Annotated in this window: 109 protein-coding genes and 2 pseudogenes (1 of these 111 cut by a window edge); 31 read left to right on the top strand and 80 right to left on the bottom strand. The window is 35.9% G+C overall.

Annotated features, from left to right (window positions below):
- From H0173_RS06480 to pdxS, 5 genes are all read right to left on the bottom strand, one after another.
- Positions 1 to 117, bottom strand: partial view of a hypothetical protein gene (locus H0173_RS06480; RefSeq protein WP_221845528.1) — the 5' end (the start) only. 150 nt of this gene lie to the left of the window's left edge; only the first 117 of its 267 coding nucleotides appear in the window; it begins with the start codon at positions 115 to 117; its stop codon lies beyond the left edge, outside the window.
- Between the two features lie 216 nt (positions 118 to 333).
- On the bottom strand, positions 334 to 504 hold the full coding sequence (locus tag H0173_RS22675; RefSeq protein ID WP_396021191.1) for a VOC family protein: 171 nt from the start codon (positions 502 to 504) through the stop codon (positions 334 to 336).
- A 196-nt stretch (positions 505 to 700) separates the two neighbouring features.
- A complete protein-coding gene (locus H0173_RS06475; protein ID WP_221845527.1) occupies positions 701 to 2074 on the bottom strand; it encodes a S41 family peptidase in 1374 nt (457 codons plus the stop codon).
- Positions 2075 to 2325: 251 nt separating this feature from the next.
- Complete coding sequence (gene pdxT / locus H0173_RS06470; protein ID WP_221845526.1) at positions 2326 to 2916, bottom strand: pyridoxal 5'-phosphate synthase glutaminase subunit PdxT; 591 nt, start codon at positions 2914 to 2916, stop codon at positions 2326 to 2328.
- Position 2917: 1 nt separating this feature from the next.
- Entirely contained in the window at positions 2918 to 3802 is an 885-nt protein-coding gene (gene pdxS, locus H0173_RS06465; RefSeq protein ID WP_221845525.1) for a pyridoxal 5'-phosphate synthase lyase subunit PdxS, read from the bottom strand.
- Between the two features lie 105 nt (positions 3803 to 3907).
- Here pdxS and pdxR (H0173_RS06460) point away from each other — a divergent pair, with 105 nt between their 5' ends.
- The gene (gene pdxR, locus H0173_RS06460) at positions 3908 to 5338 is read left to right on the top strand and encodes a MocR-like pyridoxine biosynthesis transcription factor PdxR (RefSeq protein ID WP_221845524.1); all 1431 of its coding nucleotides are present in this window, start codon (positions 3908 to 3910) and stop codon (positions 5336 to 5338) included.
- 62 nt (positions 5339 to 5400) lie between these two features.
- Here the strand turns inward: pdxR (H0173_RS06460) and H0173_RS06455 are convergent, their stop codons facing one another.
- The 3 genes from H0173_RS06455 to H0173_RS06445 all read right to left on the bottom strand — a co-directional run bounded on the left by H0173_RS06455 (position 5401) and on the right by H0173_RS06445 (position 7939).
- On the bottom strand, positions 5401 to 5766 hold the full coding sequence (locus tag H0173_RS06455) for a DUF4181 domain-containing protein (protein WP_221845523.1): 366 nt from the start codon (positions 5764 to 5766) through the stop codon (positions 5401 to 5403).
- A 180-nt stretch (positions 5767 to 5946) separates the two neighbouring features.
- Positions 5947 to 6786, bottom strand: coding sequence for a hypothetical protein (locus tag H0173_RS06450; protein WP_221845522.1), 840 nt, complete (start codon positions 6784 to 6786; stop codon positions 5947 to 5949).
- An 826-nt stretch (positions 6787 to 7612) separates the two neighbouring features.
- Positions 7613 to 7939: a stage II sporulation protein P gene (locus tag H0173_RS06445; RefSeq protein ID WP_221845521.1), complete on the bottom strand. Its 327-nt coding sequence runs from the start codon at positions 7937 to 7939 to the stop codon at positions 7613 to 7615.
- Between the two features lie 529 nt (positions 7940 to 8468).
- Here H0173_RS06445 and H0173_RS06440 point away from each other — a divergent pair.
- From H0173_RS06440 to H0173_RS06415, 6 genes and pseudogenes are all read left to right on the top strand, one after another.
- Positions 8469 to 8543: pseudogene (locus H0173_RS06440) on the top strand (YjcZ family sporulation protein); the annotation flags it as partial.
- Positions 8544 to 9055: 512 nt separating this feature from the next.
- Positions 9056 to 9961 carry a phosphoenolpyruvate mutase gene (gene aepX, locus H0173_RS06435; RefSeq protein ID WP_221845520.1) on the top strand — a complete coding sequence of 302 codons (906 nt, stop codon included), beginning with the start codon at positions 9056 to 9058 and terminating at the stop codon, positions 9959 to 9961.
- Positions 9962 to 9965: 4 nt separating this feature from the next.
- Entirely contained in the window at positions 9966 to 11102 is a 1137-nt protein-coding gene (gene aepY, locus H0173_RS06430) for a phosphonopyruvate decarboxylase (protein WP_221845519.1), read from the top strand.
- A gap of 5 nt (positions 11103 to 11107) precedes the next feature.
- Positions 11108 to 12277, top strand: a complete 1170-nt coding sequence (locus tag H0173_RS06425; RefSeq protein WP_221845518.1) for a 2-aminoethylphosphonate aminotransferase — start codon at positions 11108 to 11110, stop codon at positions 12275 to 12277.
- A 45-nt stretch (positions 12278 to 12322) separates the two neighbouring features.
- Positions 12323 to 13099 (top strand): YheC/YheD family protein, encoded by a 777-nt coding sequence (locus tag H0173_RS06420; protein WP_221845517.1) that lies wholly within the window; start codon positions 12323 to 12325, stop codon positions 13097 to 13099.
- A 204-nt stretch (positions 13100 to 13303) separates the two neighbouring features.
- Complete coding sequence (locus H0173_RS06415; RefSeq protein WP_221845516.1) at positions 13304 to 14701, top strand: UDP-N-acetylmuramoyl-tripeptide--D-alanyl-D-alanine ligase; 1398 nt, start codon at positions 13304 to 13306, stop codon at positions 14699 to 14701.
- Between the two features lie 170 nt (positions 14702 to 14871).
- Here the strand turns inward: H0173_RS06415 and H0173_RS06410 are convergent, their stop codons facing one another.
- The 6 genes from H0173_RS06410 to H0173_RS06385 form a co-directional block, all read right to left on the bottom strand.
- Entirely contained in the window at positions 14872 to 15267 is a 396-nt protein-coding gene (locus H0173_RS06410; protein ID WP_221845515.1) for a VOC family protein, read from the bottom strand.
- Between the two features lie 94 nt (positions 15268 to 15361).
- A complete protein-coding gene (locus H0173_RS06405; RefSeq protein WP_221845514.1) occupies positions 15362 to 16036 on the bottom strand; it encodes a Type 1 glutamine amidotransferase-like domain-containing protein in 675 nt (224 codons plus the stop codon).
- A 120-nt stretch (positions 16037 to 16156) separates the two neighbouring features.
- Positions 16157 to 16609 (bottom strand): MarR family winged helix-turn-helix transcriptional regulator, encoded by a 453-nt coding sequence (locus H0173_RS06400; protein WP_221845513.1) that lies wholly within the window; start codon positions 16607 to 16609, stop codon positions 16157 to 16159.
- Between the two features lie 163 nt (positions 16610 to 16772).
- Positions 16773 to 18038: an MFS transporter gene (locus H0173_RS06395; RefSeq protein WP_221845512.1), complete on the bottom strand. Its 1266-nt coding sequence runs from the start codon at positions 18036 to 18038 to the stop codon at positions 16773 to 16775.
- Positions 18039 to 18157: 119 nt separating this feature from the next.
- The gene (locus H0173_RS06390) at positions 18158 to 18964 is read right to left on the bottom strand and encodes an SDR family NAD(P)-dependent oxidoreductase (RefSeq protein WP_221845511.1); all 807 of its coding nucleotides are present in this window, start codon (positions 18962 to 18964) and stop codon (positions 18158 to 18160) included.
- 72 nt (positions 18965 to 19036) lie between these two features.
- The gene (locus H0173_RS06385) at positions 19037 to 19792 is read right to left on the bottom strand and encodes an SDR family NAD(P)-dependent oxidoreductase (RefSeq protein ID WP_221845510.1); all 756 of its coding nucleotides are present in this window, start codon (positions 19790 to 19792) and stop codon (positions 19037 to 19039) included.
- A 427-nt stretch (positions 19793 to 20219) separates the two neighbouring features.
- On the opposite strand from H0173_RS06385, the gene H0173_RS06380 reads away from it, so the two are divergent.
- Positions 20220 to 20813 (top strand): TetR/AcrR family transcriptional regulator, encoded by a 594-nt coding sequence (locus tag H0173_RS06380; protein WP_221845509.1) that lies wholly within the window; start codon positions 20220 to 20222, stop codon positions 20811 to 20813.
- Positions 20814 to 21110: 297 nt separating this feature from the next.
- On the opposite strand, the gene H0173_RS06375 is transcribed toward H0173_RS06380, so the two are convergent.
- Genes H0173_RS06375 through H0173_RS06360 form a run of 4 tightly spaced genes read right to left on the bottom strand, consistent with a single transcriptional unit; the run spans position 21111 to position 24117 of the window.
- The gene (locus H0173_RS06375; protein WP_221845508.1) at positions 21111 to 21710 is read right to left on the bottom strand and encodes an NADPH-dependent FMN reductase; all 600 of its coding nucleotides are present in this window, start codon (positions 21708 to 21710) and stop codon (positions 21111 to 21113) included.
- Between the two features lie 22 nt (positions 21711 to 21732).
- Positions 21733 to 22806 (bottom strand): LLM class flavin-dependent oxidoreductase, encoded by a 1074-nt coding sequence (locus tag H0173_RS06370; RefSeq protein WP_221845507.1) that lies wholly within the window; start codon positions 22804 to 22806, stop codon positions 21733 to 21735.
- A 37-nt stretch (positions 22807 to 22843) separates the two neighbouring features.
- On the bottom strand, positions 22844 to 23692 hold the full coding sequence (locus tag H0173_RS06365; RefSeq protein ID WP_221845506.1) for a VOC family protein: 849 nt from the start codon (positions 23690 to 23692) through the stop codon (positions 22844 to 22846).
- Positions 23693 to 23709: 17 nt separating this feature from the next.
- Positions 23710 to 24117, bottom strand: coding sequence for a DoxX family protein (locus tag H0173_RS06360; RefSeq protein ID WP_221845505.1), 408 nt, complete (start codon positions 24115 to 24117; stop codon positions 23710 to 23712).
- A 190-nt stretch (positions 24118 to 24307) separates the two neighbouring features.
- Here H0173_RS06360 and H0173_RS06355 point away from each other — a divergent pair, with 190 nt between their 5' ends.
- Positions 24308 to 24616 carry a winged helix-turn-helix transcriptional regulator gene (locus H0173_RS06355; RefSeq protein WP_221845504.1) on the top strand — a complete coding sequence of 103 codons (309 nt, stop codon included), beginning with the start codon at positions 24308 to 24310 and terminating at the stop codon, positions 24614 to 24616.
- Positions 24617 to 24891: 275 nt separating this feature from the next.
- Here the strand turns inward: H0173_RS06355 and H0173_RS06350 are convergent, their stop codons facing one another.
- Entirely contained in the window at positions 24892 to 26538 is a 1647-nt protein-coding gene (locus H0173_RS06350) for a copper amine oxidase (protein ID WP_221845503.1), read from the bottom strand.
- Positions 26539 to 26943: 405 nt separating this feature from the next.
- On the opposite strand from H0173_RS06350, the gene H0173_RS06345 reads away from it, so the two are divergent.
- A complete protein-coding gene (locus H0173_RS06345) occupies positions 26944 to 28374 on the top strand; it encodes a PQQ-dependent sugar dehydrogenase (RefSeq protein WP_221845686.1) in 1431 nt (476 codons plus the stop codon).
- Between the two features lie 79 nt (positions 28375 to 28453).
- Here the strand turns inward: H0173_RS06345 and H0173_RS06340 are convergent, their stop codons facing one another.
- On the bottom strand, positions 28454 to 28843 hold the full coding sequence (locus H0173_RS06340; protein ID WP_221845502.1) for a cupredoxin domain-containing protein: 390 nt from the start codon (positions 28841 to 28843) through the stop codon (positions 28454 to 28456).
- Positions 28844 to 29127: 284 nt separating this feature from the next.
- Here H0173_RS06340 and H0173_RS06335 point away from each other — a divergent pair, with 284 nt between their 5' ends.
- Together H0173_RS06335 and H0173_RS06330 are read left to right on the top strand one after the other, a co-directional pair.
- Positions 29128 to 29661 (top strand): ECF transporter S component, encoded by a 534-nt coding sequence (locus H0173_RS06335; protein WP_221845501.1) that lies wholly within the window; start codon positions 29128 to 29130, stop codon positions 29659 to 29661.
- Between the two features lie 175 nt (positions 29662 to 29836).
- Positions 29837 to 31198: an MATE family efflux transporter gene (locus H0173_RS06330; RefSeq protein ID WP_221845500.1), complete on the top strand. Its 1362-nt coding sequence runs from the start codon at positions 29837 to 29839 to the stop codon at positions 31196 to 31198.
- A 53-nt stretch (positions 31199 to 31251) separates the two neighbouring features.
- Here the strand turns inward: H0173_RS06330 and H0173_RS06325 are convergent, their stop codons facing one another.
- Positions 31252 to 31440 (bottom strand): DUF4017 family protein, encoded by a 189-nt coding sequence (locus tag H0173_RS06325; protein WP_221845499.1) that lies wholly within the window; start codon positions 31438 to 31440, stop codon positions 31252 to 31254.
- A 38-nt stretch (positions 31441 to 31478) separates the two neighbouring features.
- Positions 31479 to 32678 carry an MFS transporter gene (locus H0173_RS06320; protein ID WP_221845498.1) on the bottom strand — a complete coding sequence of 400 codons (1200 nt, stop codon included), beginning with the start codon at positions 32676 to 32678 and terminating at the stop codon, positions 31479 to 31481.
- A 114-nt stretch (positions 32679 to 32792) separates the two neighbouring features.
- Here H0173_RS06320 and H0173_RS06315 point away from each other — a divergent pair, with 114 nt between their 5' ends.
- The gene (locus H0173_RS06315; RefSeq protein ID WP_221845497.1) at positions 32793 to 33362 is read left to right on the top strand and encodes a DUF6434 domain-containing protein; all 570 of its coding nucleotides are present in this window, start codon (positions 32793 to 32795) and stop codon (positions 33360 to 33362) included.
- 160 nt (positions 33363 to 33522) lie between these two features.
- Here H0173_RS06315 and H0173_RS06310 read toward each other — a convergent pair whose 3' ends face one another.
- Positions 33523 to 34713 (bottom strand): macrolide family glycosyltransferase, encoded by a 1191-nt coding sequence (locus tag H0173_RS06310; protein ID WP_221845496.1) that lies wholly within the window; start codon positions 34711 to 34713, stop codon positions 33523 to 33525.
- 392 nt (positions 34714 to 35105) lie between these two features.
- Between H0173_RS06310 and H0173_RS06305 the strand changes: the two genes are divergently transcribed.
- Positions 35106 to 35456: a DUF4181 domain-containing protein gene (locus H0173_RS06305; protein WP_221845495.1), complete on the top strand. Its 351-nt coding sequence runs from the start codon at positions 35106 to 35108 to the stop codon at positions 35454 to 35456.
- A gap of 254 nt (positions 35457 to 35710) precedes the next feature.
- Here H0173_RS06305 and H0173_RS06300 read toward each other — a convergent pair whose 3' ends face one another.
- From H0173_RS06300 to H0173_RS06240, 14 genes are all read right to left on the bottom strand, one after another.
- Entirely contained in the window at positions 35711 to 36151 is a 441-nt protein-coding gene (locus tag H0173_RS06300) for a hypothetical protein (RefSeq protein ID WP_221845494.1), read from the bottom strand.
- A 222-nt stretch (positions 36152 to 36373) separates the two neighbouring features.
- The gene (locus H0173_RS22175) at positions 36374 to 36505 is read right to left on the bottom strand and encodes a hypothetical protein (RefSeq protein ID WP_260631053.1); all 132 of its coding nucleotides are present in this window, start codon (positions 36503 to 36505) and stop codon (positions 36374 to 36376) included.
- Positions 36506 to 36958: 453 nt separating this feature from the next.
- On the bottom strand, positions 36959 to 37438 hold the full coding sequence (locus H0173_RS06295; protein WP_221845493.1) for a methylated-DNA--[protein]-cysteine S-methyltransferase: 480 nt from the start codon (positions 37436 to 37438) through the stop codon (positions 36959 to 36961).
- Positions 37422 to 38339, bottom strand: coding sequence for a DNA-3-methyladenine glycosylase family protein (locus tag H0173_RS06290; protein ID WP_221845492.1), 918 nt, complete (start codon positions 38337 to 38339; stop codon positions 37422 to 37424). The genes H0173_RS06295 and H0173_RS06290 overlap by 17 nt, the downstream gene beginning before the upstream one ends.
- Positions 38326 to 38898 (bottom strand): bifunctional transcriptional activator/DNA repair enzyme AdaA, encoded by a 573-nt coding sequence (locus H0173_RS06285; RefSeq protein WP_221845491.1) that lies wholly within the window; start codon positions 38896 to 38898, stop codon positions 38326 to 38328. The genes H0173_RS06290 and H0173_RS06285 overlap by 14 nt, the downstream gene beginning before the upstream one ends.
- Before the next feature lie 406 nt (positions 38899 to 39304).
- Positions 39305 to 39559, bottom strand: a complete 255-nt coding sequence (locus H0173_RS06280) for a zinc ribbon domain-containing protein (RefSeq protein ID WP_221845490.1) — start codon at positions 39557 to 39559, stop codon at positions 39305 to 39307.
- Positions 39560 to 39853: 294 nt separating this feature from the next.
- On the bottom strand, positions 39854 to 40351 hold the full coding sequence (locus H0173_RS06275; protein WP_221845489.1) for an LURP-one-related/scramblase family protein: 498 nt from the start codon (positions 40349 to 40351) through the stop codon (positions 39854 to 39856).
- Between the two features lie 215 nt (positions 40352 to 40566).
- On the bottom strand, positions 40567 to 40821 hold the full coding sequence (locus tag H0173_RS06270) for a DUF1292 domain-containing protein (RefSeq protein ID WP_221845488.1): 255 nt from the start codon (positions 40819 to 40821) through the stop codon (positions 40567 to 40569).
- Between the two features lie 43 nt (positions 40822 to 40864).
- A complete protein-coding gene (locus H0173_RS06265) occupies positions 40865 to 41182 on the bottom strand; it encodes a hypothetical protein (protein ID WP_221845487.1) in 318 nt (105 codons plus the stop codon).
- Positions 41183 to 41363: 181 nt separating this feature from the next.
- Positions 41364 to 41573: a hypothetical protein gene (locus H0173_RS06260; protein ID WP_221845486.1), complete on the bottom strand. Its 210-nt coding sequence runs from the start codon at positions 41571 to 41573 to the stop codon at positions 41364 to 41366.
- A gap of 341 nt (positions 41574 to 41914) precedes the next feature.
- Positions 41915 to 42799: an alpha/beta fold hydrolase gene (locus H0173_RS06255; RefSeq protein ID WP_221845685.1), complete on the bottom strand. Its 885-nt coding sequence runs from the start codon at positions 42797 to 42799 to the stop codon at positions 41915 to 41917.
- Positions 42800 to 43066: 267 nt separating this feature from the next.
- A complete protein-coding gene (locus H0173_RS06250; RefSeq protein WP_221845485.1) occupies positions 43067 to 43507 on the bottom strand; it encodes a cell wall hydrolase in 441 nt (146 codons plus the stop codon).
- Between the two features lie 523 nt (positions 43508 to 44030).
- The gene (locus H0173_RS06245) at positions 44031 to 44426 is read right to left on the bottom strand and encodes a hypothetical protein (RefSeq protein ID WP_221845484.1); all 396 of its coding nucleotides are present in this window, start codon (positions 44424 to 44426) and stop codon (positions 44031 to 44033) included.
- 223 nt (positions 44427 to 44649) lie between these two features.
- Positions 44650 to 45207, bottom strand: a complete 558-nt coding sequence (locus H0173_RS06240) for a helix-turn-helix domain-containing protein (protein WP_221845483.1) — start codon at positions 45205 to 45207, stop codon at positions 44650 to 44652.
- Positions 45208 to 45350: 143 nt separating this feature from the next.
- On the opposite strand from H0173_RS06240, the gene H0173_RS06235 reads away from it, so the two are divergent.
- Complete coding sequence (locus H0173_RS06235) at positions 45351 to 46568, top strand: MFS transporter (RefSeq protein ID WP_221845482.1); 1218 nt, start codon at positions 45351 to 45353, stop codon at positions 46566 to 46568.
- A gap of 121 nt (positions 46569 to 46689) precedes the next feature.
- On the opposite strand, the gene H0173_RS06230 is transcribed toward H0173_RS06235, so the two are convergent.
- Complete coding sequence (locus H0173_RS06230; protein WP_221845481.1) at positions 46690 to 47469, bottom strand: CPBP family glutamic-type intramembrane protease; 780 nt, start codon at positions 47467 to 47469, stop codon at positions 46690 to 46692.
- 45 nt (positions 47470 to 47514) lie between these two features.
- Positions 47515 to 48411 (bottom strand): carbohydrate kinase family protein, encoded by an 897-nt coding sequence (locus H0173_RS06225; RefSeq protein ID WP_221845480.1) that lies wholly within the window; start codon positions 48409 to 48411, stop codon positions 47515 to 47517.
- 236 nt (positions 48412 to 48647) lie between these two features.
- Between H0173_RS06225 and H0173_RS06220 the strand changes: the two genes are divergently transcribed.
- Complete coding sequence (locus H0173_RS06220; RefSeq protein WP_221845479.1) at positions 48648 to 49559, top strand: hypothetical protein; 912 nt, start codon at positions 48648 to 48650, stop codon at positions 49557 to 49559.
- Positions 49560 to 49600: 41 nt separating this feature from the next.
- On the opposite strand, the gene H0173_RS06215 is transcribed toward H0173_RS06220, so the two are convergent.
- The 6 genes from H0173_RS06215 to H0173_RS06190 form a co-directional block, all read right to left on the bottom strand.
- Entirely contained in the window at positions 49601 to 49741 is a 141-nt protein-coding gene (locus tag H0173_RS06215) for a hypothetical protein (RefSeq protein WP_221845478.1), read from the bottom strand.
- Between the two features lie 80 nt (positions 49742 to 49821).
- A complete protein-coding gene (locus tag H0173_RS06210; protein ID WP_221845477.1) occupies positions 49822 to 51294 on the bottom strand; it encodes a protein adenylyltransferase SelO in 1473 nt (490 codons plus the stop codon).
- A gap of 167 nt (positions 51295 to 51461) precedes the next feature.
- A complete protein-coding gene (locus H0173_RS06205) occupies positions 51462 to 52517 on the bottom strand; it encodes an LLM class flavin-dependent oxidoreductase (RefSeq protein ID WP_221845476.1) in 1056 nt (351 codons plus the stop codon).
- A gap of 192 nt (positions 52518 to 52709) precedes the next feature.
- The gene (locus H0173_RS06200) at positions 52710 to 53291 is read right to left on the bottom strand and encodes a PadR family transcriptional regulator (protein WP_221845475.1); all 582 of its coding nucleotides are present in this window, start codon (positions 53289 to 53291) and stop codon (positions 52710 to 52712) included.
- Between the two features lie 79 nt (positions 53292 to 53370).
- Entirely contained in the window at positions 53371 to 54132 is a 762-nt protein-coding gene (locus H0173_RS06195; RefSeq protein WP_221845474.1) for an ABC transporter permease, read from the bottom strand.
- On the bottom strand, positions 54116 to 54841 hold the full coding sequence (locus H0173_RS06190; RefSeq protein WP_221845473.1) for an ABC transporter ATP-binding protein: 726 nt from the start codon (positions 54839 to 54841) through the stop codon (positions 54116 to 54118). Before H0173_RS06190 ends, H0173_RS06195 begins: the two co-directional genes overlap by 17 nt.
- Positions 54842 to 55146: 305 nt before the next feature.
- Here H0173_RS06190 and H0173_RS06185 point away from each other — a divergent pair, with 305 nt between their 5' ends.
- On the top strand, positions 55147 to 55353 hold the full coding sequence (locus tag H0173_RS06185; RefSeq protein WP_221845472.1) for a hypothetical protein: 207 nt from the start codon (positions 55147 to 55149) through the stop codon (positions 55351 to 55353).
- Between the two features lie 131 nt (positions 55354 to 55484).
- A complete protein-coding gene (locus H0173_RS06180) occupies positions 55485 to 56111 on the top strand; it encodes a hypothetical protein (RefSeq protein WP_221845471.1) in 627 nt (208 codons plus the stop codon).
- Positions 56112 to 56191: 80 nt separating this feature from the next.
- Here the strand turns inward: H0173_RS06180 and pdxR (H0173_RS06175) are convergent, their stop codons facing one another.
- Positions 56192 to 57553 (bottom strand): MocR-like pyridoxine biosynthesis transcription factor PdxR, encoded by a 1362-nt coding sequence (gene pdxR / locus H0173_RS06175; protein WP_221845470.1) that lies wholly within the window; start codon positions 57551 to 57553, stop codon positions 56192 to 56194.
- A 95-nt stretch (positions 57554 to 57648) separates the two neighbouring features.
- Here pdxR (H0173_RS06175) and H0173_RS06170 point away from each other — a divergent pair, with 95 nt between their 5' ends.
- On the top strand, positions 57649 to 58257 hold the full coding sequence (locus tag H0173_RS06170) for a GNAT family N-acetyltransferase (RefSeq protein ID WP_221845469.1): 609 nt from the start codon (positions 57649 to 57651) through the stop codon (positions 58255 to 58257).
- A gap of 79 nt (positions 58258 to 58336) precedes the next feature.
- On the opposite strand, the gene opp4A is transcribed toward H0173_RS06170, so the two are convergent.
- From opp4A to H0173_RS06145, 5 genes are read right to left on the bottom strand one after another with little or no spacing between them, the layout of a single operon-like run.
- A complete protein-coding gene (opp4A, locus tag H0173_RS06165) occupies positions 58337 to 60229 on the bottom strand; it encodes an oligopeptide ABC transporter substrate-binding protein (protein ID WP_221845468.1) in 1893 nt (630 codons plus the stop codon).
- Between the two features lie 15 nt (positions 60230 to 60244).
- Complete coding sequence (locus H0173_RS06160) at positions 60245 to 61159, bottom strand: ABC transporter permease (protein ID WP_221845467.1); 915 nt, start codon at positions 61157 to 61159, stop codon at positions 60245 to 60247.
- 38 nt (positions 61160 to 61197) lie between these two features.
- Complete coding sequence (gene opp4B, locus H0173_RS06155) at positions 61198 to 62160, bottom strand: oligopeptide ABC transporter permease (protein ID WP_221845466.1); 963 nt, start codon at positions 62158 to 62160, stop codon at positions 61198 to 61200.
- A gap of 5 nt (positions 62161 to 62165) precedes the next feature.
- Positions 62166 to 63098: an ABC transporter ATP-binding protein gene (locus H0173_RS06150; protein ID WP_260631052.1), complete on the bottom strand. Its 933-nt coding sequence runs from the start codon at positions 63096 to 63098 to the stop codon at positions 62166 to 62168.
- Positions 63099 to 63102: 4 nt separating this feature from the next.
- Positions 63103 to 64101, bottom strand: coding sequence for an ABC transporter ATP-binding protein (locus H0173_RS06145; RefSeq protein WP_313770612.1), 999 nt, complete (start codon positions 64099 to 64101; stop codon positions 63103 to 63105).
- 535 nt (positions 64102 to 64636) lie between these two features.
- On the opposite strand from H0173_RS06145, the gene H0173_RS06140 reads away from it, so the two are divergent.
- The gene (locus tag H0173_RS06140) at positions 64637 to 65353 is read left to right on the top strand and encodes a 3-ketoacyl-ACP reductase (RefSeq protein ID WP_221845464.1); all 717 of its coding nucleotides are present in this window, start codon (positions 64637 to 64639) and stop codon (positions 65351 to 65353) included.
- Between the two features lie 731 nt (positions 65354 to 66084).
- On the opposite strand, the gene H0173_RS06135 is transcribed toward H0173_RS06140, so the two are convergent.
- The 6 genes from H0173_RS06135 to H0173_RS06110 all read right to left on the bottom strand — a co-directional run bounded on the left by H0173_RS06135 (position 66085) and on the right by H0173_RS06110 (position 74521).
- Positions 66085 to 66630, bottom strand: coding sequence for an NADPH-dependent FMN reductase (locus tag H0173_RS06135; protein ID WP_221845463.1), 546 nt, complete (start codon positions 66628 to 66630; stop codon positions 66085 to 66087).
- Positions 66631 to 66675: 45 nt separating this feature from the next.
- Entirely contained in the window at positions 66676 to 67107 is a 432-nt protein-coding gene (locus H0173_RS06130) for a MarR family winged helix-turn-helix transcriptional regulator (RefSeq protein ID WP_221845462.1), read from the bottom strand.
- Between the two features lie 152 nt (positions 67108 to 67259).
- The gene (locus tag H0173_RS06125) at positions 67260 to 68897 is read right to left on the bottom strand and encodes an AMP-binding protein (protein ID WP_260631051.1); all 1638 of its coding nucleotides are present in this window, start codon (positions 68895 to 68897) and stop codon (positions 67260 to 67262) included.
- A 272-nt stretch (positions 68898 to 69169) separates the two neighbouring features.
- Positions 69170 to 71431, bottom strand: coding sequence for a putative bifunctional diguanylate cyclase/phosphodiesterase (locus H0173_RS06120; RefSeq protein ID WP_260631050.1), 2262 nt, complete (start codon positions 71429 to 71431; stop codon positions 69170 to 69172).
- A 225-nt stretch (positions 71432 to 71656) separates the two neighbouring features.
- Entirely contained in the window at positions 71657 to 72889 is a 1233-nt protein-coding gene (locus H0173_RS06115) for an MFS transporter (protein WP_221845461.1), read from the bottom strand.
- A 681-nt stretch (positions 72890 to 73570) separates the two neighbouring features.
- Complete coding sequence (locus H0173_RS06110) at positions 73571 to 74521, bottom strand: ribose-phosphate diphosphokinase (RefSeq protein ID WP_313770611.1); 951 nt, start codon at positions 74519 to 74521, stop codon at positions 73571 to 73573.
- A 470-nt stretch (positions 74522 to 74991) separates the two neighbouring features.
- Between H0173_RS06110 and H0173_RS06105 the strand changes: the two genes are divergently transcribed.
- Entirely contained in the window at positions 74992 to 75150 is a 159-nt protein-coding gene (locus H0173_RS06105; protein ID WP_221845460.1) for an RNA-binding protein, read from the top strand.
- A gap of 216 nt (positions 75151 to 75366) precedes the next feature.
- The gene (locus H0173_RS06100) at positions 75367 to 76983 is read left to right on the top strand and encodes an FMN-binding glutamate synthase family protein (RefSeq protein WP_221845459.1); all 1617 of its coding nucleotides are present in this window, start codon (positions 75367 to 75369) and stop codon (positions 76981 to 76983) included.
- A gap of 47 nt (positions 76984 to 77030) precedes the next feature.
- Here H0173_RS06100 and H0173_RS06095 read toward each other — a convergent pair whose 3' ends face one another.
- Positions 77031 to 77219: a hypothetical protein gene (locus H0173_RS06095; RefSeq protein WP_221845458.1), complete on the bottom strand. Its 189-nt coding sequence runs from the start codon at positions 77217 to 77219 to the stop codon at positions 77031 to 77033.
- Between the two features lie 192 nt (positions 77220 to 77411).
- Here H0173_RS06095 and H0173_RS06090 point away from each other — a divergent pair, with 192 nt between their 5' ends.
- A complete protein-coding gene (locus H0173_RS06090; protein ID WP_221845457.1) occupies positions 77412 to 78680 on the top strand; it encodes a mechanosensitive ion channel family protein in 1269 nt (422 codons plus the stop codon).
- 70 nt (positions 78681 to 78750) lie between these two features.
- Here the strand turns inward: H0173_RS06090 and H0173_RS06085 are convergent, their stop codons facing one another.
- Entirely contained in the window at positions 78751 to 79023 is a 273-nt protein-coding gene (locus tag H0173_RS06085) for a hypothetical protein (protein WP_221845456.1), read from the bottom strand.
- A gap of 805 nt (positions 79024 to 79828) precedes the next feature.
- Entirely contained in the window at positions 79829 to 82165 is a 2337-nt protein-coding gene (gene helD / locus H0173_RS06080; protein WP_221845455.1) for an RNA polymerase recycling motor HelD, read from the bottom strand.
- A gap of 407 nt (positions 82166 to 82572) precedes the next feature.
- Between helD and uvsE the strand changes: the two genes are divergently transcribed.
- The gene (gene uvsE, locus H0173_RS06075; RefSeq protein ID WP_221845454.1) at positions 82573 to 83526 is read left to right on the top strand and encodes a UV DNA damage repair endonuclease UvsE; all 954 of its coding nucleotides are present in this window, start codon (positions 82573 to 82575) and stop codon (positions 83524 to 83526) included.
- 698 nt (positions 83527 to 84224) lie between these two features.
- Here uvsE and H0173_RS06070 read toward each other — a convergent pair.
- Positions 84225 to 84893 (bottom strand): peptidylprolyl isomerase, encoded by a 669-nt coding sequence (locus tag H0173_RS06070; protein WP_221845453.1) that lies wholly within the window; start codon positions 84891 to 84893, stop codon positions 84225 to 84227.
- 248 nt (positions 84894 to 85141) lie between these two features.
- On the opposite strand from H0173_RS06070, the gene H0173_RS06065 reads away from it, so the two are divergent.
- The gene (locus H0173_RS06065) at positions 85142 to 85279 is read left to right on the top strand and encodes a hypothetical protein (RefSeq protein ID WP_221845452.1); all 138 of its coding nucleotides are present in this window, start codon (positions 85142 to 85144) and stop codon (positions 85277 to 85279) included.
- Positions 85276 to 86559, top strand: coding sequence for a restriction endonuclease (locus tag H0173_RS06060; protein WP_221845451.1), 1284 nt, complete (start codon positions 85276 to 85278; stop codon positions 86557 to 86559). Before H0173_RS06065 ends, H0173_RS06060 begins: the two co-directional genes overlap by 4 nt.
- 60 nt (positions 86560 to 86619) lie before the next feature.
- Here the strand turns inward: H0173_RS06060 and H0173_RS06055 are convergent, their stop codons facing one another.
- Positions 86620 to 87264, bottom strand: a complete 645-nt coding sequence (locus H0173_RS06055; protein WP_221845450.1) for a YczE/YyaS/YitT family protein — start codon at positions 87262 to 87264, stop codon at positions 86620 to 86622.
- 167 nt (positions 87265 to 87431) lie between these two features.
- Here H0173_RS06055 and H0173_RS06050 point away from each other — a divergent pair, with 167 nt between their 5' ends.
- Together H0173_RS06050 and H0173_RS06045 are read left to right on the top strand one after the other, a co-directional pair.
- A complete protein-coding gene (locus H0173_RS06050) occupies positions 87432 to 89039 on the top strand; it encodes an FMN-binding glutamate synthase family protein (protein ID WP_221845449.1) in 1608 nt (535 codons plus the stop codon).
- A 150-nt stretch (positions 89040 to 89189) separates the two neighbouring features.
- Positions 89190 to 89897 (top strand): DUF421 domain-containing protein, encoded by a 708-nt coding sequence (locus H0173_RS06045; protein ID WP_260631049.1) that lies wholly within the window; start codon positions 89190 to 89192, stop codon positions 89895 to 89897.
- 61 nt (positions 89898 to 89958) lie between these two features.
- Here H0173_RS06045 and H0173_RS06040 read toward each other — a convergent pair whose 3' ends face one another.
- Both H0173_RS06040 and H0173_RS06035 read right to left on the bottom strand, forming a co-directional pair.
- Positions 89959 to 90369 carry a vWA domain-containing protein gene (locus tag H0173_RS06040; RefSeq protein WP_221845448.1) on the bottom strand — a complete coding sequence of 137 codons (411 nt, stop codon included), beginning with the start codon at positions 90367 to 90369 and terminating at the stop codon, positions 89959 to 89961.
- Positions 90370 to 90510: 141 nt separating this feature from the next.
- On the bottom strand, positions 90511 to 91641 hold the full coding sequence (locus tag H0173_RS06035; RefSeq protein ID WP_221845447.1) for a phosphotransferase: 1131 nt from the start codon (positions 91639 to 91641) through the stop codon (positions 90511 to 90513).
- Positions 91642 to 91894: 253 nt separating this feature from the next.
- On the opposite strand from H0173_RS06035, the gene H0173_RS06030 reads away from it, so the two are divergent.
- Positions 91895 to 93322 carry a VWA domain-containing protein gene (locus tag H0173_RS06030; RefSeq protein ID WP_313770610.1) on the top strand — a complete coding sequence of 476 codons (1428 nt, stop codon included), beginning with the start codon at positions 91895 to 91897 and terminating at the stop codon, positions 93320 to 93322.
- Positions 93323 to 93481: 159 nt separating this feature from the next.
- Here H0173_RS06030 and H0173_RS06025 read toward each other — a convergent pair whose 3' ends face one another.
- From H0173_RS06025 to H0173_RS05990, 8 genes are all read right to left on the bottom strand, one after another.
- A complete protein-coding gene (locus H0173_RS06025) occupies positions 93482 to 95137 on the bottom strand; it encodes an FAD-binding dehydrogenase (protein WP_221845445.1) in 1656 nt (551 codons plus the stop codon).
- A gap of 749 nt (positions 95138 to 95886) precedes the next feature.
- A complete protein-coding gene (locus H0173_RS06020) occupies positions 95887 to 96744 on the bottom strand; it encodes a 5'-methylthioadenosine/S-adenosylhomocysteine nucleosidase (protein WP_221845444.1) in 858 nt (285 codons plus the stop codon).
- Between the two features lie 221 nt (positions 96745 to 96965).
- The gene (locus tag H0173_RS06015) at positions 96966 to 97793 is read right to left on the bottom strand and encodes a helix-turn-helix domain-containing protein (RefSeq protein ID WP_221845443.1); all 828 of its coding nucleotides are present in this window, start codon (positions 97791 to 97793) and stop codon (positions 96966 to 96968) included.
- Between the two features lie 518 nt (positions 97794 to 98311).
- Positions 98312 to 98755: a HEAT repeat domain-containing protein gene (locus H0173_RS06010; RefSeq protein WP_221845442.1), complete on the bottom strand. Its 444-nt coding sequence runs from the start codon at positions 98753 to 98755 to the stop codon at positions 98312 to 98314.
- Between the two features lie 233 nt (positions 98756 to 98988).
- On the bottom strand, positions 98989 to 99543 hold the full coding sequence (locus H0173_RS06005; RefSeq protein WP_221845441.1) for a hypothetical protein: 555 nt from the start codon (positions 99541 to 99543) through the stop codon (positions 98989 to 98991).
- On the bottom strand, positions 99540 to 99689 hold the full coding sequence (locus H0173_RS06000; RefSeq protein WP_221845440.1) for a helix-turn-helix domain-containing protein: 150 nt from the start codon (positions 99687 to 99689) through the stop codon (positions 99540 to 99542). Before H0173_RS06000 ends, H0173_RS06005 begins: the two co-directional genes overlap by 4 nt.
- The gene (locus H0173_RS05995; RefSeq protein WP_221845439.1) at positions 99686 to 99832 is read right to left on the bottom strand and encodes a hypothetical protein; all 147 of its coding nucleotides are present in this window, start codon (positions 99830 to 99832) and stop codon (positions 99686 to 99688) included. The genes H0173_RS06000 and H0173_RS05995 overlap by 4 nt, the downstream gene beginning before the upstream one ends.
- Before the next feature lie 284 nt (positions 99833 to 100116).
- Entirely contained in the window at positions 100117 to 100725 is a 609-nt protein-coding gene (locus tag H0173_RS05990; protein WP_221845679.1) for a CPBP family intramembrane glutamic endopeptidase, read from the bottom strand.
- Positions 100726 to 100985: 260 nt separating this feature from the next.
- On the opposite strand from H0173_RS05990, the gene H0173_RS05985 reads away from it, so the two are divergent.
- Positions 100986 to 101363 (top strand): ABC transporter ATP-binding protein, encoded by a 378-nt coding sequence (locus tag H0173_RS05985; RefSeq protein WP_221845438.1) that lies wholly within the window; start codon positions 100986 to 100988, stop codon positions 101361 to 101363.
- A gap of 120 nt (positions 101364 to 101483) precedes the next feature.
- On the opposite strand, the pseudogene H0173_RS05980 reads toward H0173_RS05985, so the two are convergent.
- From H0173_RS05980 to H0173_RS05950, 7 genes and pseudogenes are all read right to left on the bottom strand, one after another.
- A pseudogene (locus H0173_RS05980) lies at positions 101484 to 102356 on the bottom strand (phosphorothioated DNA-binding restriction endonuclease).
- A 44-nt stretch (positions 102357 to 102400) separates the two neighbouring features.
- Positions 102401 to 104320 (bottom strand): 3'-5' exonuclease, encoded by a 1920-nt coding sequence (locus H0173_RS05975; RefSeq protein WP_221845437.1) that lies wholly within the window; start codon positions 104318 to 104320, stop codon positions 102401 to 102403.
- Positions 104321 to 105493: 1173 nt separating this feature from the next.
- Positions 105494 to 106918, bottom strand: coding sequence for a hypothetical protein (locus H0173_RS05970; protein WP_221845436.1), 1425 nt, complete (start codon positions 106916 to 106918; stop codon positions 105494 to 105496).
- 220 nt (positions 106919 to 107138) lie between these two features.
- Complete coding sequence (locus H0173_RS05965; RefSeq protein WP_221845435.1) at positions 107139 to 109196, bottom strand: GmrSD restriction endonuclease domain-containing protein; 2058 nt, start codon at positions 109194 to 109196, stop codon at positions 107139 to 107141.
- A gap of 239 nt (positions 109197 to 109435) precedes the next feature.
- Positions 109436 to 109639: a DnaA ATPase domain-containing protein gene (locus H0173_RS22520; RefSeq protein ID WP_313770616.1), complete on the bottom strand. Its 204-nt coding sequence runs from the start codon at positions 109637 to 109639 to the stop codon at positions 109436 to 109438.
- Positions 109640 to 110088: 449 nt separating this feature from the next.
- On the bottom strand, positions 110089 to 113241 hold the full coding sequence (locus tag H0173_RS05955; protein ID WP_221845433.1) for a DUF3427 domain-containing protein: 3153 nt from the start codon (positions 113239 to 113241) through the stop codon (positions 110089 to 110091).
- 15 nt (positions 113242 to 113256) lie between these two features.
- Positions 113257 to 113724 (bottom strand): hypothetical protein, encoded by a 468-nt coding sequence (locus tag H0173_RS05950; RefSeq protein WP_221845432.1) that lies wholly within the window; start codon positions 113722 to 113724, stop codon positions 113257 to 113259.
- Positions 113725 to 114052: 328 nt separating this feature from the next.
- Here H0173_RS05950 and H0173_RS05945 point away from each other — a divergent pair, with 328 nt between their 5' ends.
- Entirely contained in the window at positions 114053 to 114439 is a 387-nt protein-coding gene (locus H0173_RS05945) for a hypothetical protein (RefSeq protein WP_260631047.1), read from the top strand.
- A 196-nt stretch (positions 114440 to 114635) separates the two neighbouring features.
- On the opposite strand, the gene H0173_RS05940 is transcribed toward H0173_RS05945, so the two are convergent.
- Complete coding sequence (locus H0173_RS05940) at positions 114636 to 115076, bottom strand: hypothetical protein (RefSeq protein WP_221845431.1); 441 nt, start codon at positions 115074 to 115076, stop codon at positions 114636 to 114638.
- Positions 115077 to 115343: the final 267 nt, after the last annotated feature.

The raw sequence follows: 115343 nt of genomic DNA, 5'->3' as shown, positions 1-115343 counted from the left end.
AGGGTCAATAATTTTATGGGTATATTTAATGCCTTCTCTATTTAAAATTGATCTTACCTTTGAAAAGTCTTCCATTGAATATCCAAAATAAACCTCTTCTTTATTAAAGAATATCATATCCATCCTCCCCTTAAACATTACCGAAAGAAATTACTGCTTTTTACACTATCCTGCTGCGTAAGATTAAGTACAATCTTTCACAAACACCATACTATCATTACTTTAGGTTTTCACTTACCCTTGAGACTCTTCCTTCATTAAATAGCACTTAAATAAAATAGACGCGTTCCCAAATAAATGCGCCATACCTAAAATAAAATAACTGTCATATTTTTACTTTGAATCAAATTGTAAATACTCTAAGACATTTCCGAAAGGATCTTTAAATCTTATGTATTTTCCTGGAGGGCACTTTGTTGGCTCTTCTAAAATGAATTCAACATTATGTTCTTTTAACAGTTTAACCGTGTAATTAATGTCTTCTGTTTTTAAACCTAGAACAATTCCCGAAGCATTACTATCAGTCTTATATTAGTATTCTTTCGATTCTTCTAAAACAATTGGCAAATCTCCGTGAAACTACTAAATGTTATTCAAGATAAAGGCGGCAATCATCTCAATATTCATAACAACTTATCCAAAAGGGTTTTTCAAGTTTCAAAGTTTCTATATACAAAGCTACAAAATTTCTCAAGTCAATCTATTCATTCGAAATAAGTGAAAGAATTCTTTCAAGCTGTCCATCCTTCCCATATAAAAAGTCTTCCTTTTCTTTTTCAATTAAAATATCTGGCAATAGAGTAGGTTCTGAATTAAGAGATTGATCTGGTCTCATAAACTCCTTATGAGAAATAACTAAAGTATATTTTGTAAAAGGCAATTCAACTGGTAAAGGATCTCCAAATTGAGTAGGTTTGTTGCCTGTTGGTTCTCCAATAATGGTTGCTTTTTTAGTATCATGAAAATGAACAGCAAACATATTACCAGAACTGAACGTCGCATAACTAGTAAGAATGAATATTTCACCATTAAACTGTGGTTCTCGAAGTGTACTTTCTCCAACTTGAGAATGATATTCTTTTAACCCAAAAGTTTCTTGGTAACCTATTTGCTTCATAGCCTCTTCAGAGTATTTTACTTTCGATGTCATAGAATATATTGGTTCTATTTGTATGTGTTTTAAAAATGGTGTCATTACCTCGGATGTTCCTCCAGAATTTTTGCGTAAATCTATAACTAGTTTGCCAATATTTTTTCGTTCCATTTCTTCGAAAAACATTAATACCTTTTTGTCGTAATATATAGTCATCATAGATTCAGAAATATTAAAATAACCAATACCTTTATCCTCTAATATTTCCCAACTAAACCAAGGAGAGGCCTCTTTATTTTTGATTTGCAGCTCGTTTCTATCTACGAGATCAACATCAAATGTAAGTAGCTTATTATTTCTTTCAATTGTCAACGAAACAGAATGATCTTTCCATACTGATAGACTTCTTAAGAAAATCTCTCTTGTAAGGAAATCCTTCCCTTTTTCCTTAATCCAGTATTCATTCTCAGCAGAGATAATTCTACTCATAAAATTAATTACCTCTTCAATTGAATAATTGCCAACCTTAATCACTAAGTCACCTACTTGAAGAAGCTCGTTATTACTTTCGACAATTAATAATCCTTCCTTCACCCATTCAAATTTAACGGGAAGGAATTTATCTTTCATATTCATCGGATATACTCCTGTATGGGCATCTTTTAACTGGCTAGTAAATGACATTAGGCTTATAGCATATTCTCTGGCTGACATTGGTTTGTTAAACTGACTTTCTGTTTGCTGGACTAACCTATCCCAATTATCCCCGATATTTCTTTTAGGATCTGGATGAACCTCTAGAATCTTCTTTACCAGAAACTTAAAATCAGCTTTCATAACTTCTGGGGATAAATAATCATCATAGTTTAAAACCTCTAGTTTGAGGATCTCATCAGAACTCAATATATCATCATTTTTCACACAACTTGTTAGGAAAAAGACTAGTAGACAAAAAAACAAAACTATAAAATTTGCTTTCATTCATTTTTCTCCAAACAAAAATAATTTTGGATAATTATACCATAATGTTGAATTAATTGTTTTTGCTACTAGACTCTTTTAACCACGCTTATTGGAATATTACATGACCAGAATTATAAACTTTTGATTTTTTTTAGCATGATAGGCATGCCTTATCTCTTAAGTATATAAAAAAAGCCAACTTACGCGGTGTATAACCACTTACGTATGTTGGCTCTTACTATTTTCATACCTAATTTTTCAATAAACATCTACTGAGATATTACACTTGTATTCTCTCTCACCATTTCAATAAAATACTTCATTATTCTCGTATCTTCCGTTAATTCTGGATGAAAAGAACAACCTAGAAATTGACCTTCGCGAGCTAATACAATGCGATCTTCATGTTTTGCCAATATTTCAACATTTTCACCTGCAGCGACGATATGTGGTGCCCGGATAAAAACGGCTGGAATGTCTTCCTCTTCCCATGGAATGGACAGCTCCACTTCAAAACTATCTACTTGGCGTCCAAATGAGTTCCGTTCAACGACTACATCCATTAACCCTAGATGAGGTGCATCATATCCAACGATTTTTTTTGCTAATAAAATCAGACCTGCACATGTACCAAACATCGGAATTCCTTTTTCAGCTAAAGCACGAATGGGTTCCAATAATTCGTAACGATCCAGAAGCTTACGCATGGTTGTGCTTTCTCCGCCAGGTAACACAAGACCATTTAATTCTCTTAAATCTTCAACCGATTTAACTGGAATGGCCTCACAACCAAGCTCTTCAATTTGTCTAATATGTTCTCTGACTGCACCTTGTAATGCCAATATACCGATTTTCAGCATATTACCAACCACGTTCCTGCATACGTTCACTTGCTTCAAGTGTTGCTATATCTATACCCTTCATTGGTGTTCCTAACTCTTTGGAAATTTCAGCAATGAGTTTGTAGTCTTGATAGTGAGTTGTTGCTTCTACAATAGCACGTGCGAATTTTTCTGGGTTTTCTGATTTGAAAATTCCTGATCCTACAAATACGCCATCAGCACCAAGTTCCATCATTAATGCTGCATCAGCAGGAGTTGCTACACCACCAGCAGCAAAGTTTACAACTGGTAAACGTCCTAATTTTTTTATTTCTAATAATAATTCAAATGGTGCGCCTAAAATTTTTGCTTCTGTCATTAATTCATCTGTATTCATACCAACAACACGTCTCACTTGTGCATTCACTTTTCGGATATGACGAACAGCTTCGACAATATTTCCTGTTCCAGGCTCACCCTTAGTACGTAACATGGAAGCTCCTTCTCCAATACGGCGTGCAGCTTCTCCTAAATCACGGCACCCACAGACAAAAGGTACTGTGTAGTCGCTTTTTAATAAATGGAATTCTTCATCAGCAGGTGTTAATACTTCACTTTCATCTATGTAATCAACACCCATCGATTCTAATACTCGTGCTTCGACAATATGGCCAATACGAGCTTTTGCCATTACAGGAATCGTTACAGCGTTCAATACTTCCTCGACAATACGAGGATCTGCCATACGAGCTACGCCTCCAGCTTTACGAATATCTGATGGTACTCGCTCTAAAGCCATAACAGCTACTGCACCTGCAGCTTCTGCAATTTTTGCTTGCTCCGCATTGATGACGTCCATAATAACGCCGCCTTTTTGCATTTCAGCCATTCCACGTTTTACTCTTTCTGTTCCAACTTGTTTCATAATAATTACCTCCAATAATTTATTGATTCCTAGTATAATAGAAATTGACTTTATGAAAAGGTTCAAGTTTTAAAAAAGTTATGTGGTCAGTTAGGAGAATTGCAGATGGATATGCTTATGTTAAAATTAGAGAAAAGCACAGCAAAGCCTTTATATGAACAGCTTTATGTTGGTATTAAAAACGCCATTATTCATAAACAAATCAACGTTGGAGCTAAATTACCGTCAAAAAAAAAATTAGCTGAATTTTTAAACATCAGTCAAACTACCATCGAAATTGCCTATGCCCAACTTTCTGCTGAAGGCTATATCGTCTCAAAACCTCGCATTGGTTTTTTTGTAGAAGAGATCGATGAATTACCTTATATTGAAGATGAACCTATGAATATGCCTATTGATAGAATCGAGAAAAAAGTATATCAATTTGACTTCCATCCAGGAAAAATTGATACCGACTCTTTCCCATTTTCACTTTGGCGAAAATATGCAAAAAATTTATATGATAGTAGTTCAAAAGAGTTGTTACAGATTGGAGATCCTCAAGGAGAATACGCTTTAAGAGTTGAAATTTCCAAATATCTCTTTCAATCCAGGGGAATTGTTTGTAAACCAGAACAGATTGTTATTGGTTCGGGAACAGAACAGCTTCTTCCCATGATTCTAAGATTATTTGAAAGTGATTCAAAATTCGCCCTTGAAAATCCTGGATATTCCGCAATCCCAAGAATTCATTTGCAAAATAGTGCCATCCCCATTCCGGTTGATGAAGATGGTTTAATAGTCGATGAACTAGAAAAAACAAATGCGAATGTTGTTTACATTACACCTTCACATCAATTCCCTACAGGTGCCGTTCTATCAGCTACTAGAAGAACACAACTATTAAAATGGGCTGCGAAAGATGAGAATCGCTACATTATAGAAGACGATTATGATAGTGAATTTCGCTATATTGGAAAGCCTATTCCTGCACTGCACGGTTTAGACCAAAATAATAAAGTAATTTATATAAGCACTTTCACAAAGTCACTAATGCCTTCATTACGTGTTGCATATTTTGTTTTGCCTATTACATTACTTACAAAATATAGAGAAATATTTAGTTTTTACTCTGCAACTGTGCCGAGATTTGATCAGCATATATTAGCTAGCTTTATGAGAGATGGATACTTCTCCAAGCACTTGAACCGTATGCGGAAAATTTATCGGAAAAAACATGATAAAATAACTCAAATATTTGAAGATAATTATCCTAATGTCTTGATTACTGGAGATCAAGCAGGAATGCACATTTTAATTTCTGTCCCGCAGCCAAAAAGTGAGAATGAATTAAAACAGCTTGCGTCAAAAGCAAATATTGCGATCTATCCGGTAAGCGATTATTTATTAACTCCAATTGAATACAAATATCCTACATTTTTATTTGGCTTTGGCGGTATTCCATTAGATCAAATGGAGGAAGGCATTCACCAATTAATGGACTGTTGGGGGATTTCAAAATCAAACAGCATTAGTTCATATGAACAATTTAAATAAAGTTCACAATATAAAATAAAAGCAAAGGGTTCTTTAAAAGCTCCCTTTGCTTTTATAAAGATTTATGATTGTACAAGGTTATATAAAAACTCGATATTAAATATAAAAATTATTACAAATATTAATAGAGTAAGGGTAGTAATAAATTGTTTTGAGTTTTTAATGTACTTCCACTCCATAAAAGCTTCAGATCCTATTAATAGAATGGCATACGGAATAAAAAGCAATTTTATATTCAAATGAATATTAATTGCAAATGGGTAACTGCATAAAAAAATGACTAATATTATTCCCCTTCTCCAAATGTCAATGTTTTTACCAGTCGTTTCTGAAATTTTTTTCTTTTTCACACCCAATAATTTATTCATTACTCTTTCTATGATGAACAATAAAATGATAATAAATGCGCCTAGCACAATAAATCTCACAATCAATCACCTGTTATCTTAATTTTGACTATTACAATCTTTTTTGCTTATTAAAGAATAACATTTAAAATCGAACAATTACATTTCTTCCAGTATATTTTACCATATAAATCCAGACCTTTTAACAAAATGCTTTTTTATTTAAGGGTTTCTACTAATATAGAAACATTAAAGAACAAGCTACAAATCTTCCGTAGCATTTTCCGTTAAACACTCTTCTTCAGGCTTTAAGTTAATTTGTTTCCAGTTTTGATTTCCTGATTTACGAAATTGAGCAATTTCTACGTCAGTTCCATTTGTTAATGAAATAAAAATAATACAATAATCTGCCCCATCATTCCCATGAAAGTAAATATTTTTTATATACCCATTTTTCATTGTTGGGTACATATGTTGTATTAATTTGCACCAATTTCCATATTTCACTTCTACAACCGTTTCCCCGTCATGATCCCAGCCATGATATGGAGCGCATAAGAAATCTTCTTCCATTTTACTTAAATCTGAAATTCGATAACCTTCTTTTTCTTGGATAAGTTGAATAAAGCCGTAAGAATACCCGAAATACTCCGCTTTTCTGCTTTCAAACCCCTCAATCGTTTCAATTTCATAAAAAAACCTTATGCCATGTTTTCCATCTGGCACTTGACAAAGCTTGATCAAGCTCGTATGTCCAATTCCAGCAAAAGAATTTAGAAATTCTTTATAGCTAAATTTATTTTGATACTCTTTAGATAAAAAATTATATGCAATTGGAAATGGAATTTTTGCCTGACCAACGGTACCACAACTTCTGTCATACATATTTTCAGCTTCAAGTAAAATACTAAAATAGTTAACAAGGGTATCTTCTGGAGTTCTAGTTAATTCTGAAGGCAATTGAATTTGGTCATGAGTTTTTTCATCATAAGGAGCGAAGAACTCCCAATTATCAAATCTTAAATTTAATGCTTTTAAGCAAGATGGACGAAAATATTTTTGATGATAGGAAATTTTTTCATTTAATTTTCGATTTCGCATATTCATCACCCTGGTTTAATATTATGAGGGGTAAATATTTTGTGTGAACTGAATTCCTTATCATAAAATTACTTACCGCTTAAAATAGCATTCCTATTTAAGTAAGTAGTTCCTATAACGTGGAGAAAATCTAAAATTGCAACACAAATAACATATGATTTCGTAGAATTGAAGGGACATGTAATAACAATATAATTAGAACACAAAAGCTTTGGATTTTTTTTCAAGATTTGTCCGTATTATGTGTAAAGGAGAAGTTGCACAAGTCCATTAGCCGCTAAAGCGAGTTTAAAAAATAAGCGAAGAAATTTCCCTTAATTAGGAAATAGCACTGAAAATAGCTTAAATAGACGGAATGATTTTGACTAATGTACTCGAAAAACGTGAAAATGAGTAATATTGCTTTGCTTAGTCGGAAAAACTCCGCTTATATACCCGGAACCGAGCCCTATTCTGCAGTTTAACCGAAAAATCTCCGCTTATTTTAATTATCTCTGGTTACTCAAAAAAACATCAATTACCTACTTAAAACAATTCAACATAGTAAAAAGCATATTAATTAACCTAGTAATTAGTACTTTGACAACAACAATTGTCGAGATGTTTTTAGGTTTCGATTTTGCTTGCTAATTAAAGTAATAAAAATCTCATAGTCGTTGATAAATATGAGGAAAATAAGAAATCAAATCATAGGAGGTTTGGTCTGCTAATTAGCATACTATTTGGTATGTTTCTCCACCGAAACGAATCTACTTACCATTTAAGAATGCCCTTTCATCAATATTTTGTATTATGATGATCATTCATAAAGTGCAGCTAAAATCGTTTATTTATTATCTCCCTTAAGAATATCTTGAATGATCTCTGCAAGAACATCAGCGGTTCTGTATTCCTCCTGCAAAGTGTTTTCAAATCCGCCTATCTCAAGCAATACAGAGCTGCCAAAAAGTTCTTGATTATAAGTATTTTGCTTGTATTCATTGTTTTTAACCAAGACTCCTCGAGATAATCCGGGATATTCTTCCTCAATCTTATTATGGAGAAGTTCAGCAAACCTATAATTTTCTTCGTAATTAATACTTGATTTAGGTAGACTTTTCCATAAATATATTGCTAATCTTTTAGGGATTACCTTTTCAATCTTTGAGCTCAAATAAATGACTCCTTTAATTAATCTATCATCAAATAATGTAGTGTATTTCTATTCCAATATTAAATTCTTAAACTTTTCCAAAATACACCATACTATCATTATTTTATCAGCTACCCAATTGAAAATTTTTTCCCTGGAAGAACTCCGACATAAATATTTAAATTGAATCTAATATCCTTTCAGCATAAATAATAGGACTATTACTGTATTAATAATATATGAATGCCGATCCTCAATTTAATTTACTTTTCATCAGCACTTGTCCAATCCATATTATTCTTAACGAATATGTTATTACTAACACCTGCCTTCTTCTTAGAAAATGTACCTCCAAAGGAACGTTTGCATGTATTGCATACGTTCTTTTCATATCTCAAAGATGCTGATTTTTATTGATATCATGATGCTTGTCCAAGCTTTTCATAACCAAAAAACTATAAATTTAATGAGGATGGTATTTTTTCCGCAGATAATCAGAAAGGTCCTGATAATATGTATGGGTCATCAGGATATGGTGGCGTTATAGCGCGGCAGTAGCTTTGTCTTAATCGTAGTGTTATTCATTCTCCTAATCATTGTCGGTGCTTCTTTAATGAACTACTAAATGTTTTCGAACAACTTACAGTTTAGAAACTGCTATCATGCTTAGATTTCTTTAGTAAAAGGAGGATACTAAATTATGTTTTTTTTCCCTAATCGCTTTAGAAGAAGACGGTTTATTCCCATTGAGATAGAAAGAAGAAGACGCATTGCATTTTTCAGAAGTAGACGAAGATTCTTTTAGACACAAAACGAATATAACAGTCTACTAAAGAGCCTTTAGGCTCTTTTTTTGTTCATTGTAGTCAAATCTAATGAACTATTGCACATTTTGACCAATTGTATGTCTAGTGAATTAGAAATATTAATTTTCCCTGCTTTACTCCTAATTGCCCACTTTAGATGTTCTATTTTAAAACCACAATCATTTCGCAAATCTAAACTACTGTCCGTTTCGGAACTTTTCAAATTGAATTTAATGTTATAAACATCTAAAAATGATCATTAGTTTATTTTCAATTTCTGCAGTGACAGAGTGACATATAAACAAAACCTATATATTGTGAGGAGATCAACATGAAGAAAACAACCAAATTAAAACATTTGCTGAATTCTCCACAAAAGCCAGAATTTATTATGGAAGCCCATAACGGCCTTTCTGCAAAAGTCGTTGAAGAAGCTGGCTTTAAAGCCATATGGGCTAGTGGACTTTCAATATCTGCTTCAATGGGAGTTAGAGATAACAATGAGGCATCGTGGACTCAAGTTTTAGATATTCTAGAGTTTATGAGTGATGCTACGACAATACCAATCCTGCTAGATGGGGATACAGGATATGGAAATTTCAACAATGCCAGGCGACTGGTTAAGAAATTAGAACAATTGGATATCGCAGGGGTTTGTATTGAAGATAAAATTTTTCCGAAAACAAACTCATTTATTAACGGAGAAGCCCAGCCACTCGCATCAATCGAAGAATTTTGCGGGAAAATTCGTGCTATGAAGGATACCCAGATGGACGAAGATTTTATTGTTGTAGCTAGGGTTGAGGCTTTAATTGCAGGCTGGGGATTAGAAGAAGCTCTTAAACGAGCAGAAGCCTATAGGCAGGCTGGTGCTGATGCGATCCTTATTCACAGTAAAAAATCTGATTTTAATGAAATCGAAGCATTTATTAAAGAATGGAATGGGAGACATCCAATAGTCATTGTCCCTACCAAATATTATTCCACTCCAACAGAAGAGTTCAGGAAATTAGGCATCAATGCTGTAATCTGGGCCAATCATAATCTAAGGGCCTCTCTCACTGCGATGCAGAAGTTATCAAAACAAATTCATCAAGATGAAAGTCTTATTGGAGTGGAAGACTCTTTAGCAAGTGTTGAGGAAATTTTTAGAATCCAAAACGCTGATGAACTTCAGAGAGCTGAGAAAAAATATTTACCAACATCCTTTAACAAACCAAATTTGGAAGTGGAGTAATACTATGTTAAAAACAACTGCTTTTGGACACGAACTTAAAAGACTTGGCTATGACTTTTACAGTGGAGTCCCCTGTTCATTTTTAAAAAGTCTTATTAACTATGCCATAAATGAGTGTGAATACATGGCAGCCGTAAATGAAGGTGATGCTGTTGCTATAGCATCTGGAGCATATTTAGGAGGCAGAAAACCAGTCGTTTTAATGCAAAACTCAGGTCTTGCCAATGCTGTTTCTCCATTGACATCCTTAACTCACCCGTTTCAAATACCTGTTCTTGGTTTTGTTAGTTTGCGAGGAGAACAAGGACTACCTGATGAACCCCAGCATGAACTAATGGGAAAGATTACAACAAAGATTCTCGATCTAATGGGTATTCCATGGCAATTCCTTTCCTCGGATTTTAATGAAGCAAAGTTGCAAATTGAAACAGCCAACAAATGGATTGAAAAAAACAAGCCTTTCTTCTTTGTTGTGAAAAAAGGAACCTTTGAAAGTGAGTCATTAATGATAGAGAAACATATAATTCATCATAATAAAATAATAATCGAAAAAAATTCGTTGGATGAGCTGCCAACGAGGTTTGAAACTTTAAATGTGATTAATAGCTTGAAAGACGAGAATACAGTACAAATTGCAACTACCGGAAAAACTGGACGAGAGCTTTACGAAATGGAAGATGCTGAAAATAATCTTTATATGGTTGGATCTATGGGGTGTGTCAGTTCATTAGGATTAGGTTTAGCCTATTCCCGAAATGATCTAGATGTAGTTGCCATAGACGGTGATGGTTCACTCCTTATGCGGATGGGGAGTTTAGCAACAAATGGCTATTACCGTCCAAAAAATATGCTTCATATATTACTAGATAATGAAGCTCATGATTCAACTGGCGGGCAAAGTACCGTTTCCCACAACGTAAATATGGTGGCAATTGCTGCTGCTTGCGGTTACGAATACTCTATCTATATCCATAATTTAAAAGAGCTTGAAGAACAAATTCAATTATGGAAAATGACAAAAGGTCTTACATTTCTATATATGAAAATATCCAAAGGATCATTTCCCAACTTAGGCCGCCCAAAAGTAGCTCCACATGAGGTGAAAAATCGTCTGCTAAATTATATTAACGAAAAAGGATGAACGGCATGGAGAGTGTTAAACGAAATATCTTATTAAATCCCGGCCCAGCTACTACCACAGATTCGGTTAAATACGCTCAAGTGGTACCTGATATATGCCCTCGTGAAAAAAGTTTCTGTGAATTAATGCAATTCGTAACCTCTGAACTAACTAGTTTAGTAGCGGATTTACAGGAATATACTACTATTCTGTTCGGAGGATCAGGTACTGCTGCTGTGGAGTCAATCTTAAGTTCCGTTATGACCGATGGCACTATTCTAATTATTAATAATGGTGCTTATGGAAAACGAATGTGTGAAATTGCAGAAGCTTATCAATTAGATTGGATTGAATTTAAAAGTGTGCCATATCAGCCCATTCAATTAGATTTGCTGCAATCATTTATTCAGGAACTTCCTCAAACCATTTCCTATCTCGCAGTCGTGCATAACGAAACAACTACAGGATTATTGAACGATATAGAGGCAATTGGTACCATTTGCAAGGAAAATAATATCGAGATGATGGTAGATGCCATGAGTTCATTTGGGGCAATCCCAATTGATATGAACAAAATGAATATTAATTATTTAGCTGCAAGTGCCAATAAAAATCTCCAGGGAATGGCAGGAGTCTCCTTTGTTGTAGCTAAAAAAAGCAATTTATCGAAAGAAAAACATACGAAACCAACTAATTATTATTTAAATCTATATTCACAATATAAAAGTTTCCTTGAGACTGGGCAGATGCGTTTTACCCCCCCTGTCCAGACAATTTATGCATTGAAACAAGCAATAATTGAGCTAAAAGAAGAAGGTGTAACGGAAAGATACAAACGATATACGCTTCTATGGGAATCGTTAATTGCTGGAATGACTAGTCTTGGACTTAAATATCTTGTTCCTGACAAACATCATTCAAAAATAATAACAGCAATAGTGGAACCCACATGCAGTACGTATGATTTTACGAAAATGCATGATTATTTTTATGAGAATGGAATAACGATTTATCCAGGAAAGCTGAACCAAATGAATTCTTTTAGAATAGCAAATATTGGGGATCTTAAAGAAAGTGATATTGATCTCTTTTTAACATTATTGGAAAAATATTTTCAAAAGTTAGGAATCGATACTACAGATGAAAATTTAACAGAAGTCCTATACGGTGGGAAAGAAAACTATCCTACCATATAAACCTTCACCAAAAATGTTAAAACACTAAAAATGAGGTGTATTTTTTTGAGTGATGCTGTAGGAAAATGGGAACAAGCTGTGCTGTTCCAAAATAACCCCTTAACCGCTAAAAATATTCCAAAAACAAAGATATATAGTGTCAAAAATCTAAAAAAATTACTAGATCGGTATGATTATGTTTATGTAAAACATGATACAACAGGACAAGGAAGGTCCATTTATAAAATCTCTAAACGAAAAGACAATACCTTTTGTTTTAACGGCTTTACGATTCAAGGCAAACCTGTAGGTAGATGTGTTTCAACAATAGAAGAGTTTCATCAGTTTCTGAACCCGTTTTTGAAGTTTGGGAGATTAAGCGGACCTTATGTAATTCAGCAAGCCATAAACAGTACAACAAAAAATGCGCAGCCTTTTGTCATTCGTGTTCATGTTCAGAATCTTAAAGGCAAATGGATAGTTGGGGGCATGTATTCGAAGATTGGGTTAGAAGAAGCTGTAGAAAATGGAATTGTCAATTCACATCAAGGTGCCAAAGTCATATCGATAAATGATTTATTATCGTTACATCTTCACATGAAAAAATCAAAAAAAGATAAGGTAATTAATAATATTAGTAAATTGGCAACTTCTGCAGCTGAAGTAATGGCTCAAAAATATCCGTGCAGGGAATATGGATTGGATATCGGTCTGTATAAACACGGCAAACCTGTAATATTTGAAGTGAATACAACCCCCAGCATCCGTAGTTTTGCCGAGGTTGAAAACAAAGCTGTCTGGAAGCGTATTATGGAAATTCGAAAACAGCAAAAAGAGGCCTAAAATTGCCATTTATACACAATAAAAAAATAATCAATCCCCTAGTTTAAATTAAAACTAGGGGATTTTCATGTTTTGATTAATATTTTTTCTAAATTTATTAAGATATTAATTACTTAAATTCAATAAGTGCAAAAAGGCTCCCATACAAACTAAACAGGACTTTAGACATAAAATAAAGTAATAAAACTTTGGGAGGAAAACAAATTGATTTTATTGTCCGTGAAAGATATCCGCCAATGTATAAATGGACAACTAATACAAGGTTCAGATGATTTCAAGGTTCATGATATAATCTATCATCAAGAAAAAATTGATCAAAATAAGCTTCTTTTCTTAAGACAGAAATGGAAAATTGATTGGGAGAAAATTTCCAAATCAACTCCTTGTGTAGTAGTAACAGATATCATTTTTCCTGAATTAGAAAAAATCGGCATGTGTACAGTTATTAAAGTAGAAAATATTGAAAGTGCATTTTGGAAGTTCGTTGATTTCTATAGAGATCAATTTTCAATTCCAGTTGTTTCAATCACTGGTACAAATGGAAAATCAACAACAAAGGATATGATTAAACATATCCTGAATTTTGACCATAAAGTTACTGGTACAAAAAAATCAGCAAACTCAAGGACCCATAATCTCACTTATCTATTATCAATTGAGAAGGACACAGATGCAGCTGTATTTGAATCAGCTGTCGGCAAGCCAGGTGATGTGATCCTCGCATCCAAATACTTTAAGCCAACAATCGGAATAATTACTAATATAGGAGTCTATCATCTTGATGGGTGCAAAACACCGGAAGCGTATATCCAAGCAAAAGCGGAGATGATTCAAGCAGTAGGTTCTAATGGCACTCTCATTGTGAATGCAGACGATGAAAACATCAAAAAAATGGGAATTAAAAGTTTTAAAGGGAAATTGCTAACCTTCGGAATAAACAATCGTGCTAATTTTAAGGCATCTAAAATTCAATATGATCAGAATGGAATGAGATTTGAACTTACCTATAAGAAAGGGAAATATTCTATTTTTAATAAAAGATATCCAGTCTTTGTTCCTGGGTATGGACAACATCAGGTCCTTAATGCACTTGCTGCCATAGCTGCAGCATTTGAAATGGGAATTGGAATAAAAGAATCAGCAAGTCGTATTAGGACATTTTCCAACCTTCCCTCTCACTTTGAGTGCATTATAACCAAAGGTGGGTATATCATTGTAGATGATACTTGGAGTTCAACACCCTCTTCTTTAATAGCTGCAATTGAAACTCTGAATGGGATATCAAATGGGAGGAAAAAGGTAGCCCTTATTGGAGACTTTAAGCGTTTAGGAGATCTAAGCTTAGAATACCATTATCAGGTTGGTGAAAAGATTGCAGAAATCGGGGTAGACACGTTAATAACAGTTGGCCCTTTGGCTGCCGTGATAGCAGAACGAGCAAAAACAAGAGGTTTAAAGGGTGATGTTTACTCTTTTCCTGATATTCAAGGAGTGGAATTATTATTAGAAAAGATCTTAGATAAAAACAGTATCTTACTTATTAAATGTTCATCAACTAATCAACCCATTGTAAAATTGAAAAGTAAATTAAAACGCGGATAATGATTATAAAATCAGACATAATATAAAAGTTTTATTTAATAAATGGTCGGCACCGAATGTTTTATGCTTTACTATCAAAATGACATAAATTTAAAAAGGGCCCTAAGCTCAGGCGTTATTGTATTCTCCCCCTAGGATAAGGTCCTTTATTTATTTATAATGTTAAAATTTTATTTTGCATTTTCGTCTGGCTGGTGAATGCCAAAGACATTTCCTTCTGTATCGATATAATATCCTTGCCAGGCCATACCAGGTAGAGCATACTTCGGCATTGCCACCTTACCGCCATTATTTAAAATTTTAGCTTCAATAGAATCGTAATCCGCTACTCCCATTGTACAAGCATAGCCATTCAAAGGCTGGTTCGGTTGTGGAGGAGGACCTTGCCGCTGCATTAAAGCTCCATTAATTCCAGGCTCATTTTCATCGCCAGTCACAGCTCCGAAATAAGACATCCCTGCATAATCACTCCAATCCTCAAACCTCCATCCAAATACATCACCATAAAACTTTTTAGCTCGTTCCATGTCATCAACATGAATTTCAAAATGGATTAATCTTCCCATAAATATCCTCCTTTTTTCAACGCATTTGATTCTTTATTTCTTGCAATATGTATTCTAGACATCGTATTGCAGTTCCTTCATTTTTTACTACATTTTATAGAGGTAATTGAATTTTTTCGTCCGGCATTATACGTATAGGCTCTTGAAAATTCACTGTTTTAATTAAATACACACTTGAACCTGCTTTGGATGAATAAAAACTTGCCACATTATCTTCAACCACCACCATCGTATGATCCTCAAGTCCAATCCCTGCTAATCTTCTTTTACTCAACAGCTTGTGGAACGCCTCTGCTCTTTCAGTATAATTATAGTGGGACATCATACATCCCTCAACCATACCGATTCCCTCTACGATTGTATACCCGATATCTTTTTCATTACTGCCTGCCAAGGTGAACAAAGCATGCGCACCGGCACTAAATCCAGCGATAATAGCCCCATTCTCACTTGCTTGAAATAATAATGGAATGATATTCGTTTCTCTTAACGTCTCTACCAGAGGGATAGTTTCACCTCTGCCAAGGTAGATTAGATCAGCTTGATGCAATAGATGTTCATCACCTGGTTGCAGTAAATTTACATGGCAACCAAGGGTTTCATAAATATGCTTAAATTCATTATAGTTTTCTTCAAAATCGTTTGAACCATATGGAATAAAAATAACCTTTGGCTTTTCCTTTTTAATTAAATTCCGAATAATCTTCTCAAGCTGACAATCAAAATTTCCACCTTGATAGCCACCTCCAATTGCAATGATTTTCCCCATAAATTTTACTCACTTTCATATTTATGATTTCACACGAATTCTTAAAATAAAATAATTCGATAAAAAATTACTATAACCTTCAAAAAACCTGAATATTACATGGAAAAGGAAAGCTTTCAATTACTTATCAAACTCTTCTCTTGCGATATTTAGGTTTGCAGTCGCCCGTTCAAAAATTTCTATAAGTCTTTGCAAATCAGCCTCTGATAATCCGTTGAATACACTCCTCATTATCTGTCTTCCTCCATTTCTTAATTCATTTAGTGCTTCTTTTCCATCCTGAGTCAGTTCCAAATAAACAACCCGGCGATCTTTATCATCTCGAATTCGAATGATGTACCCTTGATCAATTAATTTATCTGAAGCAATCGTTACGGCGCCTGGAGTAAGATGCAGAGAATCAGCCAGCTTGGACATTCTCATTCTGCCGCTTTGTTCAAGCTTAAACATAATATATGATTGAGAACCAGGAAAGCTGTTCTCAAATATTTGCTTCCAAATATACCCCATATTTCTAGATACATCCCAAAATAAATGTTCAAATTGAAAAAACAAATGATTACCCTTTTCCATATTTCTCGCCCCTAAATATACTTTAATAAAAAAATAGTTGAATCATTAAACTTTATTAGTATATAATAAGTTTGTAAGCATTTCAATTTATTTTGAGCTAGTTTACTCCAATTAAAACTAAATAAAACCCCACTGTATGAACAGTGAGGTTTTAATGATCATATTATTTCCATAAACCGGCTTTAACCATTTTTTCTTTACTATTGAAAGCAATTAAGATACAAACGATATTAATAATTAACAAAACAATTAAAGCATACAATGCAGGTGTATAGCTTCCGGCAAGATCATATACATATCCGTACGCTGGCAACGCAATAATAGAAGCTACTGCTAACCCCATCGATACGGTTGAATAAATTTGACTGTATTCTTTACTGCCAAATAATGCTGATGTAATGGCAGGTGATAATGTTCCAATTGAGGCTGCTACAAAACCAAATAATGCAACTGCTATTGTGATAATCATTGCACTATTTGCAAAGAATAATAGTAAAGTAACTGAGATAATACCAATAACCATTGCGAAAAGGGTCGTATTTTTAGCACCAATTTTGTCACTAAAAATACCAAACACTAAAGAACCGATTAGAGAACCAACCATATATGCACTCATTATATTTCCTGCAAACGTAACATCGTAACCCTTATGCATTAAATATGTTGGCATGTGTATAGCAAAGCTTCCAAATGAAGTAATAATGAAAAAGAAAGTAATTAATGAGAAGAATGCTGCTGATTTTTTTGCTACAGCAAAAGAAATACCACTATTTTCAGATGTGTTGGCAGATCCGCCTTCATTACTAGTTGGTTCAGACATTCCTAATGGAAGTAAACCTTTTTCCTGAGGTGACTTTCTTAAAAATAAGAAAATAATTGGAACCGCAATAACAATGGCTACAATCCCAACCATCATATACGACTGTCTCCAACCTTGGTTAGAAATTAAGTTTCCAACTATCGGCTGTGAAAATGCACCAATTAAGCCAGTAGCTGCTCCCATGATTCCTAATGCAAGTCCATTATGTTTTTTAAACCAAGTGTTAATTAATACCGGGCCAGCAATAACAGTTATAAAAACTCCACCAACTGCTAATGGAATAGCAAGAATATACCAACCCCACACAGAGCTCATAACTCCAAATAAAGCAAAAGCGCCTCCCTGCAGGATAATAGCAATACTTAAAATATAACGAGTGTCATATTTAGCCATCAGTTTCCCGCTAATCGGTAAGAATATCATCGTTACAATTGCTGACACACTGAAATATAGAGTTAAATTCCCCATACCTACCCCAAGGTCTTTCGCTACAGGAGCTAGGAATAATCCAGCTGAATTATTCATGGCACCCTTCCCTAAGCCGACCATTAAACAAATACCAACTAAGACTAACCATGCAAAATGCAATTTATTTTTTTTCTCACTCATGTCTTTCATTTCTCCCTTATTTCCGATTAAAAACACCTTATAAAAGGTGTATACCCCTCTATTTTCTAGTTTTCATGGGGACATGGACGTTCTAATAGTCCCCATGAAAATGATTTCAATTATGCTTGCGTATTTTTCATGAATTCATTAAAATCCGCAATGCTTGGATTTGCTATATAATGTCCGCCTTCAACTTTAATAGTTTGACCCGTAATATATTTAGACTCATCCGAAGCTAGGAACAGCACAGTATAGCCGATATCATCAGCTTCACCATTGTATGGGAGTGCATTATATTTCTTAAAAATCTCCAATACTGCTGGAGGGATGTTCTTTTCTGCTGCTGGCGTTAAGATAAGCCCTGGAGCAACAGCATTACAGCGAATGAGATCTTTTCCATATTGAGTAGCAACATATTTTGTTAAATGAGCAACTGCTGCCTTAGATGCTCCGTATGCAGAACGAATGGCATCGCTTGCAAAAGCTGCCATTGAAGCGGTATTAATGATAGATCCGCCACCAGCTTTAATCATGTGTGGAATAGCATATCTGCAACCAAGCAGGACACTTTTCAAATTCACATTCATGAGCTTGTCCCATTCATCTAAGTCCATATTGACAACATCTAAATCCTTTTGCAGATTCGTTAAGCCAACATTATTAAATAGGACATTTAGTAAACCAAATTTTTCAACTGTGAAATCGACAGCTTCTTTAATAGAATCCCCGTTTCCAGCGTCTAGAAATACTCCTACAGCTTCACCGCCCTGTGCTACAATCGCTTCTGCTGCTTGTTTAGCACCTTCAACATTGAAGTCAGCAATAACTACCTTTGCGCCTTCTTTTGCCATTAATTGCGCTGTAGATAGACCAATACCTGAAGCTCCACCTGTTACTAATGCTACTTTCCCTTGTACTCTTCCCATATTTATTCCTCCAATTCCTTATATCAACTCAATGTTAAATTGAGTAATAAACACAACGACTATTCCAAAACGTTATCTTAATTTAATAGAACCGCCATCAACCATAATTGTTTGGCCAGTAATATATGCTGAATCTTCACTTGCAAGGAATACCGCAACACGTCCGATATCGCTTTCAATTTCACCAAGTCTTCGTAATGGAATTTTCGAAAGCATTCCTTGATAATATTCTGGGTTTTCTTCTGCCCACTGAAGCATACCTGGTGATTTAGCAATTGGAGAAATGATGTTAACATTGATTCCAAATGGGCCAAATTCATTAGCTGCTACACGAGTGATTCCACGAATTGCTTCCTTTGCTGCTACATAAGAAACTTGGTTTACATCTCCGTTAATTCCAGCACCAGAAGCAAAATTAATAATATTTCCTTGAGATTCTTTTAGGTAAGGAAGTGCTGCCTGCATAAAGTAGAATGTTGGATAGAAACCTGTATTAAATGACAAATCAAATTCCTTTTGAGTTGTTTCCGCAATAGAAGCCATTTTTGATGCATGGGCATTATTTACTAAAATATCAAGTTTACCAAATTTTTCAATTACTTGGTTGACAACATCAACTATTTTGTCATGTTCTGCAAGGTTAGCTTGAATAAAGATCGATTCTGGCTGATATTCTTGTAATTCTTTTACAGTTTGATTCCCAGCTTCAGCGTTTAAATCTATAATAGCTACTTTTGCTCCTTCTTTAACAAAAGCCATTGCCATACCTTTACCAATACCGCTTGCTCCTCCGGTAATGATTGCTGTCTTTCCTTGAAGCTTACTCATTTTTCCAACCCCTTTTAGTTATATTTACATAGTGTTTATAAAACTCCACTTCCAATAATATATAACGTTGACTTACAAATCAATCAAAAAATATATTGCAAAAAATAGAAAATAAAACAAAATTCAAAAGTTATTGTAAAATAGCTATACATTATACCTATTTTTATTGTTTTTAGTGCTTAAACACACTAAGAAAAAGTCATATTTATACATTATCATTGAAAAAAGTGTAATAATTATACTTAATGTTTATTTATAACTTTTCCAAAAAAAAAATTTAAAAGTGCTATAATAGCTATTATTAACTTTTCAACTTTCCTTTCATTTTCCATATTCAAGGGTATGAGTAATCTGTCTCAGGTATTAGGCTGATTATGATGAGAAGTGTTTAAAAAATTTACGAAATACAATACAGGAGATAGAAATTATGGCAAAGAGTAAAGAACAATTTAAACAAATACGTGATCAGCGTTATGAGGAAATTAGTAATGCTGCCTTGAAGGTATTCGCTCGTAAGGGCTTTGCAGCAACAAAAATTAGTGAAATTACTTCATCGGTAAATTTAAGCCATGGGTTGTTTTATCATTACTTCGAATCAAAAGAACATCTATATATTTCGTTAATTTCGAATGTACTAGATCTATTTATTGACTCTGTTGAGGAAGCTGCCAAAAAGGAAGGAACACCTAAGGACCAGCTTGAATGGCTCACTGAGCTTACTTATTCTGGCTCTTTAGAGAATGCGCTTAGCCATCATACTCTCGTTATTGAAGCTCTTCAATCTGAATTTCTGCCTAAAGACATAAAACAGGAATTTGTACAAAAGTTTACAGCATCTTTGGAAGGAATTTGCCGGATCATTAAAAAAGGTCAAGAAGAAGGAATATTCGTAGAGGGTGACCCTATGGAACTGGCTGTCTACTATCAATCGCTTACTCAAGGACTAACCTTATGGAATGCACGAGGCTTATACCCAATTAAGGTTTCCCTCGAAAGAGTTATGCGTTTATTCGAGGCTTAATTCTACAGAATTATCGCTAAATAATTATATTTGAATAATAAACTTGATTCGTTTTGATCAGGTTCACCGTTTCATTTTTGTTTTAAGTCCATTTTTATAAAAATAACCTAATAATTTCGATACCCTCCATTTAGATAGTGTGCAATCCTTAACCTAAACTAAGAAACCGACCTTCTTTTAAGAAAGTCGGTTCAAACTCAGTTGTTTAGCAGTAAAGAATATAGAAATGCTAGTATCATGCAAAAATTTATTTTTATAGAACACATAATACCGCTGTTCATTCATTAATATTAACTTTTACCGGATTGTTTTTAATGCACCGCTCCAAGCAATTACTTCATCAAGCATTGCATTTACATTGTTAAGGTGCAAATCTTGCGGTTTAAATTCACTTCCATTAACAAAATCAGTGAATAAACTTAAAGTTGGATGAGTACGAACGTCTGCAACCTTTTGTTCAGCAAGAATTCCACGTAAATGTTCCGCTGCTCTAGCCCCGCCAGTTGAACCATAACTTACAATACCAGCTGCTTTGTTATACCAAGCTTCACGAGCAAAATCGATGGCATTTTTTAACGCACCAGTTATACTGTGGTTATATTCTTGAACGATGAATACAAAACCATCAAGACTTGCCAGTTTCTCATTCCATGCTGTGATACCTGGCTCTGTTCCATCGGTTGTACCTAAAAACGGTAGATTATAATCTGCAATATCTACAATTTCATAATTAGCATCTCCACGTTGATCAGCAATTCCTTTTACCCATTCGCCAACTTGCGGGCTTACTCGTCCTTGGCGAGTGCTGCCTAAAATAATTCCAATATTTAATTTTTCTGATGTCATCGGTATTTCCTCCTTATCTGCTTTCCCTAATATTTTGTCTAAAAAACCCATTCTTTACACCACCTGTAATTTTTCACTTTCTCGTTTCTTTTCGTATAATTGGAGCTATCTCCGTCGCAAGCAACTCAATTCCCTCTGCTACTTTCTTAAACGGAACACCCCCGATATCGATCTGTGCCATAAAACGCTGATGACCAAACAGTTCATATTGCTGCAGGATTTTCTCTACGATCTGTTGTGGACTTCCGACAAACAAAGCAGTATTTGGACCAGTCATTTGCTCAAAATCAGATTTGGTGATCGTTGGACTTTTTAGCCCCTGCTGTCGGTTAACATAGCACCAATAATTGGCATAATAAGGGTAAAATTCATCCTTGGCTTGCTGACTTGTCTTGGAAAAAAAGCCATGACCAGTTACGCCTACCTTAAGTTTTGCCAAGTCATGACCAGCCTCTTTACCTGATTGACGGTATAGGTCTACTAGTGGTTGAAATCGCTCAGGCTCACCACCTAATATTGCCATAATCATCCCTAGTCCTAGCCTGCCAGCTCGGAATGCGCTTCCTGGTGTTCCCCCTACACCAACCCAAATTGGTATTTCATCCTGTAAAGGCCTTGGAGCTATTTCTGCATTTGTTAATGGTGAGCGAAACCGGCCAGCCCAAGTAACTAATTCATTTTCGTTAAGCTTTAATAATAGATTTATATTTTCTTCAAAGAGAGCATCATAATCATTTAAGTCATAACCGAAAAGGGGGAAGGATTCCACGAATGCACCGCGACCAGCGATGATTTCTGCACGACCATCTGATAGCAAATCCAATGTAGCAAAATCTTCAAACAGGCGAACAGGATCAACTGTACTTAATACCGTAGTTGTACTTGTTAATTTAATACGTTTAGTTAATTGAGCAATCGCAGCCAATACAACAGGAACAGCTGAGGTAGCATAGTCCAACCGGTGATGTTCACCAACTCCAAATACATCAAGTCCCGCTTCATCAGCGAGTTTAGCAGCTTGTAATATTTCTTTTATTCTTTGCCCTGCACTAATTGTTTTGCCCGTATGAGGATCTGTCCCTATATCACCAAGTGTGTAGATTCCTATTTCTATGCCTTTATTATTTAATCCATCATTTTTTCGCATGGCAGTAGATACCTCCAAGTGGATAAAGGTAATAGATTTATACTTTTAGGATTATGCGATTACTGGAAGGATCAGAAGTAATGAAAGAATCATTTGATACGGAAATGGATGCCCCAATACTTTTTAACTGATCAACGATTTTAGCTCTTTTTTCCTCACTTGGCAGCATAAGAGTATAGGATTCAAGCCCCGCACAATTGGGTGCAGGTGCAGGTGCCCCTACTCCATTCCAAGTATTTATAGCTATATGGTGATGGTATTTTCCATCCGAAAGGAAGAGTGCCTGAGATCCATAACGATTTACTACCTCAAATCCCAGTCCTTTGACATAAAATTCTTCAGACTTTCTTAATTCAGAAACATGTAAATGGATATGTCCCATGACAGTTTCAGCAGGCAGACCTTTCCATGATTGCTGTCTCCCGAAAGAAAGCAAGTCTGGGAAATTCAGCGGATCAACCGTCATTTCAACCTCGCCATTTTCCCAACTCCAATCGGAAGGATCTCGATCTGTATATATTTCAATTCCATTCCCATCAGGATCAGATAAATAAAGAGCTTCACTTACAAGATGATCTGAAGAACCAAATTGAAATCCAATTTCCGCAAAATATTGAACAATTTTAGCAAGATCTGAACGTTTAGGAAGAAGTAGTGCAAAGTGATATAAGCCAGTCGTTCTCACTTGTTTAGGTGCATTGTTAATTGGCTGTTCGATTGATAATAAAACTGTCTTCCCATCAGCCGTTAATTTTGCGGACCTTTCAGATTTATCCAATACGTTAAAACCAATTACCTTCTGATAAAAGGCTAGAGATCTTTCTAGATTTTGTACCTTTAAGTTTACTTGGCCAACAAATGTTATCGGTTCACGATGAAAGTTCAAAATCTCTCCCCCTTTTTCTACGCTTTTTCACTGCGAAAAAGTACGTTATCTAAAGCTAAATATGATTTGTTCGTTACAGCGAAATAGATTGAAATAACCATTAAAGCAAGATCAAGTTCATAGCCTGCCATTTGACCATTTCCAAGAAAACCAACAGTGAGCTTCACCTTAACAATCGCAACAGCTAAAATAATTACAAAAAGAATAGAAATTATTCTTGTTCCTATGCCTAAAATAATTCCGATCCCGCCAATTAATTCTATTAAAGCTACCAAAAAAGCTGTAAAGCCTGGAAGACCTAAGCTTTCAAAAAAACCAACCGTATTTTCAATACCGCCCTGTAGCTTTGCTAACCCATGAATGAAGAAGGTTGCACCTAAAAATACCCTTAAAATCGTTGTAACAATTTCATTTTTCCCTATCATAAACGTAACACTCCTTTGAATTTTATTTGTTATAAACCAACTAACAACCTTATTTATTTATTTTGTAAGTCGGTTACTTTATGTAAGTAAGTATATTAATATAATTAAATAAAGTCAAGTAAGTTTATTACAAAAAATAATTTAATTATTGATAAATATGTATATAATATTAAGTAAGGAGTTGATTTAATTGGATAAGTCGATTTGTCCTAGATTCGAAAAAGCCATGGGGCTGCTAAGCCAAAGGTGGACTGGCTTAATTCTTTATCAGCTTTTGTCTGGTCCACAGCGTTTTTGTACTATTGAATCTTCAATAGGTGTAAGTGGCAGAGTACTTTCAGAGAGGTTAAAGGATTTGGAGAACGAAGGGATCGTTAAACGAGAGGTATTTGCAGAAACACCAGTTAGAATCGAGTATTCACTTACCGAAAAAGGCATAGCCTTGCAGCCGCTTATGAAAGAGATAGAAAAATGGTCTCAAAACTGGTTGGATGCTTAACTTAAACTAGTGAATTAAGATAAATCGAGAAGATATAAAGAATTCTTTGTATCTTCTCTTATTATCAGCGGGAAAAATATTGATTGTAATTTAATTACATTCCTTCAAAAATCAGCTTATATTAATATAAATACCGTGTTCCTTTTAAAGGTGAAGTTCAACTTGAATAGAAAGAGCGTAATTCTTCAGCAGAATTACGCCCTATACTCCAATATGACTTAATTTTTTCTTCAACCAAATTCCACATTGTCATTGCTGAACTGCCCTGCTATTTCCTACCAGTTTCGAGGTTTTAACTCTGGACCAAGAATGTGTGGAACCTCCACTCCACTTGTTTCATCGTGTGTGAAATGTGCCGCATACCAAACTACTATATCTTGTCCATTAATATTCTCCCTATCAACGAATTTGTCTAAATTAGCTCGTGCTTTATCTATATTTGTTGTGAAACCTTGTCCATCATCTAACTCTGAGCTGCGGTAGCGAAGAAGCCATACATCCCCCACCCCAAAACTATCTGCTTTTCCATCGTTCTTACCTGGGATTAAAGTATATCCTTCACCAGTTGATTTGTTAGAAATTAGCCATTGTCTATTATGAAAGGAATCACGCAGCCTTTTAATTTCATAATTTATAGTTCGAAAAATCGAAGTTCCGGTACTTGGTAGTTCGTTTATCTCTTGTATTACATTGTTACCCTCAGTCCGGATATCAAAATCAAATCTCCAATATACGTGATGAAAATGAGGGTTGCATGTACACGAATTGGCTACTGCACTAAATCCAAATCGTGGACGAATTGTACCATCGTTATGGAAACGCCATTCACTAATATACCGATACCAGCCAGCTTCCATTTCACTTACTAATACTGTTTCTTCCCCTTCAACATAAATGGCTACACCGAGATAATTGCCAGTATCAGAACCAGTATCAAGGATCGTTCGAGCAGGGGTGGAACACCTGCGGAATCCTGGAGCAATATCTGTTCCAAACGCTTCAATTCTCCCTTCCTGCCACTGCCAATCGCGGAAAGGGCCACAAACATCATTCTTATAACGTACATTAAGAATTGGCACATGAGCACGGGATAATACTTTTTTTCCCCGATACATCACATCTCTTAGTTCGATACCTGAACCAACTATACCTGTAGAAGCAGCTGGTCTCACTGCAATGAAATTCCATATTTCAGTACCACCTTGCAATATCCTTATCTGGGATTGTCCTAACGTTCCTCTTCTTACCGTAGGTTGATTTGCATCAGGCGGAGGCTGACAAATATGGTCTATTGCTGCTGAAAATGGCGGTGCACCAGTTTCATATATAATGACTTCACGTCTAATCATATTAACTCCAACAATCTGATGCAAAGTCTCTTCGTTATCTGCTGTTCTATCATTTGATTCTTCTTCAACAGGCAGAAGGCCAACCGCGAGGGTCCTTTCATGACGGCAGTCTTGAAGCTCTGTATAAATGAGTGCCGGCATAGCTCTGTAAGGACGCACAAGGTTTTCTCGAATTAAGCAGCCAAGCTCAGGGTGATCACGAACAATAGATACCGCTAACTCAAACTCTTCAATACTTGGCAGCGGCTGCGTATCTGAATGTGCTGCGCTAATACAACTGGGATCATGAATGGGTCCAGTCGCTATTACTGTACGATTGTTAGTGTAGTCATAGTATGTTGCTAAAAAATGACTTGGGGGCGTTAGTTGAGAATTTTTCGGTCGATTTATGGATTTGTTTCCCGGTTTATCCTTAAGATCAAGCAATTCCAACGATAGCAGCAGATGTCTGTTTCCTTTTAAAAACTTTTCGATAGTAGGATGATTGTCACAGATACTTCTTATTTGATTCATTGTTTCATGGTCTGGACCAAATGGAACTGCTTCCACAATTATTTCTGAGCTTAATCCCATTGAATCACTCTCCAAAATTGCTTATTGAGTAAAAACAAGTACTCTCCCAAACATCTTATGTTAATAAGAAGTAAGAAGAAACCAAATGTTTCCCTATTTTTAATAGAGCCTGTTAAATTTGTGTTAATCACTATAAAACCGCTGCCATAAGTTTATTTAACTGACTGTCCCCCCCGGTACAATTTCTATTTCATAAATAATAGCTATCTCGCAAGTTATAAATACAGCCCAAAATAACATAACCTTTAATAAACGATTAATGAGAGTCTTTTTAAAATCTTAATAAATAATTCCTGCGCTGATGCGAAAGATGTTTAATTCCTTGTTAGATTCTTCGATCCTGGTTTGGTATTACGTTCTAATCATATTTATAAATATGGAGACTAAGAAGGTGTGTAAAAAATGTTGAAAAAAGTTAAGGTTAATTTACGGCCCATTGTAAGTAAAATTAATTTACCGACTGTTATAAAAACAGTTATACTTCCTGGCGACTCAAAAGAAACATTATTTATTGCAACTCAGGTAGGAGAGATTTTTTACATAAGGGACGGAGTTATACGGACATTTTTAAATATTCGCTCGCGAATTATAAAACTAGGTACTTCAGAAGCAGGCGTTTCAGGTGGTGGATATGATGAACGAGGATTGCTAGGGCTAGCATTTCATCCTGAATTTTATCATAACGGACTGTTTTATCTTCATTATTCAGTTGCTGGAACACAAGGTCCTGGTGCCCTTCCTAGACCATTTTCACCTGACCCATGTGATCCAAGTACTTTAAACCTTAAGTGGATAAATAGAGAAAATCAATATGATCATATTGATACTGTTGAAGAATGGAATATTCGATCGAATCGTCAACCTCAAAAACAACGGACATTACTAAACTTAAGAAGACCATTTTTTAATCATAATGGTGTCAATAGCTTAAACTTTTCACCTGAAACAGGAAAACTTGTTTTAACAACCGGGGATGGTGGAGCAGGTTATGATCCATTCAATTTAAGCCAGAATGATATGGAGATTGCCGGAAAAATAATTGAAATTGATGTAGTTAAAAATACTTTTATCCAAAATCCACCTGTAGTATCACAGTTTAATGAACTTCCCGTACCCATTCAGGAAACACTTACTGTGATTGCAAAAGGGGTTCGGAATATACCGGGCATTTCATTTCAATGGTTTTATAATCAGTATATTAAATATGTGGGAAATGTTGGACAGGATTTGGTAGAATCGATTTTTTCATTCGTACAATATAAACCGATACCTGTTACTCAGCTTATTCAATATTCTTTAATGACACCTAAACCTGAGCTAGAAGGTCTTGTTAACTTTGGCTGGCGAGGGTGGGAAGGTGCTTTTCCTACATCGTTAAAAATGGGCTGCCGCACAAATCGAAACTTGGATGAGAAAACAATTGCTTATTACAATGAAGCCATCACAACATCCGTTAACCGTCTTCCCCCTCTAACAAGTTATTTTCATAGTGATCCCCGACCCGATAAATTTAGAGGAACTGCACTTACAGGAGTGCAAGCCTATATGGGGAATAGTATCCCCGCATTAACAGGAAGTGTTGTATTTACCGACATTGCAAGGAAGGATGAATCCAGGTCTCCAGCTAGAGGGGTTTTAGCTTATACAAAGATAAGAACAGATTGTAAATTAAATGATTTTAGTGTGATTCAAACCGATTATAATTTTGGGCCGGGATCTGCTCATTATGTTAGTTTGGGAACTAATTTTGATCAATCCAAACTATATCTAGGTGTTTATGGCTCTATGAAAGTGACTGATTTTAACCAAGGTACTGTCTTTGAAATTATTCCATGATTCAAAACGATAATATTTCACTTAATACCTTCAATGTATTACTTATTATTAAAAATGCAGGACCAATTGGCCCTGCTTGTTATTTAATTATTACTTTCCCGACCATACCTTCCTGGAAATGGTACCGACATATCAGTTCATATGTACCGGGCTGCTTTGGTGTCACGGTAATTTTCTTTTCTTTTCCCGGTTGGACCTCGGTGTCAATTCCGAGTTTTTCCACTGTAAAGGTGTGTTCTATCCTACCTTTGTTTTTCAATATCAACGTTGTGGTCGTTCCATTTGGAATAGTAATGGCTTTTGGATTAAAGTAATTATCGTTCAACTCGACCTCAATATTATTGACTGTTTCCATCGGTTGAGTAACGATACCGGAATCGGCCAATACCCATTGTGATCCTGCAGTGTTTGCAACCACAATCAACGTAAGTAAAACTACCAATCCTGTTAAGCATTTTTTCACAAACATTCGCAATCCCTCCTTTCCTATGTATTACTTTTTCCAATTCATAAAATACTATCACTATTAATTGGGTTCCGGCGTACTTTCATTTTGAAACAGAGACAAGAAAAAAGAATAAGATCGACTCTAATAGTGGTGACCCCTGAATCAATAGATTAAGCTTTAAATTTTTTAAATCTTCTTCTACAAAACTCTTTCCAAAACGATTTTATAATATTCATAGAATTAGTATTTATTAAGTGACTGGTTATATGATATTATTTTAAAAAACAGAAGGAGTTATTAAGCAAATGAATTCAGCAATCTCACCTACAGGAACATCAAAAACTAGAAGTAAAACTAGAACAATAGTCATTAATGCACTTTTCATCGCATTAACTTTAGTAGCAACGATGTTCATCAATATAAAACTCCCAATAATGGGTAGCGGTGGTCTTATCCATCTAGGTAACGTTCCTCTTTTTATAGCAGCAATTGTTTACGGCAGAAAAACGGGTGCCGTAGCAGGTGCCTTCGGAATGGGCTTCTTTGACCTAATATCCGGCTGGGCTGTCTGGGCACCATTTACATTTATCATCGTAGGTGCTATGGGCTTTGTAGTTGGACTTATCTCCGAAAAATCACCTGGCAATAGAGTCTTGGTTTATTCTCTTGCAGTAGCAGCTGCTCTAATTATTAAAGTCGTTGGCTATTATTTTGCAGAAGTGATTATTTACGGTAACTGGGTCCTGCCATTCGGGTCCATCCCAGGTAACATTATGCAAGTTGTTATTGCAGGTATTATTGTAGTTCCAATTGCAGAACGCTTAAAGAAATTATTATAAAAGTATACAAATACAATAATCATTGTATTAGAGAGGACATTTCCTCTCTTTTTTATTTTGGGTATTATGATGGCTTTTTATTTTAACGATAATGATTTATTAATATTTCCATTTTCATGAAATAGAGTTATAGTATTTTCCATAACAGTTCTTTAAGGCAGAAAGGAGAAAACATTTGGCCACAGAAAATAATAAATATCAGGATCAAACACTTTTTAACATCACATGGCCTTTATTCATTGAAATATCCCTTCATATGAGCATGGGGATTATTGCAACTTTAATATTAAGCAGTTATTCTGATAACGCCGTTGCTGGAGTGGGTGTAGCCAATCAAATTATTAACATCTTCATCTTAATATTTAACGTAATTGCGATTGGAGCTACGATCCTAATTGGTCAAAATTTAGGTGCTAACCAATTGGCCAGATCGCGTAGACTTGCTAGATCGGCATTTGGGGTGAATTTCTGGGTAGGTATTGCCATGACGGTCGTTATCGTTGCATTTAGCGGGGTGTTTCTGAAGTTTTACGGACTAAGTGGTGAGATATATGACTTTGCATACACGTATCTTACCATTACAGGATTTTCCCTTTTCCTTGAGGCAATCTCTCTAGCCCTAAGTGCGGTATTACGAAGCTATGGACATACAAAGGAAACGATGATTGTTACGGTTATTATGAATGTCATAAGTACTTTCGGCTTCTTTATTGCCATTAAAGGCTGGTTTGGACTGCCCGTTACTGGCGTTATAGGAGTTTCTTATTCCATCATCATCGCACGAGTCTTTATTATTGTTGCTCTCTTTTACTTTGTTTATAAACAGCTTCATTTAAGTCTGCATGTTAAAGATATTTTTATTATCAATAAATCAGACGTGAAGAGTCTTCTTTCTATAGGAGTTCCATCTGCAGGTGAGAATCTTTCATATCAATTTTCCCAAGTGGTGATAACAATCTTTATCGCCTTTTTCGGTGATGCCCCATTGGCAGCCCGCATGTATATTTTAAATTTAACCATGCTCTGTTATTTATTTACATTGGCGATCGCTGAAGGAACACAGCTTTTGGTTGCACGCTACATAGGTGCTCGAAATTATGACAAAGCATTAAAGCGTGGACTTAAGACATTAAAAATAGCGATGATTGCCTCGACTGCTGTTTCACTTCTGATAGCGCTAATTGGGAAGCCGATACTAACTGTGTTTACAAATGATGAAACGATCATCGCGGTTGCTCTTCCCGTTCTATGGGCAATGGTATTTATTGAATCCGGCCGAGCCATGAATATTGTTCTTATGGGTTCGTTAAAATCAGTTGGGGATGTAAAGTTTCCTGTTTTTATCGGTATGATCTGCATGTGGGGTGTCGCGGTTGTCTTTAGTTACTTCTTTGGAGTGACGCTCGGCATGGGCTTATTAGGAGTTTGGCTCGCCCAGGGACTGGATGAATGGATTCGCGGATTATTCGCATTAAAACGCTGGCTTTCTCAGCCATGGCTGAAAAAAAGAGCCCTGCAAAAGGCTGCTGGAATATAAGAATATGCCGGTTTCTTAAAAAGAGCCGGCATATTCCATTGAAATTTAATCTGTCATTTCGGATTATTTTTTTTATTCAAATAATAAGTAATCACAGCAACAATTATGAAAACTGGGATTGCGTAAATTTGTCCAACAAACAATTTCCATCCTACTGAATTATACCCTTCTGATGCAGGAGCAAAGACCGCAATGAGACACACAATGATATAGGACAATAATGGCGGAATTATTTTACTCATAAGAACACCACCTTTAAACTCAAAGGATCCAAAGCCATTTAACCATTCATATTATTATATTCGTATCTCTTATATTTGATCATCGCTACAATTCCCAGTATAGGTCCAATCGATAATAAAGCAAAACCCCATTTCCAGCCAATAAAACTCTCAATCATAGGGATTAGATTAATAGAAAATATGGTAATTAAGAAACCAATACACATTTGAAAGGTTAACGCTGTTCCTACATACTCAACTTCTGCTACTTCTGAAACTGCAGCAGAAAACTGGGCCGAATCGGATATAACAGACATCCCCCAAATAATAGATAGTAAAAGAGTTAACCAAATAAAGTGACCAAATGTTAAACCAATCAATAAAGAGCAGCTTGCGCTGATAGCCATTGAAATAATCGTTAAATTGGCTCTTCCGATTTTATCTGAGATCAATCCGCCTGCTATACAGCCAATCCCCCCTGCAATTCCTATTGAAATAAAAGAGGATAATGCAATAAACGAATGCGGAGTTTCTGGTGAATGGCTTGTGAAACTAGCCGCCAGAAAAGCAGGTAGCCATGTCCACATCGCATACAATTCCCACATATGACCAAAATAACCGTAGTTCGCAAGCATGACAGGCTTATTCGTTACCACTTTTTTAATTAATTTAAATGAAAACGGAATTTTTCCCGATGTTCCTGGAGCATCTTCTAAGATCCAATTAACGATGATTGCTGCAACTACAGCTAATACTGAGCTACAAATAATTACGAACTGCCAATTTAATGAAGAAAAAAATATAACTACAAAATGTGGTAAAGATGACCCTAATGTTAATGCAGCTATTAAAATACCAATTGCCAGACCACGTTTTTTAGGAAACCATTGTGATAAAATTTTTACAGCTGTCGGATATACGCCAGCGAGAGTTACTCCCGTTAAAATCCTAAGCAGGATACCTAAAAATGCATGGCCAGCGAGGATAAGTAAGCCATTCAATAGCGCTCCTAATATTGCTGAAGCAGCAAATACCTTTCTGGGATTATAACGGTCTGCAATCCCAAAATAGGAACTAAATAATGCTCCTATAACAAAACCTATTGGAACAGATGCAGACAGCCATGCTTCTGAACTAGAACTAAGGTTCCAAATTTCAATTAATTCGGGTGCAATAACAGATGCACTAAACCATAAGCTTAATGCACATAATTCTGAAACTCCAATCCATAATAGCGCTCTCCAAGAACCTGGAATCATAATGTCCCCCTTATTTTCTAGTGGCTGTATTTATAAAAATATATATGTAATTAATATCTATATTTTGATTACTGAGAACAAATGTTCTATAGTATTGATTGGGAGGTGATTTTTTTGAGACCTAAATTAACAGTAGATATAAGTGTTAATAGTTTTAAAGATTTTTATTGGTTAAAAGAAGAGTTACAAGCATTTTGTCGGGAAAACGGAATAAGTGCCTCCGGCTCCAAAATCGAGATTTCTAATAGAATTGAAATATTTCTTCGAACAGGAGAGATAAAAAAACCGATTAGAAAAACAAGTGTGATCAAGAAATTAGAGCCTCAATCGGTATTAAATCTCGATACAGTCATTACCGAGCACCATTGTTGCAGTCAAGATGTCAGAGCGTTTTTTAAGACTGTTATCCCGAAATTCCATTTTTCAACCCATATTCAAAACTACTTTAAAAACAATGTTGGAAAAACATATCGAGATGTTGTAAAAGCTTGGAATGAGGAAGAAGTACGAAAGAAAGAACCCACATACAAGAAAAACATTGCACCTCAATTCCAATACAATCAATTCATTCGTGACTATTTTGCTGACTCGAAAAATCAAGGAAAAAGTCGTGAAGAAGCAATTGAAGCATGGAATGCAATCAAAAAACTCCCTGGAAGCAACAAATATGATTCTAATAATTAACTTTTATGAACACCCAACATGTCAACTGTTAATTGATTTGATTGTCAGTAAAGAGAAACTAGCATTTGTTTGACTTGTTCATCAAATGCTAGTTGTTTGCCAAAACTTAAATTCCCTCATTCCCTTTAAGAAAAATTCAAACGTGGAACCTGGGAAACTTTTATCTCATATACTCGAATATCTCATCTACAGCTTTGCGGTATCCACCTGATTTTTGAAAAGATTCACTGATTTTTGCAGCAGCTTTTTGGAAGGATTGTTGGCTTATTACAAGATCTACTGCTTCACGTAGGTGATCTTCAGTCAAGCTTTGCATATTTAATTTAATACCGGCTCCGATACTGACGATTTGCTCGGCAATGATCGGCTGGTCAGCGCTTAATGGAATTACGATCATCGGTACCCCATAATAAATTCCTTCATTAGCACTGTTCATTCCACCATGTGTAATAAACAATTTAGTGTGTTTCAGCAACTCGGTTTGTGGAACATAGTTTTTGACTATAAAGTTTTTAGGGATCTCCCCTAACTCACTTATTTGAGTTTTTTCCCCGATCGACATAACAACTGTATGATCCATGTTCCCAAATGCCTTCATACAAAGCTTATAAAAACCAATTGCTTGGTTTAATACAGTACCCAGTGATATGTAAATAACGCTTTTTCCCTTGATTGCAGTAAAATCGAAGTTTTCTTGCATCGTTCGTAATGAGATGGACGGACCTACAAATTTGTAAGTTTGGTCAAATGCTTCTCCAAATGGTTGAAACTCTCTGGTTGTATATACGATTGTAAGTGGTGCAGGATTACAAAAAACTTCATAAGGAGAATGGATTTCAACATTATATTCTTCTTTAATTTTTGTAGTCAGATTTTGATAATCTTCATTTATTTTTTTCAATATTTCTGTTGGTATGCTTTTTGAAAGATATTCTTCAGTTTTATCAAATTCTGCTTTTGTCTGTGCAAAAGTCGTACAAGAATTAATTGCTGGAAGGTTAAGTATTTGTGCAATTAATCGTCCACAACCAAACATGGAATCATGGATGATATAATCAAAATGTTCCCCTTCGATTTGCTCCAGGACACTGGGTATCATGATATCTGCTGTATGCAATAAACCATTGACTCTTTCGAGTAAATAATTTCTCCCACCAGAAATGAAAGCTTTTATAAATTTTTCACTATCAAATGTACGCACAGTAGCACCCGTCTTCTCAATACGATCTCGAAATGCTTCGATTGTAAAGTATACGACCTCTTCTCCGCGTGAAACAAGCTCTTGTACAACTCCAATCGTAGGATTGACATGTCCTTCTGATCCGCCGTTAATAAATAAAACACGTGCCATCACTAACACTCCTTAGAAAAATATTCTCTAGATTTTGTAAAATTAAAGTCCTACTCCCCATCCGATTACCCATCTTAAATAATGGAATTAATTTTATCATAGTACAATGATTGAAAATACCATAATTCTTAGTAATTTATAAAAAATGTACATCTCAGATGAGCTAATTTAATATCCTTTACTGATATTTATGCGGTGTTGCGAAAACCATTGTAAAACCTGATGCGAATTAGACTATCCAAGGTAATTGTAATAATATCAAGCAAACAAATTTTCTAAAGAGGTAATGGAAAAATCATGCTAAAATAAATTTATGGAATACGAAATGATGTTCTTACACGAAGGGATGCGGAATGTTAAATAAAAATCTGAATCTAAGGGGGCTTTTAATAGTGAGTTCAAATTCGATTGTATTTATCTGTATAATTCTAACCTTTGTTCATTTGATGTTAAGAATAATGATAACGGGAAAGATTAAAGAAGAACTTCCAGAGGATGCTAAAGATTTTGCCCTATACGGGAGAATAATATTAGCACTTATTGGTATTATCATAGTCATTATTTTTAGTGTATTAGACAATATTGAAGGAAATGTAATAAAGTGGTTTTGGATTATTTTTACAACATTAGCTTTAGGTTTTAATTCATTTATTGATTGGAAGTATCTAAAGGGTTCGAAACGGTATATCGTTTCCATAGTTACTCTAATATTTGGTATACTTTTAATTAATTTCCTTTTGTGATGTTTGGTCACTTGTTCAGGTAACAGTTAGGTTGAAAATATTTCGCTAAAAAACGCTCAGAAAAAACTTTTATTAAAAGTCACTAAAACATTTAAAACCTTTGAAAAATAAGGAACTGAATATAATGTCACACATTAAGGAACGTGAGGTCACGTTCCTTTACAAATCCCTTTGCTTTACAATCTTTAATCTTAAATGTGAACTCCTATTTTGGAAAATTTATATTTTATTAAAACACGCTTTTAACTTAGCATTCAGATAATTAGAGCTGTTATTCTATTTATTGAGGTAATAATTGTGTATAATGGCCAGACAGAAAAAATAATATTACTTTCAATAATTACTTTCCACAATTTCAAACCGCTTCGAAACTTATAAATAAACAAAATTATGGATATAGTCACCGTATAGAATAACAACCATAAAAATTCTTTTTGTCTATTTACCTCATATTCAAGAGCTTCCATTTTCCAATTGTCATTTTCTGAAAAAGATACGGTCACAATTGATTTTTCAATTCCTATCAGATTGAATGATTTTAGCGATATACTATCCTTTTGCAATGCAACAATATCATATCCGTTTGGTAAAAATGAAACCTTGTACACTATTAGATATGAGACACCTGCAATAATACTACCAATTAATAAAAAGGCTAAATATTTTTTTAGTTTTGTCCTAAGAGTCTTTTTCATTTTATTTCATCCCCCTTAGCACCTTTAACTATACCATAATAATCCAATTCCCTATTTCAATAATTTTCCTTTCTTATTGATGAACAAAAAACTGCAAATATTAATTACTCTTTTTTAATGTTACAAATAATAGATGATGATGGTAGTGGTAACTTTAATGGTGTTGATGATTGAAATTAATCCTCTTATAGTGTAAGAAGCTATCGTTGAGGAAGACATCTATTATTTTTCTTTCAACTGTTTTAGTAATTCAATTATTTCTTTATTTTGCTCAGTTGTTTTTCTTAACTTCACTTCAATTGAAAAACATGTAAAAACGATAGCGATAAAACCAATTATAAAAATAAATTCCACTTCAATTCTCCTCTCGAGAAAAAACAATTAATTTTGCAGTTATTTGTATGTAGTAGTTTTATTAAAAGAGTATTGTAACTTCATACGCATAAGCTCAATCAAATATTTATTCAATGGCGTAATTAACCCTTTCTGTTTTTAAGAGATATCTTTACTAATTGTGTGTAATAATTTTCCTTTTATTTTAATTATCAATGTGTCAAAGGCATCTTTACTAACGGTGTTATATACACCAAATAAAGATAAGATTATTTAAATCTTTGTCTTTTCCTTCTATTAGAAGACCTTCCTTCTGCAAAAAGAACCAGCAACGTATTTTGTAGCTGGTTCTTCCCAAGTTTTCATTTTATATTTACAATAAGAAATAGGTAATCGTCTTTCTAAATTACACATTCTGCTAAGGAAAATAGTATAATAGAGTATGTTTCATAGATAACATACCCTTTCCTAATATTATCTCCTACAAGATCTTTCGTGCTGCAGCAGCCACTCTTTTCTCTCCAAACCGCCTGCATATCCAGTTAATTTCCCGTTTGCCCCAATTATTCTGTGACATGGAATGACTATGCTTAACTTGTTTTTTCCATTTGCACTTCCTACTGCTCTGACGGCTTTTTCATTCCCAATGGAAACGGCAATATCCTTATAGGACCCTGTTTCTGCATAGGGAATATCTTTTAATGCTTCCCAAACTGATTTCTGAAAGTCAGTTCCCTCAAATTGATAAGGGAAGGTGAATTCATAACGTTCACCTTTAAAATATTCATCAAGCTGGTTATAACAGTCTACTAATACATGCGGAGTTTCAGCGCTTTTTAAATTCGATTTTTGAGACTCTTCAGAGAACAAAATGGATAAGATGGCTTCATGAGTACCGCTTATTTCTAGCACACCAACTGGTGATTCATAGTCTAACTTAAATATTTTTGTCATATAAGGACCTCCAAAGATAAAATGTAGCGTACGCCTGCCAACCATCCCAACCAGCTGCATATTTTTCTATTTCTTCTAGAGTCGGTTTCCTCTCAAGATCTAATATATTCTTTATTGCATTATGAAGGCCGACATCTGCAACCGGAAAGGAAGTTGGATAGTGCAGGCATTTCATCATCACATAATCTGCCGTCCATGCTCCTATACCTTTTATGCTCATTAATGAATTTTTTATATGATGGTAATTATTTTTCTGAAGCAATACTTCTTTTGCGATTTCCCCATTGGTCATAGCTCTAGCTACTCCAATGATATATTCAGCCTTCCTTAAAGTAAATTGAAGTTTTCTTAGGTCATCCACATTTATAGACGCTAATCTTTCAAATGAAGGAAATACCCAAAACGTTTCTCCCTCAAACGTGAGGCTCTCACCGAATTGTTCAACGAAACGTTTCTTTAAGGTGTTAGCAAAGTTTAAATTAATTTGCTGTCCGATGATTGCCCAAACTATCGCTTCAAATAAATCGGGAATGCACATGATCCGTAAGCCATAATATTTAGCAGCTAGTGTCTTTAACACATTATCTTGACTAGCCACTTGATAAAATCCTCTTAAATCCTGATCTAAATCAAACCATTCCCAAATATATTCTCCCACTTTTTTGCGATCCTGAAAAGATGGGGAGCTAATAGGAAATTCAACCTTTATATAATTATGGATGAACACAATTTTGCTTAAAAGCAAGGAATCATTCACTTTTAGGAGTTTATATATAGACTGTTCTTTTATTTCATGAAGAATTTCTTGGCTGGACCGATCTAAAAAAATTAAGCACTCTTTAAAATTAAATTCCGCAGGAGGATAAATCTCTAAATAAGATTCGTGATCAATCCATTTCATGTTGGAGTTCCTTTCGATATTCACTAGGTGAACAGTTTTTAATGCTTCGAAATACTTTGTAAAAATTGGAGGGGCTCTGGAATCCAACCTCATAACAGATCTCAAGATTTGTCAGGGTCGTACACTTTAGCAGGTAGGCTGCTTTATCAATACGTATTTTTTCTAAGTATGTCCGTGGAGTCTCAAGGGTCTCTTGCTTAAATAAGCGCTCCAAATAAAAGGGACTTAAACCGACTTGATCAGCAATATCCTTCAATGTCAATTTTTGTTTATAATGATTAACAAGGAAGGTAATGGTACTTCTAACAAGCGCAATGTGAGGAGATTGCTCCACTTCTGGCTGACATCTTTTACAAGGACGATAACCAGCTTTTTCAACTTCCCTCATGTCATGATAAAACTCTACATTCATTTTCTTTGGCTTCTTTGATCTGCAGGAAGGACGGCAGTATATTTTTGTAGTTTTTACGGCTGTAAAAAATAATCCATCATATTTACAATCACAAGCGATGATTTTCTCCCACATCTCTTCAAATGATAGATTTACATTGTTTACCATAATTGCTATCTCCTTTCTGTAATAGTGCAAAGATTATCTCAGATTGTATTCATGTGCCCGTAAATTTCTATTTATATTTTCCAGGGTAAAGTTCCTAAACTTTCCTAAAAACCATTTTTCCTTTAATGAATCTATCAATGGATTAACTGATTTATGTTTATTAATTTCTTTATTGGACCCATTTTAACAAGTATTAGACTTCGAATTCGTCCTCATTCTTGCTCTTATGGTCCATATTAAGACAAAAAAAGTGAAGCTATCATATGCTCCACTTCAAAAATTAAATTCATTATAAGCAAGAGTTATGCTCTAATTACCTTATACTCTGTTTGTCCATAGAAACTATTCTTAAGTTATGTATTTAGCAAAGGTATATTATTACTTTATCAAATATTCTCAGTATGTTCTATTTCCACCTTTCTAACTTATCTAAATTTCTTACAAACATGCCTGCTAAAAATTTTGGTACACCCATTTCAATACATTTGTCTTTTACAAATTCCTTCATGTCCTCTACTGATATGTTTTTTTGTGTATACTCTCCCTCTTGGTAACAATGCTTACAAAACATTAAGCTTTTTTCTTGATTTCTTTCAGTACCTCGATCTTCCACATTCTTTATTGGCATTGAACAGCTTTGACATTTTTTATATTCTTTCATTATTGGACCTCCTCACTATTATTCATTCTGCCCTAATCTTAATAATTTTCTTAATTTTTGAAGGTTATTAACACTGTAAAAATAACACTATATTATCATTATTAATATAATGACTATTCAGTTCACCTCATAATCATACTATTCTGATAACACCACGCATTTCCTAATATTTAATTCTATATATAAACCCCATAAAAAAAGCAGGGAATTTGAATGTATTTCCCCACTTTTCTAATGTCATTTTTTTGATAATCTAATGATGTCAAGCAACATTTAATCTGGTACGTCCCTACATTACATCGTTGCCGCTGAGGAAGCAGCTGAATTGTCTGCTTTTACACAATCAATTGCGACAACGAGTGCAATCATAATGGCCTCCATTTTTTCATCCACTATTTGAACCCTGTAGCTATCTCCCCAAGTGAACCACTCCTTGCTCACTTTACCGACAACTTCACCATGTTGTAATACTTGAAAATCCATATCCCACCAGTTACCTTTTACCTCAATACCTGCTGCATCAATTGTATAGCGAGCTTTAATGAAGGAAAACTCTTTCTTAATCGTTAATACCTCGCGGCCATTTACCTCAACAAAAAACTTCGGTAAAAAGCTGAACACTTTTTTCGTAATAAGAGCAACCTCATCTCTTGCTGTATTCATAATGGAGAAGGTCTTTGGAATTTGCATAAAACTGCCCTCCACGAAATAAACATCCTTCTCCTCTTTGTCCTTTACTGTAAATTTGCCACCTAGACTAAATACCTTCTGTTTTATATAAAGCTGCTTCATACGATGCCTCCTTTGAAATAGCATATTACAAAAATTATACTATTGTCAGTCTTAAAAGAGGATTAATTTCTTCTATAATAATTTACGGTCAATAATAAACATAACTAAAAAATCAGACCGAATGTAAGAAAATTTTAATATGGTAAGTACGTATTAAAAAAATAAAAACCTTGCATAAGCAAGGCTGAAGAATCCCTAATTCGTCCTATTAAGTATTAGTCTTCTTGCATGATTTCATCAAAAGCTGAAGAAACTTTATCAAATTCCTCATCGCTTTCAATAGCCGTGAAGTCTCCATCCTTATTGACCTTTAAAAAGAAAATATCAATTTCTTCCTCGTTTTCTTCTTGAAGATCCTCGACAAAGGCGACTGCAACGTATTCAGAGCCTTCTATATTTACGACTGCCAGTACTTCAATTTCTTCGCCCGCATCATTTTTAAAGATTTCGCCTTCTTTTATGTTTTTCATGTTACATTTCTCTCCTTTTGTAATAGGTTAATTTGACGATAATTTACTTATCTTTTATTTGTTCTCGAATTATTTTAAGTTCTTCCAATGAAAGATCACCTAGAGATTTTTTAATTTCCTCCTCAATTCGTTTCCTGTTGCTTTCTCGATATTCATTCCACCAATCTCGGAGTCCTTCTGTCTTTTCCAATATGTATTCGACATCAATTTCATCTACTTCTTCATCTGACAAATATTCCAACACTGCTGCTAACATTCGAGAAAGGTTACCAATTTCATCTTTGGTGTTTTGATTATTCGGCAAATGGATAATAAGTTCCTCATCCGAACCTTCATTGGATTGTGCAGTTTTTCGTGGCATCTTGTCGCTCCTTACTTAGCCTATTACAATGTATTTTTCGTATTTCATTAAAAAATAATCGTTTTTTTAAAATATAATTGTAATTCGCCACATACCACTACTCTTTAACGCATAAATAGAGCGCTGATCCAGCATAGATCAACGCCCATATTAGTTTTAATAAAACATCAACAATTTTTCATTAACGTGACGCTTTTGGTGGCTGGCACACGTCACATTTACGTTGGTGATTATTTTTAAATTTAGTAAAGGTTTTTTCGAATTTGTTACCACAAGCACATTCAAACAGTAAACTTTGGGAAAAACCATGAAATTCAGTCGAAAGCAGCTTGCTTTCTGAATTTTTCTCAACAAATTCTTTAATTTTACCAATCGACCATCGTTTGTTCATTCACATACACCTCCATATATTATAGCTAGGCGGAGGCTTTTCTTTCGCATCCGTTCAATAGTGAATCAATTATCGCAATTTCCTTATTATATCATGAACTTGTACACAATTAAACAAATGAAAGATGCCTTATTGAAGATAATAAGGCTGACGGATCGCCAAAAACTTTTGAATTAATGTACTTTTAAGCTTACAGTTTAATAAACATTAATTATTTTACTAGTAATGGCTAATAGCTCGGGGCTATGGTTAGAAACCTTACCTACCACGGCTTTTTTTAGAATTTTCCCGTTAAAAAATCTCGTATTTGCAAATCATTATACGTTTGAGCTTCGGTACATTTATCTTAATGAAAATGAGTTAATACTTTTTAAGGTTAAGCTCTGAAATTCTGATACCATTTCTTCAAATTTATTTTTCTCCTCTAAAAAAGGAAGATGATTACTTTCTTCAAAGATATACAATATTGAATTTTCCAACCCTTCATTGATTTCTTCAGAAAATATCAGTGGGCATTGGGCATCGTGTTTACCACAGAACACAATCGTGGGGATTGTCACATTTGGCAGTTCACTTTGAATATCATAATTGGGCAGGTCTTTAAATGAATAATAGTCTAATCTTTTTTGTACAACTTTCCCGCTGCTCGGTTTGGAGAAGTATTCATCCCATCTTTCAGGACGGTATAATGACATATTTGTCCATTCTCTACTAGCTTCTCTTTTCTCTTCTTTCGTTGTAGTTGGAGATTTTAGTATTGAGAAAATCTCCTTTAATTTTTTATTTAATGGTGATTTTGGACAATATATACTTCCTTCGTATTCCATATACCTCTTAGATGATGCAGCACCACCAATTAATAATTTTGCCAGTGACTGCGGATACATTAAAGCATATACCAGCCCTAGCATTCCACCTGTTGAATGTCCTGCAAAACTCCACTGTTTATAACTTAATGCTTCCTTAATTGCCTCTAAATCTTTCACACTTTCACTCATACTAAGTTCATCGTCATAGGTAACGCTTAGAGAGTTGCCAGCTCCCTTTAAATTGATCAAATACACTTTAAAATGCTTAGTAAAAGCATCTGCAAAATAATAGCCTAGTTCATTAAACTCACTATATAAATGAGTAATACAAAGAGGTTCACCGCTTCCTTGTGTAAAAAATTCAAATCCTCCTCTAGATGTTTGTATGAAGTTTTTCTCCCAGTAAACCAAATCCATTTTCTTAATCCTCCTTAATACCAGTTTGAATATTATTCTATATTTGTAATGTTTATCCTCCCATTCTACCTTTATTAAAAAGACAGTAACTTTTATGTATGAAAAAAGAGCCAAAATACGCAAGTTGTTAAAAAAACTTGCATTTTTGTCTCTTTCATTTTTATTATGATTTAAGCTCATATTAGAATTAGATTTTTAATAATGTTAATACGAATATCTTCTTTTAGTATTATGAATATTCAGGTATTTCATATAACACTCAGTTTCTTATCCGCTATAAACAGTGTCACATGTTCCAGGAGCTGGCTCATAAAAACAATGTAGTTTAAATTGACCCGTAAAAGGTTGGTTGTACCATGTTGGAGGACACGGAGCATATGGATTAAAGTACCAAAGGGCATATTTTGCCGGGTGACTTCTCCAATAATCCAAATTCTGTTTTGCTAATCTTCTTTCAGACTCTCTTGCTCTTTGATAAAATACATTGCCTTTTTGAACTGCCTCAAAGGAATAATTTCCTCCTTGTACTTGAAAAATAACCTGTCGAATTGTTCTCAAATTCTTAAAATCAATACAATTTGCAATTAGACGGTTAACAATAACATTCCCAACATAGAGCATTCCTTGATTTCCTTCACCCTCAGCCTCTGCTCTCATCATCCTTGCCATTAAGTCAACGTCAGCACTTCGGTAAGCTACTCTTGGCATTTTACCACCTCCATAACATAGTATGAAAAAAAGCCTACATTCATGACCTTTGTAAATAAAATAAGAATGCCTGTTTTTATGTTTAATGTTACCTAAACATTCTTTTTGCCTTTATTCAAACTATATTGCGCGAAAGTTTAAAAAGAACCAGCACTCGTATAGCAAATTTGAGAAAATAAACAGCTTTTAATTCTTTATTTCCTTATTTTTTGAAATTGAAGCAGTAAAAAGTTGAACCAGGATATGATGGGAATGGCAAATATAAAAACATAATTGCCTGAATGCCCAAAACCAAATATTTTTGCTTCATCATCCATGCTATATAAAATCCACGCTGTTGCTACTAGAATAAGAGTATTAGAAAAAAGTGCTGCTAACATGCTTATCCATTTGTTGCTTGTCTTTTTTAATATTAGAACTGATAAAATTGCCGAAATGCAAAAAGAAAATGAAATGATTAAAAAATTCAGCACTAAACCACCCTACATTCTCATTGATTCAATAACTTCATCAAGAATATGTTTTAATCCTTCTTGAACAAATCCCCTTCATATTTTTCTTCTAAATATTGGATTGCTTCATCTTTTTTGTAGGTTTTTAGCACTAATCCCTCTTTATCAAATATAACGAATACAGGGCATTTTTCGAGTTTTAATTGTGGGTATCTTTCATTTGTCGAAATCAAATTTGTTATCATTGTTACTTTACCTACAGAATTAAAAATGCTTGGCATTTCATTTATACCACTTTCCCCATCTGTAACCCAAAGAATAGAATGATCTCCTTTTCTGTAAGGCATTAGTTCTGAAATAGGGTTAACTCTATTGCTAAACTTCTTAATTGCCATAAAGAAAAATATACACGCAATCATTCTTATTAGGATATTACCTATGTAATTGTTATCCATATTAAACCCCATAAGAGAACTTCCTATTAATAACAGAAACATGCCGAACACTTTATTCATCTATTTCTCCTTTTGTTCTAATTTTTTCGTCAACCGTCCTGCTTTTTAAAAGGCGTCTCCACTAATTGTAGAAACGCACTAATTTTGAAAGAGATAATTTTAATAATAGTAAATTCATAGTTTCAAGTATTAAACTTAATACAATGTATAATAAAGTTAACATTTTAGTATTTGTTTATGGTGTAGAATAAGTGAGAGATAGCATTAAATAGACTTTTTCATCAGAACGGTTTATGTATGTGTGGCGTTCTTCCCCTTTAAATTTTATTACGTCCCACGTATTTAATTGATGTTCTACCCCGCCTATTTGCATTTCCAATTGTCCATTTAATACTAGAACGATTTCTTCTGAGCCTGCTAAATGAAATTCACTATATTCACTATTTGGCTCAATGCAAGCTCTATGCCATTCAACTGTGCCAAACGCTTTAAATAGTGGATCAATAAACCAATCATGATTTTGACCAGCAAAATGGTGATTTGATTGGAATCGGTACACTTCGGTATCTTCTTCGAAAGTTAATAAAGAAGCGAGTGGAATTTTTAATCCTCTACAAATTTTCCAAAGAATATTAATGGTTGGATTTGCTTCTCCTCTTTCAATTTTTCCTAACGTTAATTTGCTAACATCACATATTTTCGCCAGCTCATCAAGACTAATTTTTTTGTTTTTTCGTATTTCTCTTAGGTTAATTCCGACTTGACCTGATAAATCAATATGTTCCTCCTCCATATTCTTCACACCTTCCCTATTGATATCACACAAAAAGTATACTATAGTTTACTAATGTGTTAATTATAATTAATTATTAGATAAATGATTAACTATAGTATATCAAATACAAATCAAGATTTATAAACAGAGGAGTATTCTTAATGGAAAAATCAAGAAATTGGTTCATGGTTTGGAGTGTTTTTGCACTGTTTGTAGTATCCATGAACTTGCGCGCTTCAATTACCTCGATTTCACCAGTTTTAAAAAATATTCAAGCAGATCTGCATATGTCTAGTGCTTCAATAAGCTTGCTTACTGCCTTCCCTGTTTTTTGTATGGGTATTTTTGCTCCCATTGCTGGAAAACTTAGTGATCGGTGGGGAATTGAGTTAACAATTGCAATATCCGTATTTTTAATTGGTGCTTCAACAGCATTGCGCCTCGTTGCAACCGTTCCTTTCCTTTTATTAATGACTGCAGTTTTTGCAGGTATTGGGATTGCCATCACAGGCCCACTTATCTCTGGATTTATTAAAAAACAATTCCCAAAATCTTCATCATCAATGATCGGTGTTTATTCAGCTGGAATGGGAATTGGTGCATCTTTAAGTGCTGGAATGGTTGTTCCTATTATGCATTCTTTTCATAATTCTTGGAACGCAGCTTTATCGATTTGGGCATTATTCGCGGTAATTGGCTTAATCGTTTGGATACCTATTATAAAAAAATCTAAAAATATATCAGAAAATAGCCAAATAAAAATCCAGCAGCAAAGCCAATTTCCATGGAAAAATCGATATGTTTGGCTGCTAATGATTATATTTGGGCTTCAATCTGGTACTTATTATTCTCTTGCAACCTGGTTAGCTCCAAAAGTACAAGAAATCGGTTATAGCGCCTCGTATGCAGCTACAATTGCTACCATTTTTTCAATTACACAGATGATGATCAGTTTTATCATCCCTATATTAATTAATAAGCAATCGAATAGAAGACCATGGATTATTCTAAGTGCTTTAAGTTCTTTTATTGGGATCATATTGCTACTAACGGGAGTAACTTCACCGATTATTAGTACTATCTTAATGGGAGTAGGTGCTGGAGGTTTGTTTCCACTGGCCATGATTCTTCCTTTAGATGCAACATCGACACCAAGAGAAGCGAGTCAATGGACAGCAATGATCCAATTCGGCGGTTACATTATAAGCGGCATCACCCCTATGTTTGTAGGAATTGTAAAAGATATCACAAACAACTATAACTATGCATTTTTTGCGTTATTAATTATTTTAGTAATACTAATGCTTTTAACTTTCAGGGTGAAAATTAAAAATGAATCCACTCTTCCCTCAAATGGGAATACTGCATCAAGTATATAATTTCTTTTAAAGATGGACTTTCTCCAAAAGGATGAAAATAATCCATAAATATTTTCTCAAAAACAAACCCCATTTTCTCATTTATTTCTGTGAGAAAATGGGGTTTTTAATGCTCTAGCCTTCACTTGAATGAGTAGGGAAAACTTCGACTTATCTTATTTCGATAATAGAAATACACCGGCACGAATATCATCAACGCGGCAGTTAATACGACAAAATTATTTAATATTGAGTTAATCTCACCTTTTTCTGTGAGGATGAGTCCACCTCCGTATTCCCCGGAAAGCCCATAGATTAACCCATAAGCTACATTCAAGCCAAAATGTAATCCGGTATCTGCCCAAACAGAACCTGTTTTAAGAAAAGCATAGGTTAGAGAGCAGCCCAAAAAAATAGAAAAAACAAAATTCGTAAAGGTAAGGTCCCCATTCCAAAAATCATCAAGAGAATAAATAATGATACTAATGATGGCAATTACAATCGATGGGAGTTTACCTTTTAAAAGGTTTAAGATATAGCCTCTTGTAATCAAATCATTGATCAATGAACCCAGGAAAAAACCGACCATGATCTGAACTATAGTCATAAAAGCATCCATTCCTGTTTTTACACCGGTAATATGAAACTTACCAATCTGCCAATATATAATGTACATGAGTGCCCAACAGCTAAAGCCAATGCCGAAACTAACAAAAAAGTGTTTTAGTGTATTTCGGTCTTTAAAAAAGCCCAGTCCCTTTAGTCCCGGAAGTCCGTTAAGTCTTGCTATAAGAGAAGCAATTGGAAAAAATAATAGGAGACAAATAAACTGAACAACACTATTCGAGAGAAAATGTGTAGTTCCATTGAAATATATGTTCAATACTAAAAATCCGCTAATTCCGATAATAAATTTTTTCATAAATACACTTATAATCTCCAATCCTATAAAACTTCATGATTAATTTTATAAAGAACCCATTTTGGTTGTCGCAATTGCTCCAGCCTTATTAGCATCGTGCAAGTATTTCTCCAGCTGTGAAAAGGACGAAGGCTCTCCTTTTTCATGAAAAGAGCATAGCAATGATGCCATGAAGGCGTCACCCGCTCCAGTTGTATCCACTACATCAACGTCTAATCCTGATATGCAAACCTCCAGATCCTTGTGATAAGCACATGCCCCTTTTGATCCTTTTGTAATAAAAAGAGAAGGAATGTTAAATTGATTAATTCTAGAGATAGCTGTTTCATATGATTCTGTATCCATTAAAAAAAGCAATTCTTCTTCTGCCATTTTAACGAGATGGGCTTGAGACAAAAATGAGCAAATCGTTTTCCGGCATTGTTCTTCACTATCCCATCGTTTTAAACGAATATTAACATCAAAGCCTATAAATAATTGTTCTTCCTTTGCATACAAGAGTGCCTTTTTAGTCGTTTCACAAGCAGTTTCATGAAACAATGTCCCCGAACCAAAATAAAATATCTTCCCGAACTGAAAAGGGATTTTTCCTACTTCCTGCTCTGTGAGCCACTCATCAGGTGTCGGATTGACATACGAATGAAACACCCGATCTCCATTATTTGTTTGGTGTACATATACTTCACATGACTTCTTTGTATCTGAATGTACTGCGTAATCAAGACAAACTCCTTCATGATTGAACGCCTCTTCTACAAAGACACTTGTCTCATCTCTACCTAACTTACAGAGATAACACGAATCTATCCCCTGTCTCTTAACCCCAACAGCTAAATTAACTGTAGCCCCGCCAATAAACGGCTGAAACTTTGTATTGGTTTTGTCAAGTGAGATCATATCGACAAAAACTTCGCCAAGGGAGATCACCCCTGATTTTCCCATATCCGTATTCCTTCTTTCGTGTTGTAAATGTGAACTAATATAAATATAGACTTTTTTCTGTACAAGCTCACTACTTTTTTCCTAATTTGCAGGATTATTAATTGGAATTTTTTAAAATGGTCGATTGCTTTTTCTATTGTTGCTTCTTTGTAACCTTTTTTACATGATTCCTTAACGACTTTCTTCATCACGGATTATAAGATGAAGTAGATCATATTTGAAAGAAGGAATACGAAATGAAAAAAAAATGGGTATCTATTACAGGGACGGCAGCTCTTTTAGCAATGCTGACTAGTGCAGCCTATGCTTATGAAACACCAAAACAAATTACACATGTCAACATAGCTCAAAATAAAGCAACGGAGATTAACCGGAATGAAATCGACAGATTAACACTGCAAGTATCACTATTAGAAAATGCAGTTGCTGCAAAAAGTGCAAAAGATGCGATTAATAAATGGGGAGATGCGGTATCTACTCGTAATGGCGCTTATCAATTTGCTCTTTTTTCACCTGCATTAAAACAAAAAACAGATTCGTATTTTATTCAAAACGGGTGGGTCACTGGAACCTCTAGCCCTTGGGTAAGTAAATATAAAATTATTAATGAAAAGAAAATTAATCCAACTACATTCTCATATAAGGTCGAGTTTCACCTTGCAACCTCAACTGGCTCAGCTGGGACAGAGAGCGCAATCGTGACAGTAAAAAAAATAAATAATAACTGGTTTATTGATAAGACTGAAATGAAAAATGCTAGTATTTGGGAAAGAACACCTTATATCGAGAGACAATTATTTATTTATCGTACGGCTGAGTATGCATTTTCAATACCAGTTGCTTGGGATACAAAATACCGTACTGTTGAGAAGAATGGCAACTTAATATTCAGTTATGTACCAAAAAATAAATCCATCCCAGAACGGACTCTTTTTAGCATTGAGAAAATAAAAGAGGAAACATGGAAGGATGGCTATGAAGAAAGCCTTTACCAGAAATTAGGTGTTAAAAACGGGGTTGTTTATGCCATTTTGCCAGTAAGTGAAAACCAGTATGCGGATCGTCAGAACAGCATTGAATATAAGGAATTCGAACAAATGTGTTTAGATTTTCAGTTAGTGAAAAGTACTTTTATGTTTATCGAGTAAATACACATCGCGGGTACGAATAAGTACCCGCGAAAACATTATTATTGGCCTTGTGCTCCGCTAGTTGTAACCTTTCGAACATGGTCATCCTCGAAATTGTTCTTCCGTGATGCTTCAACTTTGTCATCTAATAATTTCTTCTGATCAACTTGGCTTGATGGTGTTTGCTTGTTCTTTGTCACCTTAAACCCTCCTTTGAAGTTGAAATAACACACCCTTTTAGTTTGCGACTATTTTTGAAAAATAACCTGTTGCCATAGCATTAGGTTCCACAAAATGTTTGATATGGGTGGTTAGAAGGTGCAGGCAGTTTACAATATTCTTCCTGTTCAGGTGTATAATCAAATGGATTTGATAAAACATTAAGCAACTGCTCCATTACGGTTAAATCCCCGTTTACCGCAGCTTCCAACGCCTCTTCTACACGATGATTTCGAGGGATAACAGCCGGATTGCTATTACGCATCAATTCAAAGGAGCGTTCCATTGATTCATCCTGCCGCTCAAGTCGCTCCCTCCACCATTTTTGCCATTGAACAAATTCCTCACTGATAAATAGAGAAGTATCCTCCATTTTATTTACGGTTAACGCTTTGAATGTATTTGTAAAATCAGCTTTATGCTGCTTCATCATATCTAAAAGATTTTCTATTTGTGTTTCGTCTTCCTTTTCTTCATTAAATAATCCAATCTTTGCACGCATACCTGAAAGCCAATTTGCTTTAAACAAATTAGTATATTTCGAAATCTCATCTTGGGCTATTTTGACAGCTTCTTCTTCATTTTCATGCAATAGTGGCAAGATGGCTTCTGCAAAACGAGCAAGATTCCAGCCTCCAATTATCGGCTGATTGCCATATGCATATCGTCCATGCCTGTCAATGGAGCTGAATACCGTTTCTGGATCATAAGTATCCATAAATGCACAAGGACCATAATCAATCGTCTCTCCGCTAATCGTCATATTATCGGTATTCATTACTCCATGGATGAAGCCGATTAGCTGCCACTTAGCAATTAGGGATGCCTGTCGTTTAATGACTTCCTGAAGTAGCGCAAGATATGAGTTTTCATGATTTTCCAGGTCTGGGTAATGACGCTTTATAGTGTAATCTGCAAGGTTACGCAGTTCAGCTACTGGCCTCCAATTTGCTGCATATTGGAATGTTCCCACACGAATATGGCTGGCAGCCACCCTTGTCAAAATAGCTCCCGGCAAAGCATTTTCCCGTAAAACAACTTCTCCGGTATTCACCACGGCTAGACTTCGTGTTGTCGGAATTCCAAGCGCATGCATGGCTTCACTAATAATATACTCTCGAAGCATCGGTCCTAATGCGGCACGCCCGTCCCCACCACGTGAATAAGGTGTTCTGCCTGAACCTTTGAGCTGAATATCAAACCGTTCGCCATTTGGTGTTATTTGCTCACCTAGTAGCACTGCTCGACCATCCCCAAGCATGGTAAAATGCCCAAATTGATGACCTGCATAAGCTTGAGCAAGCGGTTCTGCGCCTTCAGGAGTTTCATTACCCGCAAATACAAATAAATTTTCCTCATTTAAAAGCTCCTCAGCTTTTAAACCCAAAGTCTCAGCCAGCTGCTTATTTAAAATCGTTAACTTTGGAGCACGTATAGGAGTCGGCATTAGCCTTGAAAAAAATGTATCCGGTAACCTCGAATAACTGTTATCAAAATTCCATCCAGCTTTACCCTGATCTATAATATTTGACATCTAATCCCCCCTGGGACTGAGGGACAGGTACACTGTCCCTCGTGATTATTTAACCTTAATTCCATATTCGAATAAGGGACATGTTCACTGCCCACTTGAATATAACCCTACTTCTATATTCTAGCCGAATACAAAAATTATGCCTCTATTACATTTAATGATTATCCCTATTTATCTAATTCCGCTTCCCATCTGCCTACTTCTTCCCGTACAATTGGCGCCACTTGTTTTCCTAATAACTCAATGGCCCCCATAACATCATCATGTGGCATCGTGCCTACTGGGACGTGCAGCATGAACCTCGTAATGCCGACATTTTTTCTTAAATGAATAATTTTTTCTGCAACGGTTTCCGGATCTCCAACATAAAGAGCGCCTTCAAAACTTCGTGCCGCATCAAAGGTGGCCCTTGTATACGGTGCCCATCCACGCTCTCGTCCTAATTTATTCATCACTTGCTGTGTAGAAGGGAAAAATTTGTCCGCTGCCAGTTCCGAATTTTCCGCAATAAATCCATGAGAATGTGTAGCAACAGGCAACTTTGATAAATCATGTCCTGCATGTGCAGCAGCTTTTTTATAAAGCTGGACAAGCGGCTCAAAATGCATTGGACTGCCTCCAATAATCGCTAGAACAAGAGGCAATCCAAGTAATCCGGCACGAACAACTGATTCAGAATTTCCGCCGCTGCCAATCCAGACAGGCAATGGATTTTGAACGGGTCGCGGATAAACACCACGATCATGAATAGCAGGGCGATGCCCGCCTTTCCATGTTACTTTTTCAGATTCCCGAATTTTTAATAATAGCTCCAGCTTTTCTTCGAATAACTCATTGTAGTCTTTCAGATCATAACCAAACAGCGGGAAGGATTCAATAAATGAACCTCGTCCTGCCATGATTTCCGCACGTCCATTCGAAATGGCATCAACGGTTGCAAAATCCTGAAACACCCGAACAGGATCTGCCGAAGATAATACAGTCACCGCACTCGTGAGGCGAATATTCGTTGTCCTTGAAGCAGCAGCAGCTAGAATTACGGCCGGTGAAGATGCCGCAAAATCCTCACGATGATGCTCACCAACTCCAAATACATCCAGTCCTACCTGATCTGCAAGAACAATTTCCTCAACTACTTCACGAATCCGCTGGGCATGACTAAATACCTCGCCTGTTTTTGCATCTGGAGTCGTTTCGACAAACGTACTAATTCCTATTTCCAACTTCCATTTCCTCCTTTGGGAAAGCGTGACGATTCCCCCGTTCTATAATTTTTCATCATGTGTATTTTCATAAATTTAATCAAATTTTGGAAAAACCAGTATTATTTTATCATTTTATTTGATGTATAATAAAATAATTGATTTTAGCTTAAACAGGACCCTTTCGTAGGGAAAGGATCCAGGTTAAAAAAACTATTCAAAGTATTTCTGAAAGTCTTGCGTGATTGAGTCTGCTTGCTCCCCATCCGTTTTTTCCAGTATGGCAATTAATTTCTCAAGAAAATCAATTTGCAAATGGTAATGTGAAAACATATTTTCAAACTGAAGTTTGGCAATTTCATTTAGGGAGACATGCTGTTCCTTCACTAATAATCCTGTTTTCAACAAGTCCAATTCCTTTTGCAGTAGCTCTATTTGCTCTTTTAACGCTCCAACTTTTTCTTCAGCCGGCAATTCATGCAAAAATGAAATAGCTGCATAAAGTGTACCTGGTAAACCAACTGATTTCTCTTTTAGACTTGTCTTTAGAAGCTCAAGAAATTCCAGCTGTCCTTTTTCTGTGATTTTGTAAATGGCTTTAATTCGATGTCCAGTTTGTTCAACAGAATCTACTTCAACTAGCCCTTCTTTATCCATTTTCTTCAGTGCATGATAGATAGACCCCGGTAATATCCCAGCCCATACTTCAGTTTGTGACATTTGAAGCACCTGCTGAATTTCATATCCGGATAATGGCCTCATTTTTAACATTCCTAATATGATTAGTCGAACCATTCACTACACCTCAAGCTTAATTAGTCAAATTTGAATATATAATGATAAAAAATATTCTATCATATATATTTCACGATGACTAGGCAGCACTCTTTCCCTTCAACTTTTTCAATTTAATCGCTGTGGAATTCGCTTCCCACTTAAAAGTGACAGCTGCTAGAATTAATAGAGCAAAAGTGTAGATTGCTAGAATAATAATTGAATATACGATAGATTCATTAGAAGTACCTAGTGCGGACCTTAATCCATGAACATAATAGCCTAGCGGAAACATTTTGCCCATTGTGACAACCCAATCTGGTGCATTGGTAATGGAATAAAAAGCATCTGTTCCAAAAATCATCGGAAAGAAAAATAGGTTAGAAATAATATTTATTTGTGCTTCATTATTTGCAAAATTTGAGATGGAATAGCCCAAAAGAGTAAAGCAAAGAGTGCCTAATAACTTGACTCCTAGCATGATGAATATAGTCGATACTGCAACTGTTACATGAAACACCGTAATGCCCACCAATAGCACAATCAGATTAATCGCAATTCCCAGCACAGTTCTAGCGGCTGTTAACAAAAATATAAAGCCGATGATCGGATACGGAGTTAATTTCAACAGCTTAAATACCCCCCTGCTTCGTTGCCAATGAACTTGAAAGGCAATCCCTGATACACCCCAGAAAAGTGAGCTAAGTGCAATTACCCCAGTAAGTAAAGTGGGAATATAAGACTCGTTGTCAACATAATACCCCAGCCCTACTAACAATCCAATTGGCAAAGCAATTGAATAAAACAATGTAATTTTATCTCTTAATGATGTAACCATCATCGTTCTAAAAATGGTTTTCATTTTCGATGCCTCCCTTAGTGATATGAAGATATAATTCTTCAAGATTTGGAACACAATACTCCCTACATAGGTGATCAGGAGATCCTTCAGCAATAACAGACCCGTTATCGATCATAACCACTCGATGAGACAGTTTTGATACTTCATCCATATCATGTGAGGTGAATACAACACTCGTTCCCCGTTCGAACAACTTCATCATCAGCTCATGAATTTCTCTTCGTGAACGAGGATCTAATGCTGCAGTTGGTTCATCTAAGAAGACGACCTTAGGATCATGAACTAACGCTATTGCAATGGCTAACCGTTTTTGCTGGCCGCCGGAAAGTTTCGATGCTTCTGTTTTACAAACATCTCCAAGACCGCAAAGTTTAAGTAACTTCATACTTTCATCTTTTGAAATCTTCCTCTTATAAAAAGCACCAAATAATTGCAGATTTTCTAATGCTGTTAATCCTTGAAAAAATGGTGTTGCTTGAAGCTGTACGCCAACTGATCTACGAAAATCCTCACTCCAATAAAAGACCTCTCCTTCATCCGGTTTTCTTAATCCAAGGATCATTTCAATGGTTGTAGATTTCCCAGCACCATTTGGACCAATAATAGCTAGAACTTCCTGTTCAAAAACAGAGATAGTTATACCATTTACGGCAGGACCTGAATTGTACTGTTTTTTTAAACCTATTGCATGAATTAGCCGATTAGACATGTTAATTCCTCCTTTTTATTGTTGAATAGTTAACGTTGAGTATTTTAGTTAAAATTAAATACTCAACGTTGAATATTGAGCATATGAAAAATATACCATCAAAAAATAATGATTGCAACAGTAATTTTTTATGCCATAATCCACTGAATACTGTTTTCAATTACAAAATAGTGTTATTTTTTGGATTCAAATATGCGACAGTTTCATCATTTTTATAATTTTGGATGAAACAATAGTTGAATGCCTGTCCCTTCTTACCTCCTTTTGCATCTTATATAACTAGAAAAACAAGGAGGTGAATTTATATGCCAACAAACCTAAATTTAGTATTTGGTGATCGTATCGCTGTAACAGGACCATCAGGAGCACCAGTTGATACACAAGGGATTTTTATCAGTCAGTCAGGTCTACAACTTGTATGGGTTGCGTTAGGAACAACTGGCCCATTTGCTGGTCTTCCAACTCTATTCGTAACAGATCTAACAGGCTCCACAGTTCAAAAAATCGTTTAATACTAAGAGGTCAGGCAGGGATTCAAGCCCTTCCTGGCCTTTTTACAATAGGCATATACCCTATCACCTTACTGTGCGAATGTCATAGATTAATAATACATAAAGATCATTTAAACTCAGGAGAGTTCCCTATGGTAAATCAAGTTTATTTTTCTTCACATATTGATGATTTGTATAGAAATTATGATATGCATCAGCCAAACTCTAGTAATCAGAGTATTTGTGTCAGATCACCTTTCATCGAATTATTACATCAATACCACCAAGCTCTTGCACAGATGTTAATCAACTGGCATAATCAGCAAAATCAATATTATGTAAACCGAAAAAGTCAATTTTCCTGGCTTGGAACGATTAATCAATCTCTATATGATTTACAAAGGCATATTCAAACATTATCCCATAATCAAAGAGAATTCTTTGATTATGTAAAAGCAAACAATAACAATCAAGTATACGATGCTGATACACAATCATTTAATCAAACATTGCCAGAAATGATAGAAAAAACGGATGAATCCGAAGCTGCACATATGACAAAGATGCATAATCAGTTTGAAGCGATAAGTACTGTAGATTTTTCTCCATTTACTCAATTTAATCTCGGTGACCGTATTATAATCATAAATGCAAACGGAAATTCTGCCAGCGGTGTTTATATTGAAGCAACCGACAATTCAATCATATGGGTTGATGACTTAACTAACCGGCTTACTATGATCGATACAAAAGGATTGACTATTTATAAAGAATTTTAGGTTGGGACAGAGGGACGTTTCCCCTGTCCCGTATTAACCCAAATGCAGCTAGGTGGGACAGCAGAACCGTTCCCTTGTCCCTACCATGCCTGTGCCAACTTGATAATCCCCTCTTTAATTTGTTCGATTGTTAGTCCCCCATATCCAAGAATGACCATGTTTGATTTTGGCTGCTCCGTATAGGAAACAGATGCTGGATATACTCGGATTTCCTTTTCAAGTGCTTTTTGAATTGCTTCCTGTTCGGTTAGGCGTGAAGGAAGTTTTAGAAGAATATGCAAGCCTGAATTTTCACCGATGATCTCAAAGTCGGTAGGCAAAAATGTATCGATTGCTTGCAATAATGCTTTATGCTTTTTCCGGTAAGCCGTTCGCATTTTCGCCAGGTGACGTTCATAATGCCCTTCTCTCATAAACTCAGCCACTGCAAGCTGTTCAATACGGGAAACCGTTGACTTTTGGTATTCATTGAATTTTTCAAAAGCCTCTACTAAAGCTGCAGGCAAAATCATATAACTCATTCGAATAGAAGGAATTAAAGATTTTGTAAATGTACCAAAATAAATGACACGCTGGAGCTGATCAAGCTGTGCAAAAGATGGAATCGGCATGCCGTTATATCGAAATTCGGAGTCATAATCGTCTTCGATGATAAAACTTTCATGTCCTTGAGCCCAATTTAATAGTCCTATCCGTCTTTCAAGTGACATGACCATCCCTAGAGGAAATTGGTGTGCAGGTGTGGTATATAGTAAATTTAATTTGCCATCAGGAATAGTCGCACCCTGATCATCTACTGGTATAGAAATAACGTTTTGTCTAAGCTTCGAAAATACTGCTTTTGCTCGGATAAACCCCGGTTCCTCCATCCCGATTTTCAGCTCTGAGCCAAAAAACTGACAAACATCTTGTAACTGCATTTGTGTTCCGCTATATAGAAATACTTGCTCTGCTCCACAATGCACCCCACGTGATCGTCCTACATAATTAGCAATTTCATTTCGTAATGCCCATTCCCCTTGCCATGGACTATTGTCTAAGCTGCCTTCGTTAGTGTATAAACGTATGAAACGTTTCCAGATTTGATATGGAAATTTGGCAGTATCTACATGGCCAGAATTAAAATCGATCTTTATTTTTCGATTAGTAATAGGTTCAAATTCATAGATTTGTTTCCTCTCTGTAATGTGCTGCCATTCTTCCTCAAATGCGGAAACAAAATACCCAGAACGTTCGCGGCTCACAATATAACCTTCGTCCAATAACTGTTCATAAGCCTCTCTGACCGTATGAATACTTACTCCAAGATGAGTGGCAAGCTGCCGTTTCGATGGAAGTTTACATTCAGGACTAATGGTCTTATTAAGAATAGCTATTTTAATTTGTTCGTAAATTTGTCTATAAAGTGATTTTCCTTGTTTTAAATAAATCGGCAATTCCATTGGTTTTCTCCTTTTTGGTATGGTTCAACTTTTTATATTTGGATATTTTTATCATACCAAATTTCCCTTTTAATAGAGGAAAGGAGTGAACAAATATGAAAAATATTAAATTAGAAAACAATGTAATTTGTATAAGGGTCATGGAGGAATCAGATACAGAGGAATTAATTAAAGCCACTCAGGATCAACAAATATGGAAACACATGACAAAGCATATTAAATCGGAAAAGGATGCAATTCAATATATTCAACAAGCTTTGTTGTTGAAAGATCAAGGAATTGAGATCCCATTTGTCATGATCGATCAGCAATCAAATAAAATCATCGGTTCGACTAGATTTCTAGATATCCATTTAGAGCATAAGTGCCTAGAAATTGGTTCCACATGGCTTGTCCCAAGTTATTGGAGGACTCCCGCCAATACGAATTGCAAATTTCTGCTGCTCCGCTATTGCTTTGAAACGATGGGACTTCATCGCGTCCAGCTGAAAACTGATCACGAAAATTTCCGCTCTCAAAAAGCGATTGAACGTATCGGAGCAAAAAAAGAAGGCATCCTTCGCAACCACATGATTCGGCCAGACGGTACAATACGTCATACCGTAATGTACAGTATCACAAACGAAGGATGGCCGAAAGTAAAAGCTCATCTTCAGCAGTTAATGGGACTAAGGGACGGTTCCGGTGTCCCGAAGATACTCTAAACTTGAGGCAGAATAACCGTCCCCTTGTCCCGAAGAAAGACCTGCCTATTTAGTTAGGCAGGTCTCTCTAATAATTAGATTATTTTGCTGGGTTTGGTGCTTCTTGGTTAACTGCTAATTCGTTTAGATAAACGCCTGTTCCGTCACCGATCGCATAGTTTAATACGCGGTTGTTAACAGGTACTAGAGCAGCACGGTATAATGTTGGGAATACCGGTACTTCGTCAACCATAAGTTTTTGCCATTTATTGTATACTTCTTTACGGTAATCTACATCAAATGCAGCTTGAGAAACTCCGTCAGACATAATAGCATCGTTTTCTTCACTTGCATAACGTGAGAAGTTATAGATTGCATCGCGACCGTATAATCCACGAGGGTCAACGTCGATACCTACAGTCCAAGCACCTTGATAAACATCAATTGCCGGATCATCGTCACCGTTTTTACCTACACGCTCATAGAATGAGTTAAACTCTTGTAAACGGCCATCAAGTAATTCAACTTTTAAGCCAACTTGCTGCCAAGCTTGGATATAATACTTCGCTAGTGGCTCAGCTGTTTCTCCACCAGACATAGCAGCGAAATTAATTACTAATGGTTTACCGTTTTTGTCTTCACGGATTCCATCACCATCAACATCTTTGTATCCAGCTTCGTCAAGAATTTTCTTCGCTAGTTCCGGATCATAAGCACGGCCTTGATTTGAATCGTCATGGAATTCTGGATGTGAAGGCGGAATTAAAGTAGTCGCATTCCAACGAAGACCATGATAGAACTTCTTACCAACAGTATCGTTATCAACTGCATGCCACATTGCACGGCGAAGGTTCACATCAGACATTTTTCCTTCTGGGTTAGGTTTAATTTCTCCCTTTTCCTTATCCCATGAACCTAATTTAAAGCCCATATAAGAGTAAGCACGATCAACCATTCCTAAGAATTCAACGTTTGCCATTTTTGCATTAGCAGGGTATTGATCTACAGGGAATGAATCAACTGTATCTACTTCACCTTTTTCTAATGCTTGAACAATTACGTTAGGGTTAATAACTTTTAATACAACTTTGTCTAACTTCGGCTTGCCTCTCCAGTAATCATCGTTTCTTACATAAGTAACAGACTCACCTGGAACAATTGACTCAACCTTGAATGGTCCGAATCCAATTGGATGCTGACGCACTTCAGGAGATGAAGAAATCTTATCGATTGGCATATTTCCAAAGATGTGCTTTGCTAATGGATATGTCCAAATACTACCAGTTAATAGAGATGGAGTAGATTCTTTATAAGTAATTTTTAAAGTCTTTTCATCAACTACTTCAATACCAGAAATCTTGTCAGCTTTACCTTCATGGAATTCATCCATACCAACAATGTTTGTGAAATCTGATCCGTAACGAGGACCATCATATGCTTTGTTACCAATTACTTCATGAGCAAATTCCCAGTCTTCAGCTGTAACAGGCTTGCCATCATGCCAATTTACATTGTCACGAATTTTGAAAGTAATAGTTACACCTTTGTCTGCAACAGTCTTAGCTTCGTCAGCTGAAAGTGAAGCTAAAGCTTTTTGAGATACTTCTGCATCCTTTTCATAAGTTGCTGCACCATCGTTCGTATAAACGTAGTTAGCATCCCATGTTAAAAAACCTTCGTCAAAGAATTGAAGAACTTGTGAATCTGGATTACCAGAATAGAAGTTGAAGTTTAAAGTACCTTCGAATGGGGTATCAGAAACTAACCCATAAGTGAACGTACCGCCATCAATTGCTTCTCCTTGATTCGTCTTCACATTGCTAAAGTCTTTAATGTTATACACACCATCTTCAGCTTTTTCTTCTGTTTTCTTGCTGTCATCCTTTTTGCCTGTATCATCAGCAGGCTTGCTTGTGTCTTTAGAACAGCCTGCTAATGCCAGAACAAAAACTAGCATGGCAACAAGAAAAGATTTTAATAGTTTCTTGTTCATGTTTTGACCTCCTCTTTATCCTCTTCGTTGTCTTGCGTCGGTCGCACGTTTTAACGCTTGTCCAACATTATTTATACTTAACATCAATACTAGAATTAGTAATGATGCAGGTACCCAAATCCACCATCTAAATTGTAATGTTTGCGGGTTTCTTGCATAGCTGACAAGAGTCCCTAAGCTTGGTGTACTTTCTGGAAAACCAAATCCTAAGAAGGATAATCCAGATTCTAGACCAATATTGGCTGCCAAATTTAATGTCATTGAAACAATGATAATCGAACTTAAATTTGGCAGTACTTGTGTAAACATGATTTTCAAATGTGATGAACCTAAAGTCTTCGATGCATTTACATAGTCGAGTTCTTTTTCCTGAAGTGCCTTTGAACGAATTAATCGCGCTTTTCCCATCCATAGGAACGCAGTCATAATAAGCGAGAATGCTAGGATGCTATATTTAGGAACAATTGCAACGAATACGATTACGATCATAAGGAATGGCAAGATCATAAAGAAATCAACAACGCGCATCATGATGTTATCAACTGTTCCACCGAAATATCCTGAAATGAGTCCGTAAAATATTCCGATAATACCAGTCATTAGTGTGACAAGAATTCCAATTGATAAGGAATTTCTCGTTCCAATAATCAGTTGTCCAAAAATATCTCGACCGCCATAGTCAGTTCCTAGCAAGTGTTCACTTGAAGGAGGCTGGTGTATGGAGAACAAATCTACAGTTACAATCTCTTCTTGATTAAGAAATACCGATACTCCGTATACAAAAATGATTACAAATGTTAGAAAAATAAGGGAAATTAAAGCAACCTTATCTCTAACAATTTCACGCCAGACGATGCTAAAACCCGATGGACTTTTCTCCAACTTTTTTGCATTGCCCGCTATATCCAATTTGTTTGCTTCTATTTTCATTTGAATCACCTCGGGAATCTATCAAAATACCGTCTAAATTACTTAATACGAATACGCGGGTCAACAATACTTAAGATAATATCTGACAACAGTGCTCCAATAACAGTGGCAATTCCGATAAGGAGAACACAGGCTGTAACAACGCTATAATCACGAAGTAATACTGAGCCTAAGACTAATTGCCCCATTCCTGGGTACCCAAAAATGTTTTCGATGAAGATGGAACCGCCAATTAGCCCTGTAATTTCATATCCGAAAAATGCTGCAATCGGCAATAATGAATTTCGTAGAATATGACGATTATAGACTCTAGATTCTGATGCACCCTTTGCTCTTGCTGTTTGAATAAAATCCTTTTGCTTAACATCAATAATTTCACTTCGCAAATATTGAACAGTAGATACTGTTGCAATGAGAGCTGTTGATAGAGCAGGAAGCATCATATGATAGATTTTGCTCATAAAATAATCGAATGTCCCTGGCTTTAACCCTGGTTCAACACTTCCACCAGTAGGAAACCATTCAAGATAAAATCCGAAGAACCATAGCATAACTAGTGCAAAAATAAATAGTGGCATGGCAAATCCAACATACGTATAACTTGTAATTAGCCGGTCTGCCCATGAATCATGAAAACGTCCACTCGTAATTCCTAGCGGGATGGCAATTAAATAGGTTAATAACAATGTAAGTAAAGATAGCCATACAGTGTTCATTATTCTTTGGCCAAGCAGTTCTGTTACAGGCATCTTATAATGAAAGGATTGACCAAGATCACCTTGAACCGCTCCTTTAACCCAGTTGCCATATTGCACATACCACGGATCATTAAGGCCAAGTGCTTCCCGTTTCGCTTCTATTGTTTTCGGGTCAATATTTGGATCGACCATTCCTGTTAAAGCATCTCCCGGCATCATTTTTGCTAGGATAAATACGATTAAGCTTAAAATAATGATTTGAGGAATCATTGTGATTAAACGTCTTACGATAAATTTCCACATACTATTCAACCTTTCTCAGGCAGAGCCACAAAATGTGTATTCGATATTGATTTCAGTTTGTAAGCTAAACCCTCGTCATCAAAGTACTTTTCATACGAATTCTCGTACTCTTTCTTTACTTCTTGACGGAATTTTAAGTGCTGATCGCGGTTATTAGGATCGATGTCAGGGATTGCCGCAACAAGCCGCTTCGTGTAAATATGCTGCGGATTTTGAAATATGTCTTCTGGCAACCCTTCTTCAACAAATCTTCCTTTGTACATGATCCCTATACGATCACACATATGCTTAATGACACCTAAGTCGTGGCTAATGAATAAATACGTTAAGCCCAGTTCTTTCTGGATTTCCTGCATGAAATTTAATACTTGGGCTTGGACAGAAACATCCAATGCTGATACAGGTTCATCAGCAATGATTAGTTTCGGCTTTAAGGCAATAGCTCGTGCAATCCCAATCCTTTGACGCTGACCGCCAGAGAATTCATGCGGATATTTGTATACGCTTTCAGGACTCAACCCAACTTGCTCCATTAATTCCTGAACTCGCTTCATCTCTTCTAATTTAGTTAATTTCTCATAATTTCGGATTGGTTCTGCGACAATATCGATAACCCGTTTTTTGGGATTTAATGAGGAATACGGATCCTGGAAAATCATTTGAATATCTTTGCGGACATCCTTACTTACGTTTTTTATATGAGTAATATCCTTTCCTTCAAACAATACCTTCCCGGATGTAATGTTATTTAGTCCGATAATTGCTCTCCCGGTTGTTGTTTTTCCGGAACCTGATTCTCCTACAAGTCCATAAGTTTGACCTTTTTCAATTGATAATGAGACTCCATCTACGGCTTTAATATGACCCACCGTTTTGCCAAACATGCCTGATTTGACAGGAAAGTGAACCTTTACATCTTCAACTTTTAGAAATGACATGATCTTATTCCTCCTTACTTTCATGAGGGAAGTAGAAATCTTTATAACAAGTGCACCGAACAAAATGCCCTGGGCTTACCTCATGCAGTACAGGATTCTTTTCATGAGAAGTCTCTTTAATCCACGGTATTCTTGCGCTAAATCTGCAGCCTTCTCTCGGAAGATTTTGTAATGAAGGAACAACCCCTTCGATCACATGAAGCTTTGCTTTTGCCTCAGCGCTATTTGGTACTGAATTCAGTAATGATCTAGTGTATGGGTGCAATGGATTTTTAAAAAGTGTCACGACGTCAGCAATTTCAACGATTTGACCAGCGTACATAACGGCTACACGGTCTGCCATTTCAGCTACTACCCCTAGGTCATGCGTGATTAGGATAATTCCTGCTTGGCTATCCTCTTTTAATTCTCTAATTAAATCGAGAATTTGTGACTGAATCGTAACATCTAATGCAGTTGTCGGTTCGTCGGCAATTAGTAGTTCTGGTTCGTTAGCAATGGCCATCGCAATTACTACACGCTGTCTCATTCCTCCTGATAGTTGGTGAGGAAATTGATTGAACACATGCTCTGCTCTGAGAATACCAACCTTCTTAAGCAATTCTAGTACTCTCTCTTTTCTTTTCCCTGCTGATTGGCTTTTATTATGGATAAGAAGGATTTCACCAATCTGGTCTCCAATCGTCATAAGCGGGTTTAAAGCAGTTAGCGGATCCTGAAAGATCATCCCCATATCTTTCCCGCGCAGTTTATTTAATTCATTAACTGAACTTGTAGCAATATTTTGACTTTTATAAAGAATATTACCCTCTATCTTAGCTCTTGTATGTAAACCCATGATTGAAAAGGCAAGTGCGCTTTTCCCGCAGCCAGACTCTCCAACTATGGCAAGCAATTCATTCTTATTAACTGTTAAAGATAAATCGTCCACTGCTGCATAATAGTCATCTTTTATTCTGAATGAGGTCTTTAAGTTTTCTATTTTCAATAATGCATTACTCAACATAATCACCCTTATGGAAAGATTCTTAGGACCTGATAATTTTTACCTAAATAAATCTTATATTAACAACAATATTTATTTTTTGAATTTCTGTTAATTAATGTTACTTTATAATATTATAAATATTTAATTATTTCAATATAAAATATTAACATATTTCAAAAACCGAAATAATTTTAATTATTCCTATTTTTTAAAAAATTATTAGGGACTTTCACTTGATTACCTTCGTTTTCCTTGTAAAATCTAGGTTTGTGACGATTTAATTTATTCTATTAACACCTTACTTATTTATCAATAGCATGAAATATTTTGTAATATTGTTAATATTTATATACCATTATTAATATTTTAATAAAAACATTTTCGCGTCTTTTTTACTATTTTTCAGGTATATATAACCAATATAGTAAATATCAAGAGAAGGCGATTGGAAGATCCGTCCTAATTCCTAGAATGGGTAATATCGGTAATTTTATGACATAATAATTGAGTGGGTCAGATAATATATAATATTTTTAAGGAGCGATTCATAATGATTTCGTTAAACGGAAAAACAGCCATCATTACTGGCGCTGGCAGAGGGATTGGACGTGCCGCTGCTATTGCCTTGGCAAAAGAAGGCGTCAATATTGGATTGATTGGATTAAACATGGATAATCTTGAAAAAGTGAGTGCGGAATTGGAAGAATACGACGTTAAGGTGTCCGGAGCAGCGGCTGACGTTGCAGATCTTGAAGCTGTCCAGCACGCAGTAGACCACATCAAATCCGACCTCGGATCGATAGATATACTTATCAACAATGCCGGCATTGCAAAGTTTGGTGGATTCCTAGACTTAACCCCTGATGAATGGGAAAACATTGTTCGAGTAAATTTAATGGGTGTCTACAATGTCACAAGAGCCGTACTTCCAGAAATGATCGAAAGAAAATCAGGCGATATTGTTAATATTGCATCTACAGCTGGTCTTAAAGGAGCACCCGTCACAAGCGCCTACAGTGCTTCGAAATTTGCTGTCATTGGCATGACCGAATCACTTATGCTTGAAGTTCGCAAACACAATATTCGCGTAACTGCCTTAACACCAAGTACTGTCGCCACAGACTTAGCACTTGAAAACAAACTCATTCAAGAAAATGCAGAGAACATCATGCAGCCTGAAGATTTAGCCGAACTGATTGTCGCTGGATTAAAACTGAACCCGAGAGTATTCGTGAAAACAGCTGGACTGTGGGCTACTAATCCTTAAGGATATCTAGATAACGGTCAACTCTACTTTTTTTCTCATCAAGATGGCCGTCATCTGAGGTATGACGGTCAACTCTACTTCTTTTTCTTATCAAGATGGCTGTCATCTGAGGTATGACGGTCAACTCTGCTACTTTTTCTTATCAAGATGGCCGTCATCTGAGGTATGACGGTCAACTCTGCTTCTTTTTCTTATCAAGATGGCCGTCATCTGAGGTATGACGGTCAACTCAGCTCCTTTTTCTTATCAAGATGGCAGCCATCTGAGGTATGACGGTCAACTCTGCTTCTTTTTCTTATCAAGATGGCCGTCATCTGAGGTATGACGGTCAACTCAGCTCCTTTTTCTCATCAAGATGGCAGCCATCTGAGGTATGACGGTCAACTCTGCTTCTTTTTCTTATCAAGATGGCCGTCATCTGAGGTAAAACGGTCAACTCTGCTTCTTTTTCTTATCAAGATGGTCGTCATCTGAGGTATGACGGACAACTCAGCTCCTTTTTCTTATCAAGATGGCAGCCATCTGAGGTATGACGGTCAACTCTGCTTCTTTTTCTTATCAAGATGGTCGTCATCTGAGGTATGACGGTCAACTCTACTTCCTTTTCTTATCAAACTGGTCGTCATCGGCAGGATGACGGACAACTCCTCTCATTTAATACCCAAAAATGGCCGTCATCGGAATAATGACGGCTATTCAAATCTTAACTAACATAGTCAAAGTACAGCCTATTAGCGTACCCGCTTGCTAGCCCAGTCAATAAAATTATGAACAACTGTGTCTAAAAATTTAACGGTTGGTTCGTGAGTGATGTTTCCGTTTTCGTCCATTTTTTCATGAACGACACCGATATACACTTCATTTCCAGGCAGCAGTGGTGATCCTACCCCTGGGCAGAATAATATGTCACGTAAATGCTGCTGTGCACGAACCGTTCCTAATGTTCCCATCGTTGCACCCATAATCCAAGAAGGCTTGCCGATCATAACCTTCTCCACACGAGACAACCAATCAATTGCATTTTTCAGAACTCCAGGAATGGAATAATTATATTCTGGTGTTACCCAAAGAACCGCATCTGCCTCCGCAACCTTGTTTTTAAATTCACGAACCTGTTCTGAAGGATTTAATTCAATATCTTGATCATAGTGTGGGAGATCGCGAATATTTAAAATCTCGATATCTAATTGCTCTTTATATTTATCCTGAATATATTTTGCCAGCTTAAGATTATATGACTCTTTTCTAATACTTCCAACGATTGCAACAACTTTCATATGTAACCCTCCAAATTTTAAAATTGTTGATTTATCAACGTTCATTCATTTTTGATTCACATTTTGGCGAACCTTGGTTAGTATTCTTCTTAATTCAACAATTTCTTCCTGTGTCAGCCCTTCATTTATGAGCTGCACAATCTGTTGGTTGATCGGGGTAACCTCTTTCCCTAGTATTTTCCCTTTTTCCGTTAAATAAACTTCAACAGCGCGCCGATCACTTTGGCATACTTCTCTGCGAATAAAACCCTTTTTCTCTAAGGTAACGATCATTCGGGCTACTCCAGCTTTATCCTTATTTAGCCTTGCTGTGATTTCATTTTGAGAAATCCCCTCACGCTCCCATAGAAGAGCCATGATCAAATTTTGCTCCGAAGTCAACTGAAAAGGCGCTAACTGCTTATTCACATAACTTGTGATTTCAAGATCAATGGTATGAATAAATACCCCAATATTTTCTAAAGCTCTATATTCCAAAGTATCACCTAAATTCGTTGATATATCAACTATTATTATCTCTACTTTACTAAAAGCAAAAATACCTGTCAAAACAAATGCATAAAGTTTATCAAAAAAAGACCAGCCGTAATGTTAAAAACGGATGGTCTTGCTAGGTTAAAAAATCTCTTTTACACCGTTAACAATTGTATTGACTGCTCACGGAGTTTGAATTTTTGAATTTTCCCGGAAGCGGTCATTGGATAGGCATCCGTGAATTCGATATATTTCGGAATCTTATGTCGAGACACTTTTTGTTTAAAGGATTCTTTAATTTCTTCAGCAGTTGCTGTTTCCCCATCCTTTAGAATAATCCACGCCATGACTTCTTCGCCATATTTCTCATCAGGCACTCCAATTACTTGGGCATCCAGAATTTTAGGATGAGTATACAAATACTCCTCGATTTCCCGCGGATAAATATTTTCTCCTCCACGAATAATCATATCCTTCAAACGTCCAGTAATTCGGCAATAGCCATTTTCATCCATTACCGCTAAATCCCCTGTATGAAGCCAGCCTTCTTCATCGATTGCTTCTCTCGTCGCTTCATCATTCCGGTAGTACCCTTTCATAACATGATATCCCCTTGTACAGAGTTCGCCCTGCTCATTAACTGGCAATTCGCGGTTTGTACCTGGTTCTACAATTCTGACCTCTACATTTGGCAGCGCTCTGCCGACAGTTTCCACTCTTAATTCAACGGGATCATTCGTCCGAGTCTGTGTAATGACCGGCGATGATTCCGTTTGACCGTAGCAAATCGTAATTTCAGTCATATTCATTTTATTCATAACAGCTTTCATCACTTCAACAGGACAATTCGATCCAGCCATAACTCCCGTACGAAGCGTCGAAAGATCATATTTTTCAAAATTAGGATGGTTAAGCTCTGCAATAAACATTGTCGGCACACCGTGGAGAGCTGTACACTTTTCCTGCTCTACCGTCTTCAGCACTGCTTCTGGATCAAATTCCTGAACCGGAATCATCGTTGCCCCTACACTCACACAGGCAAGAGTTCCAATTACGCATCCAAAGCAATGGAAAAATGGAACAGGGATACAGAGCCGATCCTCTTTCATGAGTTCCATGCATTTCGCGATATTATATGCATTATTCGTTAAATTACTATGAGTGAGCATTACACCCTTTGGAAAACCAGTTGTTCCTGATGTGTATTGCATATTAATGACATCATCAGGCTCCAAAGCAGACATTCTTACAGTTAATTCTTCATCTGTTACCTTATCAGCCATCCCCAAAATATCTGACCAATTATAAGTGCCAGGATATTTTTTCTCACTAAGAACAATGACGTTTTTTAAAAGAGGAAGCCTTTTCGATTCAAGCTTGCCAGGCTCTGAGGTTCTTAGCTCTGGACAAAGTTCATAAATCGTATCGATATAGGAGTTTCCCCGATATTCTTCAATTAAAAAGAGTGTGGTGCTATCGGATTGTTTTAAAAGGTATTCAAGTTCTGAGGAGCGATAATTCGTGTTGACCGTTACTAAAACAGCACCCATTTTTCCTGATCCAAACTGTAAGCTAACCCATTCCGGGACATTCGTTGCCCAAACTGCCACATTTTCACTCTTTTGCACACCAAGTGCCATTAAGCCTTTGGCCACCTGCTCACATACTGTATTGAATTCACTGTATGTATAACGAAGATTGCGGTCGGGATAAACGAGCGCCTCATGGTTAGGCATTTCGAGTGCCTTTTCAGTTAAAAGCATACCTATACTTTTACGGATCAATTCGGTCATTTTCTTCCTCCTGTCTTTTAGCATGCTAATAGGGCGTGCTAATCACTGTGGTTTTAAACAATCTGGTGCACAATTGTTTTGCATAAACAATTGTGTGGGTACTGTTATGGCTTTTCAAACGTATTATTCTAAAATAAAACTTCAACTACAGCACCCATTAACATTTTTCGCCATTCGCAGCCATCATTCCTGCTTTTCCTCATATAATCTAAATAATTGAATTCGCACATCATTTGATCAATATATGTTAACTTCCAACCGTTTCTCTGGAATTAGAGCGCCAGTGTGCTAGTTTCTATTAACCTTCTAAATTCTTCAGATGAGACTGGTTTTCCGAACAAGTAGCCTTGACCGTAAATAGGCTTTTTGTTTTTGGTCAGAATGTTTACTTGATCTTCTGATTCGATCCCCTCTACAACTACTTCTAGATTGAGATTTAAAGCAATGTCAATAATAGCACTGATGATTGATTGTCCTGCATCATCTGATATTTCATCAATAAATGATTTATCAATTTTGATTGAATCGATGGGCAGTTTTTTCAAAGCATAAAGAGAAGAATAGCCGGTACCAAAATCGTCTAAGGACGTTTTCACGCCAATCGTCCTCAACTCATTCAAAATTCTCGTAGTTTCGGTAATATTCTGCATTATGCTTTCAGTAATCTCTAATTCTAGAAATTTAGAATCAAGTCCCGCCTCTTGCAAAGCAGTTTTTACATTATCTACAAAAAGGCTGTGCTGGAATTGCCGCACCGATACATTCACTGATAGACGCAGTGGAGGAAATTTGGCTAGCTGCCACACTTTCATTTGCTGGCAGGCTGACTTCAAAACCCATTCACCAATTGAAACAATTTGTCCAGTTTCTTCCGCAATCGGGATAAATTCTAAAGGTGAAATCGATCCTAACTCCGGATGCTCCCAACGCAGCAGCGCTTCCATCCCCACTATCTTTCCTGTCACTAAATCTACTTTTGTTTGATAATGAAGGGTAAACTGCTCATTTGCAATGGCCTTTCTCAATTCATTTTCTATTTTCATTTTTCTCGAAATAACTTCATTTAACTCTGAGCTATAAAACTTAAACCGATTTCGTCCTCTGCTTTTTGCCAAATACATGGACGTATCTGCATTTTTTAACAGCGCATCACTGTCTTCGCCATTATCTGGATACATGCTTATGCCAATACTGGGAGTAATGGATATTTCATAATTTTTTATCATGAAGGGATCTTCAAATGTCTTTAGAATGGCATCAGCGGTACGTTGGCAATCTTCCTCAGTTGTTTTTAGAAGAATGATAGTAAATTCGTCTCCCCCAACCCGATAAATGCGACAACCATCTTCAATACAATTCCTTAATCGTTGTGAGCACTCTTTCAGAAGAAAATCACCAATTTCGTGACCAAGTGTATCATTAATATTTTTAAAACGGTCTAAATCTAGTAATAATATCGCTGCCTTGAATTGTTCATCTCGTGCATTTTCTAAAATATTTTTTAGCTCAATTTGAAAGCAAGTGCGATTATTTAACCCAGTAAGTTGATCATGATATGCTTGATACCACAATTTATCCATCAATCTCCGATTCTTATTCGTGACAATTACCTGTCTTACAATCAGAAGCGATATGATTGCTGTTAAACCGATAACAAGTATATTCCACTGCCAATGATTGCTTTTAATGACTAAGATCATAAACAGAATGACGATTAAACTAATGAGAGAACTTCCATCACGTGTAATCGTTTTGGCATGTTTCCAACTCATCTCTTCCTTCGTTTTCGGCAGATAAAAAGTTGCAAAGCCTATTATTAATATTCTCAGCAGCCAAATAGGATCATTGAAACTTCCCGAAACATATAAGTCTGCATTTAATAAATAGGAATATATCGTATCGGCAATAATTTGAATAGAAAAACCGATTGCTATAATAAGCAGAAATTTCTTCTCCTCAGTAAATCGTGCTAAATATAAAATATTTAATATGTTAAAAAAGATAAATAAATCTGCAATCGGATAGGAAAGATTCAGAATAATGATATAGGTTGAATGACTCGAAAGTTCTAAAATTGGATTGATTAGATAGTGAAAACTAATTGAGAAGGCTGCAATAGTAAAGATTAATATGTTGTTCCAAAACGGTCCTTTTGAGAATGTTCTATTTAGTAACCTCAATTTATAGATTAAAGCCGCTAAAAAAATGGCATACGATGTTAGCCAAATTAAATGAGATGTTTTCGGAAAAGTGATTTCCCGATGAATAATTTGAATAAGAAGCCACATAAAATTCGATAGATAATAAAAAATCATTCCAATAATTAACAAGAGGATAAAAATCCTTTGAGTTCCTGACGTTTTCAGATATGCTCGAAGAAGCCATATGATGCTAACTGCCACTCCAATCAAAGGAAATAAACTTGCCCCAATCGACCGCAGCCATTGGTTATCTAAAAATAAGAAAATCCAAACGTAAAAAGTTACCATAATAATGATCATAAACCAAATAGCAGACCTAGCATTCCTCAACATGTTGATTCCCCATTTTTCAAAAAAATTCTCACTTAACGCTAGTCTAAAAATTCCTTTTTTATCATTCTTATTATTGAAATAATTCCCCCTATTGGAAAAAGTAGCACTATTTTATCATTTCATTAATCGAAAAAACAGTGCAATAGATGGATTATACGGGATAAAATACCTATTAATATACATAAAAATACTCCCCTTCCAGACGGAAAGAAAGCATTCTATTTCTTAAGACAATGTTGGTCTCTTTTTAATAGCAATAAACAATAAAATAAATTCAACAACTGCAAGAACAATTAATGTATTAATCAATAAATTATATGAATGATTAATATTATAGATAAAACCAGAAACAATTGGAGTAATGGCTACACCAAGTGAATTAAATAAAGCGACTGTTCCATATTTGGCACTGTATTCTTTTTCCCCGTATAGGAAAGCAGTCAGAAACGCAGGCGCTACTGTAACCGCAGTCGCTCCTAATGCATTTAGGATCGTATACATAATTCCCGGGATAAGCAAATTCGCTTTTAACAAGAATAAAAAGCCTACAATACTACCTGCACAAACAATAAGTACAGTTACAATTGCCCCTAATTTATCGAAGAATCTTCCTACTAATAGCTTAGTCACAATTAGCATTCCTGAAGCAAGTGATAAAAGGAGTGCTGCATGTTCCGGCGTCGTTCCGATATCAGTTAAATACGGAACAAAATGGACGATCATGCTATTTACAACAATTGCTGCAACCAGGATTCCTACACATAATACCCAGAAAGATACAGATTTAAATGCTTCTTTTTGTGAAATTCCAGTCAACTCTTTTGGCTGATCAGGCTGAACTGTTTCAGCATCACCAAGCGGCAATAGACCTTTATCTGCCGGGCTTAGCTTGATGACAAAAAGCACAAGCGGAATAATCAATACCGCTATTAATACACCGATTGTAAAGTAGGCTGTTCTCCATCCATAGTTGCTAATAAGCCAAGTAACGAGCGGACTTAAAATCATCCCGCCAAAACCTGTCCCCGATAACGCAATACCTAATGATAAACCGCGCTTTTCGACGAACCAATTTGTAATTAGAACGGAAACAGGTATCATCGCAGCACCTGAAAGTGACATGCCCATCGGTATCGCAAATATAATGAAATGTGTAATGCTTGTTGCATACGAGAAACCAAAATAAGAAATCGCACCAAGCAGAGTAAACACAGTCAAATACAATTTAAATCCCATTTTTTTCATTAAATTGCCCGCGATCGGAGCTGTAAGCATACCAACGAACGCCATCACTGAAAAATAAGAAGTAAATGCCGTTCTTCCAATGCCAAGTTCGTTCGTAACTGGCACTGTAAATAGCGAAATTAAGTTAGCAATTGGGGCATAAAGAAATGTCATAATGACAAAACATGCCGCCAATACCCACCAACCATAAAATACTTTTCCTTTTTGCTTCATCTTTCTCATCCCCACTATCATAATTTTCCTTGGTATTATCTTTAAATTACTTAATGACGTTTTATCTATCTAGTAAAGCATGCATTACTCCTAACTAGGTCCTACGATCATTAAATATTTCCTGATTCACCAACCCGAAGTGAAATCGTTTACACGACATTATTTTTAATAAGCAAAAATTGTGCCAACTTAAAAGTATTTCAGAAAAATATTTTACATTTCGCTATTTACTACGAAAAAACCCTGCTTTTTAAATAATTATTTTTCGACAAAATATTTAACATTACATCACTTCAAATTATATTGAGATATTAAAATTTAGACATAGTAAAAAAATCTTTTCGTCAAAAGTAAAAACATTTTTACAAATACAATTCCCCAATAAACTCAAATGATTGAGAGCAGTCCTTAATATTAAGGATTGATCTCCCTTAATTGGAAAATTCCACATCGAACTCATCATCCCTATTATTCCTAAGGTTGGACAAATAATTACAATATCGGTATAGAGTCCAGTAAGAAGAAATTTCTCTACTATAATAATAATATTTTGATTTCCTCCTAGTTTTTATTTTCAAGTGAACAAACAAAAAATGACCGACATGATTAAAACATGTTCAGTCCAAAATTTATGTAAAATGAAAAGGAGCTGCAAGTGATCAGCTCCTTTTCGGTACATTCTTATTCAAACAACGGACTAACCGCTTTTTCATTATGAATTCGATCAATTGCTTCTACTAATAATGGTGCAACTGATAATAGAGTAATTTTATTAATTCGTTTTTGTTCTGGCACTTTAATGGTATTCGTTATGACTAATTCTTGAAGTGGTGAAGACTGAATTCTTTCAATTGCCGGACCTGAAAGAACAGCGTGGGTGCAGCAGGCATATACCGTTTTTGCACCATTGTCTAATAGAGCTTGTGCGCCTGTTGTAATCGTTCCAGCTGAATCAATTAAATCATCGATGATAATTGCGTTTTTTCCTTCAATATTTCCGATGATATGCGTGATTTCTGTTTCATCATGTTCCGGGCGTCGGCGATCGATGAGAGCTAGTGGCACATTCAGCAAATTAGCCAGCTTTCTTGCCCTTACGACTCCACCATTATGCGGGGCAACAATGACAAGATCCTCTAATGCTTTTTCTTTAAAATAGTCTGCAAGGATTGGAATCCCCGTTAGATGATCAACTGGAATGTCAAAAAATCCTTGTGCTTGCGGCGAATGGAAATCAATTGTCAGGATTCTTGTAGCTCCAGCTGTTTCTAATAGGTTCGCGATAAGTCGAGAAGTAATCGGCTCCCGGGATCTGGCTTTTCGATCTTGACGTGCATAGCTGTAATAAGGCATAACGACATTGATCATTTTAGCAGATGCTCTTTTTAAAGCGTCTATCATAATCAGGAGTTCCATAATATGTTCATTCGTTGGCTCTGAAGCTGATTGAACAACAAATACTTCACATCCCCTGACACTTTCCCCGATATGAAGCTGAATTTCACCATCACTAAACTGTGTACTTGAGATTTTTCCAAGCTCACAACCCAAAAGCTTTGCCATCTCTGCAGCAAGCTCCGGATTCGAATTGAGGGTGAACATTTTGAAATTTTCTTTAAGTTTGTAGGACACCGATTATTCCTCCAGGTTAAATATTTTTATCTCTCATCAATACTTTATATTACATGAAATAATGTTTTCAAGATACTGTTTGCTTTTGATGATTCTGATTTTCCAAAATCCAAATATCCCCATTCACATCAACCCTATTAAGCTTTACAGCAAAATAATTTTTCACTACTGTCCATCCTTCTAATATAAAAAGCAAATTTTTTTTGCTTAATTTTATAATTAATAGCAAAGATTCTTTGCACTTCTTACGAAAAATTACTCTAATAATCATATTTCTCAACGAAATTAAGTTTGGCACACTTCTTGCATCATGAATAGTCAGGAATAGCTTGTGAGACAACTGACAAAGTAATTACAATAAAAAGGGTTGCTGTAAATATGCTTTGTTTGAGTTTCTTTTGCCTAATGTCAGAAATTTTATGCGATTTACTTTTAAAAATCAAAATATGAATTAAGTGAGGGGATATTAGATGTGGATCATTACCGTTCATTTTAAGAAAAATGTTCAAATGTTTGAATTTGAAACTCAAGAAGAAGCGAAAGCAGCGTTCCAACAATTAGAAGGCAATAAGTATTTGAGCCATGTAATTTACTTTAATGATTTCGATATAATAGAATCTCATCTTTGAAAATGAATAATATTGTAGGGGAAATTAAATAGTTTTAAAGTACTTCTACCCTTCTTATTTTTTCTTAATAATTCATATAGCATATTTTATTTCTTTGAGGTAAACTAACTTTGGACCTGCTTTAATAATTATATTAAAAAAACAAAACAATCAACCTGTCACACCAACAAGCTTTTATCCTAGTATTTTATTAAAACCTTTGGAGGAAGTATATCAATGAGCACTTTTAGCAACATCATGATAATTGGGGTATCCATCCTATTTATCGTTACTTTACTGTTGATTCTTACCTTAGTCATTTCAGTAGTAGTAATTAAAAAGAAAGATATGACACAATCTCAACACTCAATCAGACGAAATTTCCCTATCATTTCTCGTATTCGTTATCTATCCGAGCATATCGGTCCAGAGTTAAGACAGTACTTTTTTGAGGGAGATCATGAAGCGAAGCCTTTCTCTCGTCTAGATTTTCAATATATTGTTAAAGCAGGAAAATACGCTAAAAATATTATCGCCTTTGGAAGTAAGCGTGACTTTGACAAACCAGGTTTTTATATTCGTAATGCCTTTTTCGCTAAACAAATTTCAGATTTGAAAGCGGATAATGAAGCACTTATTCCAACACATAAATATGTAGAAGATAAAGATACGCTTTTCACTCGTCATGAGCATAGAGAAGAAGCTGAAATTAAGCCATGGCTTTACACAGAAGCTGACAAGATTGTTATTGGTGAAAATTCATGCCGTCATCCATTTACAATCAAAAGCCCAATTGCAATGAGCGGAATGAGCTATGGAGCTCTAGGCGATCGTGCGATTACAGCTCTCTCTTATGGACTAAAAGACGCAGGTGCCTACATGAATACAGGTGAAGGTGGTCTATCTCCTCACCACTTAAAAGGCGGCGTGGACATCATGGTACAAATCGGTCCTGCCAAGTTTGGATTTAGAAACCCAGACGGAAGCTTTTCTTATGATTTACTTCGTGAAAAAGCAAGCCACCCTCAAGTAAAGGCCTTTGAGATTAAATTAGGTCAAGGGGCGAAAATTCGCGGTGGTCACATTGAAGGTTCAAAAGTATCACCTGAAATTGCTGCGATCCGTGGAGTTGAACCATACAAAACGATTAATTCGCCTAACCGTTTTGAAGAATTCGATGATATGAATTCTATGATGGATTTTATTGAAAAAATTCGTGAAGTATCCGGTAAACCTGTTGGTATCAAAATGGTTATCGGCAGTGAAGAAACATTTGAAGAATTTGCTGCATATATGGCATTCACAAAGAGACGCCCTGACTTTATTACGATTGATGGCGGAGAAGGCGGAACTGGAGCTACTTATCAAGGAATGGCAGATTCTGTAGGTCTTCCGATCAAACCGGCATTGATGATTGCACAAAGAATCTTGAAGAAATACGATGTACGCGATAAAGTCACATTAATCGCCAGCGGTAAATTATTCTCTCCTGACCGAGTAGCTATTGCCCTTTCCCTTGGAGCGGATGTGTGCCATATCGCCCGAGGCTTAATGATTTCAGTTGGTTGTATCGGTGCACAAAAATGTCAATCCAACGAATGTCCAGTTGGTGTTGCAACAACAAATCCAAAGCTTCAAAAGGCTTTAGTTATTGAAGAAAAAAGATATCGCGTGACAAACTATATGGCAACTCTTCGTGAAGAGTTATTTGCACTATCAGCAGCTGCTGGTCTAACTTCACCTCGACAATTCAACGAAAAACATGTTGTCTTTGTTGATCAAGACTTTAGTGTAAAAACGATTGAACAAGTAAAAAAAGCAGAAGAAAAAAGAGAACTTGTTTCTATTTCATAAGTATCAAAAAAGTCTGTTACAGCTGGATTGTAACAGACTTTTTTTGTTCAATTTGCACGACTTATTAAAATAAAATTCTTGTTTAATTCATCTTCTGAAATGACAATCCTTTGTGTTAAGTCTTCCGTTCGTAAGACAAATTCTTTTACACCGATAAACTCTGATTCTGCGACAAGAAAAAATTTAGCTCCCCTTTTGCTGCCTTTAAACTGATTTTTCAACCTATATTTCTTCATATAAGATCCTCTAATTTTAGTGAAATATGTTTTCATTCATTATATATAAATATTTTTGTAAATGGCAGTTCTATTTTGTCATTTCATCGTATTACTTTTGTAAAAGTAAAGACCAGTTTACTCTGATATAATAAATATTAGGAACTCTACATATCAAGGCTGAGATTTTTTACATAATTACGGAGGAAATAGATGAAATTCATTAGAAATTTTATTTTAAAATTCGACTTGCAACCAACGATAGCCGAGTATCTTACGATTATCATTAATGTTCTTTTTATTGCGGCTATTTGTATTGTCGCGAACTTCATCACGAAAAAGGTTGTTATTAGAATCATTTCTCATATCGTTCGAAATAACAAATACCAGTGGGACAATATGCTCCTAGAACAAAAGGTATTTCATAAGTTATCCCATTTTGTTCCGGCGATAATCATTTATCACTTTGCATCCAATTTTCCAACCTATCAGGGTTTTTTCGAAAAAAGCGCGATTGCTTATTTAATCATTGTCGGTTTATGGGTCATCAATAGCTTATTAAATGCAATTAACGATATTTATCAAACATATGAAATATCGAAGGAAAAGCCAATTAAAGGGTATATTCAGGTTTCAAAAATGGTTGTCATCATCCTTGGATTCATCTTAGTTATAGCGAATCTGATGGGTGAAAGTCCGTTTATTCTTTTAAGCGGGATCGGCGCCCTCTCTGCTGTATTTCTGCTCGTTTTTAAAGATGCGTTATTAGGCCTTGTTGCAGGAATACAATTAGCAGCCAATGATATGGTGCGTGTTGGCGACTGGATCGAAATGCCGAAATACGGAGCCGATGGGGATATCATCGAAATTTCATTGAACACAGTCAAGGTGCAAAATTTCGATAAAACGATTACGATGGTTCCAAGCTATGCTTTAATATCCGATTCATTCAAGAACTGGAGAGGCATGCAAACATCTGGAGGACGAAGAATTAAACGTGCATTATTTATTGATAAAAATAGTATTTCATTTTGTACCGATGAAATGATTGAGAAATATAAGTCGATCCACTATCTGACGGATTATATCAATACCAGGGAACGAGAAATTGCAGAGTTTAATTCCATGAATGATATCAATCGCAGCAATCCAGTAAACGGCAGAGCTCTCACGAATATTGGCGTATTTAGGGCGTATATCAGTAATTATCTTAGAAATCATCCCGGAATCAATCAGAACATGTCATTAATGGTCAGACAGCTCGCCCCCACTGAAAATGGGCTGCCGCTAGAAATATACGCTTTTACTAATGATGTGCGCTGGGCCGTATATGAAACGGTCCAATCCGATATATTTGATCACCTATTTGCCATAGCGCAAGAGTTTGGTCTTCGCTTATTCCAAAACCCTTCTGGGCATGATTTAAAAGGGATTGTGGAAGGAACTAATAGAGATACGATTGTCCGAGAAATGGATAATTAAAGCAAAAAGAGGGTACTTCCCCCCTAGCGTAGAAGAAAGTCTGTTTACAACTAGATTGTAACAGACTTTTTCATTTCAAGACGTTATGCCAAGATTCGATCTTATTAAAAGGCGGTTCGATAAACACAGATATCGGACAAGCTCCGTTGATTTCCCTCTGCTCCTGTCCAATAAAACCGGATATCGGACAAGCTCCATTGATTTCCCCCTGCTCTTGTCCAATAAAACCGGATATCGGACAAGACCCATTGATTCCCCCCTGTTCCTGTCCAATAAAACCGGATATCGGACAACCTCCATCGATTTTCACCTGTTCCTGTCCAATAAACCAAATATCGGACAAGCTCCATTGCCTATCCCATGTTCCTGTCCAATAAAATAGACCTGATTAAAAATAAACCTATTATCTAGAAGAGTTTAATATGAAGTATTTACCATAATTTTTACACTCCATACGGAAAAAACTGTATATGTCATATATGGAAAGGAGCCCAATTATGTCTATTACAGATAGAGAGGAAAAAAACTCTTGGCAAGAAGTACTGAAAACAGTTAAATCTCTTGACCCCCAAAAAACTCATTTTTTCTTCGCACGGGTAATAAAGCTCCCTCTCTTTTACCGCTATCTGCTTTTTTCTTTCTGAACGGATAATTAAGCCAACTCTCTTTTACCGCTATCTGCTTTTTTCTCTCTGAACGGGCAATTAAGCCACCTCTCTTTTACCGCTATCAGTTTTTTTCTCTCTGTCCGGGCAATTAAGCCCCCTTTCTTTTACCGCTATCTGCTTTTTTCTCTCTTAACAGGCAATTAAGCCCACGCTCTTTTTCCGCTATCTGCTTTTTTCCTTCGGAAGGGTATGAAATATGCACCCATTTTAATTCAAGTCGTGGAGGGCATTTCGCCGAGTGGATCAAGGTACATCATGATGCCCAAGTCGATTGTTATGGTATTGGTCACGGGATTCGCAGGTCAATTCATGACCAAGTCAGAGAAACAAGAGCAATTCCGCTTGTTACTCAAAAGGACTAAAAGCAACAGCAAAAAAATCTAAGTAATCTATAGAGAAGCTCATTTTTATCAAAATAAAAAAATACAGTCCCAACCTCATCTGTAAAATGAAGTGGAGGACTGTATCCCTGTAGTGAAGTCATACTCGAATATAACCTTCACGTAAAACTCTTTCCAAAAAAAGACTTGGTTCACCAATACTGTAAAGCTGCAATTCATGCATGGCTCTCGTGCAAACTGTGTAGAAAACTCTACGCAGGCTCTCATCCCCATATACTTCCTTCGATGCGTCATAAACGATGACAGCGTCGAATTCGATGCCTTTTGACAAGTATGAAGGAATGATAACAACACCTTGTTCATATTCGGTCGAACCAGTTTTCATCAGCTTAATATCATCAATATGAGACAACCCTTCGTATGCTCTTTGACTTTCTTGAGCTGATTTGCATATGATCGCAATACTATTGAACCCCTGACTTCGTAATTCTTCGACTTTGCCTGTAATACATCTATGCAACTCTTCATGATCTGCCAATACTTTTAACACCGGAGGATTTCCTTCCCGTTCGAAAGGAATAATCCCTTCACCGTTAGGCACTAATCTGCGTGTGAATTCAATAATCGGTTTCGTAGAACGGTAGCTGCGTGTCATGTTGATGACTTCTGTTTCATCTTGTCCGTATAAGCCGGTTAGTGTTTGAAAATCAACCATCTCGCTTGCATGTGCGAAAATCGCCTGATTAAAGTCTCCTAGCACAGTCATCCTAGCCGAAGGAAATAAACGCTTAAGAAACTCAAATTGAAATGGTGAATAATCTTGCGCTTCGTCCACAATTATGTGTCTAATCGCGTTGTTCGTCTGAAATCCAAGAATAAGCTCTTTTAAAAGTAAAAAAGGAGTAGCATCTTCGTAAGATAGTTTCCCTTCATCTAGCCATTCCATTGTCGATTCGCAAATATCTGCCCACTCCGCTGGCGTTTCTCCTTCAATCCACTCGTTGATCTGCATGGAATCAGCAAAAAGCTGCCTATACATCCCCTTCATATCGACAAAACCAAACTCACGGATTCGTTTTCGCAAAGGCTTCCATTTCCGCGCAACAATCAATTGGGAAAGTGCTTTTTGCTCCATTTCGTAATTTTCTAGTGTTTCCTTTTTAAAGCCGCGTTTTTCTATTAAGTATTTTCGCGCCTTATGATATTCTTCATTGCTGAGAAACTCGATTTCTTCCTGTACCCACGGCTTTATCCGTTCTACCTTTTCAGCTTCCTTAATCACCCGCAATAGCCATTCCTGTAATTTTTCAAGTCTGTTATGAAAACGGAGTGAGGTGTCGCTGCTATAAAATCTGTCTGAGATTTGCCCTGCAGTTACAATTGGTTTTCCTCTGAAATGAATGTCTTTAAATATCATGCCTGAGCGCTCAAGTGAGCTCCTGTATGATTTGATGCACTCAAAGTATCGAACAGATGCTTTGAATCGGATGCTCGTAACCCTTGTTTTGTACGAAGGAGTATTCGCTGCAGTTAACACATATTCCAATTGGTCATAGGGATTTTCCACTTGAAATTCATTACTTAACCGATGATCCAAATATTCTTGAAAAGTGACCTGCTGCATATTCTCTTCGCCGAGCTCCGGCAACACATTGGACACATAACTGTTAAACATCGAATTCGGCGAAAATAATATAATTTGCTCCGCATTCAAGCTGTCTCGATATTTGTAAAGCAAATAAGCAATCCGCTGCAAGGCTGCTGATGTCTTGCCGCTGCCAGCTGCACCATGAACAATAAGGAGCTTCCCACGATCATGTCGAATAATCCGGTTTTGCTCTTGTTGGATGGTAGCTACAATATTGTGCATATACTTGTCAGTCCCTTTGCCCAGAACCTGCTGTAAAATCTCATCTCCAATCGTGAGACTCGTATCGAACATCGATTGAAGAACGCCACCACGGATCAAATATTGCCACTTTTTCTCTAATTCGCCTTCAATTACGCCACCAGGGGTAACATATTTAGCCGGCCCAGGCTGGTAATCGTAGTAGACGCTTGAAACCGGCGCCCTCCAGTCGTAGATCAGAATTTCATCGCCACTCTTATCTGTCAGCGTAGAAATTCCAATATATATTTGTTCAATAGCTGAACTTCCTTCTTCAATGAAATCAATTTTGCCAAAGTAGGGAGATTCCTTCATACGGCGCAGCGTGGACAATTTATTAGATGCATGCCGATGTGTGCTTTGGCTAACTGACAAAGCTTGAGCCTCTTGCCTCAAGCCAATAATGGTCTCAAGATAATCATCGAACGTATCAATATTTACCTTGATTTCATCCCAAAAGTGTTTGCGTATATTGACGACTTCGTGCCGGCGCCGAGAAGTTTCTTCCGCCAATCTGTCTATTCGCTCTGTAATGGTCTCCATTACACTGTCCACTCTTTTTTGCTCCTGACGAAATTCTGAATTCATAGCAAACACTCCTTAAAGAAATTATAAAATAAGGGTTGATTTCCGAAAAACTATATTGTATAATTAAAATAGGGATAATATATTCTATTTAAAGTATACAATGTGTATCTATATAAATTTACCACGGATTTTCTCTTATTTCAACATCTTTTTCTGCAATTTTACCCTTCCACAAAGTTCACTACTTATGAAACTAAATTTCTCTCCCTATTTAGAGTGACACCACCTAGTTTAAATACATTTCAATGATTGCCCACAAAAAATGACCCTTGTATTATTAAGGCCAAAAACTCCATTACATAAAACGAAACAATCATATCCTTGAAAATCCTAAATCGTTATGATAAATATACAGATAATCACTCAATGTGATTCAAAAAAAATTCGTATGATTAAAGGAAAATAAGATGAAAATTCGTTTCGGCTATGTCGCACACGCACTAGATTTATGGGATGCAAGCCCCTCCAAGACGTTAACGTTTGCACGCTATTCAGCACTACCTAAAAATGAACGAATGGAAAAGCTTAAATCCATTACTGCCCTAAATTTGCACCACTCAAAAAGAATTCTATACTACAACATTGCACATGAAATTGAAGTATACCGATTTTCAAGCGCACTCGTTCCCCTGGCTACCCATCCGGAAGTGATGTGGGATTTCATCACTCCTTTTAAAAAGGAATGGACAGAGTTAGGACAGCTAATCAAGCAAAATAACCTTCGAGTAAGCTTCCATCCTTCTCAATACACCCTTTTCACAAGTCCAAGGGATGAAGTGACGATGAATGCAGTGAAGGATATGGAATACCATTATAAAATGCTGCAGGCGATGAATGTCCATGACACAGGATTAATCAATATTCATATCGGCGGGAGCTATGGGGACAAAAAAGAAACGTTAACTCGATTTCATCAAAATCTTAAAACGTTGCCTGTGGAAATAAAGAAGCGAATGACACTGGAAAATGATGATAAGACTTATGATGTTCATGAAACATTGATCACTTGCGAACAGGAAAGCATCCCAATGGTTCTCGATTATCATCACTTCATGGCGAATAAAGGTGATGTTGAGCTCGACCATTATTTACAGCGTATCTTTAACACTTGGACAACCTTTAATATGGTCCCAAAAGTTCACATTTCTTCCCCAAAGTCAGACCAAGCCTACCGTTCACATGCTGATTTTGTTTCCTTGGAATTTGTGCTTCCTTTTTTGAAAATGGCAAAGGAGCTAGGTCAGGACTTTGACATTATGATAGAAGCAAAGCAGAAAAACCTTGCTATGCAGAGGCTGGTTGAGGAAGTCGCTGCCATTAGAGGGATTAAGCGAATAACGAGTTCTTCTGTAGAATGGTAGGGACACAGTGACAGGCAGTATTAGAAAATTAACGGATGCACGGTACATGTAAGTAGTTCCGATAACGTGGAGAAAATCTAAATCCACAGCATAAATATTATAATATTTCGTAGCATTGATAGAACAAGTAATAACAGTATAAAAAGAACACAAAATCTTGGGATTTTTATTCGAAGCTTTTGTGTTCTGTTTTAGGAGAAGCTGTACAAGTTCATTAGCCGCTAAAAAATAAGTGGAGAAATTTCCCTTAATTATGAAATAGCACTGAAAATATCTTAAATAGACGGAAAGATTCCGACTATTGACTCGAAAAACGTGAAAATGAGTAAGATTGCTTTGCTTAATCGGAAAACTTCCGCTTAAATACCCCGAACCGAGCTCTATTCAGCTATCTAACCGGAAAATATCCGCTTATTTTAAGTATCTCTGGTTACTCAAAAAAGACATCTATTACCTACTTAAGTAAAAAAATCAATATAGTAAATACCATATGAAATAACATGGTAATTCGTAAGTTAACAACAACAATTGTCTAGATTGCGATTTTGCTTACTGATTAAAATAGTAAAGCCTCATATCATTGATATAAAATAGACCAAATCATATGCGATTTGGTCTGCTAATTAGCATACGATTCGGTATGTTTCTCCACCGAAACGGAACTACTTACGATACATGTGCATCCTTTTATTATAGGATTATTGAGCTTTTTCTGGATCAGGATAATTGAAGCCTTTCGTATCTACTTTGACAGATTTCATTTTCTGATCTTGCAGAGGCTTGTCCATACCATCGCGTTCAACTGAGACAATAGCGTCGACCGTTTCGATTCCTTTGGTTACTTTTCCGAAAGCGGCATAGTCCCCATCTAGACTTGGTGTATCATTGACCATAATAAAAAATTGCGAACCAGCGGAATTCGGATCTTGTGCCCGGGCCATTGAAATAACGCCGCGCTCATGTTTGATGTTATTATCAAAACCGTTGGACGAAAATTCACCTTTAATTGAATATCCCGGACCGCCTGTACCATTTCCTTCAGGATCTCCACCTTGAATCATGAAATCAGGGATCACTCGGTGAAAGATGAGGCCATCATAATACCCCTTTTCAACTAAAGAGACAAAATTTGCAACTGTATTTGGCGCTGTCTTCGGGTATAACTCAAGCTCAATTTCATTTCCATTCTCCATTGTGATTGTTACAATAGGGTTTTCTTTAACAGACTCCGGATAATTTTCAGCAGTTTTGTTTGCAGAGTCTTCTGCTGTTTTCCCCTTTTCTGCCTGTGAACCACAACCAGACAACATAAAAGCGGAAATCATGAGAGCAAAAATAAAGTAAAAAACCTTAGTACGTGAGACCATTTTCTTTCATAAACCTCCTGCAATCAATAATAGTCATATATTACTGAACCATTATAGCACTTATAGCGGATGCAATCGAAAAATTTCACCTGAAATCAACACAACTATTTATCTTACATACTGTCACTGTGGTCCTAATAAATATTACTTTTATATTCGAATTTACATTAATTATTGTTATTATGGATTTATATGTTAATGGACTAGGAGGAATCAATATAAAAACTTGTATAAAATGTGGGTCTCTAATGATAGAAGATGCATATGAAGAAATTAATTTCGAAGATGAATCAGCTATAGTAAATAGTTTCTCTGCATGGATTTGTATGCAGTCATGCGGCTATTATGAAAAAATTAATGAAAATGAAGGAGAAGAATATCTTTGAACTTAAAAAATATGAAAATAGAAGCTCAGCAAGGGGCTGATAAATTCCTTGTAAGCTATGGAAATGATCAAGGCAGTATCCTTTTCCTGAAAGAAAAAGTACTTTCTGCACCAATGCACGTAGAATCCATTCTAAGCCGCGGTTACTGGGATGATTATAAAGGAAATATTGACTTAAAAGACCTTCTTTCACAGCTTCAAGTAGAGGTAAAACTCGGCGGGCCAGTAGTTTCCTTCAGAGAACTATATGGAACTAGATTTGAAGAAGAGCCTAATTGTATTGTTTTTAGACAAAATGCTGCAGACCGAGAACTTCTATACAACGAACTGTTAAAAGGCAGGGTCAGACAAGGATGGGGATATTCTCAGGAATTTTCTCTGTATCAGGGGATGGAGGATTTTATTAACAGCTACCAGAACGTAACAAAAGGATCTTTTGAAACGGCTCAAAAGCAATGGAATGTGCTAAGCAAAATGCTCTATATCAAAGAAGGAGATACAATTGTCATTCCAAAACAACCGAATCACCATCATTTTATAATTGCAACGGCAAAGAAAGATCCAAATTCACACGTTTGCTATGAATTCGGAGATCCTTTAGAAAATACAAATGATTATCGTCATATCATACATATTGATCCAAACAGCATTCAAGAGGTACACTATGATTCCCCTCTCGCCCCTTTTATTATAAAAAGACTGCTGAAATCGATCGCTTATTCTGGTCCAATCAACTTTGTTAGAAATCGTGATTTCAAACTAGCAATAGAAGAAATTATTAATGAAAACGATAAAGCGGAATTATCAGAGCCTCATCCCCTGCCGCAAAAGCTGCAGCGAATTGAACATTCACTTTATGAGGAGTGGGTCAAAACCGTCCGTAATCTTACACCTAGTGATTTCGAAAAACTAGTAAAAAAATTTATGAGAGATAATGGATTCTATATCCTTAAATCGAATTCCTATGACCGAAAAGGTGGGGATATTGACTTATTATGTTCAAAGGAAATACCCGTTTCAACTCCATTTGAACCAAAGTCTATTACTCTTTCTTATTGTATCCAAATTAAAAAGCATAAAAATTTAACTGATGCAACAGGCGTTCATCAATTAGTAAATATGGAAAAAAACCTTAACTTAGAAGACTCTAATGTTGTCCAAAAAATTCTTATATCACTTGCTGATGGATTTACGAATGATTGCGAAGTATTAGCTAATGATCATAACGTCACTCTAATTAACGGTATTGACTTTGCTCAACTCTATTTCAAAAGTATATAAAGCTCTGTAATAAATAGATTTGTTTACTTAGAGACTGACTACAACAAGTCAGTCTCTTCTTCATCTAATGGATGTATCTGCAGTTGCTGAATTCCCTTGTTTGAGGAAAAGAGAAAATACCTTTTGACAATGTGGGATCGATATTCCTAGTATGGGTCCTAATCCAAAAGCAATAAGCACCGTACCTATTCCGACAGGTCCCCCTAATAGCCAGCCGATAAGAAAAATGAATATTTCTATCCCATTTCGCACCCATGGGATGCTCCAGCCCGTTTTTTCAATAATCAGTAGCATAAAATTGTCTCTTGGTCCGGCTCCAAGATCTGCTGAAACATATAAGCCAATTCCATAGCCTAGAAAAATAACACCGAGTACATACACCACGGATTCTCCTATTAAACTATCAACTGGCGGAAGCAGCCAATTGAATAAATCAATGAATAATCCAAGAAACAACATATTACAAAGTGCTCCTAATCGGGGCCATTCCTTTTTGATAACGGAACTAATCAACAAAAGAATACATCCGCTTATAATCGACCAAGAACCAATAGTGAGACCAAATTTAAGAAATAACCCGTAATGAAAAACATCCCACGGCCCAATACCTAAATTCTTCCCTTTTATGGTTAATGAAATCCCAAACGCTAAAATCATTAATCCAACAATAAAAAATGACCAGCGCAGAAACCATTCTTTTCTCATCAATAGTGCTCCTTCTTCTTATAGAATGCTATATTAATATACCATAAGAATGAAGGAGAAAGTCTTTTTCCCCGCGCAATTTCTTTTATCTATATAGGAAATAAACGAATAAATGTCGTTCCAGAGAGTAAGATAAACATTATCTGACTTTTTATGGAGGGTTTAGTATGAATTGGGCGGATTTGTTGATAATATCAGGATTTGTCATTCTATTTCTTGTGATTGCTGGGTTTGTGATTTTTCTCGGATATTTGCTTGTGTTTGATCGCAACCAAAAGATGCATTCGATTTTAAGAAATTATCCTGTCCTTGGCAGGGTCCGCTATTTTTTCGAAAAAATTGGTCCGGAAATGCGGCAATATTGGTTCAATAGCGATACGGAAGGAAAGCCGTTTTCTAGAGATGAATATGAGCATATCGTAAAAGGCGCCAAATATTTGCGCGATGTTGTCGGATTTGGATCGAAACGGGATTTTGATGACGAGGGTCTCTATGTACGCAATGATATGTTCCCTAAATTAGCAGAAGAAATGAAGATGGATCGGGACACCACAGTCACAACGAAAAGGTATATCTTAGTGAAAGATCCGCTGTTTTCACAAAGGGAAGAAAAATGGGAGGATGAAGAATCTACTGCCTATTTACTGCATGACGATGATGCAGTTGTCATCGGTCCGAACACAAAGCATCCATTCGTGCTAAAGGGCTTGATCGGCATGTCTGCGATGAGTTATGGTTCATTAGGGAAAAATGCCATTACTGCACTTTCAAACGGATTAGGTCTTGCGAAAGGAACGTGGATGAATACAGGTGAAGGCGGCCTCTCCCCTTATCATTTAGATGGCGGAGTCGATATTATCATGCAAATTGGCCCAGCGATGTTCGGAGTGCGTGATGCAAACGGAGAGATGGACTGGGAAGAATTAAAGCGAAAAAGTGAGATTCCGCAAATAAAGGCTTTCGAAATCAAGCTTGCTCAAGGTGCCAAAACACGCGGCGGTCATATTGATGCCGAAAAGGTTAATCCAGAAATTGCCGCAATCCGAAAAGTGGAGCCATACAAATCCATCGATAGTCCAAACCGATTTATTCAGTATAGTGATGTCGTTTCCATGTGTGATTTTATTGAAAAGATTCGAAATCAGACCGGTAAACCAGTAGGATTGAAGTTAGTTGTCGGCGGAACAGATAGTGTAGAAGAGCTCGCCAAATATATGAAGGAAACCGGAAAAGGTCCAGATTTCATTACTGTGGATGGCGGTGAAGGCGGAACCGGTGCCTCCTATCAAGAGCTAATCGATAGCGTTGGATTGCCCATTAAATCTGCCCTCCCTATTCTCGTTTCGACACTCAAAAAATACGGTGTTCGTGATCGGGTAAAAATTATTGCATCTGGCAAGCTATTCACCCCTGACCGGATTGCCGTTGCCTTAGCAATGGGAGCTGATCTCGTAAATATTGCCCGCGGATTTATGATTGCAGTCGGATGTATCCAAACATTGAAATGTCATTCAAACGCTTGTCCAGTCGGGGTGGCAACAACAGATCCTGATTTGCAAAAGGCTCTGGTCATTGATGAGAAAAAATATAGAGTTGTCAATTTCCTCGTCAATTTAAGAAAGGGTCTTTTTCGAATATCGGCAGCCGCCGGGATCGATTCCCCTGTTCACTTTCAGCCAAGGCATATTATGTATAAGGATGAAAAAGGGATTGTGACTCCATTAGAAACTATTATTAGAGAAATGCAGGAGCATATAAAGTCAACTGTCAGTTAATCTGTGTACCATGGAAGGATCCCTGACTTTGGGAGGGATCCTAACTTTTTTTAAAAACTTAACTAAAGGTACTCTCGAGTGGAGCACACCTGTGGAAAAAAGTCATTCAAATATTTTTACATTCTGGTTTATTTTCAGGAGCGATGTTACTTGGACATATTTTTTCGTACATTCATCGTGTTTATAGCTGGGTATTTATTTTTACGATTGACAGGCAAAAAAGCTGTTTCACAAATGCACTCATTTGATTTATTGTATATTTTTGTCCTAACTAATATTATCAGTACGCCTATTGAGGATAGTCATATCGGCAAAGCGGTCATTTATGCAGGAATAACTGTCATTTTATATAGAATTTTTATTCGTCTAACTATACATAATAAATTTAGATGGATTTTATATGAGACCCCTACAGTTTTAATTAGTAATGGGGATATTGATCGAAAAGGATTAAAAAAGGTCCGAATGCCTATCAATGAATTATTAGCACATTTAAGAATACAAGGATACACGAATACCCAAAACATTGCGCTAGCTGTCATGGAGGAAACAGGGAGTATAAGCGTCATCCCAAAGGCAGAATACAGACCTGTGCAACCTAGTGATCTGCAATTAAAAGTAAAGAGAGAGTATATTCCTATTCCATTGATCATGGATGGGCAAATTATTTATCATAACTTAAAATATTTGCAGCTTGATCAAGATTGGCTCATGAGCGAAGTCCAAAAAACGGGTGGAAAAATAAAGGACATTACACTGGCCACCTTTCTTGAAAACGGGAAGGTATTCATTGATGATAATCGGCTTTCAGATCAAAATCATGACCTTTATTCCTATAAGCCCGGTAATGATAATTGATTAATTCGACTAGTTGTCTAAGTGGAGGAATCCCTCACCTGTGTGAGGGATTTCATCTTAATTAAGCAACTTTAATTGCTTTTCCAAATGGCACCCTAGGTAAAAACGAACCAGGGACTAGCCAAAACAATTCATAGCCGACCTCAGTGATCTCGTCTGTTATAAAACCAGTTACATCAGTAATATAAAACAACGTGTCCACCTTATTCTCCTCTGCCCATTCGAGAACTAATGTATAGGATGATTTCCCATGTGTATAGTACTGAATAGAGTCACTCTTTACGGGAATAATACTTCTGATTTTAAAATCCGCTTGAACTAATAAGGCATCAGGCTTCACATGTTCAAATAATTTCACAATGTTATTAATTAATACCTTTGGTGCTTCATTTGTGGATGTGTCTACCGCAATCGCTACTTTTTTATCTTGGCGCTGCTGCAGCATGGACAAAAGCATTCTATGCCATTTCAAACGAACCAGCTCCCTTCGTCATAACCAAAGGATCTCCCAAGCATTGATGGGACCATCTTATTTTGGGTTATAACGAGGAGAGTTATAATGGGAAGATTAAGGTAAAATAAAATCTCGATTTTCTTCGGTATTAACCCGTAACTATTTTCGAAATTCACGATTAATAATAGTTTGCAATCTATTCGCAACCCATTCAATGTCATATCCGATTTCGTCTAGAATAACTGTATTGAATATTTCCTCCAGACCGATGCGAAGCATGTAGCAATAAATTTTTTCTTTGGATTCTTGAGTATTCAAATATTTATTGGTAATCCTTTGTATGAGTGGCTGAAGCTTATCCTCATTCCAAAACAAAATATTCGCTTTGTCATATAGATGATCTCCATACATAGAAAGGCTCCAATCGATCACCCCAGCAATTTTTCCATCTTTAGCTAATAAATTAAACGATCCTAAATCGCCGTGAACTAAATATTTTTTACTTAATGAAACATTTTTAATATGGGATTTCAATTCTTTAATCGCCTGATCGACGACATCCGAATTTAAGCCCTTCTTTTCTAATGCAGTCCAATCATATATTTCCTTGTTATACACTGCTTTTATATAGTCCTCCCAGGTTGGATAACCCGCATGCCCTGTATGGTCAAATCTGCCATACCCATTCTGTCCGGTAATTTCAATTCCTTCTAATAAATCAAGAGTTTTTATTACATCTGAGCATACATCGAGGATTTCCTGGCTATTTAAATCGAATAATTTACTTCCTTCAATATATCTAGAAATTGAATAAACGTCCCCACTTTCCGGTACGTGTATATCCAACACTTCCCTTAAAGGAAGAAATTGATTAAAGCAGTGATATACCCATCTCTCTTTTTCATACACTTCAGGACGATTCCCTACTTGAAAAATAAAGTATTCGTTATTTGACTGGAACGAGTATGTTTGTGAGACAAGACCACCATTTAGTTCCTTGAAATGACTAGCTAAAGGATAATGCTTTCTTATCATGCTTTGAATTTCCAATTGGGTTAGCTTTTTAGCCATGACCGTCACTCCTTTGAAAAAAATTTTGCCTAATAATAATTCATCTAAGGAAAGTTGGTAGATATGGCTTAGCTTAATAATTGATTCTATGTCGGGGAAGTTTTTCCCGACCTCCCAATTAGAAAGTGTCTGCCTAGTAATATTCATTTTTTCAGCAATTTGCTCCTGGGTAAATCCCGTTTTTTTCCTTCGTAGTTTTAGCTTTTCGCCAATGTTCATAACCTTCCCTCCTTATTTAAATTTTCCCATAATTCATACAAAAAGCTAGCAAGCATTCCTTGCTTTTTGATATATGGACAAAAGACCGGTCCACTATTCCACGAATATTAATAGATATCTGATTCAGAAAAACCACCTAAAGCACCAAATAATGTAAATTATTCATAAATGCTCTTTTTCTATGGTATACTTATTAATTAGATTAATAGCTAATATCAATTACATAAAATGCCAGAAAAAGAGGAGGATTTTTGTGAGACGATTTGCCTTATTATTGCTGATCCTTATTCCATTTGTCCTTTCCGCATGCAGCAATGACAAGGAGATAGAAACATCCACTCCGATTATTACAAAAGAAGATCACCAGCAGGAACAAGAACAGGCGCAAAAACAGGATGAAATTTTAGCCCATTTAAAGAATTTTAATTTAGAAGTCTCCGAGGAAAGCTTACTATTCTTGCCACCAGGAAAACTCATGAGTGACCTTTCGTATGAAAAGGACGTTGAAGACATTGGTTTCGATACACCAACAATGGAACGAGCTCTTCAGAACAAACTGACACCCGAGCTTGAAAAATTAACGAAGGAAACAACAAATACGGAAGAAATCAAGAAAGGCCTCTTGTCTTTACTTGCCAGTCCACACTATAAAGAAGTCATCGAAAAAGCGAAAGCCTATGAACCAGAGTTTGAGGAGCCGTACTTGCCGGATCCTACACTTGCCGAGGGCACTGAGGAGAAAAATTCAACAGAAAAAACCATCATTCTACTTGATGCCAGTTCAAGTATGCTCCTTACAACTGAAGGAAAAGTCAAAATGGATATTGCTAAAGAGGCTGTAAAGAGCTTCGCACAGACGATTGGACAAACGAGTGAAGTGTCTCTTGTAGTATATGGCCATAAAGGCTCTGAATCAGCAGCTGATAAGGAAATATCCTGTAAAGGAATAGAGGAAATCTACCCGATGGGGAAGTATTCCAAAGAGCAATTTCATGGAGCAGTCGATTCCTTTGAAAGCAAAGGCTGGACTCCCCTAGCTGGCGCCATCGAAAAAGCGGCAGAAATGAGCAGCAGCTATGATGGTGTAACAACGATTTACATTGTCAGCGATGGTGCTGAAACATGTGACGGCGATCCAGTTCAAGCTAGTAAAGACCTTGTTCAACAAAACAGCGGCAATAAAGTGAATATTATCGGCTTTGATGTAGACAGTAAAACCGAAAACCAATTAAAGGCAGTTGCCGAAGCAGGCAATGGGGAATATTTCAGAGCAGACAATCCAGAAGAATTAAAAAATACGATTCAATATAAGTGGCTGCCCTCTACTCTGGATCTTGCCTTTGCCTTTACTATGTCACCAGACGGATGGGAAATGGTCGCCGAGTATAAAAAAGGCGAAGAATACCCACTTCTATTAAGAAATATCGGCAGAAGCGAGTCACATCGAATCCTCGATGCAATTAAGATTATGGCAGAAAATGAGTGGATTACACCTGATCAAGAATCAGAGCTAAGAAACTGGGCACATGAGCGTAATGAAGAATTACGAGACCTCTACTACGCCATCTATAAGACCAATCGAGAAAAAGCAGATGCCAAAAGCCAAGAAATCAAACAAAGAGTTGACGAATGGGTCGAGAAGATGAAGGAATTGAAAAAAGAGCGAGGGGATACTTGGTAATGGGGAAGCCGGTTCGTGATAATTGAACCGGCTTTTTCTATTGTCATAAAATAGGAAACATCTGTCCTCTATTTACGTGAATAATAGAATCATGAAAATCGAAAAAACGGCTTCTAATATCACTTGAATCCTTTTATGGTTAAATGACAGAAGAGGTAGTTAGTTTAATTCAGATGCTATTGCCCTTCCAGCTGTTCTTCCGGTAAACAAGCAGCCACCCAGGAATGTTCCTTCCAATGCCCGATAGCCATGGACACCGCCACCTCCAAATCCGGCAGCTTCACCGGCTGTATAAAGTCCTCTGATTACATCCCCTGTTTGACTAAGCACCCGCCCCGATAAATCTGTTTGAAGACCTCCCAAAGTTTTTCGACTCAAAATATTTAAACGTACGGCAATGAGAGGGCCGTTTTGCGGGTCCAGTATTTTATGTGGCTTTGCCACCCGAATAAGCTTGTCACCTATATAGTTCCTTGCGCCTCGCAAAGCTGTTACTTGGAGGTCTTTTGTAAATTTATTATCCATCTCTCGGTCTCTTGCGTTCAGCTGCCTTTTGATTTGAGCCACGTCTAATAATTGATTGCCTGTCAGTTTGTTCATTCCCGCGACAAGTTCCTCTAGATTATCTGCGATGATAAAGTCTTCACCTTTGTCCATAAAGGCCTGTACAGGTGCAGGAATACCAGAAAGTGCCCGACCTATCACTTGCCGGATACTTTTACCTGTAAGATCAGGGTTTTGTTCAGAACCTGAAAGAGCAAATTCTTTTGCAATGATTTTCTTTGTAAGAATAAACCATGAATAATCATACCCTGTTTTCATTATGGCTTCCAAAGTGCCTAAAGTATCGAATCCTGGGAAATTAGGAGCAGGAAATCTCTTTCCCACCGCATCTAGCCAGATAGACGAAGGTCCTGGTAGAATCCTAATTCCATGATGACTCCAGATGGGATTCCAGTTTTTAATTCCTTCTGTATAGTGCCACATCCGATCCCGATTAACAATTCTTCCTCCAGCTGCTTCTGTAATGCCTAGCATACGGCCGTCCACATGTGCCGGCACCCCCGAAATCATGTTTTTAGGCGCATTCCCTAACCGGCTTGGCCAATTTTTGCGAACGAGTTCTAGATTTGCCCCAATTCCTCCGCTTGAAACAAGAACTGCCTGTCCTCGATATTCAAATTCACCAATCACTTCTCTGTTGCTGTCTTCTCCTCGCATAGCAGAGCTCTCTTTCAGTACTGATCCGGATACACCCACAATGGCGCCATTTTCTTGGAGCAGATGATCAACACGATGCCGCGGACGATAATCAACCATGCCATTTTTAATGTGCTCACGTACCCGCCGCTCAAATGGAGCTACAATTCCCGGTCCAGTTCCCCAGACAACATGGAACCTCGGAACTGAGTTTCCATGGCCATCAGCTAAGTACCCCCCTCTTTCAGCCCATCCGACTACTGGAAAAAAACGAACGCCCATATCATACAGCCATGCCCGTTTCTCGCCGGAAGCAAAATCGACATATGCCTCCGCCCATTTGCGTGCCCAATAGTCTTCATCCTCTTCCCTGTCAAACCCTGCCGTTCCGAGCCAATCCTGCCATGCTAATTCCTTGGAGTCACTAATGCCCAGCAGCCGCTGCTCTGGCGAATCCACCAAAAACAAGCCTCCAAAAGACCACCATGCTTGTCCCCCAAATGAAGCTTCGGGCTCCTGATCCAAAAGCAGCACCTTCTTGCCGGCATCCGCTATTTCTGCTGTAGCCACTAAACCGGCGAGCCCGGCTCCAATTACGATTACGTCAAATTCCACCAGAAAGGCCTCCTTAAATGATCTAGTTTGAACTTAATGGCATATCACCTATTAATTATAAGTTAATTTTTTGAAAATTGTATACATTATAATCTCCCAATGTCACATTATCGAGTGCCTAATCAATATGAAAATAGTAAATTTAGAGAATAATAATGAGTGGAAAATAACGATGAAACCTAAGATTCATTAAGAACGTATGGATATTAGGAAATTCATTTAAGAGGGCCCGTTCATATCAGTTTGAGAACCAGATTAAGCCCCAATCTGAGAAATAAGCGGAAAAGTTCCGGCTAATTAGAACCTTATTAAAAAATACGCTTAAATAGATGGAGAAATTCCGCCTATCACCTCAAAAATTGAAAAAATGGTGGATTTTTCTTTGCATAACCGGAAAACTTCCCCTTATTTATCCCGAAACTAGCTCTTATTCTACATTTAACCGGAAAATACACCCTTATTTAACTTTTTTCGGTTATTTAATTAAAGAAAAGACATTTTTAGAGCTTAAGTAAAGTACCTGACCCTCATCAGTTTAATGCACTAAGGGATAGGAATTAAGAGGAACAATCCGCTTGTGGTGAGCATTTAGAGGAATAAGAAATGAAATAATAAAAATAAATTCAGCTAAATGAATACTCTAAAAAGGATGTATGTTTTTTTGCTTCAACTCTCCAATGTTTGCTTCATTAGAGGTAACTGAGCCCTATCCGGTCACCCTTGATAGGCAAGGGCTCAGTTATTGTTTTTTATTTTGCCATCGCTTTGACAATTTCAACGGCAAACTCTGCACCGTATTTTCCTGCAGTTTCTAGGTCTTCAATTTTATCTCCAGAAACCTCAGAATTCGAAACAGTTCTAATAGATAGGTATGGAATGTTAAATCCTCTTGCCACTTGAGCTACAGATGCAGCTTCCATTTCTTCAACACTAGTACCAGCATTTTCGTGGAACCACTGAATTCGGTCAATTTCTCTGTTCCAGAAATCTGCACTGCCGACTTTTCCTTCTACTACTTTTCCATGCTTATATTTATTGGCTACGCTTAATGCAACCTTAACTAGCTCAGGATTGCTCGTAAAGGACTCAACTTCCTGCTTTTCGCCATTTTCGTCTCTCATTCCTGTTGTCATGAACTTCCATGATTCCGGCTTCATCCCTTGCTCATCATCTAAATGCTCTGAACGTAAATTTCCGATATTCATAACCTCCGTGCCAATGACGGTATCAAACACATGAAGATCTGGATCATGTCCTCCAGCTGTTCCTTGATTAATAATTGCCTTTGGATGATAGTTTTCAATCAGAAGAGTTGTAGAAGCAGCCGCATGGACCATCCCAATTTCCGTTCTTGAAACCACAACAGGAGTTTCTTCAATTTCGCCTACATAATATGTATAATTTCCGTGTTTTTCTTCCTGATAATCCTTCATAGCATCAAGAATGGCGGAAACCTCCATATCCATTGCTCCTTGGATCGCTATTGGCTGTACGACTTCCTTCTGCTGTGCCTCGGCTTTATTTTTAGAATCTCCATTCGTTGATGAACATCCTGAAAGCATGGCAACACTAAGTAAAATAGCCCCATAGATCTTGCGTTTTTTCATATTTAGCACCCTCCGTCGTTGTAAAAGTGAACATTATTTTTATTTATTTAATTAATGTTCGTGTTTTAGAGGTTACTATAATAAAAGACATGTTTCAAGGGAAACTATTAATAAAATAATTTTCTGTTTATTGGAAGCGTTTGAATATAAAGGATGATCACTTTGTTCAGGCACATCTTTTTAAAGATATGATCTATAATACTTTGATTTCATTGAGCGACTTAACCATTTTCATTAAGAATTTCATTAAAAATATCAAATCCAAAATGCCTGTATTCCTGTCGTTTAATAACCAACATATTTGCATAAACAACGGAATAAAAATATCCTTCAAATGTTGATTGAATCTCCCCCGCCTTTTGCATAAAGACAGTTTGTTTAAACGCACTGACAACGATTTCAATAACCTCTTCCAAAGGTTTTTCCAGTTTGCTTTTTCGATAAGCGTTCAATGCACGCTGCCACAGTTTATAAATGTCAATGGCATAGAAAAATGGCGAGGCAGTCTCACTAAACTTTGGATGAACGAATTCAGGCAGGAAACTAATATCTAGCTGCTTATTTGTATCCATTTTGTCGAGTATCTTTACGTTCTTTTCGTTATGTTTATTCTCACAGAGTGAATGATGTTTTTTCTCTGTTTTAATAGGAGTGACAGATGGAGTGACATCTTGGGGTGACATATTATTTTTTTGCTCTTCAACAGTTGGGAATGTTTGAATGACAAGCAAATTCACACCTTGTTTCCCATTCATTTTCGCCGTGGCAATTTTCTTTAGGAGACCTAGATTTTCAAGTTTTTGAACAGCCCGAATAACTGTCCTTCGGGAAAGCTGAACAGCTTCGGCAATCGTATCGTATTTGGCAAATGACACACCTACCACTTTAACAGAATGCCTCCAAATAAATTGTAGAACCTTCAATGCACCTTCTGAAAAGGACGATTTATGTACGTATAAAAAGCCACGAACCGCTTTGTCCATTTCTTCCAAATTTGCAAAAGATTGATACCTTTGAATCGTTTCATAATTTAATTTTTCCATTTTCATAGCCTTTCGTTCGTGCACTATCCATTTATTCCTAGGTAGCTCTACATTAGTACAAATATCGATAATAGGAAATTAGCTAAAAAAGAACATAAACACGTTTTTTTTAATCAAAAGTCCTTTTTGGAGGCAAAATGAGGGGTAAAAATGCGATTTTGGGGCTCAAAATGGAACTTTGATAGAAAAAGAGAGATTCATACTGATGATTTTTTTGAGACTGACTATAACAAGTCAGTCTCTGATTCAACGAATAGATATCTTGGTAATGGTTGAAGTCACTTGTTTGAGGGATAGTGAAAAAAATTTTTTCATTTAGGGTTTGAAATTCCAGGTGTTGGCCCTAATACAGCTTCTGCACATCGGACACTACTCCATTGCAGTTTGATATTTACAGCTAACCTTTCCATTTTTTTACCGATCGTACCCTATAAATAATCTCGTCTAGATACAAAAAATCCGACTGCAAATTACTGCAATCGGATATTATTCTTAGAAAAACTAATAACATACTTTATGTTTTACTACCTCTTCGTTTCAGCCGCCCACATACTTTCAAGCCATTTATCAAAGTCAGGTCCTTTATCACCTTCGTACGTATCATATACATCAAGTCTCATCTTTTTTAATTTCTCTTTGAATTCTTCGTAGCTATGTCCTTCTGGCAAACTCTTCTTAATTCTTACCAGGATTTTTGCTACACCTTTAATCAAGTCGCCTTTTTTCCTAGGTGGCAATTGAACTTCTTCACCAATCTTTTTCAGCTGGCGGTATGCCCCTTCTTGCACTTTAAACACGGCATCATTATTCATTGTTCGCTTTAATAAATCGATTATTTTTTGGTTTTTCCACTGCCCTAATTCTTCTACTGCATCTAAACGTTCTCTCCAATTAGATGCTCGGGTCGCATGTTTTTTTAATTCCTCATAATTTTCCGGCAGCTCATTTTTTTCATTAAGATTTTTCAATCGTTCCAATCCCTTCTATGGCAGTACTTTTGATTAAATGAAATTATTATTGGCAAGTCCATAACCTTTTCCTAATGACTTGACTGACTATTGCATTTTAATCGGCTTAAAAGTTTCCAATAACATATCATAACATAAGTTGGATGTATAATGCGAAAATGGGAGAGGTTCTATACCTAACCATATATTTACATTTGACTTATGATCTACAATACTTGCACTTCAAAAATGTCTTAACCATTTCCATTAAGAATTTTGCTAAAAATATCAAATCCAAAATGCCTATATTCCTTCCTCTTTGTAACCACCAAATTCGCATAAACAACGGAATAAAAATATCCTTCAAATGTGGTATGAATCTCCCTTGCCTTTTGCATAAAGACAGTTTGTTTAAACGCACTAATGATGATTTCAATAACCTCTTCCAAAGGTTTTTCGAGTTTGCTTTTTCGATAGGCGGTCATGGCACGCTGCCACAGTTTATAAATGTCAATTGGATAGAAAAATGGCGAAGCAGTCTCACTAAACTTTGGATGAACAGATTCAGGCAGGAAACTGATATCTAGCTCCTTCTTTGTATCCATTTTGTCGGGTATCTTTACGTTCTTTTCGTTATGTTTATTCTCACAGAGTGAATGATGTTTTTTCTCTGTTTTAATAGGAGTGACAGATGGAGTGACATCTTGGGGTGAAATATTATTTTTTTGCTCCTCAACAGTTTGAAACGGTTGAATGACCAGTAAATTAACACCTTGTTTCCCATTCATTTTCGCCGTTTCGATTTTCATAAAAAGCCTAGATTTTCAAGTTTTTGAACAGCCCGAATAACGGTCCTTCGAGAAAGCTTAACAGCTTCGGCAATCGTATCGTATTTGGCAAATGAAACGCCAACTACTTTAACAGAATGTCTCCAGATAAACTGGAGAACCTTCAATGCACCTTCTGAAAAGGACGATTTATGTCATATAAAAAGCCGCGAACCGCTTTATCCATTTCTTCCACATCCACAAAGGATTGATACCTTTGAATCGTTTCATAATTTAATTTTTCCATTTTCATAGCCTTTCGATCGTGCACGATCCATATATCCTAGGTAGATCTACATTAGTATAAATATCGATAATATGAAATTAGCTAAAAAGGAACATAAACACGTATTTTCTAGTCAAAAGTCCTTTTTTTTGGAGGCAAATTGAGGGTAAAAATGCGATTTTGGGGCTCAAATTGGAACATTGGTAAAAAAATAAAGATCTTACTGATGTTTTGTGAGACTGACTGTGACAAGTCAGTCTCTGATTCATCGATTCGGTGTGCTTGGTCAATCTCTTTTTAATTGTAGTTGCGAACATTATAGGTAATAGTTATTTTTTAACTCTAATTAAGTTGTATTTGAATAATAGTGTCATCCCTATATTCATTAGAAAATGTGCAGCAAATGGTACTAGGATATTGTTTGTTTCAAAATATATCCATCCAAAAACCAAACTAGGAATGGTAATATTTATTAACATTATTGGCTTTTTGAAGTAATGAATATGCATCCCTAAGAACAGTAAAGTAGTTGATATTATTGCAATCCATTGATGTCCGATAAATATGTAAAATGAATTTTGAATAATTCCCCTAAACAAAAGCTCCTCAAATAACGCTCCTAAAAACATAAAGCCAAAAATACTTATGAAGGAACAGGTTTGATAATTTTGGTTTGTATCTTCAATATATTTAGAAGGAATGCAAAAGGTTAAAATTACACCAAACAAAAGTAGACTTAATGAAGCGATGATTATACTCTTTATTATTCTGACTGGCTTATCGAATGATAAGAAGTTTTGTATTGTGACTACATCATAAACAATAAGAGCAAAAATAACAGCCACGCAAATTAATGTAAAAGATGAGAACACCAATATAGCATCTTTTGGATTGAAATCCCTTTTTTTATTTTTAGTTTTTTCTTTCAAATTCTTTATATCTTCCCTTCTCTCTTGATGATATTAAAAATCTTATATTGCTATATTAACAGTAAATAAAATTCCAACAAGAAATTTTGTTATAAAACACCAATCTTTTTAGAAAATAGGCTTTATATAAATTTACTCAGGATCCATCACTAATAATTACCCATATAGGACAAAATAACTAATATCTATTGTTTTTCAATCACAATCATTTAATAATAGAATAAGAGGAATATATAGGAATAAATGTTAATGAAAGTGAAGTGAATAAAGTGTTAAAAGGGCTTCTTGATAAAATATTTAAACCAACCCAGCAAACATCCCAACAAGAGACTCAGAACATTAGCCAGGCTTATGTAGAGGCAATGATAGATGCAAAACTTAAAGAATATGCAGCCACCATTCAATCTACCAATGAAAATCAGCAACATGAAAAACAGCCAGCCAATGGAGATGAATATAAATTAACAGCCAAGCAAATGGAGTTTGCTCTTTCACTAATTAGCAAAATCAGCAATGAATATAAGCTAGCAATTACCCCTACTGAATTGACTGTAAAAGACTTGAATCGTCTTATTGCCTATCAAAGGTATGGAAATAAAGGAACTCTAATTAACCTAGTAAAAAATGGTGTTTTGAAAAAAGTTTAACCACAAAAAGATATCCCCTGGTTTGGTTTCCAGGGGATTCAAGAATTTAATTATTATAAGGAAGCTTTAAAATAATTTTGGAAATTAGATAGTTCCTATTAAATTCAAGTGAAAAATATCTCAATTGACTACATAGCGCGATGGCCCTTTAAAGACCTCTCTTACATGCCATCCTAGAAATGAATCATTCGGAACATAGTAATGCTGAACAGGATTGCGTACTGGCTGTCCATGATACTTCATAACCCATTCGTCAAAACCATCTCCGCCATTTGCATATTCGGAGACTAGGAATTTTCTTTCGTGGCTTATTGTAAAAATACCACGATCAAACAGCTTATGATGCAAGGAACAAAGTGCAATCCCATTCTCTTCAGTATCTGGTCCCCCAGCCTGGTGCCACTTAATATGAGCTGCCTCAATCCCTACTAAATGATTCCCTAATCGTACGTTGAAACCACAAACTGCACAACGGTATTCATAAGCTTTGAGCACTCGTTCTCTGAACTTTGGATCACGGCTGCTTTTTTTGCTGATCGTAAAATCTAGCCCAATAGAATCAAGAATATCTTCATGCAAGGTTTCTGGGAAGTGAGCATCGAGTACTGTTTGGGCTACTTCCTTCTGTAACTGGATATCATTTTTTAATAGATTATAAATCTCTGTTTTAAAGCCTGCAGAGATTTGTTTATCCATTAGTTGCTTATTCGTGAAGTTATTCGTATTCATTGGCTCTGAAAGGTCCCAGATACCGTCATTCACTAATCTCACAAATGGCTGTTCCGGATGTTATGAACTTCTAAGGGGACCAAATTCTACTAATAGCTCTTTTAGCTTTTCTCTCGCTTTATTATATGGGATAAGGCGGTGACTCTCTTTTTGCAAATTCCTAATTGCATACAAAATCAAGAGAGGTTTATGTGGAGCACGTTGATCCCCTTTTTTCCAAATCGATAATTGATTTAATCGATTAATAAATTCATTCCTATCTATTTTCACCATGCCCCCTCCCCTTTACAACAGAAGATAAAATCACATTAGCTAGTCTTTTCTCCAGACTTCTTCACAGTCTGTCGTTCCATGTTGATTTCATCAAAATATTTCGTATAGTCCGATTCTCCGGAATAGGATAGGCATAGAAACTCCTTCGCCCTTGTCATTCCAATGTATAACAGAGATGCTTCTCGTTCTTTATCATCTTCTAAAGCAAATGGCATGTTGTCAATATTTACAATAAAAACTGCCTGAAAATCTAAACCTTTGCTGCTGTCAATTGTGCTAATTTTTACAGAATCTTCTTCTCTCTCAAACTTCCGCTTGGACTCACTATTTTCAGTTAGCCAGTAATACCTAATGCCCTCCTGATCAAGAGCTCGCTTTAACACATCGATGTAATTCATCTGATAGGTCTTTTTCACCCGATAAAGAATCAGCATTTCAGAAAAAGGAACTTTGTATTGCTCATGAAGCTTTTGAATTTGCCGTACGACAATTTTTGCCTCTTTAAAAAAACTATCCGTTTTGACGATGGCTGGTTCTACACCTTTTCTTCTAGTACTTTGTGGTGCAATAATTTCCCCTTCGTGCTCCTTACTAACAACCTTATTTTTAAGAGCAGAATGCTTTTGATAAAAATCCCAAGCAAATTTCACAATCTGAGCTGTGTTACGATAATTAATGCTTAAGACTTTAGATCGCCCTTGAAAGCTCAGCCCTGTGTCCTGCACATAACTGCGCTTCCGTTTGTAAATGGTTTGTGCCCTATCCTCAACCAATAAGAGGGATTTTGTATCCGGATTCAGCAATTGACTAACAAGTCCGAACCAATCTCCTTGGAAGTCCTGGCCCTCATCTATTAATATAGCATCATACATCGGTAAAATAGCTTGCCCGAGTTCAAGTTTTTCGATCATGGATGGGATCGCATCCTCTGTGATCCTTAAATCATTCTTTAGCCATGCGTGGAAATTACGGACCTGTATATTATGTATCTTTGAATCTAATTGTTTCTCTGCCTTTGAAAAATCAAAATCAAAAAGGCTATCAGGCTCATTCATCATATGATGAATCATTTGCTCAATACTTCGGGCAAGTGAAATATTATAGCATAATATTAAAATCTTCCAATCTGGATGATCCTTTGCCAGCATCTTTGCCCGACTGGCAAGTATTAATGTTTTTCCACTTCCAGCCACTCCGCGAATCAAACGATTTTTATCCCCTATTTGCTTAGCCAGCATTTCTTGATGAAGATCCATTGCTTTAATATCATGCAATGACAAAAGCAGCTGATCTTGGTATGGAACTGGCTGCTTAAATTCAGCACTAATACGTACCTCCGGAAAAAGATGATAACGGATTGCATCCAATTCTTCCTTACCTAATGGAGTTTGCAAACGATAAGGGACAATGAACATATTATAGATTTTTTCAAATAAATTTTCTTCTGAAAAAGCGTCCTTTTCTGGATCAATCTCATCCCGAGTTAAACAAAGGGACGGCTCAATCACAGAATACAGCCCGTTTTCAATAAAGTCCTTCTGATAAAGCCTCGTAAACACTGTTCCAAATCCATAAGGAAACTTTAACTGGAATTGATATTTCCCTTCTAAATGAACCAAATTGCGATCTTTCTTCAATGCATCTACGATATGAAACATATTCTCGCGTGCCTGCTTTAACGGACTTTTCGTTTTCGTCTGCTCCCCTGAAGAAGTAATCAGCGTCCATTCGTCTTGATTAATTTGAAACAATGTATTCTTTGTATAATCTTTTACTTCCAATACTAATAACCCAAGATCCGGGCCAATAATCACAAAATCTGGCCGCTTCCCATGAATCTCAGGTTCATAATAAACGATATAATCATCCGGTAAATATGTTTTCAACGTTCGAAATAGTAGTCTCTCTCCAGTAGTTGCAGTCGATCGAATCGTTTCAGGAATTGTAAAAGCCACTCTATCCACTCACAATCTGAGGTTTTCTTACATTATACTACAAAAGGAGGGGTATTTTTACATATATTGGACAATAAATGACTCTATTAAGAGTCCAAAAAAAGAAAGTTTTTGATGTTTTGATCAAGTGATAGCGATGGTCGGGGTCGAACCGACACATTAGAGTCGTAACTCTTTTTCTTCACCGCACCGGTACATGATAATTCCACGTTCGTTTGACCTGGCTTAAATAGCCTCATCCGACTGAGGTTAATTATAAGGAGAACGTATTTTTATCATTTGGATAATTTCCTACCCTTTTAATTTCCCTTTCGAAACTTGTCCATTTTTCCTCAAAGCTTTTCCGAAAGAACTATCACTTTTTATCAATCCAAGTTCTAAAAACCTCCTGACTCCATCTGCTCCACTTATTAACTCAAATTTATGTTCACAATCAAATTAACAATACACTTTTCCTTTACTACAGCTTTCAGAAATCTTCCTTGTATTCTGTTTTTCAGGATTTTTTCCTTTTAGGCACTCTGATACTTTTTGACGAGATTCATCAAAATGACTTTTCCATTTGAAACCAACCATGTTCTTTTTAATTCGATTTTTGGTTTTTTGGCTTATTTTCTTTCTATTTGAACTTTTCTTTGAAGTTCAATATATTCTCCGAACTTTTTGGTCAATTTATCAAATGGCCACCTGAAGATGAATAAGTCTGATTGTGAAATCCAATACTTTTTACTCCTTTATTTAGTCTTAAATTGTACGATTCCACTGTCATCAAATTCTTCATCAGAATGAGCATAAGCTATAATAATTCGGTCAAAGTACTGTTTCTGAGGGGCTTTCAGAGAAAATTTACTATAACAAGTAATATATCCTATTAATTGTTGCAAAAGAGGAAAATAAAAATCACCTTGATTTTAGAACCTAGGTGATTTCATATGTAAAAAAAATCAATATTTTAATAATCGCAACACAAGGGGCACAAAGGACCTTTTTTCAGTTTATTCAATTATCGTCCCGATAGTTTAGGTAGAAGCTTTCACAACTTTCCAAAACTTAATGATAATTACAATACTAAAAGATGTTGCTCCAGATTTCTGACTAATTACAAAAAGACGCCATCTTATTAAAGAAAAGTATCCATTAGCAATCCATGAAGTTAGGTGCTACGAGCTCAAATCAAATATATTTTAATAACTCTTTTAATTCTTTTGTTATAAAAATTTTCGATTTATAGTTGTCGATATTGCCTAAAATAAATTCTATTGCTTCTTTGCTTCTACCAAATTGCAAATCTAAATTAATTAATCCTAGCAATTCCTTTGTTTGTAGAATACAAGGACTAATTGAGAGCATATTTTTTATTTCTGGTTCGAGTAGGAATTTTAAAAGTTTATTTACTTGTCTGGAATTAAATAACCTTATTATTTCATTGTAGATTGGTTTTGCACCTGGTGAAACACCATTACAATACCACTTTCCATTTCCAACTCTACAAATAAGAATAGTTTTAATTAACTTATCCTCTATATTTGTTAAAATATCTGTCTCTTCAACAATATATTTTTTTATTTGTCTAGCAATAGGTACCTCGTGATGGAAATTATCCCATGCATGGTGCGTATCTAGTAATCTATTCAAAAACTCATTTATTTCTCTGCTTCTCGTACCCTCTGATTTATAATTTATTCCGTTGCATTTATCTAGAAAACTATTACCTAATGAAAGTGTTTCTTCATCAAGATTTACTGAATATTGATCCAATTTAAATCCAATTTCATATTTTTTATTTTCTGGGCTTATCCCCCATACAATTGGAGCTAATTTAAGTATATTAGCACGTACATCTGGAGAGGTATTTTTTTTAGTAAAAATACTAAATAACGTAACTAGAAGATTTCCAGATATTCTTGTATGCTGTCTTTGTAAATTTTCTTGAATTTGTTCTAAACGTGCTTCATCAAGTGTCAAATCTTCATTCTTTAAATTTACTATGAGCTGTTGTACAAATAATGCAGCCTCCGATGGCCTATCGTCAATTACGTCTTTTACACAAGTCTCTAGCCATCCCAAAAGTTCAAGAGTTCTTATAGTTTCACCATTTGGATGTGATGCTCCTATATTATTTCGCATATATAAGATATGTTTTAATTTTTCATGTAAAAGATCCGAAATAAGTTCTAATTTCCTGCATGTATCAATAAGTGTATTATCTTTAATTGAACTTAAGTCTTCAACTGTACTATATGTTTCTCTTAATTCGCCACCTACAGCTGCATCAAAAAATAAATCCAGACCATAAATATTTACTTTCGCTCTTAATGAAACTACAACTTCATTCCATAAATAATTCAAGGCTGCATCATATAATCCAATAGCTGAGCTAGCTACAAATTTAGATAAATAGACTGCATCTCTTTTTGTTTGCGATGAAAGTTCTTGAATAGTTTGAGGCAATACCATACTCATCATCTGTCTCTCCCTATCAGAAGCAATAATTCCTTCATGAGGTAGACCTAACTCCTGTAAATACCTTTCAAAGTTTGTAAAAGGTACTACTTCATGTGAAGTGGTAATTTGTAATTCTCGCCTATTTTCAGACATTTAAATCCCTCTTTTATTTAATGTATTACTTTACCATTTTTACTCACATAGAGACCCTTCTTTATATTAAAATAAAAAAATTCTTTTCAACTAACCTTGCCCGCTACTATATAATTTTAATTCTCATTTTATTAATCTATGCATTAATGCAAAATTCTTTCTTACAAAAATTACACCTAATTGATTAGGTGCAATTGGATAAAATTAACATTTCATTCACTTATGAAGTAATTAAAGTAATTGTTTTTCTAAAATCATCTACAAATCTTTCTTCTCCTAAGTCATTAGTATACTTCCAAAATTTCCATCCATTAGTTGAAGCATCACTTTTTCCCGTAAGGTCTTCCTTAGCTCTATTTGCAGCTAATGACACAGAATACTTCTTACCCATATATAATATTTTTTCAGTATCTCTATCAAACGTAGCTTCAATTCTTTTATTGTAGTAGGTTGCAAATACTTTTATATTTCCAGTAATTCCGGTTAACGGAGCCTGATAAAAATTGTCTAATATTTGTGATTCCTTCTGAATAATATTCTTTTCAATTTTTTCATAAATTTGTTTTGCTCTCGTTTCTACAAAATCAATATAAAAATCGTCATACAAACCTTCAGAAAGTTCAACTGGAATTAGATGATTCACTAAACTTTCCTCAATGTCACTGTTTTTTACTTTTATATCCTTTAAGTACTCAGAAGGTGCTTTTTTGCCTATACGGATATTAGTTAATTTCGGTATTAATGTTCTATTTGCAACGCAATCTATTAAAGAAAGTGAATTTTCATCGTCTTCATAATTCTCTTTTAGATATTGCTTAGGGAAAATGTGATGATCCTCTAATTTGCTATTGAAATTTAATTTGCTTGAATTGTTCCAATCCATTAATCCCTTTGAAGCAAAATTTATAAAGTTTAGGACACCTTTATAAACTGCACTACCTTTTTTAGTTAAAGAAAGAATATCCTCAAAACTACTCATCTGTATTTTCATTTTGTTAAAGTAGCTTTTATCCGGTATTTTTTGATTATTAGCAACTTTCTTTAGAATTGTTGAATCCTGAATTATCACCTCATTAGTTCCTGATGAATATCTCTGTGATAATATAGATGACCAATACCAATAAGTAACAAACCTATGTTGCATTTCATTCATTTGAGAAAAATCATTTCCCTCTAATTCTTTCAAGAAAATAATTAGAGGGATTATCATATTCTCGTACGGCATCCATGACTGGGATAAAATATAATTTTCTTTAAATAGAAAATCGATAACCTTTTTATAATAATTGCATACAGTATCCCAATGATCATTAAAATGATTAAAGTTTAAATTTGTTAATATATATGTGCGATCTACTTCTTTTCCGTTACTAATAATATATGATATAGTTCGTACTATTATTTCTCTATTAAATCTATAATCTGAGATATAATAACTATTTTGTAATTTGTCTATTTCATCTCTTAGATTAAAACCCTTATATAGCTTTGCTGCTAAAATGTCTATAAAGTTTAATTGAACCCCTTTACTGTTACTACGTTCAAAAAATAAAGCGAATTTCTCTGTATTCATATTGAGTAAATAATAAGAAAGTAACTTTTCACTTCCGTATAACTCATTCAATTTCTTTATTACCACTAAGAACTTCCTAAATGCATTCTTTATTTCTATGTCTTCCATACCAGCAAGATAAGTTAAAGAATCAAAGTATTTTTGTTTTATTTCATCTTCAAATAAATCACCTTTTGAAATTTCATATGCATCAGAAAGCTTTATTGAAAGTCGATCCTCATCTTCATGACCAGAAAATTCATGTAAAATTTCTTCTAAGAATCTATCCTTAAATTCTTTTTCTTGAATTTGTTCTCTAAGTTCTTCCTCATTCTTAATAACCACCCAAACGTCATCGATCCCTTTTAAAGCTCTATAAATTGACGTTGCACGTTGCTGGCCATCTAATACTAATCGGAAGTTATTTATTTGCGTTTTTTGTTCAATTTCTTCTTTAGTAAAAAACTTTGTTTCTAATTTCGCTCTACTCCCACTTCCCTTCCTTGGTCGTTTGTCAATCTCTCTAACTGTAATCTCAAAGGAGGGTTTTCCATAAATAATGGAACCGATAAAAATATCTCTTACTAATGAATCAAATAATTCATAAGTTTTACCAATATCCCAAACGAAATCTCGTTGAAATTCTGGCAAAACAACATTTCCCCTATCAATATTATCTACTAAAAATTTGATAGACTCAGTCTGTTGTTGCTGCGGATCAGCCAATTGAAATCCCCCTTCTAATAAAAATTACTAAATAAATTCACACAATTACTTTTATTTCTTTATAAGAAAACATTTTCCAATTACTATTATATAAGTCCTCTCATAAAATTTGAAGGGGTTATAAAGTTAATTAAAACATCCCTATAAATTACAGATTAGGTATGTACAAAAACGCTTGTTTAAGCATGTATTTTAAACTTTATTAATTTCCTTTTTGATGATTCTGTAAACTTCATTGATTAGTGAGGTTTTCCGTCTAGGGATATGTGTACCACCAAGCCCAATTCTAGACAGACGCGAAGGTGTACGCCTATTTCCTTCCTTCTTTCGGAAAACAGTCGCTCACTGAATTCTATTTGCTTCGACTTTTCAAATAGATGGTTAATAATATGAAATAGTTCTTCTTGGATTTGTTCATATCCAAACAAATGGGAAAATGTCATCGAATAATAATACATCGGCATGGGGGTATTTATTTCTAAATTCACATATACAGTTCTGACTTATACTATTCTAATTTAATTCTTTCACCTATGTTGGTAAAAACCATTACATCAAGCCTTACAGTTTTCCCTTTTTTTCTTCTTTTGCATATTCTGTATTTTCGATTTTTAGATCTTCTATTCAGTCAGATCCTTTGCTACCAAGCAGTTCGTTTAGGGATGCAATCTTAATATGCTTCGACTTAATGGCCAAATAATTATTTAAACATAAAATCAACTTTTAAATTTAGGTATTCTTTCGTCAAGTGGAATATCATTTCTGAGTAACAACTTGAAGTGTTATTCAGAGGAAATATGAACCCACTACATATTTGATAAATGTCTTTCTAAATCCTTCCTTCAAAAAGAAGCCTAGTCCTTTAATAAAAACAATAGGCTCCATTAGCTCATCAAAGCACATTCTTATTCGCCCGAGGCACCAAAAAAGAAGGCATCTCCGCCTTCAACCTCCATATAAAGCTCATCGGCTTACTTCCAGAATGGCTAACATAATCTGCTGTTCCTAGAAACACAAAAGGAGAAGTATAACCAAATTCCTTCTTATACTCTCGTACAAACAGTGCAATTTTATGGTTATTTTTTCGATGATGAATATAGCGTTCCGCTGTGCTGCTGCCTTCTCCGACATGGCTTTGGGTTTGCCAGTGAAATAGCTGCTCATTGATGGCATAGTCATCATACAAGGTAGATGGAGAGAAGTCTTTTTCCGATTTATTTAAGGTAATGAAGAAAATGTCTAAGTTTTTGTCCTGAAAATATTTAACTCCTTCGCGGAAGGCTGGGCTGCTAGTATCATTGTAATAACCTAGGGCTGCCAGCACTTGTGCGGTATTGTAATTACTGTGAACGCCTAGTGGACAAGGAAAATCAAAGTCATTTTCGAGCTCCATTATTTCTAGTGACTCGTAAAGAAATTGGAGAATCTGCTTGATTTCAACTTTAAATTCAGGTTGATTTAAAATGTTCTTGATTCCTTCTTCAAGTGTCCTAAATCCTTCTTTTTCTGGATGAGCTTGATAAAAGGAATAATAAAAGATTGCCAGCATCAATTGATCTTCCTCTCTTCTAACTACCGGATTATCTTGATAATCCATTAAAAATTGAAGAAGTTTCTTTGAATTTAAGTGAAATAGATTTGGTAATCTCTTAGTGATAAACTTTCCATCTTTGCAATCAAAATCTACCGCCTGGCCAGCTTCTACCAACATTCTTGAAAAACTGCGATCCCCACTTTTCCCATAAAAGTCATAGATAGATAACTGATGATGATGTAAGAAGTTAGCCAGGGTTAATGCTAGCCCTGTATCTTCTTCAAAATACTTCATTTTCGAAACTAAATTGGCTCGACTGTGTGTGCTCGATTTAATATTTCTAAGGATATATTCCTTTGCTTGCTTCTCTAATTGTACAAAACAGCCTTTTGGCAAATGAAAGAACCCATTTTCAATGTAGTGGCGCACGGAATGTTTTGTTTTTCCTATTAGCGCACGAAACTTATCTTCAAATTCATAGTTTTGGTGAGCCTGTCCCACATAATCAAGAACTGTTAAGCATTCCTTTCCCTCTGCTAAGCGCAATCCCCTTCCCAACTGCTGTAGAAAGACTGTTAAACTTTCTGTTGGACGTAGGAATAGAATTGTATTTACCTCTGGAATGTCAACACCCTCATTATAAAGGTCCACAACAAAAATAAATTTGATTTCACCTTGAACAAGCCGATGCTGTGCTTCTCTTCTTGTTTTACCATCCACATTCCCGTATAAGGCGACTGCCGGAATCCCAACCTTTTCAAAAAAGGCAGCCATATATTTTGCATGCTCAATTGAAACACAGAAGCCTAGCCCCTTGACCTGATCCAAATCGGTAACATATTTATATATACTTTTTACAATTTGGCTGCTTCTAAGATCGTTGGACGTATACACATTTTCTAAATCTTTAATGTCGTACCCTTTTCGACTCCATTTCAATTTAGATAGATCTACAGTGTCACTTACACAAAAATATTGGAAGGGACTGAGCAATTTTCTATTGATCGCTTCAGTTAACCTCATTTCTGCTGAAATTTTATCATCGAAATAAGTGAGGATATCCTTTCCATCCATTCTTTCCGGAGTAGCGGTCAAGCCTAGAAGAATCTTTGGTTGGTAATGCTCCAGTAGCTTCTGATAGGAGTCAGCTGCCGCATGGTGAAATTCATCGACAATGATAAAGTCGTAGAAATGGGATGACGTTAATTCAAATAGTTTTTTACTATTAAAGCTTTGTATGCTAACAAACAAATGTCCAATTGAATTTGGTTGGCTTCCACCTACTAATACGTCCCCAAAATTCGGATCTCTTAAAATGGCCCGAAATGTATCAAGGCTTTGCTTTAATATTTCCTCACGGTGAGCAACAAATAATAGTTTGGCTGATGAGTTCTTTTGTTTAAAACGCTTGTAATCAAACGCTGAAATAACGGTTTTACCCACACCTGTTGCTGCTACGAGTAAGTTTTTCGTTCTCCCAAATACCTCACGTTCAACTTGAAGCTTTTCTAATATTTCTTTTTGATAAAAGTAAGGCTGAATATCAAAAAGAAAATAGTTCCCTTGCTCTTCTTTTATTTTACTTTTTGTTAGGGCACGCTTTAAGAGCTCTTGATCTTGGACAGAATCCGGCTGAAATTGCTTAAACTCTTGATCATTCCAATAGCTTTCAAACGTCGCTTCAAATTTCCGAACAATATCAAAGGAATCCTTTTCTGTCACCTTTATATTCCACTCCAGGCCAGATGTAAGGGCAGGATTTGAAAGATTAGAAGAGCCAATATAAGCTGTACTAAAACCAGTATCTCTTTTAAAAAGATAAGCTTTTGCATGCAGCCTTGTTCGATCTACATCATAGGATATCTTAATCTCTGTATTAGGCAATTCGCTAAGTTCCTGGATAGCTTTATAATCCGTTGCCTCCATATAGGATGTGGTAATAACCCTTAGTTTGTTCTGTGGATTAGAGGTAAATATCCTAAGCTCCTCCATAATGCATCGAAGACCGCTCCATTTAATAAAAGATACGAGCATATCAATCGAATCAGCAGTAAGAATTTCTTTCTTGAGCTCTGTGAGCATGTTTGGCTCATAACTAGATCCCGTAAAGAGAGAGCTTTGAGAAAGTGGAGTTACTGGCCTGATTACATTTTCCTTCTGAATACTTCTAATAGAATTCATTCGTGAATAAATAGAGGTAAGAACTTCCCCCTCCTCTTCAATCCTTAACTCCATGAATTCATTTTCATCAAGATTCTCACTCAAGGTAGTAATTATTTCATTACAAGTCTTAATTTGGTTCATTAAAGCTTGCTTGTCATCACTCTCCTGATCACGAACAAACTTCAATGCTTTTCTTGTTACCAGTGATATGTATGAAGATAATAGCTTCCGTGCTTCCTCCACATCGATATCTTCTTTTCCTATTTCAAAGGTGGTTGCATCAAGTCTAGCAAGCTCGTCTTTTAACTTATGATTTATGATTTCTTCATAGATTCCTTGTTTTAGCATATAAAGACCCTCACTTTAATTGCTTTCTATATCCCTTACCCATCTAATGAACTTTGGTCTGTTCCGTTCATACCAATCGTTACAGACAAAATATCTGACCTGATCAATCACGATCTCGTCTGCCCAATATCGATCATAGCCATTCACTTTTCTTTGTTCTGAGTAAGATGTACCATGTTGTACCTTAATTAAAAATGGGTAATTAATATCAAACGTTGTTTTACAGTATTTCGCATCTTGTAACCTGGAAACCCTATCCGGCGTAAGCAATTTGGCTCGATTGAATTTTGTTAATGTGTTTCTTACAAGTATTCCTATTTTTATTGTACTATGTGATTCTTGATTTGGTGATAGTTCTATTAAACTTCTCTCATAGTCCCTAATCCATTTCTTCATATACTTGATTTTTATCTCTTTTTCTAGTCCAACTACATCCTGTTCTATTAATTGTGTAACCTTTGTTTTAAATGTTTTTTTGTCCATATTGATAACCCCTAATCTTATTATTGTCTATAAATAATAGGATTGGGCTTTTTCAACTTCGGATTGCCCAATCATTCCCAATTACCAATATTGTAGACTTTTCCAAATTTGTCTGCAAATCGATTTTTTAGGTCCACTATCAATTAGCAGCTTTTTATGCAGGTAAATGGAAAATTTATGTTAAAGTTATTATAAGATTTTGAATGATCTTTTCTTAAAACTAAACGAAGCAGTTAAACGAAACTGATGAGGTGTGATATGAAAGTAATTATTTATAGGAATACTCTTTGCTTTTACGCTAGCAGGGTGTTTTGGTGAAGACTATGATGTGGGAGTTCCGACTGCTCATTTAAATCTCGATATTGCATCTGTTCAATTAACAGAAGCAAATATTAGTTGGAAAACAGCAAGTGAAGATGTACAGAAAACAATAATTGATATTGAAGAATACGCATTATCTCTGGATGAAATAAAGGTTTTTTCAGGTCAAAAGGTAATATTGGATTTTATAGAGAACGAAAAAAATGGTGGAGATATTTGGACTGACCCGAAAATAACAGTTGCCCTATTAAAAAATGACAAAAGAACTGAACTTGCATTGGATGACTTAGGAGAATTTCGATTTCCAACTAACAAAGGGAATTATGTTTTAGAAGTTAAATTTATTAATTCAGCGGGCAGTGCTCAATATGTAGGTAATGTTGTTATTCAGTAAGCTGATTTAATAAAAGGGATACTATAGCTAAATAAGGGATAGCACGATTACACGGCAAAAAAATGCTCAGAGTCATTCTGAGCATTTTTGCTTACGATTTACCCTATACACATATGGATTGTCTAATATCCCTATTTGATATACAGGATTGATGAAAGTGGTCCATTGGTAAGACACTCACAAAATAATTGGGGTGTTAGCGTGATCTTTTTCGGATGAAAAAAAGGGCTAAAACCACACCGTATAATAAATGCCCGATCAGCCAAGCCGTCACTCCCGAAATAGATGTAATAGAAGGTGTTCGTTCAGACAAGGCTGTTGTCGGATAAAGAATGACACCAATTAAAAAGCACGATAGCACAGTACGCGTAAAGATTTGGCTTCTCGTCCATTTATATAGGATCGACAACTGTAATAGAATGATTGCTAGTATGATAGAAACAAAAATATGTAAAAGAAATTCGATACTTTCATGAAGTGTTAGGTCTTTTAAATATGGGATGTAATCAATATTTAAAAGTAGTGTATAGACCTTGACTCCAAATACCATCTGAATTATTTTTAAAAACAAGCCTAGAAAAAGACCAGACAGGATTCCTGTAATGGTTCCAAATGTTATTGTATTTGTTTTTGGCATTCTGCTGGCCTCCTATTAGATATTTTTAAGATAAAAATCAGAGAAAGTTCCTCCCTTAGCTAATAATTTCTATCTATTTCTATTGGAGACTTTCATAGACAAATATGTTAGTAAATTAAGAAGGCTCTGCTTAATTGAATTGGAAAAATTCTACGTGAGTCTATTCTAATTCTTAATGTCATCATACCGAATTATATTAATTGTAAACTTGAAAATAGGTGTTCTCCTTTAGGACTTCACAAAAGAATTGAGGGATAACACCGAAAC

The sequence above is a fragment of the Bacillus sp. S/N-304-OC-R1 genome (genome assembly GCF_019749375.1).
Classification (GTDB): Bacteria; Bacillota; Bacilli; order Bacillales; family Cytobacillaceae; genus Cytobacillus.
The sequence above is the reverse complement of the archived record's forward strand: the minus strand, read 5'-3'. Positions and strand labels throughout refer to the sequence as shown.

Bases quoted from the DNA above. Each gene is read 5' to 3' on its own strand.
- H0173_RS06160 (WP_221845467.1), bottom strand. From the start codon at position 61,159: ATGAAAATAGAAGCAAACAAATTGGATATAGCGGGCAATGCAAAAAAG.
- H0173_RS06335 (WP_221845501.1), top strand. From the start codon at position 29,128: ATGAATTCAGCAATCTCACCTACAGGAACATCAAAAACTAGAAGTAAA.
- H0173_RS06275 (WP_221845489.1), bottom strand. From the start codon at position 40,351: ATGAAGCAGCTTTATATAAAACAGAAGGTATTTAGTCTAGGTGGCAAA.
- H0173_RS06475 (WP_221845527.1), bottom strand. From the start codon at position 2,074: ATGAAAGCAAATTTTATAGTTTTGTTTTTTTGTCTACTAGTCTTTTTC.
- H0173_RS06120 (WP_260631050.1), bottom strand. From the start codon at position 71,431: ATGTTGAGGAATGCTAGGTCTGCTATTTGGTTTATGATCATTATTATG.
- H0173_RS06395 (WP_221845512.1), bottom strand. From the start codon at position 18,038: ATGAGTGAGAAAAAAAATAAATTGCATTTTGCATGGTTAGTCTTAGTT.
- H0173_RS06340 (WP_221845502.1), bottom strand. From the start codon at position 28,843: ATGTTTGTGAAAAAATGCTTAACAGGATTGGTAGTTTTACTTACGTTG.
- H0173_RS22520 (WP_313770616.1), bottom strand. From the start codon at position 109,639: ATGACATTTTCCCATTTGTTTGGATATGAACAAATCCAAGAAGAACTA.
- H0173_RS06270 (WP_221845488.1), bottom strand. From the start codon at position 40,821: ATGAAAAACATAAAAGAAGGCGAAATCTTTAAAAATGATGCGGGCGAA.
- H0173_RS06235 (WP_221845482.1), top strand. From the start codon at position 45,351: ATGGAAAAATCAAGAAATTGGTTCATGGTTTGGAGTGTTTTTGCACTG.
- H0173_RS06135 (WP_221845463.1), bottom strand. From the start codon at position 66,630: ATGAAAGTTGTTGCAATCGTTGGAAGTATTAGAAAAGAGTCATATAAT.
- H0173_RS06050 (WP_221845449.1), top strand. From the start codon at position 87,432: ATGAATTGGGCGGATTTGTTGATAATATCAGGATTTGTCATTCTATTT.
- H0173_RS06295 (WP_221845493.1), bottom strand. From the start codon at position 37,438: ATGACAAAAATATTTAAGTTAGACTATGAATCACCAGTTGGTGTGCTA.
- H0173_RS06265 (WP_221845487.1), bottom strand. From the start codon at position 41,182: ATGCCACGAAAAACTGCACAATCCAATGAAGGTTCGGATGAGGAACTT.
- H0173_RS06200 (WP_221845475.1), bottom strand. From the start codon at position 53,291: ATGGTTCGACTAATCATATTAGGAATGTTAAAAATGAGGCCATTATCC.
- H0173_RS06090 (WP_221845457.1), top strand. From the start codon at position 77,412: ATGAAATTCATTAGAAATTTTATTTTAAAATTCGACTTGCAACCAACG.
- pdxS (WP_221845525.1), bottom strand. From the start codon at position 3,802: ATGAAACAAGTTGGAACAGAAAGAGTAAAACGTGGAATGGCTGAAATG.
- H0173_RS06390 (WP_221845511.1), bottom strand. From the start codon at position 18,964: ATGGGAAGAGTACAAGGGAAAGTAGCATTAGTAACAGGTGGAGCTTCA.
- H0173_RS06220 (WP_221845479.1), top strand. From the start codon at position 48,648: ATGAAAAAAAAATGGGTATCTATTACAGGGACGGCAGCTCTTTTAGCA.
- pdxR (WP_221845470.1), bottom strand. From the start codon at position 57,553: ATGGAATTGCCGATTTATTTAAAACAAGGAAAATCACTTTATAGACAA.
- H0173_RS06405 (WP_221845514.1), bottom strand. From the start codon at position 16,036: ATGGGGAAAATCATTGCAATTGGAGGTGGCTATCAAGGTGGAAATTTT.
- pdxR (WP_221845524.1), top strand. From the start codon at position 3,908: ATGGATATGCTTATGTTAAAATTAGAGAAAAGCACAGCAAAGCCTTTA.
- H0173_RS06260 (WP_221845486.1), bottom strand. From the start codon at position 41,573: ATGAACAAACGATGGTCGATTGGTAAAATTAAAGAATTTGTTGAGAAA.
- pdxT (WP_221845526.1), bottom strand. From the start codon at position 2,916: ATGCTGAAAATCGGTATATTGGCATTACAAGGTGCAGTCAGAGAACAT.
- aepX (WP_221845520.1), top strand. From the start codon at position 9,056: ATGAAGAAAACAACCAAATTAAAACATTTGCTGAATTCTCCACAAAAG.
- H0173_RS06100 (WP_221845459.1), top strand. From the start codon at position 75,367: ATGAGCACTTTTAGCAACATCATGATAATTGGGGTATCCATCCTATTT.
- H0173_RS06185 (WP_221845472.1), top strand. From the start codon at position 55,147: ATGCCAACAAACCTAAATTTAGTATTTGGTGATCGTATCGCTGTAACA.
- H0173_RS06250 (WP_221845485.1), bottom strand. From the start codon at position 43,507: ATGCCAAGAGTAGCTTACCGAAGTGCTGACGTTGACTTAATGGCAAGG.
- H0173_RS06450 (WP_221845522.1), bottom strand. From the start codon at position 6,786: ATGCGAAATCGAAAATTAAATGAAAAAATTTCCTATCATCAAAAATAT.
- H0173_RS06255 (WP_221845685.1), bottom strand. From the start codon at position 42,799: ATGGATTTGGTTTACTGGGAGAAAAACTTCATACAAACATCTAGAGGA.
- H0173_RS06170 (WP_221845469.1), top strand. From the start codon at position 57,649: ATGAAAAATATTAAATTAGAAAACAATGTAATTTGTATAAGGGTCATG.
- H0173_RS06055 (WP_221845450.1), bottom strand. From the start codon at position 87,264: ATGAGAAAAGAATGGTTTCTGCGCTGGTCATTTTTTATTGTTGGATTA.
- H0173_RS05940 (WP_221845431.1), bottom strand. From the start codon at position 115,076: ATGCCAAAAACAAATACAATAACATTTGGAACCATTACAGGAATCCTG.
- H0173_RS06300 (WP_221845494.1), bottom strand. From the start codon at position 36,151: ATGAAAAAGACTCTTAGGACAAAACTAAAAAAATATTTAGCCTTTTTA.
- H0173_RS06360 (WP_221845505.1), bottom strand. From the start codon at position 24,117: ATGATAGGGAAAAATGAAATTGTTACAACGATTTTAAGGGTATTTTTA.
- H0173_RS06140 (WP_221845464.1), top strand. From the start codon at position 64,637: ATGATTTCGTTAAACGGAAAAACAGCCATCATTACTGGCGCTGGCAGA.
- H0173_RS06350 (WP_221845503.1), bottom strand. From the start codon at position 26,538: ATGGGATTAAGCTCAGAAATAATTGTGGAAGCAGTTCCATTTGGTCCA.
- H0173_RS06105 (WP_221845460.1), top strand. From the start codon at position 74,992: ATGTGGATCATTACCGTTCATTTTAAGAAAAATGTTCAAATGTTTGAA.
- opp4A (WP_221845468.1), bottom strand. From the start codon at position 60,229: ATGAACAAGAAACTATTAAAATCTTTTCTTGTTGCCATGCTAGTTTTT.
- H0173_RS06410 (WP_221845515.1), bottom strand. From the start codon at position 15,267: ATGGGAAGATTAATCCATTTTGAAATTCATGTTGATGACATGGAACGA.
- H0173_RS06400 (WP_221845513.1), bottom strand. From the start codon at position 16,609: ATGGAAAAGGGTAATCATTTGTTTTTTCAATTTGAACATTTATTTTGG.
- H0173_RS05950 (WP_221845432.1), bottom strand. From the start codon at position 113,724: ATGGACAAAAAAACATTTAAAACAAAGGTTACACAATTAATAGAACAG.
- H0173_RS06325 (WP_221845499.1), bottom strand. From the start codon at position 31,440: ATGAGTAAAATAATTCCGCCATTATTGTCCTATATCATTGTGTGTCTC.
- H0173_RS06070 (WP_221845453.1), bottom strand. From the start codon at position 84,893: ATGGTCTCACGTACTAAGGTTTTTTACTTTATTTTTGCTCTCATGATT.
- H0173_RS06425 (WP_221845518.1), top strand. From the start codon at position 11,108: ATGGAGAGTGTTAAACGAAATATCTTATTAAATCCCGGCCCAGCTACT.
- H0173_RS06150 (WP_260631052.1), bottom strand. From the start codon at position 63,098: ATGTCATTTCTAAAAGTTGAAGATGTAAAGGTTCACTTTCCTGTCAAA.
- H0173_RS06245 (WP_221845484.1), bottom strand. From the start codon at position 44,426: ATGGGGTTTAATATGGATAACAATTACATAGGTAATATCCTAATAAGA.
- H0173_RS06225 (WP_221845480.1), bottom strand. From the start codon at position 48,411: ATGGGAAAATCAGGGGTGATCTCCCTTGGCGAAGTTTTTGTCGATATG.
- H0173_RS06370 (WP_221845507.1), bottom strand. From the start codon at position 22,806: ATGCGAAAAAATGATGGATTAAATAATAAAGGCATAGAAATAGGAATC.
- H0173_RS06035 (WP_221845447.1), bottom strand. From the start codon at position 91,641: ATGAACATTGGCGAAAAGCTAAAACTACGAAGGAAAAAAACGGGATTT.
- H0173_RS06385 (WP_221845510.1), bottom strand. From the start codon at position 19,792: ATGAGTAAGCTTCAAGGAAAGACAGCAATCATTACCGGAGGAGCAAGC.
- aepY (WP_221845519.1), top strand. From the start codon at position 9,966: ATGTTAAAAACAACTGCTTTTGGACACGAACTTAAAAGACTTGGCTAT.
- H0173_RS06005 (WP_221845441.1), bottom strand. From the start codon at position 99,543: ATGAAAATCGAAACGGCGAAAATGAATGGGAAACAAGGTGTTAATTTA.
- H0173_RS06015 (WP_221845443.1), bottom strand. From the start codon at position 97,793: ATGAAAATGGAAAAATTAAATTATGAAACGATTCAAAGGTATCAATCT.
- opp4B (WP_221845466.1), bottom strand. From the start codon at position 62,160: ATGTGGAAATTTATCGTAAGACGTTTAATCACAATGATTCCTCAAATC.
- H0173_RS06290 (WP_221845492.1), bottom strand. From the start codon at position 38,339: ATGAAATGGATTGATCACGAATCTTATTTAGAGATTTATCCTCCTGCG.
- H0173_RS06375 (WP_221845508.1), bottom strand. From the start codon at position 21,710: ATGGGTTTTTTAGACAAAATATTAGGGAAAGCAGATAAGGAGGAAATA.
- H0173_RS06210 (WP_221845477.1), bottom strand. From the start codon at position 51,294: ATGTCAAATATTATAGATCAGGGTAAAGCTGGATGGAATTTTGATAAC.
- H0173_RS06095 (WP_221845458.1), bottom strand. From the start codon at position 77,219: ATGAAGAAATATAGGTTGAAAAATCAGTTTAAAGGCAGCAAAAGGGGA.
- H0173_RS06230 (WP_221845481.1), bottom strand. From the start codon at position 47,469: ATGAAAAAATTTATTATCGGAATTAGCGGATTTTTAGTATTGAACATA.
- H0173_RS06195 (WP_221845474.1), bottom strand. From the start codon at position 54,132: ATGAAAACCATTTTTAGAACGATGATGGTTACATCATTAAGAGATAAA.
- H0173_RS06020 (WP_221845444.1), bottom strand. From the start codon at position 96,744: ATGAAAAAACGCAAGATCTATGGGGCTATTTTACTTAGTGTTGCCATG.
- H0173_RS06380 (WP_221845509.1), top strand. From the start codon at position 20,220: ATGGCAAAGAGTAAAGAACAATTTAAACAAATACGTGATCAGCGTTAT.
- H0173_RS05970 (WP_221845436.1), bottom strand. From the start codon at position 106,918: ATGTCTGAAAATAGGCGAGAATTACAAATTACCACTTCACATGAAGTA.
- H0173_RS06125 (WP_260631051.1), bottom strand. From the start codon at position 68,897: ATGACCGAATTGATCCGTAAAAGTATAGGTATGCTTTTAACTGAAAAG.
- H0173_RS06065 (WP_221845452.1), top strand. From the start codon at position 85,142: ATGATAGAAGATGCATATGAAGAAATTAATTTCGAAGATGAATCAGCT.
- H0173_RS06240 (WP_221845483.1), bottom strand. From the start codon at position 45,207: ATGGAGGAGGAACATATTGATTTATCAGGTCAAGTCGGAATTAACCTA.
- H0173_RS06310 (WP_221845496.1), bottom strand. From the start codon at position 34,713: ATGGCACGTGTTTTATTTATTAACGGCGGATCAGAAGGACATGTCAAT.
- H0173_RS06320 (WP_221845498.1), bottom strand. From the start codon at position 32,678: ATGATTCCAGGTTCTTGGAGAGCGCTATTATGGATTGGAGTTTCAGAA.
- H0173_RS06180 (WP_221845471.1), top strand. From the start codon at position 55,485: ATGGTAAATCAAGTTTATTTTTCTTCACATATTGATGATTTGTATAGA.
- H0173_RS06115 (WP_221845461.1), bottom strand. From the start codon at position 72,889: ATGAAGCAAAAAGGAAAAGTATTTTATGGTTGGTGGGTATTGGCGGCA.
- H0173_RS06190 (WP_221845473.1), bottom strand. From the start codon at position 54,841: ATGTCTAATCGGCTAATTCATGCAATAGGTTTAAAAAAACAGTACAAT.
- H0173_RS05955 (WP_221845433.1), bottom strand. From the start codon at position 113,241: ATGCTAAAACAAGGAATCTATGAAGAAATCATAAATCATAAGTTAAAA.
- helD (WP_221845455.1), bottom strand. From the start codon at position 82,165: ATGAATTCAGAATTTCGTCAGGAGCAAAAAAGAGTGGACAGTGTAATG.
- H0173_RS06280 (WP_221845490.1), bottom strand. From the start codon at position 39,559: ATGAAAGAATATAAAAAATGTCAAAGCTGTTCAATGCCAATAAAGAAT.
- H0173_RS06285 (WP_221845491.1), bottom strand. From the start codon at position 38,898: ATGGTAAACAATGTAAATCTATCATTTGAAGAGATGTGGGAGAAAATC.
- uvsE (WP_221845454.1), top strand. From the start codon at position 82,573: ATGAAAATTCGTTTCGGCTATGTCGCACACGCACTAGATTTATGGGAT.